This is a genomic window from Kitasatospora sp. NPDC002522 (assembly GCF_053595195.1).
The window spans coordinates 1-115,343 of the sequence record NZ_JBSFXE010000021.1 but is presented as its reverse complement, the minus strand read 5'-3'; the positions used below and the strand labels follow the sequence as shown (position 1 = coordinate 115,343).

Genomic DNA, 115,343 nt, shown 5'->3' with positions numbered 1-115,343 from the left:
GTGGTAGACCTGGGGGAATGAGCGACCACCTGAGCGTGCCCGAACTCCAGCGGCGGCTGGCCGACTTCGCCGCGGCCCGGAACTGGGAGGAGTACCACACCCCGAAGAACCTGGCCTCGGCGCTGTCCGTCGAGGCCGGGGAACTGCTCGAGATCTTCCAGTGGTTGACGCCCGATCAGGCCGCGGCGGTGATGGCCGAACCGGAGAGCGCGCACCGCGTCCGCGACGAGGTCGCCGACGTGCTGGCCTACCTGCTGCAGTTCTGCACCGTGCTCGGGGTGGACCCACTGGCCGCGCTGGCGGAGAAGATCGACCGCAACGAGACGCGGTTCCCCGCCCCCTGACCACCTGCCCCCTCACCACCCGCCGCCTGACCACCCGCCCTCTGACCACCCGCCCTCTGACCACCCGGCACCGAATTCCCGGCTGCCGGAGGAATCAGCCGTTCTTCCCTCCTGCGGGGGACCTCGGTTGTCCACAGGCCCGGGTTGTCCACAGCCGCGGCGAACTCGCTGGGCCCGCCCTGGTGCCGGGCGGCACGCTGTGCCCCGTGAACGGCTGCCGAACGGCGGCGGCCGGTGAGCGAGGGGAGCCCCGCATGGAGGCGCTGCGACTGATCAAGACCGCCCGGCACGCCCTGGCCGCGGCCCGCGAGGTGCCGGACATCCTGCACGAGGCGTGGCAGGCCGGGCTGCTCACCGAGGCGGTCGGCGCCCGGATCGCCGACCGGGAGGGTGAACGGTTCGCCACCCTCGGGCAGTTGCTGTGCGACGCGGGCGCGCACACGGCCGGCTGTCTGCACCAGCCGCCGGACGTGGACGCGGACGGCGCGCTGGCCGAGTGGTCCAGGCCCGCCCGGGTGGAACGGCTTCACGAGCTGGGCGAGTTGGAGCCCGTGCTGGTGGAACTCTCCGCGCTGCTCGACGAGATGAGCGAGAGCCTGGTGGTGCTGGCCTGCGGGGCGGAGACCGAGAGCCTCTACTGGAGCTGCATCGACGGCCTGGACTCCGGTGCCGAGTGCCGCGACCTGGTGGTCGAACTGCTGCGGCAGGAGCGGCAGTCGAGCCGGGCACCGGCAGCGGGCGAGGCAGCGGGCGAGGCGGAGGGCGAATCGGCGGGCGAGTCGGACGGCAACGGCGAGCCGCGGGCGGGGCGGGTCACCGGGGACGGGCTGCCCGCGTGGCAGCGGGAGGCGGATCCCGCGCCGGGAGCGGCCCGGCGGGCGGAGCCGAGGCTCGTCGTCCCGCTGGGCCCGCCGGTCCCGGCGGCGTGCGCTCAGCCCCGGGTCGGGCTGTCCGCCGGGGTGTCCTGCTCGTCGCGGGCGGCGGAGGTGCGCAGGTCGGAGTCGAGTCCGGCCAGGTCGGTGTTGATCGAGGCGAGCAACTCCTGCATCTGCTCCAGCAGCGACTTCGGAGTGGCGGGCGCGCCGCCCGCGGGTGCGCCCGGGGTGGGCGGCTCGGTCCAGGGCTCGGACATGAGGGGGCCCCTTCAGCTCGGTGGTGCGGTATGAGGCGACGGATGTCGGCGCCGCCGGTCCAACGAGCGCCCGCCGCACGCGGTCACCCCGGACCACCCGATGAGGTCCAACCCCCGCCGCAGGTCAGCCCCAGGGGTGAGCCCGGTTTGCGACCCGCGCTCCGCTCGGCTAGGGCGCCGAACGGAGCGCGGACGACCTGACGGCACGTGTCCTGAAAGGAGATCAGTTGTGCGCGTGCAGATCCGCGTTCAGACCGCCCCACGAGCCGGTGCGGGCGATCACCTCGACCGCGCCGGACTGCGAGTTGCGGCGGAACAGCAGGTTGTCCTGGCCGGAGAGCTCGACCGCCTTGGCGACGGTGCCGTCCGGGGCGGTCACCCGGGTGCCGGCGGTGACGTACAGGCCGGCCTCGACCACGCAGTCGTTGCCCAGCGAGATGCCGATGCCCGCGTTGGCGCCGAGCAGGCAGCGCTCGCCGACCGAGACGACCTGCTTGCCGCCGCCGGAGAGGGTGCCCATGATCGAGGCGCCGCCGCCGATGTCGCTGTGGTCGCCCACCACGACGCCCGCGCTGATCCGGCCCTCGACCATCGAGGTGCCCAGCGTGCCGGCGTTGAAGTTGACGAAGCCCTCGTGCATCACCGTGGTGCCCTCGGCCAGGTGCGCGCCCAGGCGCACCCGGTCGGCGTGCGCGATCCGGACCCCGGAGGGCGCCACGTAGTCGGTCATCCGCGGGAACTTGTCGATGCCGTACACGGCGAGCTGGCCGCCCTGGGAGCGCACCGCCAGCCGGGCCTGCTCGACGTTGCCCACCGGCACCGCGCCGATCGACGTCCAGGCGACGTTGGCCAGCAGGCCGAAGATGCCGTCCAGGTTCTGGCCGTGCGGCTTGACCAGCCGGGCGGAGAGCAGGTGCAGGCGCAGGTAGACGTCGTGCGCGTCCAGCGGCTTCTCGTCCAGCGAGGAGATCACGGTGCGCACCGCCACCACCTCGACGCCGCGCCGGGCGTCCGGGCGCAGCGCCTCGGCCGCGCCCGGGCCGAGCGCCAGCTCGGCCTCCTCGGCGCTCAGCCGGACGGTGCCGGAGGGGCCAGGGGCGGCCGCCAGCTCGGGGGAGGGGAACCAGGTGTCGAGGACGGTGCCGTCGGCCGCGATGGTCGCCAGGCCGGCGGCGACGGCGCCGCTTGCGGTGGTGGAGGTTTCAGCTGTCACATCCGGCACGTTAACCAATCCGGGCGGCGACTTACCAACACGCTCACCGGACGGACAAAACCTGGTGCTCACGCACAGTTCGAGCAGCCATACTCGACCGGGTGTTCGTATCCATCTCCACCACCGGCACAGCCGAGAACCCTGCCTCCGACCTGGGCTTCCTGCTGCACAAGCACCCCGACCGGGTGCAGCGCTTCAGCACGGCGCACGGCACCGCGCACGTCTTCTACCCCGAGTCGGGGGAGCAGTCGTGCACCGCCGCGCTGCTGCTCGAGGTCGACCCGGCGGCCCTGATCCGCCAAGGCCGCGGCAAGGGTCGCTCCGGCTCGCCCGACCTGGCGCTCGCCGAGTACGTCAACGACCGGCCGTACGCCGCCTCCTCGCTGCTCGCGGTGGCGCTGCGCACGGTGTTCCGGTCGGCGATGAAGGGCGACTGCCCGCTGCGGCCCGAGCTGCCCGGCAGGGCGATGCCGCTGCGGATCGCGCTGCCCGCGGTCCCGGTGGCCGGTGGTGGCGGTCCCGAGTTGGTGGAGCGGTTGTTCGCCCCGCTGGGCTGGCAGGTCGAGGCGACGTCCGTCCCGCTCGACGAGGCCTTCCCCGCCTGGGGCGACTCCCGGTACGTCCAGCTCGAACTGACCGGCACGCTACGGCTCGCCGACGCGCTGCAGCACCTGTACGTGCTGCTGCCGGTCCTCGACGGCGCCAAGCACTACTGGGTCGCCCCGGACGAGGTCGACAAGCTGCTGGCCGCCGGTCAGGGCTGGCTCGCCGACCACCCCGACCACGCACTGATCGCCCGCCGCTACCTCTCCCGCCGCTGGTCGCTCACCCGGCTCGCGATGGAACGGCTCGCGCTCGCCCGCCTCGCCGAGGCCGACGACCGCGAGGCGGAGGAACTCGACAACGCCGTCCCGGACGCCCCGGAGGAGGTGACCGCCCTCGATCCGCACACCGCGGACACGGTCGCCGACGACGCGTCAGGTGAACGCGCCACGGCCGAGGTCGGGCAGCCTTCCGGCTCCGCGGAGACCACCCGCACCGCCTGGGTGGCAGGCACGACCGAGGTGCCAGGTGCGGCCGAGATGGCAGGCACGGCCGCGATCGCCGGGACCACCGGGCTTGGCGGGACCGCCGGGACCACCGGACTTGCCAGGACTGTCGGGACCACCGGGCTTGCCGGGACTGCCATGCTTGCCGGGACTGCCGGGACTGCCGGGACTGCCGGGACTGCCGGGACTGCCGGGACTGCCGGGACTGCCGGGACTGCCGTGCTTGGGGGGACCGCCGGGCCTGCCGGGGCCGCCGAGCGCAGCGAGTCGCTGGCTGCTCAGCGGCGGACGGCGATCCTTGCCGCGCTGGCCGCCACCGGTGCTGCCCGGGTGCTCGATCTGGGCTGCGGGCAGGGCGAGTTGGTGGGCGCTTTGCTCAAGGAGCCGCGGGTCACCGAGGTGCTCGGGGTGGACGTGTCCTCGCGGGCGCTGGCCATCGCGGAGCGGCGGCTGCGGCTGGACCGGCTGCCGGAGCGCTTGGCGTCCCGGGTGCGGCTGGTGCAGGGCGCGCTGACCTACACCGACGCCCGGCTGAAGGGGTACGACGCAGCAGTGCTGTGCGAGGTGATCGAGCACCTGGACCTGCCGCGGCTGCCCGCGCTGGAGTACGCGGTGTTCGGCTCGGCCCGGCCGTCCGCGGTCGTGGTCACCACCCCGAACGCCGAGTACAACGTGCGCTGGGAGACGCTGCCGGCCGGGCACCACCGGCACGCCGACCACCGCTTCGAGTGGACCAGGGCCGAGTTCGCCGCCTGGGCCGAGCGCGTCGCCGACACCTTCGGCTACGCGGTCGAGTTCGCCCCGGTCGGCCCGCTCGACCCCGAGGTGGGCGCACCGACCCAGCTCGCCCACTTCCGCCTGACCGACACCGACACCGACTCCAGCGCCAGCACCGTCTCCAGTACCAGCACCAGCACCACAGCCGACCGGTCAATCGCCGTCGGCACCACCCGGGCTGACGATCCGTCGGCCGACCTCGCCTCGGAAGGGAGCGCGAACCGATGACCCCCGACACCATCGACACCACCGACACGGCACCGAGCGGTCGCCGGCTCCCGGTCACCGACGTCTCCCTCGTGGTGCTGATCGGCAGCAGCGGCTCCGGCAAGTCGACCTTCGCCCGGCGGCACTTCCTCTCCACCCAGGTGATCTCCTCCGACTACTGCCGGGGGCTGGTGGCGGACGACGAGAACGACCAGTCGGCCTCCGCCGACGCCTTCGACGTGCTGCACTACATCGTCGGCAAGCGGCTGGCGGCCGGTCGGCTGACCGTGGTCGACGCCACCAACGTGCAGCCGGAGTCCCGGCGGCAGCTGATCGCGATCGCCCGCGAGCACCACGTACTGCCGATCGCCATCGTGCTGGACGTACCCGCCGAGGTGTGCGCCGAGCGCAACCGCACCCGGCCGGACCGGCAGCTGCCCGCGCACGTGATCCCCCGTCAGCAGCGCGAGCTGCGCCGCTCACTGCGCGGGCTGGAGCGCGAGGGCTTCCGCAAGGTGCACGTGCTGCGCGGGGTCGCGGAGATCGACTCCGCCGAGATCGTGCCGGAGAAGCGCTACAACGACCTGCGGCACCTGACCGGCCCGTTCGACATCGTCGGCGACATCCACGGCTGCCGCTCCGAGCTGGAGACCCTGCTCGGCCGGCTCGGCTACCGGATCGACCGGGACGCCGAGGGCCGTGCGGTGGACGCCGAGCACCCCGAGGGCCGCACCGCGGTCTTCGTCGGTGACCTGGTCGACCGCGGCCCGGACACCCCGGGCGTGCTGCGGCTGGTGATGGGCATGGTCGCGGCCGGGCACGCGATCTGCGTCCCCGGCAACCACGAGAACAAGCTGGGTCGCTGGATGGACGGCCGCAAGGTCACCGTCGCGTACGGCCTGCAGGAGTCGATCGACCAGCTGGCCGACGAGTCGGAGGAGTTCCGCGCCCAGGTGCGGGAGTTCATGCGCGGCCTGGTCAGCCACTACCTGCTGGACGGCGGTGCGCTGGTGGTCTGCCACGCCGGTCTGCCGGAGAAGTACCACGGCCGGTCCTCCGGCCGGGTGCGCTCGCACGCGCTGTACGGCGACACCACCGGGGAGACCGACGAGTACGGGCTGCCGGTCCGCTACCCGTGGGCCGAGGAGTACCGGGGCCGCGCGCTGGTGGTCTACGGCCACACCCCGGTACCGGTGGCGAGCTTCCTCAACAACACCATCTGCCTGGACACCGGCTGCGTCTTCGGCGGCAGCCTCACCGCACTGCGCTACCCGGAGCGGGAGATCGTCGCCGTCCCGGCCGAGCAGGAGTGGTACGCGCCGGTGCGGCCGATGTTCACGGAGGCGCCGGGCGCCCGCGAGGGCCGTCCGCTGGACCTGGCCGACGTGGTCGGCCGCCGCACGGTGGAGACCACGCGGGCGGGCCGGATCGCCGTCCGGGAGGAGAACGCCGCCGCGGCGCTGGAGGTGATGAGCCGCTTCGCCCTCGATCCCCGGCTGCTCGCGTACCTGCCGCCGACCATGGCGCCCTCGCCGACCTCCCGTCGCGAGGGCTACCTGGAGCACCCCGAGGAGGCGTTCCACGCCTACCGGCACGACGGGGTTCGACAGGTGGTCTGCGAGGAGAAGCACATGGGCTCGCGAGCCGTGGTGCTGGTCGCGCGGGACGCCGCCGCGCTGGAGAAGCGGTTCGGACTGGCCGGTGCCGGCGCGATCTGGACCAGGACCGGCCGCGCCTTCCTCGACGACCGGGAGCTGACCGGCGCGCTCCTCGACCGGGTCCGGACCGCCGCCGAGCGCTCCGGCCTGTTCGACGAACTCGCCAGCGACTGGCTGCTGTTGGACGCCGAGCTGATGCCCTGGTCGCTGAAGGCGATCGAGCTGCTGCGCCGCCAGTACGCCGCGGTCGGCGCGGCGGCCGGCGCCGCCCTGCCCGCCGCGCTGTCCGCCCTCGCCCGGGCAGCCGACCGGGGGCTGGACGTCGCCGAGCTGACGGTCCGCCAGCAGGAGCGGTCCGCCGACGCGGCGGCCTTCACCGAGGCCTACCGGCGCTACTGCTGGCCGACCGAGGGCCTCGACGGCATCCGGCTGGCCCCGTTCCAGCTGCTCGCCGCGGAGGACGCCAACCTGGCGCTGCGTCCGCACACCGAGCACCTCGAGCTGATCGACCGGCTGGTCGAGGCCGATCGGGCGGCCGCCGAGCAGGCGGCCGAGCGGACCGGTGAGCCGGTCGGGCCGGTGCTGCACCGCACCGGGCGGATGCTGGTCGACACCGGGGACGAGTCCTCGGTCGCGGCGGCCGTCGCCTGGTGGGAGGGGCTGACCGGAGCCGGCGGCGAGGGCATGGTGGTCAAGCCGGTCGAGTCGCTGCAGCGCGACGGCTCCGGTCGGCTGGTGCAGCCCGGGCTCAAGGTGCGCGGCCGGGAGTACCTGCGGATCATCTACGGCCCGGACTACACCCGGCACCTGGACCGGCTGCGTGGGCGCTCGCTCGGCCACAAGCGCTCGCTCGCCCTTCGCGAGTACGCGCTCGGCCTGGAGGCGCTCGACCGGCTGGCCGCCGGGGAGCCGCTGTGGCGGGTGCACGAGGCGGTGTTCGCGGTGCTCGCCCTGGAGTCCGAGCCGGTCGACCCCCGGCTCTGACCCCGCCCGGGGGGCCGCTCACCTGCTGCGCGTGGGACGTACGTCCGATGCGCGTCCGATGGGCGGCCCCCGGCGTGGTCCCGGTCAACTGGCGGCCATCCACTGGTTGCATGGTTATTCGAATACTCGTATACACTTCCCGTCTCAGCCCGTAGACCGACCCAGGAGACCGGTATGGCGTTCAACCTCCGGAACAGGCACTTCCTCAAGGAGCTCGACTTCACTCCCCAGGAGTTCCGCCACCTGGTCGACCTCGCCGCGCAGCTCAAGGCGGCGAAGTACGCCGGCACCGAGCAGCCCCGGCTCCGGGGCAAGAACATCGCGCTGATCTTCGCCAAGACCTCCACCCGCACCCGGTGCGCCTTCGAGGTGGCCGCTCACGACCAGGGCGCGTCCACCACCTACCTGGACCCGGCCGGGTCGCAGATGGGGCACAAGGAGTCGATCAAGGACACCGCCCGGGTGCTGGGCCGGATGTTCGACGGCATCGAGTACCGGGGCGACGGCCAGGCCATCGTCGAGGAGCTCGCCGAGCACGCGGGCGTCCCGGTGTGGAACGGCCTGACCGACGAGTGGCACCCCACCCAGATGCTGGCCGACGTGCTGACGATCCGTGAGCACACCGCCAAGCCGCTGACCGAGACCACCCTGGTGTACCTCGGCGACGCCCGGTCCAACATGGGCAACTCGCTGCTGGTCACCGGCGCGCTGCTGGGCATGGACATCCGGATCGTCGCCCCGGCGCAGCTCTGGCCGTCCGAGGAGGTCCGCAAGGCGGCGCAGGCGCTGGCCGAGACCAGCGGCGCCCGGGTGACCCTGACCGAGGACGTGGCGGAGGGCGTGGCCGGCGCGGACTTCCTCTACACCGACGTCTGGGTGTCGATGGGCGAGCCCAAGGAGGTCTGGGCCGAACGGATCGCCCTGCTGAAGCCGTACCAGATCTCGATGGACACCCTCCGGGCCACCGGCAACCCCGCGGTCAAGTTCCTGCACTGCCTGCCCGCGTACCACGACCTCGGCACCGAGATCGGGCGGCAGATGCACGAGCTCACCGGCATGGCCGAACTGGAGTGCACCGACGAGGTCTTCGAGTCGCCGCACTCGGTGGTCTTCGACCAGGCGGAGAACCGCCTGCACACCATCAAGGCCGTGATGGTGGCCACCCTCGGCTCCTGAGCCGGGGTACGGACAGCTGGGATCAGACGGTCGGCCCGGGGACGGGGCGCCCCACGGCCGGCCGACCGACCGCCGACGTCAGAAGTCGACGTCCACGCAGGCGGCGCGGTCGGTCGGGGAGTGCGGTCCGGCCGGGGTGCCCGCGTGCAGCACCAGCGAGTGCGCCTCGCCGGGCCGGAACTCCCACGGGACGGTGGCCGAGGCCGAGCCCGCACCGTCCGCGTCCGTACGGACCGTCATCCGCACCTCGTTGTCGGCCGCGTCCGAGCCGGCCGCCTGCAGGTAGTGCCCGCCGGAGGCCGCCGGGTCCTTCTCGCACCGCCCGGTGTGCACGTGCGCGGGGAAGGCGTGGTCGCCCGCCACTCCGGCCAGTTCCACCGCGACAGCGGTGTGGCCGGGCGTCCGGGTGACGGTCACTCGGACCGGCGCGCCGTAGGGGACCAGGTCGGGCGCGTAGGTGATCGCGCCGGCCGGGACGAAGCCGTCCGCCCGGTCGAAGCGGGTGTCCACGGTCTGATCGGGGGTCAGCCCCGCGGGGCCGGGGGTGTCCGGCGGGCTGATCGGCAGCAGGGCGAGCGGCACCAGCAGTGCGGCGGCGGAGAACGGGGGCATCGCGGGCCTTCCGACGATCCGTCAGGGAACACCGCCCACGGTGGCCGCCGGTCCCGCCCCGCGCACGCCGCCGTGCCGCGCGGTCACCCGTACGGGAGCGCCGGGCGCACACCGGATCGACACGTCGGAAGCTGCGGGAACGTCAGGTCGCGGACCCGGCGAGCGGAGAGACGGGGAGTCAGTTCGCGGGCGGCGCCGCGACGATGCCGCGGATCTCGCAGCGCGGACCGCTGGCGCGCATCAGTCGCAGGTCGGCGGTGATCAGTGGGGCGTCGAAGCGTTCGGCGACCGCGACGTAGGCGGCGTCGTCGGGGGTGAGGTTGTCCTTCAGCTCCCAGATCCGGCCCAGCAGCGGTGCCACCTCGACCTTGCGGATGGCCAACTCGGGGAGGTGCACGGTCAGTTCGGCCACCCGTTCGGCGGTCAGCTCCTTGGCGAGGTACAACCCGCGCAGCGACTGCATCACCTCGATCACCACGTGCTCCGGGGCCACCCACTCCCCGTCGGCCGCCAGCGCCGCGCGCGCGGCGTCTCCCCGGGCCCCCTGGTCGGCGAGGGCCAGTACCAGCGCAGAAGCATCCACCACGATCACCCGCCCACGGTAGCCCGTGAGCGCCGCCGCCCGGCAGCCGGGCCCGAGCCGACGCGGCTGAGCCGACGTCCGAGCCGACGCCTGAGCCGACGTGCCCGAGTAGGCCGCCCCCGAGCGGAGAGGTGCCGCCCTACCCGCCAGAGGGCGGTCGACTCGGGGTGGGAGCGATCGTCGCGGAGCCCAGGGACTGGTAAGGGCGGAGCTTCGCCGCGGCGGCCACGGCCGCGTCCCGGTCGATGACGGGCTGCCAGCCGGGGCTCTGCGCGAGCTTGGCGAGCCGGTCGAGGGTGATCGGTGCCGGGCCGCCACCGGCCGGTCCGGTGGCGGTGGCGATGATCCGGACGCCGTCCGCGCGCAGGAGGTCGGCGGTGTGCTCGCTCACGCCGTCGGCCCGGTGGTCGGTGCGCAGTTGGCGGAAGGAGCCGTCGGGCACCGGGGCACCGGTGCAGGAGCCGTTCTTCGGGCGCGGCGTGCAGCCGTACGCGTCGGCGGGGGCGGACACCGCGGGGGCGAGGGCGGACTGCAGGTGGACCTCGATCCACCCCCGGTCCGTCCCGTCCGCGGCCCGGACCCGCACCCGGGCCACGACCACCACCCGGGTAGCGGACCGCTCACCCTCCTGCCCAGCGCTCTCGCCCTGCCCGGCGCTCTCGTCCTGCCCCGCGTACTCGCTCGCCCGCAGGTCCGCCGGCAGCAGTGACAGCAGCACCATGACCGCGGCCGGCCCGGTCAGCGCCACCTTCTCCCCGGGGTACGAGGGCGACGGCAGGGGAGTGGGCTCGACGGCCGCCCCGACCGTGCCCGCCCCGGCCGCCGTTCCCGCTCCGAGCGGCGGTAGCACCGGCAGCGCGGAGACCGCGGCGGTCGCGCCGCCTGGCATGGCGGGCCGCAGCAGCAGCCCGGCGCCGACCGCGAGGCCGGCGACCGCGGCGACCGTTCCCAGCACGGCCGCCCGCCGCCGCAGCCGGATCGCCCGCCCCTGCTCCGCCGCCCCGGCGATCAGTGCCCCGAGGTCGGGCACCGCCTCCCCGACCGCCCGCTCGAAGACCGGCCGCACCTCGTCCTCGCTCAGCCCGCGGCGCTCGGCGGCGTCCCACGGCTCCGGCTCGGGCGCGATGGAGGGCATGACGGGCTCTCGCTTTCTGACGGACGGTCGGCGGGGGGAGCGGAGGGAAATGGGGGAGGAGCGGTGCGGCGGCGGGCTCACGGGACCAGGGTGTCCAGCTGCGGGGCGAGCTGTCGGCGCAGCCTGGTCAGGGCGCGCAGGGTGCGGACCCGGACGGTGCCGGGGGTGAGCTGGAGCTCGGTGGCGGTTTGCTCGACGCTGCGGTCCTCCCAGTAGCGCAGGACCAGGACCGCACGGTCCTTGGGCGGCAGTTGGGCGAGCGCGGCGAGCAGCGCGACCCGCAGGGCGGGGTCGGAGTCGGGCGCGGGCAGCTCGGGCAGGTCGGCGAGGACCGGCAGTTCGGTGCTGCGGCGCAGCCGCCGGTGCGAGAGGTAGCAGCGGACCAGCACGGCGCGGGCGTACGCGGCGGGGCTCTCGGCGTTCTTGACGCGCCCCCAGGAGGCGTAGATCCGGGCCAGCGCGGTCTGGGTGAGGTCCTCGGCGAGGTGCCAGTCGCCGCACAGCAGCAGCGCGGTGCGGAACAACGCGGTGCCCCTGGCCTGCGCGAACTCCTCGAACTCGCGCCGCTCCTCGGCCGCCCGCCGCCGTCCCACCACCACCCGCACCCCCCCTCGCCGGTCGTCCGCCCGCCACCGGGGGACCCGCACGGGCTCCCCTACAGGGACGGACGCGCGAGTACTGCGGTTGCGTTACGGGATGTGCCGGTGAAGTTTGGACGGAGCCATGCACTATGGTTTATCTCGACATCGAGATACATTTCGCGCTAGACTTTATCTTGACGTCAAGATACTTGCCGAGAGGCGCACGCCTTCCATCATCGGCTCCGGTAAGCGGCGGCAGGCAGGTTAGCTAAGGCTTACCTTATCACCGGGTGGACCAAGAAGGAGTCAGTCGTGTCCGCGAACAGCTTCGACGCCCGCAGCTCGCTGCAGGTGGGCGACGAGTCGTACGAGATCTTCAAGCTCTCCGCCGTCGAGGGTTCCGAGCGGCTGCCGTACAGCCTCAAGGTCCTGCTGGAGAACCTGCTCCGCACCGAGGACGGCGCGAACATCACCGCCGACCACATCCGCGCCCTGGGCGGCTGGGACCCGACGGCCGAGCCGTCGGAGGAGATCCAGTTCACCCCGGCCCGCGTGATCATGCAGGACTTCACCGGCGTGCCGTGCGTGGTCGACCTGGCCACCATGCGCGAGGCCGTGAAGGAGCTGGGCGGCGACGCGTCCAAGATCAACCCGCTGGCGCCGGCCGAGCTGGTCATCGACCACTCCGTCATCGCCGACAAGTTCGGCACCCCGGACGCCTTCGTCCAGAACGTCGAGATCGAGTACGGCCGCAACAAGGAGCGCTACCAGTTCCTGCGCTGGGGCCAGACCGCGTTCGACGAGTTCAAGGTCGTCCCCCCGGGCACCGGCATCGTCCACCAGGTCAACATCGAGCACCTGGCCCGCACCGTCATGGTCCGTAACGGCCAGGCGTACCCCGACACCTGCGTCGGCACCGACTCGCACACCACCATGGTCAACGGCCTGGGCGTGCTGGGCTGGGGCGTCGGCGGCATCGAGGCCGAGGCCGCGATGCTCGGCCAGCCGGTCTCCATGCTGATCCCGCGCGTGGTGGGCTTCAAGCTCAACGGCCAGCTCCCGGCCGGCACCACCGCCACCGACCTGGTGCTCACCATCACCGAGATGCTGCGCAAGCACGGTGTGGTCGGCAAGTTCGTCGAGTTCTACGGCGAGGGCGTCACCGCGATCCCGCTGGCGAACCGCGCCACCATCGGCAACATGTCGCCGGAGTTCGGCTCGACCTGTGCGATCTTCCCGATCGACGCCGAGACCATCAACTACCTGAAGCTCACCGGCCGCGACGCGCAGCAGCTCGCCCTGGTCGAGGCGTACGCCAAGGAGCAGGGCCTCTGGCACGACCCGTCGGTCGAGCCGGTCTACTCCGAGTACCTGGAGCTGGACGTCTCCACCGTCGTCCCGTCGATCTCCGGCCCGAAGCGCCCGCAGGACCGCGTGATCCTGGCCGAGGCCGCCGCGAAGTTCGCCGAGGCTCTGCCGACCTACTCGGCCGAGGCCTCGAAGCCGACCGCCGTCACCGCCCCCGACGGGTCGACCTACCAGATCGACAACGGCGCGGTCGTGATCGCCTCGATCACCTCCTGCACCAACACCTCCAACCCCTCCGTCATGCTGGGCGCCGCCCTGCTGGCGAAGAAGGCCGTGGAGAAGGGCCTGACGGTCAAGCCCTGGGTCAAGACCACCCTGGCGCCCGGCTCCAAGGTCGTCATGGACTACTACGAGAAGGCCGGCCTGCTCCCGTACATGGAGAAGCTGGGCTTCAACCTGGTCGGCTACGGCTGCGTCACCTGCATCGGCAACTCGGGCCCGCTGCCCGAGGAGGTCTCGGCCGCGGTGAACGAGGCCGACCTGGCGGTCGTCTCGGTGCTCTCGGGCAACCGCAACTTCGAGGGCCGGATCAACCCCGACGTCAAGATGAACTACCTGGCCTCCCCGCCGCTGGTGGTCGCCTACGCCCTCGCGGGCAACATGAACGTCGACATCACCAAGGACGCCCTGGGCCAGGACGCGGACGGCAACGACGTGTTCCTCGCCGACATCTGGCCGTCCGAGCAGGAGGTCGCCGACACCGTCGCCGGCTCCATCGACGAGGCCATGTTCGACAAGGGCTACCAGGACGTCTTCGCCGGCGACCAGCGCTGGCAGTCGCTCCCGGTCCCGACCGGCAACACCTTCGAGTGGGACGCCGAGTCCACCTACGTCCGCAAGCCCCCGTACTTCGAGGGCATGGCCAAGACCCCGAGCCCGGTGACCGACATCGCCGGCGCCCGCGTGCTGGCCAAGCTGGGCGACTCGGTCACCACCGACCACATCTCCCCGGCCGGCAACATCAAGCCGGGCACCCCGGCGGCGCAGTACCTCACCGAGCACGGTGTGGAGAAGCGTGACTTCAACTCCTACGGCTCGCGCCGTGGCAACCACGAGGTCATGATCCGCGGCACCTTCGCCAACATCCGCCTGCGCAACCAGATCGCGCCGGGCACCGAGGGCGGCTACACCCGCGACTTCACCCAGGCCGACGCGCCGGTGTCGTTCATCTACGACGCCTCGCAGAACTACCAGGCCGCCGGCACCCCGCTGGTCGTCCTGGCGGGCAAGGAGTACGGCTCCGGCTCGTCCCGCGACTGGGCGGCCAAGGGCACCGCGCTGCTCGGCGTCAAGGCCGTCATCGCCGAGTCCTACGAGCGCATCCACCGCTCGAACCTGATCGGCATGGGCGTCCTGCCGCTGCAGTTCCCGGCCGGCCAGAACGCCGACTCGCTGGGCCTGACCGGCGAGGAGACCTTCTCCTTCACCGGCGTGACCGAGCTGAACGAGGGCCGCACCCCGAAGACCGTCAGGGTCACCGCGGGCGACGTCACCTTCGACGCGGTCGTGCGCATCGACACCCCCGGTGAGGCGGACTACTACCGCAACGGCGGCATCCTGCAGTACGTGCTGCGCAGCCTGATCGGCTGAACCAGGCACTAGCCGGGCAAGAGGCCGGACCGCGTCACGCGGTCCGGCCTCTTGTGCGCTCCGGGGCAATGGACTAAACCTCTCCATCAGCACATGGTCCATACCAATTGACGCTGAATCGGAGAGATTCACGGAATGACCAGACGCACACAGGCAGTTCTCGCGGCGGTCCTGCTCGCCTCCGTCGCAGCCACCCCGGCACAGGCCCACGAGGGCCGTGAGCGGCTCCAGGGCCAGCGGGTCGGGTACTTCACCCAGTGGGGCATCTACGGCGGCTTCTCGGCCAAGAAGGTCCAATCCAGCGGACAGGCCGGCAAGCTGACCGTCCTCAACTACGCCTTCGGCAACGTCTCCGCCGACGGCACCTGCTTCGAGGCCGCCGGCGCCGGTGTCGGCGACCCGTGGGCCGACTACCAGCGCCCGGTGGGCGCCGAGGAGTCGGTGGACGGCGTGGCCGACACCCCCGAGCAGGCGCTCAAGGGCAACTTCAACCAGCTCCGCAAGCTCAAGGCGAGCAACCCGCAGCTGCGCGTGGTGGTCTCGCTCGGCGGCTGGAGCTGGTCCAAGTACTTCTCCGACGCGGCGGCGACCGACGCCTCCCGGAAGAAGTTCGTCTCCTCCTGCCTCGACCTCTACCTCAAGGGCGACCTGCCCCAGCTCGGCTCGGTCGAGGGCGGGGCGGGCGCCGGCGCCGGGGTGTTCGACGGCATCGACATCGACTGGGAGTACCCGGGCGGCGGCGGTGACGCGGGCAACGTGGTGCGTCCCGAGGACGGGCGGAACTACACCCTGCTGATGCAGGAGTTCCGCCGCCAGCTGGACGAGCTCAGCGGCCGCCGCGGCCCGCACTACCTGCTGACCGCCGCCGTCCCGGCCGGCCAGGCCAAGGCCGACCAGCTGGAGGTCAGGAAGGTCGCCAAGTCGGTGGACTGGCTCAACCTGATGACCTACGACCTGCACGGTCCGTGGGAGTCCCTGGGCCCGACCGACCACCAGGCCAACCTCTTCAGCGACCCGGCCGACGTCGCCACCACCAACGGCGGCCTCAGCGCCGACAAGACGGTCCAGTACTACCTGGACCGCGGCCTGCCCGCCAAGAAGGCGGTGCTCGGCGTCCCGTTCTACGGCTACGGCTGGACCGGCGTCCCGGCCGGCGCCAAGCGCGGCCTGTACCAGCCCGCCACGGGCCTGGCGCGGGGCGGCAACCTGCCCTACAACCAGATCAAGGACCTGCCGGGCACCGTCTCCTACGACCGGGCGCACGGGGCGACCTGGAAGTACGACGGCACCGAGTTCTGGAGCTACGACACCCCGCAGCTGCTCACCCGCAAGGCGCAGTACGTCCAGGACGAGGGCCTGGGCGGCGTGATGGCGTGGTCGCTCGACAACGACGACGCCCAGGGTTCGCTCGTCGCCGCGCTGGACAAGGGTCTGCGGGACGACTGAACCGGGTAGACCTCCCAGTCCGAGGAACTGAGCGGACGTCAGTACCCGCGCAGCTTCGTGCATCACGATTTGAGTGTCGTGTTGCGCGAAGCTGCGCATTTCTATGTTCAACCGAACACTAACGCGCTACATTCTCCGTCATCGGTGGCGCGGACACGCAATGTGCAGGGTTCCTGCACATTGCACATGCTGCACTGCCGACAACACTTTGGCTGTCAGGACTGTGATCCGGCGGGCTGACTATTGCCGCCAGATGAACAGTGGACTATACCTTTGCGCATCGTAAAAACCGCCTCTGACCGGCGACTTCGCCGCTGGGCACGGTATGGCCACCCAGAGTTGACGATCCGTCAGCTCATGGTCTGCATCTTCTGGAACCGAGGGGTTAGGGCACTCAATGGGCTCTGCAACCGAGTACAACCGTCGTGACATCTTCAAGCGTGCTGCCGCCGTCACGGTGCTCGCGGCCGGCGGCGGCTCGCTGCTCGCCGCCTGCGCCGGTGGCACCGGCAGCAGCTCCGACAAGGGGTCCAAGTCGTCCGGCGGCTACAACCTGACCGACGCCAAGAACCCGTTCGGCGTGAAGGACGCCGACGGGCTCGAGGTCTTCATCTTCGACGGCGGCTACGGCAACGAGTACGCCAAGTCCTTCGAGGCGATCTACTCGAAGCAGTTCCCGGGCGCGAAGATCAACCACCAGGCCGACAAGGACGTCACCGGCAAGCTGCAGCCGCGCTTCAACGGCGGCTCCCCGCCGGACGTCATCGACGACTCCGGCGCCAAGCAGATGAAGCTGGACGTCCTCGCGGACTCCAACCAGCTCACCGACCTGGCCCCGCTGCTGGACGCGCCGTACATCGACGACCCGTCGAAGAAGATCCGCGACGTGCTGATGCCCGGCACCATCGAGTCCGGCACGGTCAAGGGCAAGGTCTACAACCTGTCCTACGTGTACACGGTCTGGGGCTTCTGGTACTCCGGCAAGCTGTTCAAGGACAACGGCTGGACCGCGCCGAAGACCTGGGCCGACTTCCTGACCCTGTGCGAGCAGATCAAGGCCAAGGGCATCGCCCCGCTCGCCCACCAGGGCAAGTACCCGTACTACATCAACGTCGTCATGATGGACATGATCGCCAAGCAGGGCGGCCTGGACCTCATGAAGCGGATCGACTCGCTCGACGCCACCGCCTGGGACGACCCGGCCGTCAAGACCGCGGTCACCGAGTTCTTCAAGGTGGTCGACAAGGACTACCTGCTCCCCGGCACCAACGGCATGACCCACATCGAGTCGCAGACCGCGTGGAACCAGTACAAGGCCGCGTTCATCCCGTCCGGCTCCTGGCTGGAGAACGAGCAGCTGCCCACCACCCCGGCCGACTTCGACATGAAGTTCCTGCCGATCCCGTCGCTGACCGGCGACAAGCTGCCCTTCGAGGCCATCCGTGCCGGTGCCGGTGAGCCCTTCATCGTCCCGTCCAAGGCCAAGAACGTGGCCGGTGGCCTGGAGTTCCTGCGCAAGATGCTGACCAAGGAGGCCTCGGGCAAGTTCGCCCAGACCGCCAACAGCCTCACCTGCCTCAAGGACGGCGTCGGCCCCGAGGTCCAGCTGAAGCCGGGCACCGCCTCCACCGTGGTGTCGCTGAAGGCTGCGGGTACCAACACCTTCAACTTCCAGTACCCGAACACCGCCTCCAAGTTCGACGAGGACCTGCAGAACGCCTCGGGCGAGCTCATGGCCAAGCGCATCACTCCGGACGAGTGGATCAAGCGCGCCAAGGAGTCGGCCACCAAGAACAAGACGGCCTGACCAGTCACTTGACCCAACCGCACCGGGGGCCCCGAACCGCCCCCGGTGCGTCTGCCTGAGGGACAGGAGTAAGTGACCATGCGTCACGGCAAGTACCCCTTCATCGTGGGGTTCCTCTTCCTTCCGATCGTGCTGTACGTCGGGCTGGTGCTCTGGCCGTACGCGCAGACCTTCGGATACTCCCTGACCGACTGGTCAGGGGCGAGCCAGGACATGAACTTCGTGGGCCTGGCCAACTACACGAGACTCCTCGATGACGAGGTCTTCGCCGGTGCCCTCTGGCACAACCTGCTGCTGCTGATCCTGCTGCCGGTCATCACCATCCTGATCGCGCTGTTCTTCGCCTTCATGCTCAACGTCGGTGGCAAGGGCGGCACCGGCGGCGTCCAGGGCGTCAAGGGAGCGGGCTTCTACAAGGTCGTCTTCTTCTTCCCGCAGGTGCTGTCGATCGCCATCCTGGCGGTGCTGTGGGGCGCGGTGTACCGGACCGACGAGTCGGGTCTGGCCAACGGCATCCTGATCAAGCTCGGCCTGGCCACCGCCCACGACCCGGTGGCGTTCCTGTCCGACCCGGACATGGTCCTGTGGTGCGTCCTCGCGGTGCTGGTGTGGTCCGGCGTCGGCTTCTACCTGGTGCTGTTCTCGGCCGCCATGCAGGGCATCCCGAAGGACATCTACGAGGCGGCGCTGCTGGACGGCGCCAAGCGCGGCCAGACCTTCTTCAAGATCACGCTGCCGCTGCTCTGGGAGACCGTGCAGACCGCCTGGGTCTACCTGGCCATCGTCGCCATGGACGCCTTCGCGCTGGTCGCCTCGATCACTCCGGGCGCCTACTTCGGCGGTGGGCCCGACCACCACAGCGAGCTCATCTCGACCTACCTGATGCGCAGCTTCCTGCGCAACGGTGAGGCGGGCTACGCCTGTGCGATGGGTGTGGTGATCTTCTTCTTCACCCTCATCCTGACCGTCGTCTCGCTCTGGGCCACCAAGCGCGACAAGATCGAGTACTGAGCGGGGACCCGGACATGAGCACTCTCGACACAACCGCGAGCGTCCCCGGACAGCGCACCGCCGGCAGCAAGCCCAAGCCTCACCGGGGCCAGCGCTTCGGCGACGGCGGAGGCGTGCTGAACGTCTTCTCGCACGGCTTCCTCGCCATCTGGGCGATCATGATCGTGCTGCCGCTGGGCTGGGTGGTCCTCGGCTCCTTCAAGACCGACTCGCAGATCAACGGCTCGGCCTGGAGCTGGCCGTCGAGCTTCCACTTCGACGCCTTCTCCCGGGCCTGGTCCAAGGGCATCGGCGGGTTCTTCCTCAACACGATCATCGTGCTGCTGGGCTCCGTCACCCTGACCATGCTGTTCGGCTCGATGGCCGCGTACGTGCTGGCCCGCTACGAGTTCAAGGGCAACCGGTTCATCTACTACCTGTTCGTCGCGGGTTCGATGTTCCCGGTGTACCTGGCCCTGGTCCCGCTGTTCTTCATGGTCCGCAACCTCGGTGAGATCTCGCCGTACCTCGGCCTGAACAGCTACGCCGGCCTGATCCTGGTGTACGTCGCCTACTCGCTGCCGTTCACCGTCTTCTTCATGTACTCGTTCTTCCGGACGCTGCCCAGCGCCGTGCACGAGGCCGCGATGCTGGACGGCTGCTCGCACACCCGGACGTTCTTCCAGATCATGGTCCCGATGGCCAAGCCCGGCCTGATCAGCGTGGGCATCTTCAACGTGCTCGGCCAGTGGAACCAGTACATCCTCCCGGTCACCCTGATGCAGCCCACCCAGGCCGGCGAGGCCGACCACTCGATGCTCGCCCAGGGCCTGGTCAACCTCGCCCTGCAGTCCGGCTACAAGAGCGACGCCCCGGCCCTGTTCGCCGGCATGACGATCGCCATGCTGCCGGTGCTGGTGGTCTACCTCTCCTTCCAGCGCCAGGTCCAGGCAGGCCTGACCTCGGCCACTCTGAAGTAGCCGCAGCAGCGACGGACGCGCGACCGGCCCGGCACTCCTCGTGGAGCGCCGGGCCGGTCGCGCAGTCGTTCCCGCGCGCGCAGTCGTTACGCGTCAGCCGCCTGCGCGCGCAGCGCCCTCGCCAGGTCGTCCCGGCACTCCACCACCAGCCGGCGCAACGCCGGTGCGGCGTCGGCGTGTTCGGCCAGCCAGGCGTCCGTGGCCGCCAGCGTCTCCGGGGTCGTCTGGTAGCGCGGGAAGAACCCGCCGACGATCCGCATCGCGATCTCGATCGAGCGGTCCGCCCAGATCGGCTCGAGCAGCTCGAAGTACGGCGCCGTGTAGGACGCCGTCAGCTCCCGCTGCCCGGCCTGGTTGAAGCCGGCGATCTGGGCCTCGACCAGGGCGTTGGGCAGCTCGTCGGAGTCGACCACCGAGGTCCACGCGGCGGCCTTCGCGCCCGGCGTGGGCAGCGCGGCCAGGCACTGGGTCTGCTGGCGGCGGCCGCTGGCGGTGTTGTCGCGCGCCAGCTCGGCGGCCAGCTCCTCGGTGGTGGCGGCGCCGTTCGCGGCGAGTGCCAGCCAGAGGCCCCAGCGCAGTTCCTGGTCGACGGCGAGGCCGTCGATCCGGGCGGTGCCCTCCAGCAGGCCGCGCAGCAGCTGGAGGTGGTCGGCGCGCTCGGCGGTCTGGGCCAGGAAGCGGGCCCAGGCGAGCTGGTGGTCGCTGCCGGGGGTGGCCTGCGAGAGCTCGCGCAACGCGCACTCGGCGAGCGCGGTGCCGTCGTCGGAGCGGCGGGCCGGGTCGGCGTAGAGCTCCAGCGCGGTGCCGGCCTGCTGGTGCAGCGACTGCAGCACGCCGATGTCGGACTCGTGCCCGGCGAAGCGCAGCACCAGGTCGAGGTAGTCGCGGGCGGGCATCAGCGCGTCCCGGGTCAGGTTCCACACGGCGGACCAGGCGAGCGCCCGGGCCAGGCCGTCGGAGAGGTCGCCGAGGCCGGTGCGCAGGGTCTCCAGCGAGTGCTCGTCGAAGCGGACCTTGCAGTACGTCAGGTCGTCGTCGTTGACCAGCACCAGCGCGGGCAGGGAACGGCCGGCCGCGTCCGGGACGGTGGTGCGGGCGCCGGTGACGTCCAGCTCGTAGCGGTCGGTGCGCTGCAGCGAGCCGTCCTCGGCGAGGTCGTAGAGGCCGACCGCGATGCGGTGCGGGCGGAGCACCTCGCCGTCCTGACGGATCGCCAGTTCGGTGATCCGGCCGTCGGCGTCGGTGGTGAGCTCGGGGGTGAGCACGTTGACGCCGGAGGTCTCCAGCCAGGCGGCGGACCAGGCGGTCAGGTCGCGGCCGCTGGTCTCCTCCAGCGCGTCCAGCAGGTCGGACAGGACGGTGTTCCCGAAGGCGTGCTTGCGGAAGTACCCGCGCACGCCCTCGAAGAAGGCGTCCCGGCCGACGTACGCGACCAGCTGCTTGAGGACGGACGCGCCCTTGGCGTAGGTGATGCCGTCGAAGTTGAGCTTGGCGTCCTCGAGGTCGCGGATGTCCGCGGTGATCGGGTGGGTGGTGGGGAACTGGTCCTGCCGGTAGGCCCAGGCCTTGCGGCGGTTGGCGAAGGTGATCCAGGCGGCGCCGTACCTGGTGGCCTCGATCTGGGCGAAGGAGCCCATGAAGTCGGCGAAGGACTCCTTGAGCCACAGGTCGTCCCACCACTTCATGGTGACCAGGTCGCCGAACCACATGTGGGCCATCTCGTGCAGGATCACGTTGGCCCGGGACTCGTAGGCCGCCTCGGTGACCCTGGAGCGGTAGATGAACTCCTCGCGGAAGGTCACGCAGCCCGGGTTCTCCATCGCGCCGATGTTGTACTCGGGGACGAAGCACTGGTCGTACTTGCCGAACGGGTACGGGTAGTCGAACTCCTGGTGGAAGAAGTCCAGGCCCTGCTTGGTGACGGTGAGGATCTCGTCGGCGTCGAAGTACGGGGCGAGCGAGCGCCGGCAGGTGGCGGCGAGCGGGATCTCCAGCACGGTGCCGTCGGCGAGTTCGCGCGTGTAGTGGTCGCGGACCACGTGGTACGGGCCGGTCACCACGGCGGTCAGGTAGGTGGAGATCGGCCGGGTCGGCGCGAAGTTCCAGGTGCGGGCGGCGTCCTGCTCGACGATCTGCTCGGCGACCGCGTTGGCGTACACGTCCCACGCCGCGGGGGCGGTCACGGTGAACGTGAACGGGGCCTTCAGGTCCGGCTGTTCGAAGTTCGCGAAGACCCGGCGGGCGTCGGCCGGCTCGTAGTGGGTGTAGAGGTAGGTCTCGCCGTCCACCGGGTCGACGAAGCGGTGCAGGCCCTCGCCGGTGCGGCTGTAGGCGCAGTCCGCGACCACGGTCAGCTCGTTGCGCGCGGCGAGCTCCGGCAGCGCGACCCGCGCGCCGTCGAACACCTCCGCCGGGTCGAGTCGGCGCCCGTTCAGCACCACCTCGTGCACCGCGGGGGCCAGCAGGTCCACGAAGCTCGCCGAGCCCGGGGCGGAGCAGTGGAAGTCGATGGTCGTGGTGGACCGGAAGGTGGGCCGGGCGGGGTCGGCCGCCGCACTCACGTCCAGGTGGACGCGGTAGCCCTCCACCCGGATGATCGCGGCCCGCTCGCGGGCCTCCTCGCGGCTCAGGTTCTTCCCCGGCACGTCGGCACTCCTCTGTACGGAACACGCGGTGTACGGAACACACGGTCGGGAGTGCTCATGGCACTCCTCCAGGGCATCCTTTCACGCCCCGACTCCTGTGCCATTGCACTGGGGGAGGAATCATCCCGGCCGCCCCGGAGTTCGACTCCCTCGGGAGTCCGGCTGCCCGGGCTCCCCGCACCCATGACCTGACGACCCGAAGGACGCCGTCCGTGACGACTGCCGACTCCCGCAAGATCGCCGACTTCTGGTTCGACCCGATCTGCCCCTGGGCCTGGATGACCTCCCGCTGGATGCTGGAGGTCGAGAAGCTCCGCCCGGTGGACACCCGCTGGCACGTGATGAGCCTCTCGGTCCTCAACGAGAACCGCGAGGACCTGCCCGAGAAGTACCGGGAGCTGCTGGCCGCGGGCTGGGGTCCGGTGCGGGTCCTGATCGCCGCCGCCGAGGCGCACGGCGAGAAGGTGCTCGGCCCGCTCTACACCGAGCTCGGCACCCGCTTCCACAACCAGGGCCTGCCGAACAACCGGGAGACCATCGTCGCCGCGCTGCAGGCCGCGGGCCTGCCCGAGGACCTGGCCGACGCCGCCGACACCGACGCGCACGACGAGGCGCTGCGCGCCTCGCACGCGGAGGGCATCGGCCTGGTCGGCGAGGACGTCGGCACCCCGGTGATCGCCCTCGACGGCCCCGACGGCCGGGTCGCGTTCTTCGGCCCGGTGGTCACCCCCACGCCGCGCGGCGAGGCGGCGGCCCGGCTGTGGGACGGCGTGGTCCTGGTGGCCTCGACGCCCGGCTTCTACGAGATCAAGCGCACCCGCACCGCCGGCCCGTCGTTCGAGTAGCTCGCTCCGCGAGGCGTACCGCCCGGATTGCCCAAGGGCGTCCGGGCGGTTCCTGTCGGAGCGTCAGTCCTGCCCGAGCTCGGTTGCTCGCGAAGTTCCCCGCGCCCCCTGCGGGGCGCGGGACTTCAGGTAGCCGAGAACGGCGAGCACGGCTGCCAGACCCGCCGTGAAGTAGAGCTGGATGCGGTTGGCGGAGTCCACGGTCATCAGGAGCAGGATGCCGAGGATCGCGGCCAGGGCCAGGTACGTCAGGTACGGGAAGCCCCACATCCGGACGGTCAGCTTCGCCGGCTCCTCGCGCTCCAGGCGCCGTCGCATGCGGAGCTGGGCCACCGCGATGAAGGCCCAGACCACCAGGACGGCGGCGCCGACCATGTTGAGCAGCCAGCTGAAGACGGTCTCCGGCCACCAGTAGGAGAGCAGGACGGCGAAGAAGCCGAACGCCGAGGAGGCCAGCACGGCGCGGCGCGGGACGCCGCCGGAGATCCGGGCGAGGGCGCGCGGGCCCTGGCCGCGGGCCACCAGCGAGTGGGCCATCCGGGAGGAGCCGTAGATGTTGGCGTTCATCGCGGAGAGCAGGGCGATCAGCACGACCACGTTCATCAGCTGGGCGGCGCCGGGGATGCCCAGGGTGTCGAGCACCGCGACGTAGGGGCCGGGCTTGACCACGGACGGGTCGTTCCACGGGACGAGGGTGACGATCACCGCCATCGAGCCGACGTAGAACAGGGCGATCCGCCACATCGCGGTGCGCACGGCCAGGGCGACGCTGCGCCGCGGGTTCTCGGACTCGGCGGCGGCGATGGTGACGGTCTCCAGGCCGCCGTAGGCGAAGACCGAGGCGAGCAGGCCGGTGACCAGGCCGCCGGCGCCGGTCGGGAGGAACCCGCCGTGACCGGTGAGGTTGGCGGCGCCGGGGGAGTCGGTGCCGGGCAGCAGGCCGAGCACGGCGAGCACGCCGATCACGAGGAAGGCGCTGATCGCGAGGACCTTGACCGCGGCGAACCAGAACTCGAACTCGCCGAAGTTGCGCACCGCCGCGAGGTTGGTGGCGCAGAAGAAGGCCATGAAGACGGCGACCCAGGCCCAGGACGGGACGGCGGGCAGCCAGCCGGAGACGATGCCGGCCGCGCCGATCGCCTCGGCCGCGACGCCGACGCAGAGCAGGATCCAGAACAGCCAGCCCGCGGCGAAGCCGGCCCACGGGCCGATCTCGCGCTCCGCGTGCACCGAGAAGGAGCCGGACGCCGGGCGCGCCGCGGACATCTCGCCGAGCATCCGCATCACCAGCATGACCAGCAGGCCGGAGGCGGCGAAGGCGAGCACCACGGCGGGACCGGCCGCGGCGATGCCGGCGCCGGAGCCGACGAAGAGGCCGGCGCCGATCACGCCGCCGAGCGCGATCATCGACAGGTGACGCTGCTTCAGGCCGTGGGCCAGGCCCGCGTCGTCGGACGCCTGCGGCGGCGCGGCGGGCGCGGTGGTGGGACTGGTCATGCGGGTGGATCCAGACGTTCGACTATCGGGGGACTCCGGGGAGTTCCGTCCACTATTCGGCACGTGACGTGGACGCCCCAAAGCATGCCCGGAATCCGGACGGCCATTTGACGGAACGTGACCGCACCGGCACCGAGACGGGACGTGAGTGCTTGGTCACAGGCCGGATCCGACAACCCCGGGCCGCCCGGCTTTGTCACGGGCCGACGCGGTGCCCGCGGCCTGACGCGGCGTAGGTTCGTGGTGATCATCCGCATCGGAACCCCCCGGGAGCGTCCATGGCCACCGCCGCGCCGATACCGTCCACCGCCGTCCTCGCCGACCTGCTGCCCGCGGCGTCCACCCGACTCGGGGCGCGGGCCCGCGAGCTGGCCCTGGTGGTCGGCGGCGCCGCCCTGACCGGCGCGGCCGCGCAGCTGTCGGTTCCGGTGCCCGGCTCGCCGGTGCCGGTGACCGGGCAGACCTTCGCCGCCCTGCTGGTCGGCACCGCGCTGGGCGCCCGCCGCGGCGCCGCCTCGCTCGGCCTCTACCTGCTGGCCGGCCTGGCCGGGATGCCGTGGTTCGCCGAGGGCAGCTCCGGCTGGTCGATGCCGAGCCTCGGCTACGTGATCGGCTTCGTGCTGGCCGCCGCGCTCACCGGCGCGCTGGCCCGCCGCGGCGCCGACCGCAGCCCGCTGGCCACCGCCGGCGTGATGGCCCTCGGCAGCCTGGCGATCTACGCCGTCGGCGTGCCGTACCTGGCGTTCGCGCTGGACGTCCCGCTGGCCAAGGCCGCCGACCTCGGCCTCTACCCGTACCTGGTCGGCGACGCCCTCAAGCTGGTCCTCGCGACGGCCGCCCTGCCGCTCACCTGGAAGCTGCTCGGCCGTCGCTGACGACCCGTCCGCGCACGAGCCCGCGCCCCTGTCGGGGAGCGGGCTGCGCGACATGTCACACTCATGGTCATGCGCGTGTACCTGGGCTCCGACCATGCCGGATACGAACTGAAGAACCACCTCGTCGAGTGGCTGAAGGGAGCCGGGCACGAGCCGGTCGACTGCGGCCCGCTCATCTACGACGCCGAGGACGACTACCCGCCGTTCTGCCTCCGGGCCGCCGAGCGCACCGCCGCCGACCCCGAGGCGCTGGGCGTGGTGATCGGCGGCTCGGGCAACGGCGAGGCGATCGCCGCCAACAAGGTGAAGGGCGTCCGGGCGGCCCTCGCCTGGAGCGAGCAGACCGCCGCCCTCGGCCGCGAGCACAACAACGCCAACGTGGTGTCGATCGGCGGCCGGATGCACACCGTCGACGAGGCCACCAAGTTCGTCGAGATCTTCCTCAACACCCCCTACAGCGGCGAGCCGCGGCACACCCGCCGGATCACCATGCTGTCCGAGTACGAGACCACCGGCGAGCTCCCCCCGATCCCGGCCCACCACCCGCAGGGCTGAACCCCGGACGCACGACGCCCGCCGCCGGTGCTCGACCGGCGGCGGGCGTCGGCGTTCCGCCGCCGGGTCGGCCGCCCGGTCAGAAGCCGTGCGGCAGCCAGGGCTCCAGCGCCGACCGGAAGGCCGCCGAGACGCCCTCCAGCGCCCCCGGGCGCAGCTCGGTCACCAGGCCTGCCGAGGCGAGCGCCGCCAGCGAGCCGCCGCCCAGGTAGACCGCCCCCAACTCCCGGACGTCCAGCTCCAGTTCGGCCGCCTCCTCGGTGCGGACGCAGACCGCCGAGCGGCCCGGGCCCGCGGTCAGCCGCCAGCGCCCGGCGTTCCACGGGCAGAACGCGTCGGTCACCTCCAGCACCACGTCCACCGACTGCGCGTACCCGCGGGCCGTCAGCGCCGCCGGCAGGTCCACCAGGCGGACGAACATCGCGTCCTCCAGCCGCGGCCGCAGCCGCCGGACGTCCGACACCAGGTGCAGCAGCGGATCGTCCACCGGCAGGCTGCGCACCTCCACCCGCTCGGTCAGGTCCTGGTCCAGCAGGTACTCCCACAGCCGGGCGGACACCCCCGAGTGCGCGGCCACCACCGAGCGGACCCGCACCACGCCGACCGGGCTGCCGTCCCGCCAGTCGCCCTTCACCGCGTACCGGGCGTAGCCCAGCAGTTCGCCGGTGGCCGGGTCCTCGGCCAGCACGCACTGCAGCGGGGAGTAGCCGCCGCGGGACGCCGGGGCGTCCAGCACGCCCACCCGGTCCCAGCCCGGCGCGCGCACCAGGGTGCCCGGGCGGCGGGTGGCGAGCGCGGCGTACAGCTCCTCGCAGCGCGCGAGTTCGGCCACCGGGTCGGCCAGCCGCAGCGCCGCGGCCGGGCCCGGCGGGACGTGCACCCGCACCCGGCCGCGCTCCAGCTCCACCGCCACCTTGCGGGTCGCCTGCCCGTAGCCGAACCGGCCGTAGATCGGCGGCTCCGAGGCGGTCAGCACCGCCAGCGGCTCACCGGCCGCCCGCACGTCGTCCAGCTGACGGCGCATCAGCGCAGTCAGCGCGCCGCGCCGCCGGTGCGTCGGCAGCACGCCCACCATGGTCACCCCCGCCGCCGGGACCACCGCACCGCCCGGCACCACCACCCGGAAGGTGAACGCCCCGCCGCCGCCGACCGTCCGCTCGCCCTCGCAGATCGACAGCGAGCGCTCCACCTCGGTCAACTCCCGCCACAGCGACCGCTCCTCGGGCGGCTCCTGGTCCCCGCCGAAGGCCACCTCCAGGTTCCGGTACCACTCCTCCCACTCCTCGGCGCGCAACGGCCGGACGGTCAGCTCGGGGTGTCGAATCGTCATGTACCCCTCCTATCACCCGATCCGGGCGATGGCGACGGAATTGCGGACGTGCCACCGGCCCGGCCGCCCCGGCGCCCGCCCTGCCGCCGGGTGGCCGCACCCCGGCCGCCCGGCGGCCGAAACCCGCCCGCGGCGCGCGGCCCGGCGCGCCCGGGCCGCCCACCCCGTCGACGCGCGCACCGCCGGTGGATAAGGTCGGACCCCATGGCCGACAGCACGCGGACGAGTGCGACGGGCCGCCCGGCCGCCAAGGCGGCCCGCGAGCCCGTGACGGCCCGGTGGCGCGCGGCGCTGTACCGGGCCCGACGCAGGCTGCGCCGAACCGGGGTGGACTACTTCCGCGGCGACGGCGCCGACTGGTGGGCCTTCGCGCTGCTCGCGCTGGCCGTCCCGCTGCTGGTCATGCTGAACGTCTGGATCCCCAACTGGTGCCCGCCCACCGCCCTGGTGCTGCCGATCCTGGCCGGCGCCCTGCTGCTGCGCCCCGGCACCCTGGTGCTGCTGTACGCGGTCGCGGCCGGCGGGCTGATCACCGAGTCCCTGGTGCACACCGGGGAGCGGACCGCGGCCGACAACCCCGACGCCTACATCTACGGGGTCACCCCCGGCGCGGCCCTGGTGGTCGGCGCGGTCGGCGTCGCCGGGCTGCTGGTCGCCCAGTTCCGCCGCCGGGTCGGCGTGCCGTGGCGCGGCGGCTCCACCATGCTCTTCGACCTGCGCGAGCGGATCCGGGTGCAGGGCCGCGTCCCCCGGCTCCCGGAGGGCTGGCACGCCGACATGGCGCTGCGCCCGGCCGGCGGCCAGTCCTTCTCCGGCGACTTCATGGTGGCCGCCCGCACCGGCCCCGGCGGCCGGGTGCTGGAGGCGGTGCTCGCCGACGTCTCCGGCAAGGGCATGGACGCCGGCAGCCGGGCCCTGCTGCTGTCCGGCGCCTTCGGCGGCCTGCTCGGCTCGCTGCCCGCCCACGACTTCCTGCCCGCCGCCAACGGCTACCTGCTCCGCCAGGACTGGGAGGAGGGCTTCGCCACCGCCGTCCACCTGGTGCTCGACCTGGACACCGGCGAGTACGAGCTGCTGTCGGCCGGCCACCTGCCCGGCATGCACCGCCTCGCCGGCGCCGGCCACTGGGAGGTCAAGCAGGCCGAGGGCCCGCTGCTCGGGGTGTACGACGGCGCCAAGTTCGAAGGGGTGCGCGGCACCCTCGGCCCCGGTGACCTGCTGCTGATGTGCACCGACGGCATGGTGGAGATCCCCGGCCGCGACCTCGCCGAGGGCATGGACCGGCTGATGGGCGAGGCGGACCGGCTGGTGGCCACCGCCCCGGTGGCCGGGCGCTCCGGCGCCGCGGTCCGGCTCATCGACACCGTCGCCAAGCACGTCAACGACGACCGCGCCGTGCTGCTGGTCTGGCGTCGCTGACTCCCGCCCGCGCCGGTCGGCGCACCGTGCGGGAGGCGCTCGCGGGCTGTCCACGGAGTGTCAACCCGGGACGTTGATCTTCGGCCAATTCTCCTGCGGCACCCGGGGAATGGATCACCTGCGGGTCTGCCTGCCGGTTTGCCGGGAGAGCCCCCGCAGTCCGCCGCCCGCCGACGGTCCGTCAAGGCCGGTCCGCTATGGTCACGGTCGGCGAAAATCAGTCTCATCGCGCGGGTTGCGGCGCCGGGCTTGTGGGCAAGTCCTTTACGCAGTCCGCACGAACGACCACACTGAGTCCGGATGGGCTGGTGGGGACACGGGGGGTTGGGGCCGGTTTCCGCCTGGAGCCATCTCCGGTTCCGACACGAGTCCCCGCCATGAACCGAGGAAGTGAGTCCGGGTGGCCTTCTCCGTCTCCGCGCTGGTCCTGTTCGGCATCGTCTGCGCCATCTTCATCCGCAACAAGCAGCTGAAGAGCGGGCACTTCATCGTCGCCGCGCTGTTCGGCTTCATGCTGAGCCAGTCGACCGCGGCCGGTCCGATCCAGCAGTTCCTCAACTCGGTCGCCAAAGCCATCTCCTCGATCGCGGGTTGACGCACCGTCGGCTCCCGGGGGGAACACCGCGACGGACGGGGAGGCGCCCCGCGCCGTCGCACCGGCCTGCCCGCGGGTGACCAGGGTCACCCGTTCCGTCACTCCGCGTCCGCACCGCACTGCGGAGGGTGCCCGAAATCGCCCCGCGTAGAGGGTTCGTAGGCACACCGTCATGATCCCGTGCGCGGACCGCAGCAGGCCGCTCGGCAGAGCGTGACCTGTCGATCCGTCAGCCCCTTCCCGATCTTGGGAACGGGGCTTTTCGGCGCTTGCCAGCCTCCTGACCCGTGGGTTTTGCTTCCTCAGCAGCCCGGCAATGGTCCGGGTGGGCCACCGAGCGGAACGCCTAGTCCTGCCGCCGTCCGGTGCCGACCAGATACCCAGTCACGGCAGGAGCGGGGGAACCACAGGTAAGTCGCCGGACCCGGAACACGGGCCCCGGCTCGGGGTGAAGCCGCGCTTGCGGCCGGGCAACTCTCGCCCGAACCCGACAGCTCACCTCGTAGGCGTCGGAGAGGAATGCTCATGTCCGTCAAGGGCAAGCACCGCAAGCCGCGTATGACCACCCTCGTCCGTATCGCCATCGCCACCGGCGTCGCCGGCGCCGCGGTCGGCCTCCCGGTGACCGCCGCTTCCGCGCACGTCACCACCGACCACCAGGACAACGGCCGCCAGTGGGCCCAGGTCTCGGTGGACGCCACCCCGGTCGCCGACACCGCCGCCGCCGCGCCGCAGGCCGCTCCGGCCGCCGCCGCGCACGACTACAAGGTCGTCTCCGGCGACACCCTGTCGAAGATCGCCACCGCCCAGAAGGTGGACGGCGGCTGGCAGAAGCTGTACCAGGACAACCGCTCGGTCATCGGCGGCAACCCGAACCTGATCTACCCGGGCCAGCAGCTCACCGTCAACGGCAAGGCCGCGGAGACCGCCGCCGCGCCGAAGACCGAGCAGGCCGCCCCGAAGGCCGAGCAGGCCCCGAAGGCGTCCAGCAACGACACCGCCAAGGCGTCCGGCTCCACCAAGTCGACCACCTCCGCGGCGAAGTCGACCACCTCCACCGCCAAGACCGTGCAGGCCGCCCCCAAGGCGTCCACCTCCTCGGTGGCCTCCTCCGGCTACGTCGCGCCGGCCCCCGGCAGCGTCACCACCGGTTACAAGGTGGCGGGCTCCAACTGGGCCAGCGGCTACCACACCGGCATCGACTTCCCGGTCTCCACCGGCACCAGCCTCAAGGCGATCGCCGCGGGCACCGTGGTCTCCGCCGGCAACGGTGGCGCCTACGGCAACCAGGTCATCATCAAGCTGGCCGACGGCAAGTACGCCCAGTACGCCCACCTCTCCTCGATCTCCGTCTCGGCCGGCCAGTCCGTGACGGCGGGTCAGCAGATCGGCCTGTCCGGCGCCACCGGCAACGTGACCGGCCCGCACCTGCACTTCGAGATCCGCACCACCCCGGACTACGGCTCCGACATCGACCCGGTCGCCTACCTGGCCGCCCACGGCGTCAACGTCTGATCCCCGCAGTAACCGTCGAAGGCCCCGCGCAGCGTTGCGCGGGGCCTTCGGGCTGCCGGGCGGAAACACCGACGGCCCGAGCGGAAACGCAGACGGCCCCAACTGCGGGTGCAGTCGGGGCCGTCGGGCTGTGGAGCGGGTGACGAGAATCGAACTCGCGTGACCAGTTTGGAAGACTGGGGCTCTACCATTGAGCTACACCCGCGTAGGCGTACCCGCACCGCCGTGGCGGTGGTGAGGACTGGCCTAGCGTACCTGGTCGGGGCCGCGGAATGCACACCGCTTTGCCGCCGTCGGCTCGCGGATTTCGCTCCGGTCGGGGGCGGGCCGACGTGTACTCTTCTGCTCGGCACCACGGGGTGTGGCGCAGGTTGGTAGCGCGTCCGCTTTGGGAGCGGAAGGCCGTCGGTTCGAATCCGGTCACCCCGACCGTGTGCGGCAGGGTCTCGTCCGGCGGGCGGGGCCCTGTTGTCGTCTTCCGCTTTTCCGGAACGCCGCCGGTGCCGGGCACAGTCGCTTTCGTGGTACCGGTAGGATGGACCGCTGGCGGTAGTACGGACAGCAATGCAGCCCCAACCGCCTATCGCCCTGACCGCAAGCCCCTAGGAGACCTAACCGTGAAGAGCGCCGTCGAGACTCTGAACCCGACCCGGGTTCGACTCACCGTCGAGGTGCCCTTCGAGGAGCTCAAGCCCAGCCTCGACGCGGCGTACAAGAAGATCAACCAGCAGGTCACCGTACCGGGCTTCCGTAAGGGCAAGATCCCGAACAAGGTGATCGACCAGCGGTTCGGCCGTGGCGCCGTGCTGGAGGAGGCCGTCAACGACGCGCTTCCGCGCTTCTACACGCAGGCCGTCGACGAGGGCCAGATCGACGTGCTGGGCCAGCCGGACATCACCGGCATCGAGGGTGTCGAGAACCTGGCGGACGGCGGTGACCTCAAGTTCGTCGCCGAGGTCGACGTGCGCCCCGAGGTCACCCTGCCCGACTTCACCGAGATCGCCGTCGTCGTCGACCCGATCGAGGTCAGCGACGAGGACATCGAGAAGTCGCTGGAGCAGCTCCGCGAGCGTTTCTCCTCGGTCAAGGACGTCGAGCGCGCCGCCGCCGAGGGCGACGTCGTGGTGATCGACCTGGAGGCCAAGGTCGACGGTGAGGTGCCGGACGACGGCACCGCCACCGGCGTGAGCTACGAGATCGGCTCCGGTCGTCTGCTGGACGGCATCGACGAGGCCGTGATCGGCCTGTCCGCCGGTGAGTCCAAGACCTTCACCAGCGCCCTCAAGGGTGGCAGCCAGACCGGCCAGGACGCCGAGGTCACGGTCACCGTGACCGCCGTCCAGGAGAAGGAACTCCCGGAGCTGGACGACGAGTTCGCGCAGCTGGCGAGCGAGTTCGACACCCTGGAGGAGCTGCGCGGGGACTCCCGCAAGCGCCTTGAGCGGATGAAGGAGTTCGACCAGGCCACCCAGGCCCAGGAGAAGGTCCTCGACGAGCTGCTCGGCCGGGTCGAGATGGACTACCCGGAGAAGCTCCTCCAGGACGAGATCGGCACCCGCAAGCACAACCTCGAGCACCACCAGCTGGAGCCGATGGGCCTGACCCTCGACACCTACCTGGCCTCCCAGGACAAGTCCCGCGAGGACTACGACGCGGAGACCGAGGAGCAGGCGAAGAAGGGCATCAAGACCCAGTTCGTGCTGGACCAGATCGTCAAGAACGAGGAGCTGGGCGTCAACCAGGAGGAGCTCACCGAGCACCTCATCCGCCGCGCCGCCGGCTCGGGCCTGACCCCGGACCAGTTCGCGCAGCAGGTCGTCCAGGGCGGCCAGGTGCAGCTCCTGGTCGGCGAGGTCGCCCGCGGCAAGGCGCTGGCCCTGGTGGTCGAGGCCGCCAAGGTCACCGACACCAACGGTGAGACCGTCTCCTTCGAGGACGACGAGGACGAGGCCGCCGACGAGACCGTCGAGGCCGCCGCCGAGGAGTCCGCGGAGGCCTGAGCTCCGCACTAGCGGGCGTCAGCCGACGCCGCGTCAGCCGGGAACGGGCCCGGGCACCGCACGGTGCCCGGGCCCGTTCGCGTTCCCGTGCTCACCCTGCGCTCACAGCGAACAGTTCTGCGTGGGGGATTCAGCGGCCGGGCCCGGGCGTTAGGGTCCATAGACAGCGACACCCAAAGCAGATCGACTGAGCAGGTGGCTAAGTGACGTTCCCGCAGATGCAGATGCCTGGACTGATGGCGCCGCACGCCGCCGCCGGCGACGTGCTCGGCGGCCTGGGCGACCAGGTCTACAACCGGCTGCTCAACGAGCGCATCATCTTCCTCGGCCAGCAGGTCGACGACGACATCGCCAACAAGATCACCGCCCAGCTGCTGCTGCTCGCGGCTGACCCCGAGAAGGACATCTACCTCTACATCAACTCCCCGGGTGGATCGATCTCGGCGGGCATGGCGATCTACGACACCATGCAGTACATCAAGAACGACGTGGTCACCATCGCGATGGGCATGGCCGCCTCGATGGGTCAGTTCCTGCTGACCGCGGGTGCGAAGGGCAAGCGCTTCTCGCTGCCGAACGCCAACATCCTGATGCACCAGCCCTCCGCGGGCCTCGGCGGCTCGGCCACCGACATCCGGATCCAGGCCGAGCAGCTGCTGCGCACCAAGAAGCGGATGTCGGAGCTGATCGCCCACCACAGTGGCCAGTCCTTCGAGCAGATCACCGCGGACTCCGACCGTGACCGCTGGTTCACGCCGGAGGAGGCCAAGGCCTACGGCCTGATCGACGACATCATGCACAGCGCCGCGGACGTCCCCGGTGGCGGCGGCACCGGCGCCGGCCTGGCCGGCTGACCGGCATCGGAACCCAGACCGCACGCTTCGGAGGACCAGAGAACATGAACATCCCCAGCCTGTCCGGTGCCAAGGCCCGCCTGGAGGACATGCGGGCCGAGGGCCGCTACATCGTCCCGCGGTTCGTCGAGCGCACCTCGCAGGGCATCCGGGAGTACGACCCGTACGCCAAGCTGTTCGAGGAGCGCATCATCTTCCTCGGCTCGCAGGTGGACGACGTCTCCGCGAACGACATCATGGCGCAGCTGATCTGCCTGGAGTCGATGGACCCGGACCGCGACATCTCGGTCTACATCAACTCCCCGGGCGGCTCGTTCACCGCGCTGACCGCGATCTACGACACCATGCAGTTCGTGAAGCCGGACATCCAGACCGTCTGCATGGGCCAGGCCGCCTCGGCCGCCGCGGTGATCCTGGCGGCGGGCTCCCCCGGCAAGCGGATGGCGCTGCCGAACGCCCGCATCCTGATCCACCAGCCGTACACCGAGACCGGCCGCGGCCAGGTGTCCGACCTGGAGATCCAGGCCAACGAGATCTTCCGGATGCGCGCGCAGCTGGAGGAGATGCTGGCCAAGCACTCCAACAAGGACGTGACCCAGGTCCGCGACGACATCGAGCGCGACAAGATCCTCACCGCCGAGGAAGCGCTGGAGTACGGCCTGATCGACCAGATCATCTCGACCCGGAAGACCTCGTACGGCGAGTGATCCACCGCCCCGCGACGGCGCGTACGTGACGTACGCCCCGTCGCGGGGCGTTCCGGTCGGGGCGTCCGCCCCGGCACAATGACTTGACGGGTCATGCACCCGCGACGGCATCTGTTCGGTATCAATTCGCCCAGGGCGTACGGCAGAGCTGTCGAAGTCGGCGGAAACCGCGGCTCGGCAGAGTACCGTCGGATACCGGGACCGACCGCCGACGGCGGGGCCGGTCCACAGCACCAGGCCCCGACCCCCGCGGGGCCCCTGGCGAAGGGGAAGCACCTCGTGGCACGCATCGGAGACGGTGGCGACCTGCTCAAGTGCTCGTTCTGCGGCAAGTCGCAGAAGCAGGTGAAGAAGCTGATCGCCGGGCCAGGCGTGTACATCTGCGACGAGTGCATCGACCTGTGCAACGAGATCATCGAGGAGGAGCTCGCCGAGAGCTCCGAGGTGCGCTTCGAGGAGCTGCCGAAGCCCCGCGAGATCTACGAGTTCCTCGACCAGTACGTGGTCGGCCAGGACCTCGCCAAGAAGGCGCTGTCGGTCGCGGTCTACAACCACTACAAGCGGGTGCAGGCGGGCGAGACCGGCCGCGCCGGCAACGGCCGGGACGACGCGATCGAGCTGGCCAAGTCCAACATCCTGCTGCTCGGCCCGACCGGCTCCGGCAAGACGCTGCTCGCGCAGACCCTGGCCCGGATGCTGAACGTGCCGTTCGCGATCGCCGACGCCACCGCGCTGACCGAGGCCGGGTACGTCGGCGAGGACGTCGAGAACATCCTGCTGAAGCTGATCCAGGCGGCCGACTACGACGTCAAGAAGGCCGAGACCGGGATCATCTACATCGACGAGATCGACAAGGTGGCCCGCAAGAGCGAGAACCCGTCGATCACCCGGGACGTCTCCGGCGAGGGCGTGCAGCAGGCGCTGCTGAAGATCCTGGAGGGCACCACCGCCTCGGTGCCGCCGCAGGGGGGCCGCAAGCACCCGCACCAGGAGTTCATCCAGATCGACACCACCAACGTGCTGTTCATCGTCGGCGGTGCGTTCGCCGGCCTCGAGCGGATCATCGAGGGCCGGGCCGGCGCGAAGGGCATCGGCTTCGGCGCCACCATCCGCTCCAAGCGCGAGCAGGACGCCTCCGACCACTTCCGCCAGGTGATGCCGGAGGACCTGGTGAAGTTCGGGATGATCCCGGAGTTCATCGGCCGCCTCCCGGTCATCACCAGCGTGCACAACCTGGACCGCGAGGCGCTGCTGCAGATCCTCACCGAGCCGAAGAACGCGCTCGTGAAGCAGTACCGCAAGCTCTTCGAACTCGACGGCGTGGAGCTGGAGTTCACCCGGGACGCGCTGGAGGCGATCGCCGACCAGGCGATCCTGCGCGGCACCGGCGCGCGCGGGCTGCGGGCCATCATGGAGGAGGTGCTGATGTCCGTGATGTACGAGGTGCCGTCCCGGCAGGACGTCGCCCGCGTGGTGGTCACCGGCGACGTGGTCTCCAAGCACGCCATCCCGACCCTGGTGCCGCGCGACATGATCAAGCGCGAGCGTCGGGAGAAGAGCGCCTGACGCTCCGTCAAGGCTTCAACGGAAGGGCCCCGCACCGGAGTTCGGTGCGGGGCCCGTTCTGTTGCCGGGTGCCGGAGGTTACTTGGGGATCTCCGAGATGCCGCGCAGCTCGCGCGCGTCGGCGGCGATCTGGTCCAGCGAGACCGCGGTGGAGGCGTCGAACTCCATCAGCATCATCACCGAGGAGCCGTCGGCCCAGGCGCAGAAGCCGACCTTCTCGCCGCCGGTCTCCGTGGTGCCGCAGGACATCCGGCCGCCCAGCGGGCCCGGGTCGACGTCCTTGCGGTCGGTGATCGCCGCGCCGCCCGAGGTGGCGCCGGTGAAGACCGCGTCGACCTGCTTGGACGGCAGCAGCACGTTGCCGTAGGCGCCGGCCACGATGGCGGCCTTCTCGTTGTCCGCCGAGTGGTAGATGGAGCTGACCACCTCGGTCGGCGTCCACGCCGAGTCGCCCTTGCTGAAGTCCGACTGCAGCTCGTTGGCGAGCTCCTTGGCGGAGTCCTCGTTGGGGTCGCGGGTCATGCTGTGGAAGGTCTCCGGCAGCACGACCTTGTTCTTGCCGGTCTTCGAGGCGGTGTCGTAGATGAAGTAGCCGAGCAGGCCGCCGCCGAGCAGGATCACGCCGGCCACGCAACCGAGCACGATCCACAGCGCCTTGCGGGACTTCTTCGGCGGGGCCGGGTAGCCGGGCGGGAACCCGCCGGGGGCGCCGGCCGGGAACGCCTGCGGCGGGACCTGGCCGCCGCCCCAGGGCTGCTGCGGCTGGGCCGGCGCCTGCTGCGGGTAGCCGTAGCCGGCCTGCGGGGGCACGCCGGCCGGGGCCTGCGGCTGCGGCGGGCCGAAGCCGGGCTGCGGCGGACCGAACTGGTTGTCGGACACGGAGAACTCCGATTCGCGCGAAAAGTGGTGAGGTGAAGGGGTGTGAACGACGCTGCGGCGGTGGCTACTTGGGGGCCACCACGGCGTCCCGGAACTGCCGGGTGCGGTCGGCCGCCTGGGTCTGGGTGATCGGCTGCGGGGTGCCGGTGGCGCTCATCGTCACGAACGCGACGGTGCCGAAGGTGGAGTGGCTGGCCCACATGCACACCGGCATCTCCACCACGCCGGAGGTGGCCACGCCGCACTGCAGCTTGGCGCCCGGGTCGGTGGGGTCGTTGGCGGCGACGTCGGTCGGCTGCTTCTTCCAGGTCAACTTGCCCGCGGTACCGGCGGCCTGGGACTGGGTGGCCTGGTCGGAGGCGGTCTTCAGCATCGCGCCGGGGTCGTTGACGGTGCCCCAGCCACCGCCGAAGCTGATCATGTCGGTCGGCGTCTTCTGGTACAGCGCGCCGAGCGAGCCCTCCAGGGTAGCCAGGCCGTCGGTGCCGTTCACCGCGCCCTTGTCCGAGGACGACTTCTTGGTGTAGCCGGCCACCGTGTCCGGAGCGGTCAGCTTGTACTTGCCGCCGGTACCGGAACCGGGACCGGACGAGCCGTCACTCAGCGCGTAGTACCCGACGCCGCCGAGCACCGCGAGCACCACCACCGCGACGATCGCGATCAGCGGACCCTTGCCGCTCTTCGCCGGCGCCGGCGGCTGGTAGCCGTACCCGGGCTGCTGCGGGGCGCCGCCCCAGGGCTGCTGCGCGGGCGGCTGCTGCTGCGGGTAGCCGTAACCGGGCTGCGGCTGCTGGCCGTACGGCGGCTGCCCGGCGGGTGGCGGGGTGCCGTAGCCGGGCTGCTGCGGGGGCTGGCCGTACGGCTGCTGCGGGGGCGCGCCCCACTGCTGCTGGCCGGGCGGCTGCTGCGGCGGTGCGCCGTACGGAGGTTGCTGCGCGCCGTACGGCTGCTGCGGCTGCCCCTGCGGATACGGTTGTCCCTGCCCCTGGCCGTACATGCGCTTCGTCTCCCCCGCCGCTGACTCGCGCGGCCCCGGTCTCGTCGAGTATTCGGGCACGGTACCGTACGCCCCCCACGGGCCGCCCGAGTGGTCCGGGCACTATCGGTTCGTAACCGCGGCCCGGCCTTCCGTAAACTGTCCGTCGTGACCGACACGACGAACCAGCGCCCCGCGAATTCCTACCCCGGGGACGACGCAGCCACCCTCCCGACGACCTACGCTCCGGCCGACGTAGAGGGCGAGCTGTACGAGCGCTGGGTAGAGCGCGGTTACTTCACGGCGGACGCGAAGAGCGAGAAGCCGGCGTACACCATCGTCATCCCGCCGCCGAACGTCACCGGCGCGCTGCACCTCGGCCACGCCTTCCAGCACACGCTGATGGACGCCCTCACCCGCCGCAAGCGGATGCTGGGCTTCGAGGCGCTGTGGCTCCCCGGCATGGACCACGCGGGCATCGCCACCCAGAACAAGGTGGAGCAGCAGCTCGCCGAGTCCGGCCTGTCCCGGCACGACCTGGGCCGCGAGGCCTTCGTCGACAAGGTCTGGGAGTGGAAGGAGAACTACGGCGGCCGGATCCTCGGCCAGATGCGCCGCCTCGGTGACGGCGTCGACTGGTCCCGCGAGCGCTTCACCATGGACGAGGGCCTGTCGCAGGCCGTCCAGACCATCTTCAAGAAGCTCTTCGACGACGGCCTGATCTACCGCGCCGAACGCATCATCAACTGGTGCCCGCGCTGCCTGACCGCGCTCTCCGACATCGAGGTCGAGCACGAGAACGTCCCCGGGGAGCTGGTCTCGATCCGCTACGGCGACGGCGACGACTCGATCGTGGTCGCCACCACCCGCGCCGAGACCCTGCTGGGCGACACCGCGGTGGCCGTCCACCCGTCCGACGAGCGCTACGCGCACCTGGTCGGACGGACCATCAAGCTGCCGCTGACGGACCGTGAGATCCCGGTCATCGCCGACGAGCACGTCGACCCGGAGTTCGGCACCGGCGCCGTCAAGGTGACGCCCGCGCACGACCCGAACGACTTCGCCATCGGCCAGCGGCACAACCTGCCGAACCTGACGGTGATGGACGAGCGCGGCGCCATCACGGTGCACGGGCCGTTCCTCGGCCTGGACCGGCACGACGCGCGCGCCGCCGTGGTCGGCGCGCTGCGCGAGCAGGGGCGCATCGTCGCCGAGAAGCGCCCCTACGAGCACGCCGTCGGCCACTGCTCGCGCTGCAAGACCGTGGTCGAGCCGCGGCTGTCGCTGCAGTGGTGGGTCAAGGTCGAGCCGCTGGCCAAGGCCGCGGGCGACGCGGTCCGCGACGGCCGGGTCCAGATCCACCCGAAGGAGCTGGAGCGCCGCTACTTCGACTGGGTCGACAACATGTACGACTGGTGCATCTCGCGCCAGCTCTGGTGGGGCCACCGGATCCCGGTCTGGTACGGCCCGAACGGCGAGGTCGTCTGCGTCGGACCGGACGAGCAGCCGCCCACCGGCGAGGGCTGGGTGCAGGACCCGGACGTCCTGGACACCTGGTTCTCCTCCGGTCTGTGGCCGTTCTCCACCCTGGGCTGGCCGGAGCAGACCGCGGACCTGGAGAAGTTCTACCCGACCGACGTGCTGCTGACCGGCCACGACATCATCTTCTTCTGGGTCGCCCGGATGATGATGTTCGGCCTGTACGCGATGGACGGCCAGGCACCGTTCAAGACGGTCGCGCTGACCGGCCTGGTCCGCGACGAGTTCGGCAAGAAGATGTCGAAGTCCTCCGGCACCGCCGTCGACCCGCTGGACTGGATGGACGCCTACGGTGCGGACGCCGTCCGCTTCACGCTGGCCCGCGGCGCCAACCCCGGTGCGGACGTGCCGATCGGCGAGGACTGGGTCAAGGGCTCGCGGAACTTCTGCAACAAGATCTGGAACGCCACCCGCTTCGCGCTGATGAACGGCGCCACCGTGCAGGGCCCGCTGCCCGCGCCGGAGGAGCTCACCGCCGCGGACCGCTGGATCCTGTCCCGGCTGAACGCCACGGTGGCCGAGGTCGACGCCCTCTACGAGGACTTCGAGTTCGCCAAGGTCTCCGACACGCTGTTCCACTTCGCCTGGGACGAGGTCTTCGACTGGTACGTCGAGCTCTCCAAGACCACCCTGGGCAAGGGCGGCGCGCAGGCCGACAACGCCCGCCGGGTCCTCGGCGAGGTGCTGGACGTGACGCTGCGTCTGCTGCACCCGATCGTCCCGTTCGTCACCGACGCGCTGTGGACGGCGCTCACCGGCGCCGAGTCGGTGGTCGTCGCCGAGTGGCCGAAGGACTCCGGCTACCGGGACGCCGACGCCGAGTCGGAGATCGCCCTGCTGCAGCAGGTGGTGACCGAGGTCCGCCGGTTCCGCAACGACCAGGGCCTGCGCGACACCCAGAAGGTCCCGGCGCAGCTGGAGTTGGCCGGCACCCGGCTCGCGGTGCACGAGGCGGCGATCCGTTCGCTGCTGCGGCTGACCGAGCCGGCGGAGGGCTTCCACGCCACCGCCTCGCTGCCGGTCGCCGGGGCCACCGTGTCGCTCGACCTGTCCGGCACCATCGACGTCCCGGCCGAGCGCAAGCGCCTGCAGAAGGACCTCGCGGCCGCCGAGAAGGAGAAGGCGCAGACCTCCGCCAAGCTCGGCAACGAGGCCTTCCTGGCCAAGGCGCCGGACGACGTGGTGGCGAAGATCCGCACCCGGCAGGAGGCCGCGGAGGCCGACATCGTCCGGATCACCGCGCAGCTCGCCGCGCTGCCGCAGGGCTGACGCACCGTCGGTCGTCGAGGGCCGTCGCTCCCACCGGGGGGCGGCGGCCCTCCGCCTTTCTTTTGAAGGCGGGACCCGAGTTCTTTCGCAGCGGCTATTCGGCGTGCATTCCGGGGCAATTGCGCGGGCAAACTCCATTGGGCCGCATTCCGTTGTCGCTCCCGCCGCGTTCAGCGACCTTCGCAGTTCAGATGTGTACGGTGGACGGAAGTTCCCATTCGGGCGGGGCGACGAACGGAGGGCACGCACATGGTGGTGACCAGGGAGTTGGCCGACGAACTGCCGATGGAAGAGGTGGAGGCGGCCAAGGCCCGGGCGGCGACGCTGCTGCTGGCATTCCGGCACGGAAACCAGCTCGCCTTCGACACCGAGCTGGATCTGCTGCTCGCCGAGCACGCCGAGCGGGAGGTGGCCACCCTGCTGGTGTGGATCGCCGCCGAGGCGGTGCGCAAGGCGTACGCGCCCGAGGTCGCCGACCGGGTGCTGCGCGGACTGGCCCGGCGCGCCCCGCTGGACAGCTCCCAGGTCGCGGTGGACGAGGAGGCCGCCGGCGCCGCCCAGTTGCTGGAGGCGGTGGCCGCCGGGGACGTCGCCACCGTGCGGGCGCTGGTGGCGAGCACCGCCGACACCACCTACCTGCTGGGCGGCCTGGTGCAGGCGGTCGCGATGATGCTGCCGCTGCTGCCGGAGGGCGAGGCGGAGGAGGTCGCCGCGGAACTGCGCCGGCGGCACGGCGGGCGGCTGCCCACCCCCCGCGCCACCTACTGACGGATCGTCACTGCTGAGTCGGGCGCCGCCGGTCGGCGGTCGGGCCCGGCAGGGCGTCGGCGCTCCTGCCGGGCCGGCGCCGGTTACGGCATGGCGTGCAGGTGGGAGCCGATGGTGGTGGCGACCGGGTTGCCCGCCGAGGCGTCCCAGTTGGTGGACCAGGTCATCGCGCCGCCGATGCCCGGCCAGGTCCGGCTGGGCTTGAAGGTGCCGCAGTTGGTGCCGGCGGCCAGGCAGTCCAGCGCCGCGTTGACGGTCGCCGGGCTGGTGTAGCCGCCGCCCGCCGCACTGGTGGAGGCGGGCACGCCCAGGCCGACCTGGCCCGGGTCGAGGCCGCCCTGGAGCTGGATGCAGGCCAGCGCGGTGAGGAAGTTCTCGGTGCCCTGGGCGTAGACGTTGCCGTCGCAGCCGAGCATCGTGCCGCTGTTGTAGTACTGCATGTTGACGATGGTGAGGATGTCCTTGGTGGCCAGCGCCAGCTTGAAGTACTCGCCGCCGGTGGACTGCATGTCGATGGTCTGCGGGGCCATGGTCAGGACGAAGCCGGAGCCGACCTTGCTCGCCAGCGAGTGCAGCGCCTGCGACATGTAGGTGGAGTTGACGCCGTTCTCCAGGTCGATGTCGACGCCGTCGAAGCCGTAGGTCTGGATCAGGCTGTAGGCGGAGTCGGCGAAGTTGGTCGCGGCGGCGGAACTGGCCACCGAGATCGTGCCGTTCTGGCCGCCGACCGAGACGATCACCTTCTTGCCGGCCGCCCGCTTCGCCGCGATGTCGGCCTTGAACTGGGCCTCGGTGTAGCCGTTCAGCTTGGACGACAGCGTGGAGTCCAGGGTGAAGCCGATCGCGCCCTGGGTGCTGGTGGCGTCCGCGAAGGCCACCGCGATGATGTCGTACGCGGCCGGGACGTCACTGATCCGCTGCGGGGTGGCGCCGTTGTAGAAGTTCTGCCAGTAGCCGGTCAGCCGGTGCTTCCCGGGAGGCGGCGGGGGAGTGGTCGGCGAGCTGCTGGGCGAGGTCGAGACGGAGGGCGACGGGGAGGGCGAGGTGGACGTGGAGGTGGACGGCCGCGGCGAGGAGGCGGTGGCCGAGGGGCTGGGCGAGCCGCTGCCCGGGCCGACCAGGGAGACCTTGTCCACCAGGTAGGCGGCCTGGCCGTACCAGCCGTGGAACCACACCGAGACCGAGGTGGTCGAGGCGCCGGTGGTGAAGGTGGTGGTCAGCGTCGACCAGCCGGTGCCGCTGGTCCAGGTGGACGGGTCGGTGCCGCCGGTGCCGGTGGCCCCGAGGAAGGTGTAGGGGCCCTGCACCACCGCGGTCAGCGTGTAGGTGGAGTTGGGGAGCACGGCGACCTGCTGGGTGCAGCCGGCGTAGTCCTGGCCGGCCGGGGTGCCCTGCAGGTCCCAGCCGGTGCCGGAGTTGTTCACCGCGGCGACGGTCGGGCCGCAGACCCACGGGCTGATGTGGTTGCCGGCGCTGAAGTCGCCGTTCTGGATCACGTCCACGTTGGCGGCCGTGGCCGTCCCGGTGCCTGCCATCAGCAGGCCGACCAGGGCGAGGACGACGGACAGCAGCCCGGCGAGCAGGGTCCGCTGGGTGCGGGGTCGGTGATGTGGTGCACGCATGCCATCTCCATGTGGGGGAGTGTCGATGGGTGGTGCGGTGCGGGGAGCGGTGGGGGAGCGACTCACACGGTGGAGTAGACCAATTCCGGTGTCAAGAGGGCCCGTTGAGGGTTGGCGCGCGCACGGTCGGGTACGGCCGCCGGTCGGTCTTAGACTTGCGGGGTGAGCGACAAGGCCGAGCCCAACCCCTACACCGTCCGCCCCGCCGAAGCCGGCGGGACCGACTCCGAACTGCGCGCCGTCGAGGCCGAGCTGGCCGGCCGCTGGCCGGAGAACAAGCTGGAGCCCTCGCTGACGCGGATCGAGGCGCTGATGGACATCCTCGGCCAGCCGCAGCGCGCCTATCCCTCGATCCACATCACCGGCACCAACGGCAAGACGTCCACCGCGCGGATGGTCGAGCAGCTGCTCGGCTCCTTCGAACTGCGCACCGGCCGCTACACCTCGCCGCACGTGGAGTCGGTCACCGAGCGGATCAGCCTGGACGGCGCGCCGATCAGCCCGGAGAAGTTCGTCGAGACGTACCGCGACATCGAGCCCTACGTGCAGATGGTGGACGCGGCGCAGCCGGTCGCGATGTCCTTCTTCGAGGTGCTCACCGGCATGGCCTACGCCGCCTTCGCCGACGCGCCGGTGGACGTCGCGGTGGTCGAGGTCGGCATGGGCGGCTCCTGGGACGCCACCAACGTGATCGACGCCCAGGTCTCGGTGATCACCCCGATCGGCCTGGACCACACCGACAAGCTCGGCGACACCACCGGCAAGATCGCGGTGGAGAAGTCCGGGATCGTCAAGGCCGGCGCGCTCGCCGTGGTCGCCCAGCAGCCGCTGGACGCCGCCGAGACCATCCTGCGCCGCGCCGTCGAGGTGGAGGCCACCGTCGCCCGCGAGGGCATGGAGTTCGGCGTGATCCGCCGCGAGGTCGCGGTCGGCGGACAGCTGGTCACCCTGCGCGGCCTCGGCGGCCACGAGTACCAGGACCTCTTCCTGCCGCTGCACGGCGACTACCAGGCGCACAACGCGGCGCTCGCGCTGGCGGCCGTGGAGGCGTTCTTCGGCGTCGGCCAGGGCGGCGCCGAGCACCTGGACGAGGACAAGGTCCGGATCGCGTTCTCCGGCGTCTCCTCGCCGGGCCGCCTGGAGGTGGTCCGGCGCAGCCCCACCGTGATCCTGGACGCCGCGCACAACCCGCACGGCGCGCAGGCCACGGTCGCCGCGCTCGGCGAGGCGTTCGGCTTCACCAAGCTGGTCGGCGTGATCGCCACCAGCGGCGACAAGGACGTCTCCGGGTTCCTGGAGGCCTTCGAGCCGGTGCTCGCCGAGGTGGTCATCACCCAGAACTCCACCCACCGGGCGATGCCGGTCGACCGGCTCGCCGCGCTCGCGGTGGAGGTCTTCGGCGAGGACCGGGTCCAGGTCGAGCCCCGCCTCGACGACGCCATCGACGCCGCGGTCACCCTCGCCGAGGAGGAGGACCTCGGCGGCGCCGGTGTCCTGGTCACCGGCTCCGTCATCACGGTGGGCGAGGCGCGCCTACTGTTCGGAAGGAAGTAACCCGCCGATGCGCACCCTGTGCTCCTCCACCCTGATCGGCGAGGCCCTGCTGATCATGTTCGCCGGCCTGGTCGCGATGAAGCTCACCGACGTCGGCACCGGCACCATCTGGGCGGTCAGCGGCACCGCGATGCTGCTCTGCGTGCTGCTCTGCGGCGTGATCACCCGGCCCGGCGCGGTCTGGGTCGGCTGGGCGCTCCAACTCGGCGTGCTGGCCAGCGGACTGGTGCTCCCGACGATGTACGGCTTCGGCCTGGTCTTCGGCGGCCTGTGGTGGTGCTCGGTGCACTACGGACGCAAGATCGACGTCATCAAGGCGGAGCGCGCCGCGGCCGCCGCCGCGCCCGCGCCCGCGCTCTGACCGGGCTGGTCAACGGGGCGGCCTCCTGGCCGGGGTAGTGTCTGGGACATACACCAGGCACGACCGAACAACCAGGAGCCGCACCGTGTCCCAGCGCACTCTCGTCCTGCTCAAGCCCGACGCCGTGAAGCGCGGCCTGGCCGGCGAGATCATCAGCCGGATCGAGCGCAAGGCCGGCTGGCGGTTCGCTGCGATCGAGCTTCGCACCTTCGACCGGGCCACCCTGGAGCAGCACTACGCCGAGCACGTCGGCCGCCCGTTCTACGAGCCGCTGCTGGAGTTCATGACCTCCGGCCCGTCGATCGCGCTGATCGTCGAGGGCGAGAACGTCGTCCCCGGCATCCGGGTGCTGGCCGGCGCCACCGACCCGCTGCAGGCCGGCGCGGGCACCATCCGCGGCGACTACGCGACGATCACCCGCGAGAACCTGATCCACGCCTCGGACTCGCCGGAGTCGGCCGAGCGCGAGATCAAGATCTTCTTCCCCGCCCACGCGTGACGTTCCGGTAGGGATTCCGCGTCCGGACGTGTGGGTGCCGTGGGACTTCCCGGCACCCGCGCGTCCGGGTGTTCGGGCTGGTGAGAGCCTGGTTCCACCATCTGAGCGTTAATCCTCAAATCACGGAACCCCACCCCCCGACACGGCGTCCCAATGCCATGAGAAGCCGTACCGCCGCCGGAGAATGGGCGGCATGCCGTACCCGCCGCTCGTGCTGACCGGCGTGACTACGATGGACCCCAACTCACGGGCCCGGCGCGGTTGCTCAGCCGCCGTCAGCCCTCGCGCGGGCCCGCGCGGCCGGCCCGCCCTGCGCCCTTGATCCGAACTCGGGAAGGCACTCGACATCCCATGGCGAACAACCTGTCGTTCATCGGCCGGGACCTGGCGATCGACCTCGGCACCGCGAACACACTGGTGTACGTCAGGGGCAAGGGCATCGTGCTGAACGAGCCCTCGGTGGTGGCGGTCAACACCAACACCGGCGGGATCCTCGCGGTGGGCGCCGAGGCGAAGAAGATGATCGGCCGCACCCCGGGCAACATCGTGGCGATCCGCCCGCTCAAGGACGGCGTCATCGCCGACTTCGAGATCACCGAGCGGATGCTGCGCTACTTCATCCTGAAGATCCACCGCCGCCGCTACCTGGCCCGCCCGCGGGTCGTGGTCTGCGTGCCGTCCGGCATCACCGGGGTGGAGCGCCGCGCGGTGATCGAGGCCAGCTCGCAGGCCGGCGCCCGCCAGGTGCACATCATCGAGGAGCCGATGGCCGCGGCGATCGGCGCGGGCCTGCCGGTGCACGAGCCGACCGGCAACATGGTGGTCGACATCGGCGGCGGCACCACCGAGGTGGCGGTGATCTCGCTCGGCGGGATCGTCACCGCCCAGTCGCTGCGGGTGGCCGGCGACGAGCTGGACAACGCGATCGTCCAGCACATCAAGAAGGAGTACAGCCTGCTGCTCGGCGAGCGCAGCGCCGAGCAGATCAAGATGTCGATCGGCTCCGCCTTCGGCAGCGAGGGCGAGAAGGACGAGCACGCCGAGATCCGCGGCCGCGACCTGGTCTCCGGCCTGCCGAAGACCGTGGTGATCTCGGCCGCCGAGGTCCGCGAGGCGATCGACGAGCCGGTGAACTCGATCATCGACTCGGTGAAGACCACCCTCGACCAGTGCCCGCCGGAGCTGGCGGGCGACGTGATGGACCGCGGCATCGTGCTCACCGGCGGCGGCGCCCTGCTGCGCGGCCTCGACGAGCGGCTGCGCCGGGAGACCGGCATGCCGATCCACATCGCGGAGAACCCGCTCGACTCGGTGGCGCTCGGCGCCGGCAAGTGCGTCGAGGAGTTCGAGGCGCTGCAGCAGGTCCTCGACGCGCAGCCGCGTCGTTAAGCATCCCAACTGAACAAGACTCAGCTGACGGACACTCAGCACGAAGGGGCAGCACCAGCACCGTGAGGGACACCCGAGAGAGCCGACTGCTGCTGGTCTTGCTGGTCGCCGTCGCCTTCGCGCTGATCACCGTGGACATCAAGGGCGGCGAGTCCTCGCCGCTCGGCGGGGCCCGGCGGGCCGCCGCCTCGGTGCTCGGCCCGGTGGAGAACGTCGCGGCCGGTGCCGTCGACCCGGTCGCCGGGTACATCCGGGCGATCCGCGACGCCGGCACCCACCAGCAGCGCCTGGACCAGATCACCCGCGAGAACACCGAGCTGCGGCAGAAGCTGGCGTCCTCGGACGCCGCGGTCGGCCGCACCAAGCAGCTCGACGAGCTGCTGCGCACCGCGGGCTCCGGCGGCTACACCATCAAGGCCGCCCAGGTGATCGCGATCGGCGCCGCCCAGGGCTTCTCCTGGACCATCACCATCGACGCCGGCAGCGACGACGGCCTGACCCGCGACATGACCGTGATCGACGGCCAGGGCCTGGTCGGCCGGGTCACCACCGTCGCGCCGACCACCGCCACCGTGCTGCTCGCCTCCGACCCCGGCTTCACCGCCGGCGTCCGGCTGGAGGGCAGCGACGAGATCGGCTTCGCCGCCGGACAGGGCACCGCCCCGATGAAGATCCAGCTGCTGAACGGCCGCGCCCAGGTCAAGCCCGGCGACCGGCTGGTCACCTTCGGCTCGCACAGCGGCCGCCCGTTCGTGCCGGGCGTCCCGGTCGGCACGGTCAGCGAGGTCCAGGCCACCCCGGGCCAGCTCACCAAGACCATCCTGGTCCAGCCGTACGTGCAGTTCACCCGCCTCGACCTGGTCGGCGTGGTGGTCGTCCCGCCGCGCACCGACCCGCGGGACGCCGTGCTGCCGCCCGTGCCCGCCGCGTCCGCCGCCAGCAACCCGCAGGCGCCGATCGCCGCCGTACCGCCCACCACCGGGGGACACTGATGCCGCGTCTGAACCGGATCCTGCTCTCCGCCGTCCTGCTGCTGGTCGCCCTGGTGCTCCAGGTCAGCGTGCTGGGCCGGCTCCAACTGCCCGGCGCCACCCCGGACCTGCTGATGCTGGTGGTGGTCGGCCTGGCCCTGGTCTACGGCCCGAAGGGCGGCTGCCTGGTCGGCTTCGGCGCCGGCCTGCTCGCCGACTTCGCCCCGCCGTCCGACCACGCGATCGGCCGCTACGCCCTGGTGCTCTGCCTGGTCGGCTACGCCGCCGGCCTGCTCAAGCCGGACGGCGGCCGGCAGCGCTCCGCGCTCAGCGCGCTCGCCGTGGTGGCCGGCGCCGCGGTGGTCTCCACCCTGCTGTACGCCGCGGTCGGCGCCCTGGTCGGCGACACCGCCGCCCGGCACGTCGGCCTCACCGGGCTGGTGATCAGCGCGCTGCTCTACGACGTGCTGCTGGCCCCGTTCACGGTCCCGCTGGTGATGCTGCTGGCCCGCCGCTTCGACGGCGACCGGGTGGTCAACGAATCGGCGCGCGGCGCCGACGGCGGCTCCGGCCTCGGCTCGCTGGGCCGCTACCGGACCACCCGCGAGGCCTCGCCCATGCCCACCTACAAGAAGAAGCGCGCGCTCGGCCTCGCCAAGCGCCCCTGAGCCGGGACGGAGCCCCGCGCAACGTGAGTAACATCCCCGAGACCGGCCGGACCCAGCGGGTGACGATCCGTCTGGTGGTGCTCCAGGTGCTGGTGCTGTCGCTGCTCGCCACCCTCGGCGGCCGGCTGTGGTACCTGCAGGTCCGCAACGGCAAGGAGTTCACCGCCCAGGCCCAGGGCAACCACATCCGCGAGGTGGTGGAGCCCGCCGTCCGCGGCGAGATCCTGGACGCCTCCGGACGCATCCTGGCCGGCAACGAGACCAAGCTGGTGGTGTCGGTCTCCCGCACCTCGCTGCTGCAGCAGAAGGACCACGGCAAGGCCGTGCTGACCCGGCTGGCGGAGGTCCTCGGCGTGCCCGCCGACGACGTGCGCAACAAGGTCCGCCTGTGCGACGCCAAGACGCCGCAGCCGTGCTGGAACGGCTCGCCCTACCAGCCGATCCCGGTCACCCAGCAGGCCACCACGCAGCAGGCGATGCAGATAATGGAACGCCGCGAGGACTTCCCCGGCGTCACCGCCCAGCCCACCGCGACCCGCCGCTACACCGGCGTCGAGGGCGCCAGCGCCGCGCAGATCCTCGGCTACCTGTCGCCGGTCACCGACGACGAGGTCACCAAGACCGCCGACAAGACCGGCCGCGAGCGCCGGCTGCCCTCCGACCAGATCGGCCGGGCCGGCCTGGAGTCGGTCTACGACGACGACCTGCGCGGCACCACCGGCGTCGACCGGCTGGAGGTCGACAACCTCGGCCGGGTGATCGGCAGCGCCGGCACCACCCCCGCGCAGTCCGGCAACAACCTGGTCACCTCGATCGACGCCCGGGTGCAGAAGGTGGTCGAGGACCAGCTGGCGCAGGCGATGGCCGAAGCCCGCAAGGTGTACGACAAGGAGACCCAGAAGAACTACGAGGCCGACTCCGGCGCGGCCGTCGTCATGGACGTGCACACCGGCCGGATCGTCGCGATGGCCAGCGCCCCCACCTACGACCCCAACCTGTGGGTCGGCGGCATCTCCGCCAAGGACTACCAGGCGCTGAACAGCAAGGACTCCAACTACCCGCTGATCAACCGGGCCATACAGGGTCAGTCCGCGCCCGGCTCCACCTTCAAGGTGATCTCCACGACCGCCGCCGTGCAGGCCGGGTACTCCCTGAACGGGCACTACCCGTGCCCCAAGTCGCTGACCATCGGCGGCCGCGAGTTCAAGAACTTCGAGTCCGAGAGCTTCGGTGACATCTCGCTGGAGAAGGCCCTGGAGGTCTCCTGCGACACCGTCTTCTACGGCCTGGCCTACGACCAGTGGATGAAGGACGGCGGTCTCAAGCCCAAGAAGGACGCCGGCGACTGGTTCTTCAAGACCGCCCACCAGTTCGGCCTGGGCGCCAAGACCGGCATCGACCTGCCGGGCGAGGTGACCGGCCGGGTGCCCGACCGGCAGTGGAAGCAGTCGTACTACGACGCCATGAAGCAGTCCTGGTGCGACCAGGCGGCCAAGGGCGGCCACGAGTACGCCGACGAGATCGCCCGCGAGAACTGCGCCGACGGCAACCAGATGCGCGCCGGTGACATGGTCAACTTCGCCATCGGCCAGGGCGACACCCTGGTCACCCCGCTGCAGATGGCCCGGGTCTACGCGGCGCTCGCCAACGGCGGCACGCTGTACCGGCCCACCATCGGCAAGGCGGTCGTCAGCCCCAGCGGCGCGCTGGTGCGCGACATCGCCCCGCACGAGGACGGCAAGATCCCCGCCCAGGGCCAGCTGCTGCAGTACATCGACCAGGCCACCGCCGGCGTCATCACCAGCGGCACCGCCGCCTGGAAGTTCACCGGCGCGGGCTGGCCGCAGGGCAAGATCGAGCTGCACGCCAAGACCGGCACCGCCGAGGTCGCCGGCAAGCAGACCACCTCCTGGCTGACCACCTACAGCAAGGACTACGCGGTGGTCATGACGATCAGTCAGGGCGGCACCGGCTCCGGCGGCTCCGGCGACTCGGTGCGCCGGATCTACCAGGCGCTGTACGGCGTCGACGACAAGGGCAACATCGACAACGCCAAGGCGCTGCTCCCGCAGCCGCAGGCACAGCTGCCCAAGTTCAACCCGGACGGCACCGCGATCATCCAGGCCGCGTACACCTACGAGACCGGCGCGACCTTCCTCGACCCGGCCCCGCCGGCCGGCGCCGACGCCCCCGCCACCGTGCTGCTGGCCGCCGTCGAACCCACCCGCACCGGGTACGGAAGGGGCAGGGCATGACCTCCTACGGCTCGTACCGCACCGTCCGGCTCGCCCCCCGGCGCAACTCCTTCGCCAAGGTGATGGCCAAGGACTCCCCGCTGCGCCGGCTCGACTGGATCATGATCCTGGCGGCGCTCGGGCTGTCCCTGATCGGCTCGATGCTGGTCTGGTCCGCCACCCGCGGCCGCGACCAGCTCACCCACGGCGACCCGCAGTACTTCCTGTACCGGCACCTGACCAACCTGCTGATCGGCGTCGCGCTGTGCACGGTGGTCGTGGTGGCCGGCACCCGGCGGCTGCGCACGGTGGTGCCGTTCGTCTACCTGGCCGTGGTGCTGATGCTGTTCGCGGTGCTCAGCCCGCTCGGCTCGACCATCAACGGCGCGCACTCCTGGATCCAGTTCGGCGGCGGCTTCTCCATCCAGCCCGCCGAGTTCGCCAAGCTGGCGATCGTGCTGGGGATGTCCGTGGTGCTCTCCGCCCGGGTCGACGCCGGCGAACGCGAGTTCCCCACCGGCCGCAGCGTGCTGCAGGCGCTCGGCCTCGCCGCCTTCCCGATGGCCGTGGTCATGCTGATGCCGGACCTCGGCTCGGTGATGGTGATGGCGGTCGTCGTGCTCGGCGTGCTGCTCGCCTCCGGCGCCTCCAACAAGTGGGTGTTCGGCCTGCTCGGCGGCGGCGCGGCCGGGGCGCTGGCGATCTGGCAGCTCGGGGTGCTCAGCAAGTACCAGGTCGACCGGTTCGCGGCCTTCGCCAACCCCGCGCTCGACCCGGCCGGCGTCGGCTACAACACCGCCCAGGCCCGGATCGCCATCGGCTCCGGCGGCCTCACCGGCATGGGCCTGTTCCACGGCACCCAGACCACCGGCCAGTTCGTCCCCGAGCAGCAGACCGACTTCGTGTTCAGCGTGGCCGGCGAGGAACTCGGCTTCGTCGGCGGCCTGGTGATGATCGGCCTGCTCGGCGTCATCCTCTGGCGCGCCTGCCGGATAGCGCGCCAGGCCACCGACCTGTACGGCACGATCCTGGCCGCGGGCGTGGTCACCTGGTTCGCCTTCCAGGCCTTCGAGAACATCGGGATGAACCTCGGCATCATGCCGGTGGCGGGCATCCCGCTGCCCTTCGTCTCCTACGGCGGCTCGTCGATGTTCGCGGTCTGGATCGCCGTCGGACTGCTCCAGTCGGTCCGCTCCCAGCGGCCGATAGGGATCTAGGCGATCGGGATCCGGGCCTGCGCGCGGAAACGGTGACCCTCGGGGCTCGGCTACCCTGAAGGGTCACCTCGTTTTCTGCCGTAAAGGTCCTTGCGCATGACTGTCGAATCGGTCTTCCCACGCCTGGAGGCCCTCCTCCCGCACGTCCAGAAGCCGATCCAGTACGTCGGTGGCGAGCTCAACTCGACCGTCAAGGACTGGGATTCCTGTGACGTGCGGTGGGCGCTGATGTACCCGGACGCCTACGAGGTCGGGCTGCCCAACCAGGGCACGATGATCCTCTACGAGGTGCTCAACGAGCGCGAGGGCGTGCTCGCCGAGCGCAGCTACAGCGTCTGGCCCGACCTGGAAGCGCTGATGCGCGAGCACGGCGTCCCGCAGTTCACCGTGGACGCGCACCGCCCGATCAAGGCCTTCGACGTCTTCGGGCTGTCGTTCTCCACCGAGCTCGGCTACACCAACATGCTGACCGCGCTCGACCTCGCGGGCATCCCGCTGCTCGCCGCGGACCGCACCATGGACGACCCGGTGGTGCTGGCCGGCGGGCACGCCGCGTTCAACCCCGAGCCGATCGCCGACTTCATCGACGCCGCCGTGATCGGCGACGGCGAGCAGGCCGTGCTCGACATCACCGACATCGTCCGCGCCTGGAAGGCCGAGGGCCGCCCCGGCGGTCGCGACGAACTGCTGCTGCGCCTGGCGAAGACCGGCGGGGTGTACATCCCGCGCTTCTACGACGTCGAGTACCTGCCGGACGGCCGGATCGGCCGCGTGGTGCCCAACCGCCCCGGCGTCCCGTGGCGGGTCTCCAAGCACACCGTCATGGACCTCGACGAGTGGCCCTACCCCAAGCAGCCGCTGGTCCCGCTCGCCGAGACCGTGCACGAGCGGATGTCGGTGGAGATCTTCCGCGGCTGCACCCGCGGCTGCCGCTTCTGCCAGGCCGGCATGATCACGCGCCCCGTGCGGGAGCGAAGCATCACCGGCATCGGCGAGATGGTCGAGGCGGGCCTGAAGGCCACCGGCTTCGAGGAGGTCGGCCTGCTCTCGCTGTCCTCCGCCGACCACTCCGAGATCGCCGACATCACCAAGGGCCTGGCCGACCGCTACGCCGCGGACAAGGTCGGCCTGTCGCTGCCCTCCACCCGGGTCGACGCCTTCAACATCGACCTCGCCAACGAGCTCTCCCGCAACGGCCGCCGCTCCGGCCTGACCTTCGCCCCCGAAGGCGGCTCCGAGCGGATCCGCAAGGTCATCAACAAGATGGTGTCCGAGGAGGACCTCATCAACACGGTGGCCACCGCGTACGGCAACGGCTGGCGCCAGGTGAAGCTGTACTTCATGTGCGGCCTGCCCACCGAGACCGACGAGGACGTGCTGCAGATCGGCGAGATGGCGAAGAACGTCATCGCCAAGGGCCGCGAGGTCACCGGCACCAACGACATCCGCTGCACCGTCTCCATCGGCGGCTTCGTGCCCAAGCCGCACACCCCGTTCCAGTGGGCGCCGCAGCTGTCCGCCGAGGCGACCGACGAGCGGCTGGCCAAGCTCCGCGACTCGATCCGCGGTGACCGCAAGTACGGCAAGAACATCGGCTTCCGCTACCACGACGGCAAGCCCGGCATCGTCGAGGGCCTGCTCTCCCGCGGCGACCGCCGGCTCGGCGCCGTGATCCGCGCCGTCTACGAGGACGGCGGCCGGTTCGACGGCTGGCGCGAGCACTTCTCCTACGACCGCTGGATGGCGTCCGCCGCCAAGGGCCTGACCGGCACCGGCGTCGACGTCGACTGGTACACCACCCGCGAGCGCACCTACGAGGAGGTCCTGCCCTGGGACCACCTCGACAGCGGCCTCGACAAGGACTGGCTGTGGGAGGACTGGCAGGACGCCCTCGAGGAGGTCGAGGTCGAGGACTGCCGCTGGACCCCGTGCTTCGACTGCGGCGTCTGCCCGCAGATGGACACCCACATCCAGGTCGGCCCGACCGGCAAGAAGCTCCTCCCGCTGACGGTCGTCAACAGCTGACACCCCCTCACCTCGAACGCCCCCGGCGCACCCCCTGCGCCGGGGGCGTTCGCGTGCCGTACCATCGCCCGATCGGTCGACGGGGGAGTGACGGTGGGTCAGGAGTCGCAGGGGTGCCTGGTCGCGGTGGTGCGGCCGGTCGTGGTCGCCGTGGTGGTGCCGGTGCGGCTGCTGTGGGAGCTGGCCGTGCTGGTCGGCCGGGGGCTCTGGTGGCTGCTCGAGCGGGTGGTGGGGCGACCGCTGGACCTGCTGTGGCGGTACGTGCTGGCACCGCTGGGGAACTGGCTGATCGTCATACCGCTGCGCTGGCTGCTGCGCTGGGTGGTGGTGCCCCTCGCGCAGTGGCTGTGGCGCTACGTGCTGGCCCCGCTCGGACGCGTGCTGCGCGCGGTCGCGGTGCGGGTCGCGAAGGTGGTGCGCCGGCTGTGGCACCGGGTCGCGGTGCCGATCGGGCGGGTGCTGTACCACCTGCTGTGGGTTCCGCTGCGGTGGCTGTGGCGGACGCTGCTGTTCCCGGTGCTGCGCGCGCTGTGGCTGGCGTTCCTGTGGTCGTGGCGGATCGGCGGCCGGATCTGGCGCTTCACCGTGGTGCGGCCCTGCCGCTGGGTGCGCCGGGAGGTCTGGTGGCCGGTCAGGGCGGAGATCCGCCGGGTGGCCCGGGAGGTACGGCGGACGCTGCTGGGCTGAACCAGCGCGTACCCTGGTGACGACAGAGTCCGGCCGGAGCCGCAACCGGCGTGAGGCCGGACGGGGACAACTGACGAAGGACTGAGCTCCCTGGCACGCCGCACGCCCGACGGTCCGCCGCCCGCGCCGACGGTGCAGCGCATCCGTCTCCGCTACACCAAGCGCGGTCGTCTGCGCTTCACCAGCCACCGGGACTTCCAGCGGGCGTTCGAGCGCGCGCTCCGCCGCTCGGCCGTCCCGATGGCCTACTCCGCGGGCTTCACCCCGCACCCCAAGGTCTCCTACGCGAACGCCGCCCCGACCGGCACCGCCAGCGAGGCCGAGTACCTGGAGATCGGCCTCGCCGAGACCCGCGACCCCGAGGCGCTGCGCCGCCAGCTGGACGAGTCGCTGCCGCCCGGCCTGGACATCACCGACGCCGTCGAGGTCCGCACCGCCAACTTCGTGGAGCGCCTGGAGGCCTCCGAATGGCTGCTGCGCCTGCCCGGCGTCGAGCCCGCCGAGGCCGAGAAGGCCGCCGCGGTGTTCCTCGCCGCCGACGCGGTCGAGGTGCAGCGGATGACCAAGAACGGCCTGCGCACCTTCGACGCGCGCGCCGCGGTCGCCGCCATGGAACTCCTCCCCGAGGGCTCCGTGCAGGTCGGGATCGGTGACGACACCGGCGCGGACGGTGCAGACGATGTTCGCAATGGCGCTCCCTGTGCGATACTGCGCCTGGTAGTACGACACGCCACACCCGCCGTACGACCCGACGACGTATTGTCCGGTCTCCGTTCGACGGCCGACCTCGCGCCGCCGGTCCCCGCAGAGGTGACCAGGCTGGCGCAGGGGCCGCTCGACGAGCAGACCGGCACGGTGACCGACCCGCTGGCGCTCGACCGCGCCGCGGCCGAGGCCGGCCGCTAGGCCGACCTGCCGCGCGCAACCGCCGTCCGCCGAGTGGGCGGGAGCGCAGGCACGGAGCACACCTCCGCGCCTGCGGCTCCCCGGCCCCCGCGGCTCCCCAGGGGAGCGAGCGTCGTCGCGCGCAGGCCCGGCCACCCCTCGGCCCGGCCCTTGAAAACTGAGAAGACTGGTCAGACCAGAAGACTTTTCGACACCCCGCGACGTGCGGGGGTCGAGCGAGACTACGAGCCCCTGTGCGGCCTCGCGTCCGCACGACGGCACCGTGGGAGCCGGACCGCCAGATCGCGGCCGGCTGGTGATTGCGGTGGCACGTCGTGCCCGGATGCGGAGCCCGGGGGCCTGACGGGAGAACCCCCGCATGCTCGAAAACACCGAACCGCAGCCCGCTGCGGCCGACAACAATGACTCCGACGGCACCTCCGCGGCCCCGCCGCGCCGCCGTCGCCGGGCGGTGTCCCGCCCGGCCGGCTCCCCGCAGGGCGCCGCGAGCGAGACCGCCGAGACCGTCGTCCCGGTGACCGCCGCCGAGGCGGAGGAGCCCGCCGCGGCCGAGGCCCCGGCCGAGAAGCCCGTCCGGGCCCGCCGCACCCGCAAGCGTGCGGAGTCCCCGGCCGGCGCGCCGGAGGCTCCCGCCGCGGTCGAGGAGCCGGTCGCCGCCGAGGCCGAGCCCGCCGAGGAGAAGCCCGCTCCCGCCCGCCGTACCCGCAAGCGGGCCTCCGCCCCGGCGCAGACCCCCGCCGCCGTCGAGGAGCCCGTGGAGGCCCCCGTGGCGGTCGAGGAGCCGGCCGCCGAGGCCGAGCCCGTCGACGAGAAGCCGGCCCGCGCCCGCCGGACCCGCAAGCGCGCCTCGGCCCCCGCGCAGACCCCCGCCGCCGTCGAGGAGCCCGTGGCGGTCGAGGAGCCGGTCGAGGAGGAGCCCGAGGAGGCCGAGGCCCCGGCCGCCGTCGAGGCGCCCGCCGCCGAGCCCGAGACGGGCCGGGTCCGCCGCCGCGCGGTCCGCCCGTCCACCGCGATCTTCCAGGCGCCGGTCTTCCAGGAGCCCGCGCCCTTCACCGCCCCGGCCGCCAAGCCCGCCAAGGCCGAGCCCGCGGCGGCGGCCAAGGCCGCTCCGGCCGCCGAGCCGGTCCAGGGCGAGGAGGAGGAGTTCGAGTACAGCGGCGTCGGCCGTCGCCGCCGGGTGCGCACCGCGGTGCGCGTCCAGCAGTCCGCCAGGGCCGCGCAGCCGGCCCGGGCCGCCCAGCCCGCGAAGGCCGCGCAGCCGGTCAAGGCCGCCCCGCCGGAGCCCGTGGAGGCCCCGGCCGAGGTCGAGGCGCCCGCCGCCGGCCCGGAGGCCGAGACGGAGTGGGAGGAGGACGGTCGCCCGTCCCGCCGTCGCCGTCGCGGTGGCCGCCGTCGCCGCCGCGGTGACGCGGACGACTCGGCCGCCGAGGGTGTCGAGGGCACCGACGCCGAGGGCGAGTCCGACGAGGACGCGCAGGAGGAGCCCGAGGCCCAGGACCACGACGACGACGAGGACGACCTGGCCGCCGGCCTGTCCTCCTCGCGGCGCCGCCGTCGCCGCCGCCGTCGCAGCGGCGACGGTGCCGCCGAGCCGGTGGAGACCACCGAGGACGGCGTGCGCACCGTGGTGAAGGTCCGCGAGCCGCGCCGCCGCTCCGGCGAGCCGTCGTTCGACCCGGACGAGGTGCAGTCCATCAAGGGCTCCACCCGCCTGGAGGCCAAGAAGCAGCGCCGCCGCGAGGGCCGCGAGCTGGGCCGCCGCCGGGTGCCGATCATCACCGAGGCCGAGTTCCTGGCCCGCCGCGAGTCGGTCGAGCGGGTCATGGTGGTCCGTCAGAACGGCGCCCGCACCCAGATCGGCGTGCTCGAGGACGGCGTGCTGGTCGAGCACTACGTCAACAAGGAGCAGGCCACCTCGTACGTCGGCAACGTGTACCTGGGCAAGGTGCAGAACGTGCTGCCGTCGATGGAGGCCGCGTTCGTCGACATCGGCAAGGGCCGCAACGCCGTGCTGTACGCGGGCGAGGTCAACTTCGGCGCGCTCGGCGGGCACAGCGGGCCGCGCCGGATCGAGTCGGTGCTGAAGTCCGGCCAGTCCGTGCTGGTCCAGGTCTCCAAGGACCCGATCGGCCACAAGGGCGCCCGCCTGACCAGCCAGATCTCGCTGCCCGGCCGCTACCTGGTCTACGTGCCCGAGGGCTCGATGACCGGCATCTCCCGCAAGCTGCCGGAGAACGAGCGCGCCCGCCTGAAGCAGATCCTCAAGAAGATCGTCCCGGACGACGCCGGCGTCATCGTGCGCACCGCCGCCGAGGGCGCCAGCGAGGACGAGCTCACCCGCGACGTGCAGCGCCTGCAGCAGCAGTGGGAGGAGATCCAGAAGAAGGCCGCGAGCGGCAACGCCCCGGCGCTGCTGTACGGCGAGCCGGACATGACCGTCCGGGTGGTCCGCGACATCTTCAACGAGGACTTCACCAAGGTCATCGTCTCCGGCGCGGATGCCTGGAGCACCATCCACGAGTACGTGTCCAACGTGGCCCCGGACCTCACCGAGCGCCTGCAGCGGTGGACCTCGGACGTCGACGTGTTCGCCACGTACCGGATCGACGAGCAGCTGATGAAGGCACTGGACCGCAAGGTCTGGCTGCCCTCGGGCGGTTCGCTGGTGATCGACCGGACCGAGGCGATGGTCGTGGTCGACGTCAACACCGGCAAGTTCGTCGGCCAGGGCGGCAACCTCGAGGAGACCGTCACCCGCAACAACATCGAGGCGGCCGAGGAGATCGTCCGCCAGCTGCGGCTGCGCGACCTCGGCGGCATCATCGTGATCGACTTCATCGACATGGTCCTGGAGTCCAACCGCGACCTGGTGCTGCGCCGCCTGCTGGAGTGCCTGGGCCGGGACCGCACCAAGCACCAGGTGGCCGAGGTCACCTCGCTCGGCCTGGTCCAGATGACCCGCAAGCGGGTCGGCCAGGGCCTGCTGGAGTCCTTCTCCGAGCCCTGCGTGCACTGCAACGGCCGCGGCGTGATCGTCCACATGGACCAGCCGCACAGCCACGGCGGCGGCTCCAACGCCGCTGCCGCCGCCACCGCGGGCGAGGGCGGCGGCAAGCGCCGCCGCCGGGGCCGCGGGGGCGCCGGGCAGGGCGAGGCGGAGGCGGCGGAGACCGTGGAGACGGTCGAGACCGAGCTGTTCGAGGCCGAGCCGGTGGAGGCCGAGGAGGCCGCGGAGGCGGTCGAGGCGGTCGAGGCCGAGCCGGTGGTCGAGGAGGCCGTCGAGGAGCGGGTCAGCCTGGTGGAGATCCCGCCGGCCGCGCCCGCGACCGGTGGCCGCACCCGCCGCCGCGCGGTCCGCAAGGCCACCGCGCCGGCCGGCACTGCCGGCGACGCCGAGATCGTGGTGCTGCAGGCCCGGGCCGAGGCCGCGATGGAGGCCGCGCTGAGCGCCGCCGAGGCGGCCGGCAAGGTCGTCGAGCCGGCCGCGGAGGCCGGCGAGGCTGTCGAGGTCGTCGAGGTCGCCGCTGCGGAGGAGCCCGAGGTCGCGGCCGAGGCCGAGGCCGAGGAGCCCGCCGTCGAGGAGGAGGCCGCGCCGAAGAAGCGCGCCGCCCGCAAGACGGCCGCCAAGACGACCGCCGCGAAGAAGACGGCCGCGAAGAAGACCGTCGCGGCGAAGAAGACCACCGCCCGCAAGACCGCCACCAAGCGGAGCAGCGCGGCGGCCAAGAAGGCCGCGGCCGCCGAGGGTGACGGCGCCGCAGAGTGAGCCCCGGGGCCGGGACCGCCGCCGTATCGGTGGAGGTCCCGGCCCTCGGTAGGGCCCGGTTTGCCCCTGGGTGGACAGGTCCGTATTCTTGACCCTCGGCGTGTTGACGCCACGCTCCAGAGCACCTCACCTCCCGGGTGGACGCCGCTTCCGGCGTTCCGGGGGAGGCCGCTTGTGTCCATACCCAGGTGGCTGGCATCCGGAGTTCCGACCGAGTTTAGGAAAGCAGGTACCGCATGTACGCGATCGTTCGCGCCGGCGGCCGCCAGCACAAGGTCGCCGTCGGCGACGTGCTGGAGATCGACCGCATTGACGCCAAGCCGGGTGACTCGGTCGAGCTCTCGACCATCCTGATCGTCGACGGTGAGTCCATCACCTCCGACCCGTGGGTGCTCGGCGGCGTGAAGGCGCACGCCGAGGTCGTCGACCAGACCAAGGGCGACAAGATCGTCATCCTGCGCTACAAGAACAAGACCGGCTACCGCCGTCGTCAGGGCCACCGCCAGAAGCACACCGCGGTGCGCATCACCAGCATCGACTCGGTCAGCAAGTAATCACTTACTGCGGTCTTCCTTAGAAAGGGGATAGCCAGATGGCACACAAGAAGGGTGCGAGTTCCACTCGCAACGGTCGTGACTCGAACGCTCAGCGCCTTGGCGTGAAGCGCTTCGGCGGTCAGGTCGTCTCCGCCGGCGAGATCATCGTCCGCCAGCGCGGCACCCACTTCCACCCGGGTGCGAACGTCGGCCGTGGCGGCGACGACACCCTGTTCGCGCTGACCGCCGGTGCCGTGGAGTTCGGCAACCGTCGCGGCCGCAAGGTCGTCAACATCGTGGCCGTCGAGGCCTGAGTCCGTACAGACTCGCTGTGAAGGGTGGGCCGGGATGATCCGGCTCACCCTTCATGCTTTATCGCAGGAACACTTTTTTCTTCGCACGGGAGGCACACCTCATGACCACCTTCGTGGACCGCGTCGAACTGCACGTCGCCGCGGGTAACGGAGGCCACGGCTGCGCCTCCGTGCACCGGGAGAAGTTCAAGCCGCTGGGAGGCCCCGACGGGGGCAACGGCGGCGAGGGCGGCTCGGTGACGCTCGTCGTCGACTCCCAGATCACCACGCTGCTCGAGTACCACCACTCGCCCAAGCGCAAGGCCACCAACGGCAAGCCGGGCGCGGGCGGCCACCGCACCGGCGCGGAGGGCCAGGACCTGGTGCTGCCCGTCCCGGACGGCACCGTGGTGCTCGACCGCAAGGGCAACGTGCTGGCCGACCTGGTCGGCCACGGCACCAGCTTCGTCGCCGCCCAGGGCGGCCGCGGCGGCCTCGGCAACGCGGCGCTCGCCTCGGCCCGCCGCAAGGCCCCGGGCTTCGCGCTGCTCGGCGAGCCCGGCGAGGCCCGCGACATCGTGATGGAGCTGAAGTCCGTCGCCGACGTCGCGCTGGTCGGCTACCCGAGCGCGGGCAAGTCCTCGCTGATCTCGGTGCTGTCCGCCGCCAAGCCGAAGATCGCCGACTACCCGTTCACCACGCTGATCCCCAACCTCGGTGTGGTGACCGCGGGTTCGACCGTCTACACGATCGCCGACGTGCCCGGCCTGATCCCCGGCGCCAGCCAGGGCAAGGGCCTCGGCCTGGAGTTCCTGCGACACGTCGAGCGCTGCGAGGTGCTGGTGCACGTGCTGGACTGCGCCACCCTGGAGCCCGGTCGCGACCCGCTCACCGACCTGGAGACCATCGAGGACGAGCTCGCCCAGTACGGCGGCCTGGAGGACCGGCCGCGGCTGGTCGCGCTGAACAAGGTCGACGTCCCGGACGGGCAGGACATCGCCGACCTGACCCGCGCCTCGCTGGAGGAGCGCGGCTACCGGGTCTTCGAGGTCTCCGCGCTCGCCCACAAGGGCCTGCGCGAACTCTCCTTCGCGCTGGCCGAGATCGTCTCCGAGGCGCGCGCCGCCAAGCCGGTCGAGGAGTCCACCCGGGTCGTGATCCGTCCGCAGGCGGTGGACGACGCCGGCTTCACCATCGAGGAGGAGGACGGCGCGTACCGCATCCGCGGCGTCAAGCCCGAACGGTGGGTCCGGCAGACCGACTTCGCCAACGACGAGGCGGTCGGCTACCTCGCCGACCGGCTCGCCCGGCTCGGCGTCGAGCAGGAGCTCTGGAAGATCGGCGCGCAGGAGGGCGACACCGTCATCATCGGCCCCGACGACAACGCCGTGGTCTTCGACTGGGAGCCCACCATGGCCGCCGGCGCGGAGATGCTCGGCCGCCGCGGCGAGGACCACCGCCTGGAGAGCCAGCGTCCGGCCGTCGACCGCCGCCGCGAGCGCCAGCGCGGCCGCGACGCCGCGGAGCAGGAGTACCTCGACTTCGAGGCGCTCTCCTCGGGTCGGGAGCAGCTGGAGCAGTAGCAGCCGCGCACCGGGACGCGCACCGCAGGCCACCGGGCCGCGGTGCGCGTTCGGCGTTCCTGGACGGATTTCGTGCTCGGCTCGCCGACTGGCTACATTGCGGGCGTACCAGCGTCGCGTCGGAAGGGTCCCACTGATGGTGGATCAGTTGCTCCGCGAAGAGGTCGTTTCGGCGCGGCGGATCGTGGTGAAGGTCGGCTCCTCGTCGCTGACCACCGCGGCCGGCGGCCTGGACGCGGACCGGGTCGACGCGCTGGTGGACACGCTGGCGAAGGCCCGGGCGGGGGCGACGGCGCCGGAGATCGTGCTGGTGTCCTCGGGCGCGATCGCGGCCGGCCTGGCGCCGCTCGGACTGGAGCGCCGACCCAAGGACCTGGCCCGCCAGCAGGCCGCGGCCAGTGTCGGCCAGGGCCTGCTGGTGGCCCGCTACACGGCCTCGTTCGCGCGCTACGGGGTGCGGGTCGGCCAGGTGCTGCTGACCGCCGAGGACGCCAGCCGGCGGGCGCACTACCGCAACGCGTACCGGACGCTGGACCAGCTGCTGGTGATGGGCGCGATGCCGATCGTCAACGAGAACGACACGGTGGCCACCGCCGAGATCCGGTTCGGCGACAACGACCGGCTGGCGGCGCTGGTGGCGCACCTGGTGCGGGCCGACCTGCTGGTGCTGCTCTCCGACGTGGACGGCCTGTACGACGGCGACCCGAGCAAGCCCGGCAGCAGCCGGATCGCGGTGGTGGACGGCCCGCAGGACCTGGCGGGCGTGGAGATCGGCAGCGCGGGCAAGGCGGGCGTCGGCACCGGCGGCATGGTGACCAAGGTGGAGGCGGCCCGGATCGCCACCGGCGCGGGCATCCCGGTGGTGCTCACCGCGGCCAGCCACGCGGCCGACGCGCTGGCCGGCCGGCCCACCGGCACGCTGTTCCGCAAGACCGGCAGCCGCTCGGCGGACCGGCTGCTGTGGCTGGAGCACGCCTCCTCGCCGCGCGGCGCGCTGACCCTCGACGACGGTGCGGTGGCCGCGGTGGTGCACGGCGGCAAGTCGCTGCTGCCGGCCGGAGTGACCCGGGTGGAGGGGGAGTTCGTCGCGGGTGATCCCGTCGACCTTCTTGGCGAAAACGGTCACATCGTCGCCCGCGGACTGGTCAACTTTGATGCGAGGGAGTTGCCCCGTCTGCTCGGCCGGTCCACCCGAGAACTGGCCCAGGAGCTCGGTGCCGCGTACGAACGTGAGGTCGTCCACCGGGACGACCTGGTGGTACTGCGCGCCTGAGCACGGGCGGCGGGGCCGGTACGGGGGGTGGGAGCAGCGGGTCGGGGGGCCCGCGCGACACGCTGAACAGGAGGCCGCCGGTGGGACGCAGGCGGGAGGAAGCGCTGCCCGGGCAGCAGCGGACGGAGCGCCGGCTCACCAGCATCGAGGGCGGCCGGAGCGACGAGGACCCGAACCCGGGCGTCGTGGAACCGGAGCAGGGCCGGCTCTGGCACGTGGTGCTGAGCGTGGCCGGGGCGGCGTCCCCGCTGCCCGAGCTGCGGGCCGGGCTGGAGAAGCTGGCGCACGACCACTCCTTCTTCCTGACGGCCCGTTACGCGGCCGACCACGCCGAGATCCGCTACTGGGAGCAGGCCCGCGACCTGCACGACGCCGCGGCGATCGCGCTGCGGCTGTGGGGCGAGCACAAGGTGAGCGCGAAGCTGCCGGCCTGGGAGATCGTCGGCCTCGAGGTGGTGGACCGGCCGACCTACCACAAGCGGGTCGCGGAGGGCTTCGGCGATCCGCCGCCGCAGCTCGGCGGCGTGCACCCGTACTGACCTCCGGCGGTACGTCTCAGCGGGCGAAATGTGCGGCGGGACGGGACCGGCTTCTCGCTAGGCTGGGCGCATGAGCGACCTCACCGCCACCGCCGACAGCCCCGTCCTCGCCGCCGCGCGCCGTGCCCGGGAGGCGGCCGCCGTCCTGGCGCCAGTGCCGCGGTCGGTGAAGGACGCCGCGCTGCTGGCGATCGCGGAGGCGCTGGTCGCCCGCGCCGGGGAGATCACCGCGGCCAACGCGCAGGACGTCGCCCGGGCCCGCGAGGCGGGCACCGCGGAGTCGGTGATCGACCGGCTGACGCTCACTCAGGACCGGATCGCCGCGATCGCCGCCGACGTGCGCAGCGTGGTCGGCCTGCCCGACCCGGTCGGCGAGGTGGTGCGCGGCTACACCCTGCCGAACGGTCTGGACGTCCGCCAGGTGCGGGTCCCGCTCGGCGTGGTCGGCATCATCTACGAGGCCCGGCCGAACGTGACGGTGGACGCCGCGGCGCTCTGCCTGAAGTCCGGCAACGCGGTGCTGCTGCGCGGCTCCGCCTCCGCGTACCGCTCCAACACCGCGCTGGTCGAGGTGCTGCGCGCGGCGGTCGCCGGGGCCGGCCTGCCGGCCGACGTGATCCAGCTGGTGCCGGGCGAGAGCCGCGAGTCGGTGCAGGAGCTGATGCGCGCCCGCGGCCTGGTGGACGTGCTGATCCCGCGAGGCGGCGCCGCGCTGATCCGCACCGTGGTGGAGGGATCGACCGTCCCGGTGATCGAGACCGGCACCGGCAACTGCCACGTGTACGTGGATGCGCAGACCGACCTGGCGATGGCCGTCGGCGTGCTGCTGAACTCCAAGGCGCAGCGGGTCAGCGTCTGCAACGCCGCGGAGACCCTGCTGGTGCACCAGGACGTCGCCGACGCCTTCCTGCCGCTCGCGCTGGCCGCGCTGGCCGAGGCCGGGGTGACGGTGCACGGCGACGAGGCGGTGCTGAAGGCCGCCGAGGGCAGCGCGGTGACGGCCGTGCCGGCCACCGAGGAGGACTGGGAGACCGAGTACCTCTCGCTGGACCTGGCGGCCGCGGTGGTGCCCTCGCTGGAGGCGGCGGTGGACCACATCCGGCGCTACTCCTCCGGTCACACCGAGGCGATCGTCACCACCTCGCAGGCCGCCGCCCGCCGCTTCACGCAGCTGGTGGACTCCACCACGGTGGCCGTCAACGCCTCGACCCGGTTCACCGACGGGGGTGAGTTCGGCTTCGGCGCGGAGATCGGCATCTCCACCCAGAAGCTGCACGCCCGCGGCCCGATGGGCCTGCCCGAGCTGACCAGCACCAAGTACATCGTCACCGGTGACGGCCACGTCCGCGGCGAGGCCCGGCAGACGGTCGGCGGCTGACCGGCCGACACCCCGTCGGACGCTTCCGCGGTCCGATCGGCGCGACCCACAGACAAAAGCCCGGGCCGGTAATACATTGAATCCGTGGCTGAGGAAGTGGGGGGCTCGCCGTACTCCGACGGCGCCGACCACGGTGGTGCGAACGACGAGTTCGCCGCCGTGGTCTTCGACGAGAGCTTCGTCCGTTCCGCCGCCGTGCGCGAGCCGAGTGCCAGGGAGCGGCAGCTCGCCGCGGCCGAGGCCAGGCTCGAGCCCGAGCAGGGCGGGTCGGTCCGGGGCCATGAGCTCGTGTCCGGGAGCGACGGCCTGCCGCTGGAGCTGCGGCCGCTGCCCGGCGGGCTGGACGAGGACTGCTTCTACCCGGACCCGTGGTCCGGCCGCGAGCGGGTGCGACGCCGCTCCCGGTGGGGCCGGATGCGCGGCTTCGACCCGCTGCGCGGCGGGCAGGTCGCCCAGCAGCGCTGGCACCGGCCGGTGGCCTGGGTGCTGGCCGTGGTGATGGGCGTCGGTGTGGTCGCGCTGGCGGTCGCCGCGGTCTACCGGGGCGTCGGCGGGGCGGCCGGTTCGCCGGCGCGGCCGCAGTCCGGCAGCAGCAGCCCGGGCGCGGCGCCCACTCACGTGGAGCCGTCGATGGTCCCGTTGCCGGTGGGCTGAGCCGCGCTGCTGGGCGCTGTCGTGCAGCCGTTACGCGCGGCCCCTCGTACCGGACGGCAGGCGCGTCTACCCTGGTGCTATGGGTGACCCGCGCGAGCCTCCCGAGGGCGGGCCCGAGGGCGGTTCCAACGAGGACGAGTTCCGGTCCGTCGTCTTCGACGAATCGTTCGTAAAGGCTGCCCGGATCCAGGAGCTGTCGGCGCGCGAGCGGCTCAGCGGCGCGTTCGGCCGTGCCACCCGGCCGCGCGGCTGGGGCTGGTTCGGCTCGCTGCCGCGCCAGGCGGTGGCCCTGCTGCTCCTGGTCGTGGTGGCGTTCGGCGCGGCCGTGTACTTCGGCATCAGCTCCCCGCACCGGCAGGTCTCCCCGCCCAGCGGCAACCAGCTCACCGTCAGCCTGACCGCGCTCGCCCCGGCCGGCGTGGTCGCGGCGGTCGCCGACCCGGCCAACCCGTTCGCGGGGCTGCCGCCGGGCTACGCGGACGGCACCGCGGGCCTCGGCGTGCCGGCCGCCGCGGCGACCTCACACTTCACCAAGTCCGAGGTGACCCGCGCGCTCGGCACCGTCGAGCAGTACCTGGCGGTCTCCTCGCTCAGCCCCGCCACGGTCGGGCAGAGCGAGACCGGGCAGGCCCGCCGGCTGGTCACCCCCGGCGAGCAGGCCCAGTACGACGACAGCGTCAACACGCCGCGTGACGATCAGCACCACGCGGCGACCGGCTGGCTGGTCCGGTTCGACCCCGGGCAGATCGCGCTCGCCGGGGACACCGTCAAGGTCGCCGGCAGCGTCCAGGTCGGCGAGGCGGACAGCGGCACCCTGGAGATCGTCGCCGACCACACCTTCGTCTACGCGCTGCGCCCGGCCGGCACCACCAGCGACCCCTCGGTCGGCCTGTACGCGGTGCGCCGGGCGGTGCGCTTCGAGATCGACCGCGCCGACCTGGACACCGGGCGGCTGCGGGTGGTGGACGCCGCGGTGCAGTCCGGGCCGACCAACTGCGGCGTCGCGCAGTCCGACTACCTGCAGCCGGTGCTGGCCACCGCGGCCGGGGTCCGCCCGAGCAGCCCGCCCGCCGTCGACCCGGCCGACCACAGCCGGCCCGCCTGGCAGAGCTGCGGGGTGCTCGGGCCGATCACCGGCTGATCAGCTCTCCGCGGAGCCGTCGGCACCGGTGGAGCCGTGGGACCCGTTCGCGCCGTTCGACGCGGCGCGGGCGGCGCCCGTGAAGGTGTCGCGGAGCTTCCCGCCGACCGTGCCGACCCCGCCCGCCATGTCGCGCAGCAGGCCCATCAGCGGGTCCTTGCTCTCCTTCACCGACTGCGAGTAGGAGTCCGCGGCGGCCTTCCACTGCGCGCCGACCGAGGTGTCCGGGTCGTCGCCGCGGCGCGGGTACGCGCCCGCCAGGATCGACCGGTACTCCTCGCTCTCCGCCCACTTCTTCAGCTTGGCCACCCGCACCACCGCGAACGGGTGGGTCTGCGGCAGCACCTGCAGCAGCTTCAGCACGCCGTCGCGCAGGTCGCCGGCCCGGTCGTACTCCTCGGCCTGCTCCAGGAAGGCGTCGACGTTCATCTCGGCCAGGTTCGCGCCGCCGGCCAGCTTCATCAGCGCCCGCATCGACGCCTGCAGGTCCTGACCCGCCAACAGGCCGGCCCGGTCGCTGGAGAGTTCGGCCTTGCGGAACCACTCCTTGAGCGCGGTGATCACCGCGGTGATCGCCAGGTTGCCCAGCGGCAGCCAACCGAGCCGGGCGGCCAGGTTGGTGAGGATCAGCAGCATGGTGCGGTACACCGCGTGGCCGGACATCGCGTGCCCGACCTCGTGGCCTATCACCGAGCGCAGTTCCTCCTCGTCCAGCAGGTCCACCAGGCCGGTGGTCACCACGATCACCGGGGTGTCCATGCCGATGCACATCGCGTTGACCCGCGGGTCCTGGGTGACGTACAGCTCCGGGACCTTCTCCAGGTCCAGCACGTACGCCGCGTCCCGCACCATGTCGAACAGCTCGGGGAACTGCCGCTCGGAGGCGCGTACCGCGGTGGCCAGGAACATCAGCCGGACGCTGCGCTCGGAGACCAGGCCGGCCAGCTTCTTGAGGATCTCGTCGAACCCGCTGAGCTTGCGCAGCGCGACCAGCGCGGAGCGGTCGGCCGGGTGCTCCCAGGCGCGGGTGGAGATCTCCGGGAACCGCTGCCGGCGGCGGCTCGGTGCGGCGCCCTTGGTCATGTCGGTCATGGTGTGAATGCCCTCCCTGGATCGACGCCGGCACCGGCTCCGTACGGCCGGCCCCCGCTGCTGTCGGATTCAACGTCGCTGTGCCCGAAGTCGTCCCCGCCGCGCGCCGCGCCGACCGGGGGTGCGGGCGGCGCAGGCGGTAAGCGCGACTACCCTGACTGTGACGTACCGAAAAGGAGCCCCGTGATGTCCCCTGCCGACCTGGTCCAGCTCGCCGGACCGATCTCCAACGAATCCGGCCCCGGGCTGTTCCTGCGGATCATCCTGATCGCCTCCTTCGTCGGCGTCGGGCTGCTGGTCTGGGCGCTGGCCCGAGCCTCCCGCGACGGTGCCAAGCGGGACGCCGCGCGCGCGGCCGAGCGCGAGCACGCCGACCAGGGCTGAGCGCCGCGGGCTCACGCGGGGTCAGACGCGGTGGGCCGCCGCGCGGTTGCGTATAGGGCCCCCGTACGATGAGCGCGCGGGCCGCACGGTCCGTGACCGCCTGGTCCTCCAAGCCGAGCCGAGAAGGTCCCGCCGATCATGAGCGCTGCCACCCTGCCCACCCTCGCCCACCTCGCCGAGGGCGGGAACCACGAGAGCCTCAACCCCCTGCTGACGGGCGGCTCGGCGCTGTTCATCCTGCTGCTGCTGCTCTTCATCACCACCCGCTTCAACCGCGACCGCTGACCCCGGCGGCAGTGCAGCGACCGGACCGCCCGGGGCCCGCGAACGGGCGGAACCCCCGGGTCATCCGGGTCGCGTAAGGTGTGGCGCCATGAGAGAGCAGGTCGAGACCACCCGGGCCGGTACCGCGACGGGCGCGCCCGCGTCCGGCGGTGCGCCGCGCCGGCGCCGGCTGGGCGTGATGGGCGGCACCTTCGACCCGATCCACCACGGTCACCTGGTGGCCGCCAGCGAGGTGGCCAGCGCCTTCCACCTCGACGAGGTGATCTTCGTCCCGACCGGGCAGCCGTGGCAGAAGTCCGACCGCACGGTCTCCCCGGCCGAGGACCGCTACCTGATGACGGTGATCGCCACCGCGGAGAACCCGCAGTTCTCGGTCAGCCGGATCGACGTCGACCGCCACGGCCCCACGTTCACCGTGGACACCCTGCGCGAGCTGCGCGCCCTGCACCCCGACGCCGAGCTGTTCTTCATCACCGGCGCCGACGCGCTCGCCCAGATCATCTCCTGGCGCTCCTCCGAGGAGCTCTTCGACCTCGCGCACTTCATCGGCTGCACCCGGCCGGGCCATACTCTCTCCGACACCGGCCTGCCGGTCGGCGGGGTCTCGCTGGTCGAGGTGCCCGCCCTCGCCATCTCCTCCACCGACTGCCGGATCCGGGTCGCCAAGGGCGCACCCATCTGGTACCTGGTGCCGGACGGCGTGGTCCGATACATCCACAAGCGGGCGCTCTACGCGTCGGCCCGGCCGTGATCCTGGGAGGGACGGCGTGACCGGAACGTCGGAGGACGACAGCTGGTTCGAGCAGCGCCAGCCGCGCTACCCGCAGCAGCAGGGGTACCCGCAGGAGCAGCCGCACCAGCAGTACGGCCAGGAGCAGCAGCAGTACGGCGGCGGCCCGTACGAGCAGCTGCCGTACCAGGGCTACCCGCCGCAGGACCCGTACGCCGCGCAGCCCGGCTACCAGCAGCAGGGCTACCAGCAGTCCGGCTACGAGCAGGGCGGCTACGACCAGGGCGGTTACCAGCCCGGCTACGAGCAGCCGTACGGCGGGCAGCAGTACGGGCAGCAGCCGTACGACCCGTACTACGGGCAGCAGCAGCCCGCGCAGGGGTACTACCAGCAGCAGCCGGTGCAGGCGCCGCCCGCGCCGCCGGTCGCCCAGGTCACCCCGGTCGCCCCGGTGGTGCCTCCGCCGCCGCGGCCGCGGCCCGCCCCCGCGGCGGCGCCCGCGCCGGAGCGCGAGGAGCCGTCCGAGATGGTCGGCGGCCGGGCCGCGGCCAAGGCCCGGGACTCCTACGCCACGGGCGAGTTCACCTTCGTCGACGAGAAGACGGAGGAGTCCGAGGACGCCATCGACTGGCTGAAGTTCGCCGAGTCACGCAGCGAGGTGCGGGCCGAGCGCCGGCGCCGGCTGCGCAACCGGCTGATCGCGCTGCTGGTGGTGCTGGCCGTGCTGGCGGCCGGCGCGGCCGGCTACCTGTGGTTCACCGGCAAGCTCGGCGGCGCGGACACCGCGGCCAAGGCGGCCGGCGGGCGCAGCGTCAACGTGGTGCACCTGCGCGACCTGCAGGGCAAGGTCACCACCGCGCTGCTGGTCGACGACGAGGGCGGGCAGAAGGCCACCGTGCTGCTGCTGCCCGACACCCTGCGGCTGCCCAGCAACGGCGACAGCGCCACCACCACGGTCGGCCAGGCGCTGGACGCGGTCGGCGCCTCCGCCACCCGCGACGGCCTGTCCACCGTGCTCGGCGCCCAGGTGGCCGGCACCTGGCGGCTGGACACCCCCTACCTGCAGCTGCTGGTCGCCCAGCTCGGCAGCATCAAGGTCGACACCAACGCCGAGGTGCGCGAGGGCAACAAGCCCGACGGCAAGGTGCTGGCCCCGGCGGGCAAGGGCACCACGCTGACCGGCCATGCCGCCGTCGCCTACGCCACCCTGCAGGCCGCGGGGGAGGGCCGGGACGCGCAACTGGCGCGGTTCGGCCAGGTGCTGGAGGCCGTGGTGCGGTCGATGCCGACCACGCTGGCCGACGCCACCGACGACGTGCACCGGATGAACGCGGTCGCCGACCCCTCGCTGCCGGAGACCGCGCTGGCCGGGGTGCTGGTGAAGCTCTCCGAGCAGGCCAAGGCCGGACACCTGACCACCGCCGTGCTGAAGGCCAAGCCGGACGGCACCCTGGACGACGCCACCGCCGGCCAGCAGGTGAAGGAGATCCTCGGCGGCACCGTCAACAACGCCAAGGGCACCGGCGGCAGCACCCGGGTCACCGTGGTCAACGCCTCCGGCAACAACGACGCGGTGACCGCCGCGCAGGTCGGCGTCTCCAACGCGGGCATGGACGCGCTGCCGTCCACCGCCAAGGCGGCGGTGCAGGCGAACTCGGAGATCCGCTACACCGACGACGCGAAGCAGCCCGCCGCGCTGACCCTGGCCACCAGCCTGGGCCTGCCGGACACCGCCGTGAAGAAGGTCACGGAGGCGCAGAACGCCGACCTGGTGCTGGTCCTCGGCAAGGACTACCAGCCCAAGTCGCAGTAGCCGGACGCGTCCCGCCGCCGTGGCGGGGCACGCATCGGGGCCCTCGGCGGGAAACCGCTCGGGGGCCTCGGCGCGTTCGTGAGATCCTGGGTGGGTATCTCTACAGCCGATCCGGAAGAGCATCGTGACCGTCACTGACCGCAGCCAGGAACTCATCAACGTCGCCGCCCAGGCGGCGGCCGACAAGTTGGCCCACGACATCATCGCCTTCGACGTCAGCGAGGTGCTGTCGATCACCGACGCCTTCGTGATCGCCTCCGCCGCCAACGACCGCCAGGTCCGCGCCATCGCCGAGGAGATCGAGGACCAGCTCCGCGAGAAGCTGGACGTCAAGCCGGTCCGCCGGGAGGGCGAGCGCGAGGGCCGCTGGATCCTGCTGGACTACCTCGACATCGTCGTGCACGTCCAGCACTCCGAGGAGCGCTCCTTCTACTCGCTGGACCGCCTCTGGAAGGACTGCCCCGAACTGCCGATCCCCGCGGACGCGCTGGCCACCCGCAACCGGCCCGAGAACGCCGTCACCGACGCGGCCGGCAACGCCGTCTCCGGGGGCGAGCTCTGAGCGGCTCCGCGGCCGGTCCGCGGATCGTCTTCTGGCGGCACGGTCAGACCTCCTGGAACCTCGAGTCGCGGTTCCAGGGCACCACCGACATCGAGCTGACCGACCAGGGCCTCTTCCAGGCCCAGCGGTCCGCCCGGCTGCTCGCCGCGCTGCGGCCCGACCTGCTGGTCTCCTCCGACCTGCAGCGGGCCCGGCGCACCGCGGTCGAGCTGGCCCGGCTCACCGGCCTGGAGGTGCACCACCACGAGGGCCTGCGGGAGACCTACGCGGGGGAGTGGCAGGGCCTGACCAACGCCGAGATCCGGGCCCGCTACCCGGAGCAGTACGAGGCGTGGGCGAACGGCGAGCCGGTCCGCCGCGGCGGCGGCGAGCTGGCCACCGAGGTGGCCGACCGGTCCGTCCCGGTGGTGCTGGACGCGGTCGGCAAGCTGCCCGAGAACGGCACCGTGGTGGTGGTCAGCCACGGCGGCACCATCCGCACCATGATCGGCCGGTTGCTGGACATGGAGCCGCAGTCGTGGGAGCGCTTCGGCGGCCTGTCGAACTGCTGCTGGTCGGTGCTCGGCCGCGGCTCGCGCGGCTGGCGGCTGCTGGAGCACAACGCGGGGACGCTGCCGCAGCCGGTCATCGGCGACGAGACCTGAGGCCGGGCCGCGACCGGATTTCACAGTTCCGCCTCTGACCAGCTAGAGTCTTCCTCGTTCGCAGCGAGGAACGCAGACCGGAGACGGGGGCGGAAGTCGCGGGACCGTGGGGCTATAGCTCAGTTGGTAGAGCGATTGCATGGCATGCAATAGGTCCGGAGTTCGATTCTCCGTAGCTCCACTCCGCACCGGCGGTCCGTCATTGACGGGTCGTCAGTGTTGCGGGGCTATAGCTCAGTTGGTAGAGCGATTGCATGGCATGCAATAGGTCCGGAGTTCGATTCTCCGTAGCTCCACAGCAGTTCCGCGAGGCCGCGACCCGAGACCGGGTGGCGGCCTTCGGTGTTTCCGGGGCGCGGTGCGCGGGGTCCGGAACGGATTAGGGGACTCCCCGCCGAGCGTGTACAGTTGTCGATGTCGCCGAGGGAAACCGCAGGTGACAAGAGTATGGGGCTATAGCTCAGTTGGTAGAGCGATTGCATGGCATGCAATAGGTCCGGAGTTCGATTCTCCGTAGCTCCACAGCAGTTCGAAGGCCGTCCCGGCAGGGGCGGCCTTCGGTCGTTCACCGGACTTCCCTACCGAGCGGGCCGCCGAGGCCGCTACCGTCGTGCCATGGCCGATCTGGCGCGGAAACGGAACGAGGAGCTGGCCCGGATACTCCACCAGCTCGGCTGGAGCCCCGAGCGGCTGGCTCGCGAGGTCAACGCGGCGCTGCCGACCGGGCTCGCGATCAGCTCCACCGCCCCGTACAAGTGGCGGGACCGGGGCATGGTGCCGCGTTCGCCGCACGACCAGACGGTCTGCGAGGTGCTCGGCCGCAGCGTCGGCATCGCCGTCACGTACGAGCAGCTCTGGGGCCAGATGGGCACCAACCGGGGCGCCAAGATGCTCTCCCCGCGGCTGCTCACCGACCCGTGGACCGCCGACACCGCGCAGACCGCGCTGCGCGAGGCGGGGGCGGACGCCGGTCCGGTCCGGCTCACCGACCTGTTCCGCGGCGACGAACTCGAACAGGCCGCCCGGCACTGGGCCTCGCCACCGCCCCCGGTGGTCGGCGGCGAAGGGGCCCTGCGCATCGCCCCCGAGCAGCTCGCCGACCTGCGGCTGTCCCACGACTCCAAGCAGCGGCTGGAACGCACCTACGGCGGCGGCCTGATCCTCGACCTCGCCAAGGCCGAACTCGCCATGGTGGGAAAGCTGTTGGAGCTCGGCAGCTACGACGAGCCGCTCGGCCGCGAACTCTACGGGGCGGCCAGCCGGCTGGCCCGGCTGGTCGGCTGGGCCAACTACGACATGGGCAACGACGCCGCCGCGCAGCGCGCCTTCGTCGCCGCGCTGCGGGCCGCGCACGTCTCCGGCGACCCGCGGCTCGGCGTCGGCGTGGTCGGCTGCCTGGCCGTCCAGGCCACCTACAACTCCGGCGGGCGGGGCCTCGACCCGGTCGCCATGCTCTCCACCGCGCTGCGCGCCGCCGACGGGGTGCTGACACCCCGTGAGCGGGCGCTGCAGCTCGGCCGGATCGCCCGCGCGCACGGCCGCAAGGGCGAGCAGATCAGCGCCGAGGCGGTCGCCGAGCGGGCCTTCCGGGAGCTGGACGGCTTCGACGGGCACGGGCAGGAACGCGCCGACCTGGAAGGCATGGTGGGGGAGGGCTACCTGCTGCTCGGCGAGCACGAGCGCGCCCGCGGGCTGCTGGCCGGCGCGATCGAGGCGCTGACCGCGGAGCGCGCCCGCGCCAAGGCGCTGCTGATGGTCCGGCTGGCCGACTCCTACCGGCGCACCGGCGAGGGCGCCGAGGCCGAACGCACCGCCGACCGGGCCCGGCAGTTGGCGGCGGGCATGCAGTCCGCGCGGGTGGCCCGGGCGCTGCGGGAGTTCGACACCGCGATGCGCGCGGAGACGCCGGGGGACTGACGGGCGGGGTCGGGGGCCAGGACCGGCGGGCTGGCGGGCTGGTGGCGTCGGTGGCATCGGCGGCGTCGGCGGCGCGAATCCGCCTTGTGACGGTGCGGTACCCTGAGCCCATGCGAACGGTGCGCCTGCTTCTTAGCCGGCCGCGCTGACCAGGACCGGCCGGGTGGCCGGAGTCAGCGTGGCATCCCCTCCTGCGTGAGGGGTTTTCTGCTTTCCACGGCCTGTTCGCGACTGATGACGATGGAGCCCGAAGGACCATGAGCGAGACGACCCCCGCTTCCGGCGCGGCCGAAGCCGCCACCGAGCCTTTCCGCTACGGCGCCGCGCTGGCCGCCGAGATCGAGTCCCGCTGGCAGGACCTGTGGGAGAAGGAGGGGACGTTCAACGCCCCCAACCCGGTCGGCCCGCTGGCGGACGGGACGTCCGTCGCCGCGAAGCCGCACAGCTTCATCATGGACATGTTCCCGTACCCGTCGGGCGCCGGTCTGCACGTCGGTCACCCGCTGGGCTACATCGCGACCGACGTGTACGCCCGCTACCAGCGGATGAACGGGCACAACGTCCTGCACACCCTGGGCTACGACGCGTTCGGCCTGCCCGCCGAGCAGTACGCCGTCCAGCACGGCGTGCACCCGCGGGTGTCCACCGAGGACAACATCGCCAACATGCGCCGCCAGCTGCGCCGGCTGGGCCTGGGCCACGACTCGCGCCGCTCGATCTCCACGATCGACCCCGAGTACTACCGCTGGACCCAGTGGATCTTCCTGCAGATCTTCAACTCCTGGTACGACGAGGAGGCGGGCAAGGCCCGCCCGATCGCCGAGCTGGTGGCGCGGTTCGAGTCCGGCGAGCGTGAGGTGCCGGGCGGCCGTGCCTGGGCCGAGCTGTCCGGCGTCGAGCGCGACGAGGTGCTGGGCGAGTACCGGCTGGCGTACTCCAAGGAGGTGCCGGTCAACTGGTGCCCCGGTCTGGGCACCGTGCTGGCCAACGAGGAGGTCACCGCGGACGGCCGCTCCGAGCGCGGCAACTTCCCGGTGTTCAAGTCCAACCTGCGCCAGTGGATGATGCGGATCACCGCCTACGCGGACCGGCTGATCTCCGACCTGGACCTGCTGGACTGGCCCGAGGCGATCAAGCTGCAGCAGCGCAACTGGATCGGCCGCTCCGAGGGCGCCCGGGTCGACTTCGGCGTCGGCGGCGACACCGTCACCGTCTTCACCACCCGCCCCGACACGCTGTTCGGCGCCACCTACATGGTGCTGGCCCCCGAGCACGCCCTGGTCGACACGATCGTGCCCGCCGCCTGGCCGGCCGGCACCCGTGACGAGTGGACCGGCGGCGCCGCGAGCCCGGCCGAGGCCGTCGCCGCGTACCGGGCGGCCGCCGCCGCCAAGTCCGACGTCGAGCGGCAGGCCGACGCCAAGGTGAAGACCGGCGTCTTCACCGGCGCCCACGCGACCAACCCGGTCAGCGGCGAGCAGATCCCGGTGTTCATCGCCGACTACGTGCTGATGGGCTACGGCACCGGCGCGATCATGGCCGTCCCGGCGCACGACGGCCGCGACTTCGCCTTCGCGCAGGCGTTCAACCTGCCGATGCGCTGCGTGGTCCAGCCCACCGACGGCCGCGGCGAGGACCCGCACGCCTGGGACGACGCCTTCGACACCTACGACTCGGTGCTGATCAACTCCGAGCGCGACGGCATCTCGCTGAACGGCCTGTCCGTGGTCGACGCCAAGGCCCGGATCACCGCCTGGCTGGCCGAGCAGGGCATCGGCGAAGGCACCGTCAACTTCCGCCTGCGCGACTGGCTGTTCAGCCGTCAGCGCTACTGGGGCGAGCCCTTCCCGATCGTCTACGACGAGACCGGCGCGATGCACGCGCTGCCCGAGTCGATGCTGCCGGTCGAGGTCCCCGAGGTCGACGACTACTCGCCGCACACCTACGACCCGGACGACGCCGCCTCCTCGCCGAAGACCCCGCTGTCGCGCAACGAGGCCTGGGTCAACGTCGAACTGGACCTGGGCGACGGCCCGAAGACCTACCGCCGCGAGACCAACACCATGCCCAACTGGGCGGGTTCCTGCTGGTACGAGCTGCGCTACGTCGACCCGATCAACTCGGCCACCGTCGTCGACCCCGCCAACGAGGCCTACTGGATGGGCCCGACCGCCGAGAAGCCGGCCGGCGGCGTCGACCTGTACGTCGGCGGAGCCGAGCACGCCGTGCTGCACCTGCTGTACGCGCGCTTCTGGCACAAGGTGCTGCACGACCTGGGCCACGTCTCATCGGTCGAGCCGTTCCACAAGCTGTTCAACCAGGGCATGATCACCGCCGATGTCTACCGCGACGCCCGCGGCTTCCCGGTGCCCGCGGCCGAGGTCGAGGAGCGCGACGGCCAGTACTACTGGGACGACGAGCCGGTCCGCCGCGAGGCGGGCAAGATGGGCAAGTCGCTGAAGAACGCCGTCGCCCCCGACGAGATCGCCGACGAGTACGGCGCGGACACGCTGCGCCTGTACGAGATGGCGATGGGCCCGCTGGACGTCTCCCGCCCCTGGGACACCCGCGCCGTGGTCGGCTCCTACCGCTTCCTGCAGCGGCTGTGGCGCAACATCGTCTCCGAGGTCACCGGCGAGCTGGTGGTCACCGACGAGGAGCCGGACGAGGCCACGCTGCGCGCGCTGCACAAGGCGATCGACGGCATCCGCGGCGACATGGCCGCCATGCGGTTCAACACCGCCGTGGCCAAGGCCATCGAGCTGAACAACTTCCTGGTGAAGCGCGGTTCCACGCCGCGCTCGGTCGCCGAGCGGATCGTCCTGCTGGTCGCCCCGCTGGCCCCGCACATCGCCGAGGAGCTGTGGCGCCGCCTGGGCCACGAGGAGTCGCTGGCGTTCGCCGACTACCCGGTCGCGGACCCGGCGTACGTGGTCGACGAGACCGTGACCTGCGTCGTGCAGATCAAGGGCAAGGTCAAGGCCCGCCTGGAGGTCCCGCCGAGCATCTCGGACGCCGAGCTGGAGGCGCTGGCGCTGGCCGACCCGACCGTGGTCGCCGCCATCGGCGGTGCGCAGGTCCGCAAGGTCATCGCGCGCGCGCCGAAGCTGGTCAACATCGTCACCGGCTGACGTCCCGTCAGTTGCCGTGGGCCGGCCGCCTTCCCGTTCCGGGGAGGTGGCCGGCCCGTCGGGGTTCTGGGCCGGTGGGTTCTGGGCCGGTGGGTGTTCCGGGCCCCGTAGCGGGCCGTTCCCGCTTCCGGGGGAGCGCTCGGGGGAACCCCTGAGCTGTCCCTGATCTCTCCTGGGACAGCCGGTTCCGGCCTGCTGCGGGGGCCCCGGCCGGGCTACGGTGGAAGTCGGCGGGCAGCGCGGGCCGTACCAGGCGGCCCCGGGGCCGTCACGGGCGGAAGGTGGGCTCCCGATGGATGCGCTCGGTGTGGTGGTCGCGCTGGTCGCGCTGTTCGGGGTGACGGCGCTGGTGCTGGCGGTGGTGGCGACGGTCAAGGCCGCGAAGGCGGTGGCCGCGAAGGTCGAGCGGCACAGCGTCAACGCCGGCCGGGCCGTGGAGAACGCCGCCCTCAAGGCGAAGAGCTTCGCCAAGCCCGGCGAGCAGGGCCGGATCGCCGCCCTGCGGCTGTCCCTGCGCACTGCCCTCGACTCCACCCGCCAGGTCCTGCAGACCGGCCTCCCGGCGGACGCCCAACTCGGCGACTCCCTCCAGCTGCTCGCCCGTCTCGACGCCCACGCCGCCGAACTCGACGCCGAACTGCGGATGCTGGAACGCGAACCGCAGACCGCCCGGGTCGCCGCCAAGCTGCCCGAACTGCGCGAACGCGCCGAGCGGATCACCCACTCCGCGGACTCGCTGCGCTGGGCCGCGCAGGACCGGATGCGGCACTTCGCCGACGACGAACTGGCCCGGCTCAGCAAGGAGTGCCAGGACGAGGCGGGCGCGCTGCGGCACTGGACGCCTGCCGCTGACGCTGCCGAACCGGTGGGCGGTGGCGTGGCGGGTGACGGGGCGGCTGCTCCCTCCGGAGCGGCTGCTGCCTCCGGGGTGGCCTCGGGCACGGCGGCGCGACCGAAGGGCGTCGGCACGGGACGCCAGAGCAGCGCCGAGGAGCTGCTCGGCCTCGCCGCCGAACCGCTCTCCCGCCTCGCCGACCGCCTGCGCAAGCCGAACCCGGCGCGCCCCAACCGCCCCTGACCCCGCGTCACCGGCGGTTGCGCTCCGTGCCCGGGGTGGTTACCCGCTGTGGCGGAGGCGAAACCCGCGAGTGGCCGGGTCGGAACGGCAAGGGGCCCGGTCGGACCGGCAGGTGGCCAGGGCGCACCACCGCGAGCCCGGCGCTGTCATCCGGGCCCGGCGGGCGGTAACCTCCGCCTCATGCCCGGCCACCTCGCACTTGTCACCGATTCCACGGCGTACCTGCCCCAGGAAGCCGTCGACCGGCACCGGATCCGGGTGGTCCCGCTCAGCGTCGCGGTGGGTGACGAGGTCTTCGCGGAAGGCGTCGAGATCTCCCCGAAGGACGTCGCCGAAGCACTCCGTTCCAAGCAGCGCGTCACCACCTCCCGGCCCAGCCCGGAGACCTTCGCCGCGGCCTACCGCGCCGCAGCCGACGCCGGTGCCCGCGGCGTCGTCTCGATCCACCTCTCCGCCGAACTCTCCGGCACCGCCGAGGCCGCCCGACTCGCCGCCGCCGACGCCCCGATCCCGGTCCGGGTGGTCGACAGCCGCCTGGTCGGCATGGCCCTCGGCGGCTGCGTCCTGGCCGCGGCGGAACTGGCCGCCATGCTGGACGCCGCAGCCTCTGCCACCTCTGGCGCCTCTGCCGCGTCCGGGGACCGCTCCGCCGAGCTCTCCGGTACGACGGAGGCCGACCTGGCCGCAGTGGTCGCGGCGGCCGAAGGGCGGGCTGCCGCCACCAGCAGCTTCTTCTACGTCGACACGCTCGAACACCTGCGTCGCGGCGGCCGGATCGGCACCGCCCGCGCGCTGGTCGGCTCCGCGCTGGCCGTGAAGCCGCTGCTGCACCTCGCCGGCGGCCGAATCGAACCGCTGGAGAAGGTCCGCACCGCCTCCCGCGCCATCGCCCGGCTGGAGGAGATCGCCGTCGACCAGGCCGCGGCCGCCGACCGGCCCGTCGACATCACCGTCCACCACCTCGCCGCCGCCGACCGCGCCGAACCGCTGGCCGAACGACTCCGCGAGCGCGTGCCCGCCCTGCGCACCCTCTACGTCAGCGAAGTCGGCGCGGTCATCGGTGCCCACGTCGGCCCGGGGCTGCTCGCCGTCGTGGTGTCCCCGGTGCTCGACGCCCCGCGGTAGCCCGCACCCGCGCGCCGAACCGCGCGGGACTCACCCTTACGAGGGACCTGAGTTATCCACACCCCCGGGTTGTCCACAGGCCCACTCGGATTCGCCGACGGTCTCCCGGTTTCCTCCTACTGTCCTCGCCATGAGGACCATCACCGGCCCCCGGGCCCGCCGCCGCCAGACCCTCGACGCCACCCTCGACCGCCTCGCCCAACTCTTCCCGCCGCCCGTCCCCGACTCCGCGCCTGACTCAACGTCAGATGCGCTGGCTGTGGCGTTGATCGACGGACCCGACCCTCCGCTCCTGCGCGATCGCGCTGCCGTCACCGAGTCGGTCCCGGGTGCGTCCGGCGTGAGCGGCGCGGCAGCGGACCGGCCCGAGCAGTCTCGGGTATCGGGTACCTCTGGCGTGAGCGGCGCGGCGGCCGACTGGACCGAGCAGGCTCGGGTTTCGGGTGCCTCTGGCGTGAGCGGCGCGGCGGCTGGCCGGCCCGAGCAGTTTCGGGCTTCGGGTAGCTCCGGTATGAGCGGTGCGGCAGCGGACTGGCCCGAGCAGGCTCGGGTATCGGGTAGCTCCGACGTGAGCGGCGCGGCAGCCGACTGGACCGAGCAGGCTCGGGTTTCGGGTGCGTCCGGCGCGAGTCGCGCGGCATCGGACCGGCCCGAGCAGGTTCTCGCGCCACCCGCGCTCGACACCGTCGGCCGGACGGCCCTCGCGGCGGTGGCCGCCACCTGCGGCGAAGGCGTGCCCGGAGATGCCCCAGCCGCGTTACCGGCGTCGCCGCTGCCGCTCGCCGAGCTACCCATTCGCCTTTCCCCCGCTACCGGCGAACGGCCGACTCCCGCATCGGCCACCGGTCGGCGGATCCGTCCCGATGCTCCGTTCACTCCCGCTCCCGTTCCAGGCGCCGTTCCTGCTCCCGTTCCCGCTGCCGTTCCCGTTCCCGGTGCCGCTCCCGTTCATGCTGCCGTTCCCGGTGCCCCTCCCACTCCCGCTGCCATCTCCGGTGCCGCTCCCGCTCCCACTCCCGTTCCTGCTCCGGCTGCCGTTCCCGCTCCCGTTCCCACTCCCGCACCTGAAAACGACTCGTCGGCGTTTCCTGATGGATCGTCAGGTCCCGGGTCCGCCGCCTCCGACAAGTTCGCCGCCGCCATGTCCACCGACTCGCCCGATGCTGCCCCGCCGCTGCCGCTGCGGTTCCGTCTCCCCGCCGCGTTCGCCCTCGACCGCCGCGCCGTGCTCGGCCTCGCCGTGCTGTTGCTCCTCGCCGTCGCCTACTCCGTCCAGCACTTCTGGCTCGCCCGCCCGTACCCGGTCGCCATCCCCGCCGCGGGCATCGAATCCACCCTCGCCCCGACCACCGAAGGAGGTTCGAACCCCGCCGCCGGACCGGCACTCGTCGTGGACGTCGCGGGCAAGGTCCACCACCCGGGCCTGCGCACCCTCCCCACCGGCTCGCGCGTTGCCGACGCCGTCACGGCCGCCGGCGGCCCACTCCCCGGGACGGACACCAGTTCCCTCAACCTCGCCCGCCCGCTCGCCGACGGCGAGCAGATCCTGGTCGGCGGCGACGCCCCCGCCGTCGCACCGGGCGCGGCGCCGGCCGGCCCCGTCAGCCTCAACCGGGCGACCGCCGACCAGCTCGACACCCTCCCTGGCGTGGGGCCCGCCCTGGCCCAACGCATCCTCCAGTACCGCCTCGCCCACGGCCCGTTCCACTCCGTCGACCAACTCCGCCACGTCCCGGGCATCGGTGAGCGGAAGTACGAGGACCTCAAGCCTCTCCTGACTCTGTGACCGCACCGCGCCCGCTCCTACCGGCGGCTCGGCCCACCCTCGCGGACCGCCCGAACGCCTCGTCAACCCACCCTCCCAGCCCCTCCGTTCGAGAGGAGGTGTCCGTGTCCGTCGCCCAGCCCACCCCGCAGAGCCGTACCGACCACCGGCTCCTCCTCCCCGCCGTCACCGCCTGGGCCGTGGCCGCCGCCGTGCTCGGCCTGGAGCCCCGCCACCACCCGTCCCTGCTGCTCGCCGCACTCCTCGCCACCGTCACCGCCGGCACCCTCCTCACCGCGAAGGGCCCGCACCGTTCCTCGTACCGCCTGGTCGCCGCCGTCCTGCTCACCGCCGCCGCTGCCGTCACCACGACCGTCCTGCACACCGCGGACCTGCACCGCGGACCCCTCCCCGCCCTCGCCCACCCACCGCCTCCCACCACCGAGCCGGGCTCCGGCTCCGGCGCCGACGGCGACGCCGACGGCGACGGCGAACCCGAGCCGCCGCCCCACCCCCGCATCACCGTCGAACTGACCGTCACCGGCGACCCCAGGTCCCACGGCCCGCAAGCCCGGGGCAGCACCCTCTCCGCGCCGAACCTGACCATCCCCGCCCTCGTCACCCGCGTCCGTCCCGCCGACGACGACCGCACCCCGCCCACCGCCACCCGGACGCCCGTCACCGTGCTCGTCCGCGCCCAGGACGCCGCCCGGTGGCGGGAGTTGATCCCCTCCACCCGCCTCGCCGTCGACGTCGAGGTCCTCCCCGAACCCACGCCCGCCGCCACCCCGACTCCGGCCTCGACCCCGGCGCGCAGCCACCGCACCGACATCGCGGCCCTGCTCACCCCGCAGACCCCACCCCGTCTGCTCGCGCCGCCGGACCTGCCGCAGCGCACCGCCGCCCGCCTCCGCACGGGTCTGCGCGACGCCTGCGACCACCTCTCGCCGGACGTCCGCGGCCTGCTGCCGGGCCTGGTGGTCGGCGACACCTCCCGACTGCCCGACGACCTGTCAGACGCTTTCAGGGCCACCGACCTCGGCCACCTGGTGGCCGTGAGCGGGGCCAACCTGGCGATCATCCTGGCGGTGCTGGTCGGCGGGACACCCGCCGACCCCGACGCGCCCTCGCGGGGCGGCCTGGCGGGCATCCTCGGGCTGTCGCTGCGCACCACGGCGCTGCTCGGCACCGGCCTCACCCTGGCGTTCGTCACCATCTGCCGCCCGGAACCCAGCGTGCTCCGCGCCGCGGCGACCGGGCTGATCGGACTGCTGGCGCTCGCCACCGGCCGTCCACGGCAAGGCGTTCCGACGCTGGCGGGCGCCGTGCTGGTCCTGGTCCTGGTGGATCCGTACCTCGCCCGCTCCTACGGCTTCCTGCTCTCCGCCCTGGCCACCGGCGGCCTGCTGATCCTCGGGCCCAGGTGGACGGCCGCCCTGCGCGCCCGCCGCTGGCCGCACCACCTCGCCGCGGCGGTCGGCGCCACGGCCGCCGCGCAGGCCTTCTGCTCACCCGTCACCGTGCTGCTCGCGCCGCGGATCAGTCTGGTCGGAATCCCCTGCAACCTGCTCGCCGAGGCGGCCGTCGCGCCCGCCACACTGCTTGGCTTCGCCGCTCTGACGGCGGCGCCGTTCTCGGCCCGCGCGGCGGAACTACTCGCAGACCTCGCGGCCGTGCCGGTCGGCTGGCTGGCCACCGTCGCCCGGTACGGCGCGGAGCTGCCCGGCGCCGAACTCGCCTGGCCCGCCGGCCTGCCGGGCGCGGCGCTGCTGGTCGTCGTGCTCACCGCGCTGGCCTGGTCACTGCCGGCGCTGCTCGCCACCCACCGGGCCCGCGGCCGACCGGCCAGGGCCGTCACCGGGCTCGCGGTCGCCGTGCTGCTGCCCCTGGTGCTGCTCCGGCCCGCGTCCGTCACCCGCCTCGCCACGGGCTGGCCCGCGGCGGGCTGGCGGCTGGCGCTCTGCGACATCGGACAGGGCGACATGACGGTGCTTCAGGTCGCGCCGGGGACGGCCGTGGTGGTGGACGCCGGGCCGGACCCCAAGACGGCCGACGGCTGTCTGCGGACCCTCGGCGTCACCCGGGTGCCGGTGCTGATCGTCACCCACTTCCACGCCGACCACGCGGAGGGCGTCCCCGGCGTGCTGCGCGGCCGAGCGGTCGGCGCGATCGAGGTGACCACCCTGGACGAGCCCGCGGGCGAACGGGACCGGGTGGTGCGCTGGGCGGCCGACGACCGCGTGCCCGTCCTGCGCGCGCACCGCGGGGAGCGCCGTAGCGCCGGCCCCGAACTGTCCTGGCAGGTGCTGTGGCCGGGCCCCGACCCGGCCCCCGACGCGCCGGGTCCCAACAACGCCAGCATCGCGATCCTCGCCACCCTCGGCCCGGCCGCCGACCCGCTCCGGGTGGTCCTGCTCGGCGACCTCGAACCGCCCGCCCAGTCCACGCTGCTCACCCCGGGCCAACCGCTCGCGCAGGCGTCTCCCGGCCGGGTCGACGTCCTCAAGGTCGCCCACCACGGCTCGGCCAACCAGGACTGGTCCCTGCTGGCCGCACTCCACCCGCGGCTCGCGCTGATCTCCTGCGGCACCGGCAACCCGTACGGCCACCCCGCCCCGCAGACGGTGACCGCGCTCCGGGCGCTCGGCGCCACCGTCCTGCGCACCGACCGCTCCGGAGACATCGCCGTCCTCGGTGGCCACGGCGACCTCGCCGTGGCCACCCACCCCCACCCGTCCACGCCCTGACCCGGCGGCCACCCCACGCCCGGGTCCCACCCGGACTGCTGCCCCGCCCGCCAGTCCTGTCCTGCCCGCCGGCCTATTCCTGTCCGTCAGTCCTGCCCCACCCGCCAGTCCTGCTCTACCCCGCCCGTCAGTCCTGCTCGCGCCAGCCGTCCTGCTCGCCGGTGAGGCGGTCGAGTTCGGCGAGCAGGCGGGCGGTCCAGCCGTCCTCGGGGGCCTCGACCACGACGATCCACTGGGCGTCCTCGGCGTCGTCCTCGCCGGCCAGCGCGTCCCGGACGACCTCCACCTCGCCCAGGTCGGGCCAGCGGGCGGTCAGCTCCTCGGCGACCTCCTCCGCCGCGTCGCGGTCGGGAAGGACGAGCAATTGACGGTCATTGTTCTCGATCACGTCACCCATTCTGCCCAAGCCCGGCAGACGCCCCGCGCCGCCCCCGCGTGCATGCCGCCCGGCCCGGACAGGCCTGTCGTCGGGCCGTGCGATCCTGGTACGCGATGGCCAGGAAGAGTGCACCCGACGACCTGCTCGCCCCGCTGACCGCTGCGGTCGGCCAGGAGGAGCTGCTGCTCGACCGCGCGGTCGCCGAGGTGGTGGCGGCGGCGCGGGCGGCCGACCCGGACACCGACGTGCGCGACCTCGCGCCGGGCGCCCTCCAGCCCGGTCAGCTGGCCGAACTCACCACGCCCTCGCTGTTCGCGGAGCGCAAGGTGATCGTGGTCCGCGCCGCGCAGGACCTCTCGGCCGACGCGGTCAAGGAGGTCAAGGCGTACATCGACGCCCCCGCCGACGAAGTGATCATGGTGCTGGTGCACGCGGGCGGGGCCAAGGGCAAGGGGCTTCTGGACGCGGCGAAGAAGGCCGGCGCGCGCGAGGTGCAGTGCGCCAAGCTGACCAAGGCGAGCGACAAACTGGCGTTCATCCGGGGCGAGTTCCGCACCCTGGGCCGGGCCGCCACCGCGGAGGCCTGCCAGGCGCTGTTCGACGCGCTCGGCAGCGACCTGCGGGAACTCGCGGCCGCCTGCAGCCAGTTGACCGCCGACGTCGAGGGGCCGATCGACGAGACCGCGGTCGCCAGGTACTACAGCGGCCGAGCCGAGGCGACCGGCTTCGAGGTGGCCGACCTCGCCGTCACCGGCCGGGCCGCCGAGGCGCTGGAGCGCCTGCGCTGGGCCCTGGCGGTCGGCCAGCCGCCGACCGGCATCACCTACGCCCTGGCCTCCGGCGTCCGCAGCATCGGCCGCCTGGCCACCGCCGGCCGCAACCTGCGTCCCGCCGACCTGGCCCGCGAACTCGGCATGCCGCCGTGGAAGGTGGACCGGGTCCGCCAGCAGATGCGCGGCTGGACCGGCGACGGCGTCGCCGCGGCCCTCACCGCCATCGCCGAGGCCGACGCCGCCGTCAAGGGCGGCTCCGACGACCCGGCCTACGCACTGGAGCGCGCCGTGGTCGCCGTCGCCCGCGCCTCCCGCGCCGGCTCCCGCCCGTACTGACCGCGGACCTGACGCCCGTTCACCAACCCGCTCACCTCCGGCCTGGCCGGACAACCCCGCGCAGAGCGCCCGTCAGACCGTCCCGCCGAGCGCCCGCAGCAGTTCCCGGGTGTCCGACATCAGGGCGAGCCGCACCTGCTCGCGGTCCGGCGCGGCGCCCTTGCCCTCCTGGTACGAGCCGGACCAGCTGGTGTAGCAGGTCATCCCGCCCTGCCGGACGTACAGCACGTGGGTCAGGTAGTGCCAGGTCTTGTCACCGGCACCCGGGTCGTCCAGGTAGCCGAGGTACGCCTCGTCACCGAGGCCCGGCACCGGGGTGATCTGGTAGCGCCGCTGGTCCAGCCCGTCGCGCTGGGCCTCGAACTCCGGGCGCGGGTCGGTGACCTTGTGCAGCTGCACCTGGAGGTAGATCGAGTAGTACGCGGAGTCGCTGCCGACCTTCTTGCGGTACTGGCTGCAGTACATGTCGTCGAGCGCCCGGGTCCGCGTCGTGTAGTGGTACGGGGTGCCGGACGGCGACGGGTAGAGCTGGCCGAACGAGGTGAGCCGGGCGGTCCCGCACAGGTCGTCCACCAGCCGGTACCCGGCGGTCTGCGGCGCGGCCGGCGTCACGGTGTCGCGGTGCACCAGCGACGGCACGGTCAGCACCGTCACCGCCCACACCGCGGAGGCCACCAGCGCTCCGCCGACGCCCCACCACACCCCGCGCCCGCGCCGCCGCCCCGGACCGCCGGGCTCCGTGACCACGGTCGGAAGGCCGGTCGGCGCCGGAAACCCGGACGTCCCCGCCGCAGCGGTCGGACCGGTGTGCGCGGTGGCCCCGTCCGCGGGCCGGTACCCCGGGAACGACGGCGGTGGCGGAGTCGACATCGTTCCCCCGGGTGCTAGGTCGCGAGCGAGCGGTGGCACGCACCCTACCTGGTCCCGAAACGCCGACTGCCCGCCCGGTGGGGACCGGACGGGCAGTCGGGGAGGCGCCGGATGGTCAGGCGCCCCGATGTCCTGGGTGTACCGCACCCGCGTGGCGAACGCAGGCCGCGTGCGGTACGGGTCGTGCTACTCCCTGGTGTCCGGGTAGAGGGCCGGGCGCTTCGGGAGGGGTCGGTCGGCGGGCGCGGGTAGAGGGCCGCGGTTCACGCCGTCCGGATGGTGCCGGGTGGTGCGGGTGGCCGGAGCTGGTGATCAGGCGGCGACGTTGACGCGCTTGGTGATCGCCGACTTCTTGTTGGCGGCCTGGTTCTTGTGGATGACGCCCTTGCTCACGGCCTTGTCGAGGGCCTTGGAGGCGGCACGCGCGAGCTCGGTGGCCTTCTCGGTCTCACCGGCGGCAGCGGCCTCGCGGGCCTTGCGCAGGGCGGTCTTCAGCGAGGACTTGACGGCCTTGTTGCGCAGGCGCGCCTTCTCGTTGGTCTTGTTGCGCTTGATCTGGGACTTGATGTTCGCCACGAAAGAGCCTCAGTCTGTGTGAATCGTTGCTACGGGACGCACCCCGCGCCGCCTCCGGACCTGCTGAGAGGGCATGCCGAAGGCTAGGGTGCAGCCGCCCACGGTAGCAGGGGAGCACGTGCCCGCCCAAACCGGCGCGGCGGGCCCGGGGTTCAGACGGTGAGCAGCGGCTCGCCGTAGTGCTCCACCACCGGGAACGGGTCGTAGTAGTGGTGCAGCAGCTCGCGCCAGCGCTGGTACTCGGGGGAGCGCCGGAAGCCCTCGGTGTGGTCCTCCAGGGTCTCCCAGCCGACCTGCAGCAGGAAGCGCGAGGCGGCGCCCTCGTCCAGGCAGCGGCGCAGCTCGAGGGAGCGGAACCCGCGCTGCACCGCGATCAGCGGCCGGGCCTCGGCGAAGGCGGCCAGGAATGCTTCCTCCTGACCCGGGCGGACGTCGAGCAGCGCGCTTTCCAAGATCATGAGGGCATCCTCTCGCACGCCCACTCGGGACGGAAGGCCCGCCCGTGCTCCGGCATGGGAGGATGGACCGAAACCCAATCGACCGGATCAGAAATCGGACCAAGGTGCCCGCGACCCCCAGCAACGTGCCAGAGCCCAGCCGGACTGACCCGGCGGTGATCCGCAACTTCTGCATCATCGCCCACATCGACCACGGCAAGTCGACGCTCGCCGACCGGATGCTGCAGATCACCGGCGTGGTGGACCCCCGCCAGATGCGCGCCCAGTACCTCGACCGGATGGACATCGAGCGTGAGCGCGGCATCACCATCAAGTCGCAGGCCGTCCGCCTGCCGTGGGCGCCGCGGACCGGTGAGAACGCGGGCACGACGCACATCCTGAACATGATCGACACCCCGGGCCACGTCGACTTCACGTACGAGGTGTCCCGGTCCCTCGCCGCCTGCGAGGGCACCATCCTGGTGGTGGACGCCGCGCAGGGCATCGAGGCGCAGACCCTCGCCAATCTGTACCTGGCGCTGGAGAACGACCTCACCATCATCCCGGTGCTGAACAAGATCGACCTGCCGGCCGCCCAGCCGGAGAAGTACGCCGCCGAGATCGCGCACATCATCGGCTGCGACCCGGCCGACGTGCTGAAGGTCTCGGCCAAGACCGGCCTCGGTGTGGAGGACCTGCTCGACCACGTGGTCGAGAAGATCCCCGCCCCGGTCGGCGTCAAGGACGCCCCGGCCCGCGCGATGATCTTCGACTCGGTGTACGACGCCTACCGCGGCGTGGTCACCTACGTGCGTGTGGTGGACGGCCAGCTCACCAAGCGCGAGCGGATCGCGATGATGTCCACCGGCGCGACCCACGAGCTGCTGGAGATCGGCGTCATCTCGCCCGAGCCGAAGGTCGCCGACGGCCTCGGCGTCGGCGAGGTGGGCTACATCATCACCGGTGTGAAGGACGTCCGGCAGTCCAAGGTCGGTGACACCATCACCTCGCAGACCAAGGGCGCCACCGTGCCGCTCGGCGGCTACAAGGACCCGCGCCCGATGGTGTTCTCCGGCCTGTACCCGTTGGACGGCTCGGACTACCCGCTGCTGCGCGACGCCCTCGACAAGCTGCGCCTGAACGACGCCGCGCTGGTCTATGAGCCGGAGACCTCGGTCGCCCTCGGCTTCGGCTACCGCTGCGGCTTCCTCGGCCTGCTGCACCTGGAGATCATCCGGGAGCGCCTGGAGCGCGAGTTCAACCTCGACCTGATCTCCACCGCCCCGAACGTGGTCTACCGGGTGATCATGGAGGACGGCACCGAGCACACCGTCACCAACCCGAGCGAGTTCCCCACCGGCAAGATCGCCGAGGTGTACGAGCCGGTCGTGCGCGGCACCATCCTGGCGCCCAACGAGTTCGTCGGCGCGATCATGGAGCTCTGCCAGTCCCGCCGCGGCAACCTGCAGGGCATGGACTACCTCTCCGAGGACCGGGTGGAGCTGCGCTACACCCTGCCGCTGGCCGAGATCGTCTTCGACTTCTTCGACCAGCTGAAGTCCAAGACCCGCGGCTACGCCTCGCTCGACTACGAGCCCATCGGCGAGCAGACCGCCAGCCTGGTCAAGGTCGACATCCTGCTGCACGGCGACGCGGTGGACGCGTTCTCCGCGATCGTGCACAAGGACAAGGCCTACAACTACGGCGTGATGATGGCGGGCAAGCTGCAGAAGCTGATCCCCCGTCAGCAGTTCGAGGTGCCGATCCAGGCCGCGATCGGCTCCCGGGTGATCGCCCGTGAGACGGTCCGCGCGATCCGCAAGGACGTCCTCGCCAAGTGCTACGGCGGTGACATCTCGCGTAAGCGCAAGCTGCTGGAGAAGCAGAAGGAAGGCAAGAAGCGGATGAAGATGGTCGGCCGCGTGGAGGTCCCGCAGGAGGCCTTCATCGCCGCGCTGTCCACCGACGCCGAAGCGCCGAAGGAAAAGAAGTAGCGGTCGCACGGCCGCGCCGAGCCGGAGTCCCCGTTCGTCGGGGGCTCCGGCTCGGTGCTTTGCGAGGCTCGGTGCTCTCCTGACCGGCCGTCAGCGCAGGCCGAGCGGGACGCCCTGGACGATCAGCGCCTTGATGAGGCGGCCGAGCGCGCCGGTCAGCACCCGATCGCGCATCGAGTCGTCGCCGTGGATCAGCTGCACCAGCGCCTCGCCGCGGCCCAGGCTGATGCACTGGGTGGCGTAGCGGTAGGCGAACGCCTCGTCGGTCCGCCCGCTGAGCAGCTTGCCGAGGTAGCGGCCCTGCGGGAAGGCGGTCGCGCAGGCCATCCGCAGCCGGCCGATGCCGGGCACGTCGACGGCGGCGGCGTCGCCGATCACGTGGACGTCGGGGTGCGAGACCGAGCGCAGCCGGTCGTCGACCAGCGCCTGGCCGCGGTCGGTGACGGCCAGTCCGGAGGCCGCGGCCAGCGGGTGCGGCTCCATCGACGCGGCCCACACCACCACGTCGGAGGGGAGCGGCCCGGCGTCTGTCTCCAGCGCGTCCGGGCCGACTGCGGTGACCCGCCGGTCCTCCTCGACCTGAACGCCGAGCCGCGCGAGCACCGCCAGGACGTGCGCGCGTCCACGGGCCGACAGCCAGCCGCCGACCCGTCCGGACGCCACCAGCCGGACCTGCCAGCGCGGGTAGGCCTCGGCGAGTTCGGTGGCCAGTTCGATGCCGGTCGCGCCGCCGCCGACCACCGCGAGCGTGCCGGGCTCCGGGGCCCCGACCAGCCGGGCGCGCAGCCGCTCGGCGTGCTCGGGCGCGTACGCGTGCTCGGCGGCGCCGGGCACCGCGTCCAGGGCGGTGCGGCTGCCGAGCGCGTACACCAGGGTGTCGTAGCCGAGCGGTTCGCCGTCTGCGGTGAACACCTTCCGCCCGGCCAGGTCGAGTTCGGTGACGGTGGTGCGCAGGTGGGTGACGTTGCGGCCGCGCAGGACGCGGGCGATCTCGGGCCGGGAGACGCGGCGGCCGGCCGCGTCCTCGTGCTGGCGGATCCGGTGGCGCAGGTGCTGCTCCGGAGCGATCAGGGTCACCCGGTCCTTGCCGCGGCCGATCCCGGCCGCGGCGGACAGCCCCGCGTAGCCCGCGCCGATCACCACGATGTGCTTGCCGGTCATCTCGTTCTCCTTCGCGCCGTCCCCGCTCGCGGCGGGTTCGGAAGGGGGACGGAGTGGCCGTGCGGAGTGTGACGGTGAGCCGGGTCACACCGCGGTCAGGACAGGTGGGCGAGCTTCTCCGGGTTCACCATCACGTACGCGGCGGTGATCCGGCCGTCCTGCACGTCGAACGCCAGCACGCCGGCGACCACGCCCGGCTCGGCGTACCAGAGCGCGCCCGTCTCGCCGTTGACGACGGCCGGCACCAGCGGGTTGGCCGGGGTGACCCAGCGGGTGGTGATGTTGCGCAGCAGGCGGCCGACCGAGAGCGCGCCGAACACCGGGCGGCGGACCGCCTGGACGATCCCGCCGCCGTCGGCGTGCCAGACCACGTCGGGGTCGAGCAGGGAGAGCAGCGCGTTCAGGTCGCCGCCGGCCACCGCGGTGGTGAACGCGGAGACCACCCGGTGGTGCTCGGCCGGGTCGACGGTGGCGCGGCGGGTGCCGTCCTTGACCCGGCGGCGGGCCCGGGAGGCGAGCTGCCGGGTGGCCTGCGGGGAGCGGTCCAGCGCCTCGGCGATCTCCTCGAAGCCGACCGCGAACACGTCGTGCAGCACGAACGCCGCCCGCTCGGCCGGGGTCAGCTGCTCCATCACCGCCAGCATCGCCACCGACACCGCCTCGCCGAGCTCGGCCTGCTCGGCGGGGGAGTCCTCGACGGCGACCTGCGGCTCCGGCAGCCACTCGCCGACGTACGCCTCGCGGCGGACCCGGGCCGAGCCCAGCAGGTCGTAGCAGAGCCGGGTGACCACGGTGGTGAGGAAGGCCCGCGGGTCGAGGACGGCGCCGTGGTCCGCGGACTGCCAGCGCAGCCACGCCTCCTGCAGCACGTCCTCGGCGTCGGCGAGCGAGCCCAGCAGCCGGTAGGCGACCGCGCCGAGGTAGCGGCGCTCGGCCTGGAAGACGTCCTCGGGGCGGGCGGCGGTGTGCAGCGCGGTCGGTTCGGGCACCCGCCCACCGTAGCGCAGGCCCTGACGGGCGGTCAGCGGGGACGGCGGAGGGGAGGCCCGCGGCGGACCTCCCCTCGTGTTTCACCTGATGCGCCGTCAGTCGACCTCGGCGATCGCCTGGGCGAACTGCGCCTGGTAGAGCCGGGCGTAGGCACCGCCGGCGGCGATCAGCTCGTCGTGGCCGCCCTGCTCGACGATCGCGCCGTTCTCCATCACCAGGATCACGTCGGCGTCCCGGATGGTGGAGAGGCGGTGGGCGATGACGAAGCTGGTGCGGCCGGTGCGCAGCTCGGCCATCGCCCGCTGGATTAGCACCTCGGTGCGGGTGTCGACCGAGCTGGTGGCCTCGTCCAGCACCAGGATCGACGGCTGGGCGAGGAACGCCCGGGCGATGGTGATCAGCTGCTTCTCGCCCGCGCTGACGCCGGTGCCCTCGTCGTCGAGGACGGTGTCGTAGCCCTCCGGCAGGGTGCGCACGAAGCGGTCCACGTGCGCGGCCCGGGCGGCGGCGATCACCTGCTCGCGGGTGGCGGACTCGGCGCCGTACGCGATGTTCTCGGCGATGGTGCCGCCGAACAGCCAGGTGTCCTGGAGCACCATGCCGATGCCGGAGCGCAGGTCCTCGCGGGACATCGCGGCGATGTCCACGCCGTCCAGGGTGATCCGGCCGCCGCTGACCTCGTAGAACCGCATCAGCAGGTTGACCAGGGTGGTCTTGCCGGCGCCGGTGGGGCCGACGATGGCGACCGTGTGGCCCGGTTCGACCTTCAGCGACAGGTCCTCGATCAGCGGCTTGTCCGGGTCGTAGCGGAACGAGACGTCCTCGAAGGCGACCCGGCCGTGCACCTCGTCCGGGCGCTCGGGGGAGAGCGGCTCGGGCGACTGCTCCGGCGCGTCGAGCAGTTCGAAGACCCGCTCGGCGGAGGCGACGCCGGACTGCACCAGGTTGGCCATCGAGGCGACCTGGCTGAGCGGCTGGCTGAACTGCCGGGAGTACTGGATGAACGCCTGCACGTCGCCGATGGACAGCGCGCCGCCGGCCACCCGCAGACCGCCGACCACCGCGACCAGCACGTAGTTGATGTTGCCGACCAGCATCATCGCGGGCTGGATGATGCCGGAGATGAACTGCGCCCGGAACGAGGCCTCGTAGAGCGCCTGGTTCTCGGTGGCGAAGAGCGCGGCGGCCTCCTTCTGCCGACCGAACACCTTCACCAGGCTGTGGCCGGTGTACATCTCCTCGATGTGCGCGTTCAGCTTGCCGGTGGAGCCCCACTGCTTGATGAACTGCGGCTGGGCGCGCTTGCCGACCTTGGTGGCGACCACCACCGAGACCGGGACCGAGACCAGCGCGATCACCGCCAGCAGCGGGGAGATCCAGAACATCATCGCCAGCACGCCGACGATGGTGAGCAGCGAGTTCACCACCTGGCCCATGGTCTGCTGCATGGACTGGTTGATGTTGTCGATGTCGTTGGTGACCCGGCTGAGCACCTCGCCGCGCGGCTGGCGGTCGAAGTAGCTGAGCGGCAGTCGGGCGAGCTTCGCCTCGACCTCCTCGCGCAGCCGGAAGACCGTCCGGTTGATCGCCAGCGCGGCCAGCCGGCCCTGGAAGACGCCGAAGACGACGGCGGCCAGGTAGATGCAGAGCACCCAGAGCAGGACGGTGCCGATCTTGTCGAAGTCCATGCCCTGGCCGGGCGTGAAGTCGATGGTCTGCAGCAGGTCGGCGATGCTGCCGTCACCCCTGGCACGCAGCGCGTCGAGCGCGGCCTGCTTGCTCGGGGCCCCGGCGAACTTCGGGCCGGTGGCGCCGGCCACGATCAGGTCGGTCGCCTTGCCGAGCACCCGCGGTCCGACCACCGAGCAGCCGATGGACAGCACGCCGAGGGTGAGCACCGCGTACAGCAGCTTGCGCTCGGGGCCGAGCAGGGTGAGCAGGCGCCGGGCGGAGCCCTTGAAGTCCTTGGACTTCTCGGTGCCCGAGGCGCCCATGAACCGACCCGGCCCGGGACCGCCGCGGCGGGCGGCCGCCTCCTGGGAGTTGGAGGTGGCGGGCGCGTCCTTCTTGTCGAGGACGGGTTTCTCCGGGGTGGTCACGCCGCCTCCTGCTCGGTGAGCTGGGAGAGCACGATCTCCCGGTACGTCGGGTTGTCGGCCATCAGCTCGTGGTGGGTGCCGGCGCCGACCACGGAGCCCTCGTCGAGCACGATGATCCGGTCGGCGTCGCGGATGGTGGAGACCCGCTGGGCGACGATCACCACGGTCGCGTTCTCGGTCTCCCGGCCGAGCGCGGCGCGCAGCCGGGCGTCGGTGGCGTAGTCGAGCGCGGAGAAGGAGTCGTCGAACAGGTAGATCTCGGGGCGGCGGACCAGGGCCCGGGCGATCGCCAGGCGCTGGCGCTGGCCGCCGGAGACGTTGGTGCCGCCCTGCGCGATCGGCGCCTCCAGACCCTCCGGGAACTTCTCCACGAAGTCCTTGGCCTGGGCGATCTCCAGGGCCTGCCAGAGCTCCTCGTCGGAGGCGTCCGGCTTGCCGTAGCGCAGGTTGGAGGCGACCGTGCCGGAGAACAGGTACGGCTTCTGCGGGACCAGGCCGATCACCTCGGCGAGCTTCTCCGGGGCGATGTCGCGCACGTCCACGCCGTTGACCAGCACCTCGCCGCCGGTGGCGTCGAACAGCCGGGGGACCAGGCCGAGCAGGGTGGTCTTGCCGGAGCCGGTGGAGCCGATCACCGCGGTGGTCTCGCCGGGCCGGGCGGTCAGGTCGATCCCGCGCAGCACCGAGGCCTCGGCGCCCGGGTAGCGGAAGTCCACCTCGCGCAGCTCCAGGCTGCCGTTGCCGCGCAGCTCGGAGACCGGGGAGAGCGGCGGGACGACGCTGGAGTCGGTGTCCAGCACCTCCTGGATGCGCTCGGCGCAGACCTCGGCGCGCGGCACCATCATGAACATGAAGGTGGCCATCATGACGCTCATCAGGATCTGCATCAGGTAGGAGAGGAACGCGGTCAGCGCGCCGACCTGCATCTGGCCGCTGTCGATGCGGTGCGCACCGAACCAGAAGACCGCGACGCTGGAGATGTTCACCACGCCCATGACGATCGGGAACATCAGCGCCATCAGCCGGCCGACCCGCAGCGCGTAGTCGGCGAGCTCGCCGTTGGCGCCGCTGAACCGCTTGGCCTCGTGGTCGTCCTTGACGAAGGCGCGGATCACCCGGATGCCGGTGATCTGCTCGCGCATGATCCGGTTGACCGAGTCGATCCGGGTCTGCATGCCGCGGAACTGCGGCCGCATCCGGCTGACCAGCACCACCACGACCGCGCCCAGTGCCGGCACCACGGCCAGCAGCAGGCCGGACAGCGGTACGTCCTGGTTGAGCGCCATCACGACGCCGCCGACGCACATGATCGGCGCCGCGACCATCAGCGTGAAGGTCATCAGCGCCAGCATCTGCACCTGCTGGACGTCGTTGGTGGTCCGGGTGATCAGCGAGGGCGCGCCGAACTGGTTCAGCTCGCGGGCGGAGAACGCCTGGACCCGGTCGAAGACCGCGGCCCGGATGTCCCGGCCGACCGACATCGCGGTGCGCGCGCCGTAGTAGACCGCACCGATCGAACAGACGGCCTGGGCCAGCGACACGCCGATCATCACCGCGCCGACGCGCAGGATGTAGTCGGTGTCGCCCTTGAGCACGCCGTCGTCGATGATGTCGGCGTTCAGCGTCGGCAGGTAGAGCATGCCGATGGTGGAGATCAGCTGGAGGAGGACCAGCAGCGTGATATCGCGGGAATAGGGCCCCATTTGAGCCCGTAGCAGTCTGAAGAGCACCTCGACACTCTCGTCTTCGTCGGGGACGCGCGCATCCCAAATTCAGGTACTTGTGGAAAACCTTCGCCTGTGGACGACCAGTGCACTGCCGACCTGCGGGTGTGCCAGCTCACCACACCCCCTTACGGAACGGCCCCCCACCCCCTAGGCTGCAGATTGCCCTCTTGTTACTCACCGGTTAAGTCGGTCGGCGGGCCGCCCCCACGGCCGCCGTCTCCCACACTCGGTCCACCCGCCCCCGGAGGTCCTCGTTGAGTTCCGCGCAGTCCATGATCGAGCGGCGGCCGCCCTCCGTGGCGCACCTCTTGCTCAGCAGGGTAAAGGCCACCCCGCACGGTGAGGCGTACCGGTACCCGGTTCCGGTGGACGAGCACGCGGCGAACAGCGCTCCCGGCGCGGAGCAGTGGCGCTCGCTGACCTGGGCGCAGGCCGCCGAGCGGATCAACGCCGTCGCCGCGGGCCTGATGGCCCTCGGCGTGCTGCCCGAGGACCGGGTCGCGATCGCCTCCGCCACCCGGATCGAATGGATCCTCGCCGACCTCGCCAACATGTGCGCCGGCGCGGCCACCACCACGGTCTACCCGAGCACCAACGCCGACGAGACCGCCTTCATCCTGGCCAACTCCGGCAGCCGCGCGCTGTTCGCCGAGAACGCCGTCCAGCTGCGCAAGGCCGTCGAGCAGAAGGCCCAGCTGCCCGCGCTGGAGTACGTCGTCCTGTTCGACGCGGCCCCGGACGAGCCGGCCGCCGACGGGCTGACCGTGCTCACCCTCGCCGAGCTGGAGCAGCGCGGCAAGGACTACCTGGCCGAGCACCCCGACGCCATCGAGAAGGCCGTCGACTCGCTCGACAAGGAGCAGTTGGCCACCCTCATCTACACCTCCGGCACCACCGGCCGCCCCAAGGGCGTGCGCCTGGTGCACGACTGCTGGTCGTACGAGGGCGTGGCCCAGGAGGAGAGCGGGCTGCTGCGCCCGGACGACGTGCAGTTCATGTGGCTGCCGCTGTCGCACGTCTTCGGCAAGACGCTGATCTCGGGTCAGATCGCCACCGGCCACGTGATGGCGGTGGACGGCCGGGTGGACCGGATCATCCACAACCTGCCGGAGATCCGGCCGACCCTGATGGCCTCCGCGCCGCGGATCTTCGAGAAGGTCTACAACGGCATCGCCGGCCGGGCCCGGGCCGAGGGCGGCGCCAAGTACAAGATCTTCATGTGGGCGGCCAAGGTCGCCCGCGACTACGCGCACGCCACCCAGGCCAGCAAGATCGCCACCGGCCGGGAGAGCGCTCCGCTCGGCCTGAAGCTGCAGCACGCGCTGGCCGACAAGCTGGTGTACACCAAGATCCGCGCCGCGTTCGGCGGCCGGCTGCGCGGTGCGGTCTCCGGCAGCGCCGCGCTGGCCCCGGAGATCGGCTACTTCTTCAAGGGCGCGGGCGTCCCGGTCCTGGAGGGCTACGGCCTGACCGAGACCTCGGCCGGCTCCACCGTCAACCGCGCCGAGGACTTCCGGGTCGGCACGGTCGGCCTGCCGCTGCCCGGCACCGAGGTCCGGATCGCCGAGGACGGCGAGATCCTGCTGCGCGGCCCCGGCATCATGCGCGGCTACCACGAGATGCCCGAGCAGACCGCCGAGGTGCTGGAGCCGGACGGCTGGTTCCACACCGGCGACATCGGCGAGCTCGGCGCCGGCGGCTACCTGCGGATCACCGACCGCAAGAAGGACATGTTCAAGACCTCCGGCGGCAAGTACGTCGCGCCCAGCGAGGTCGAGGGCAAGTTCAAGGCGATCTGCCCGTTCGTCAGCAACATCCTGGTGATCGGCAACGGCCGCAACTTCTGCACCGCGCTGATCGCCCTCGACGAGACGGTGATCATGCCGTGGGCCGCCGACCACGAGCTGGCCGGCAAGTCCTACGCCGAGGTGGTCGCCGACCCGCGCACCGTCGAGCTGATCGACGGCTTCGTCAAGCGCCTCAACGGCGAGCTGCAGCGCTGGCAGACGATCAAGAAGTTCACGCTCCTGCCGCGCGACCTGGACATCGAGCACGGCGAGCTCACCCCGAGCCTGAAGATCAAGCGCCCGGTGGTCGAGAAGACCTACGCCGACCAGGTCACCGCGATGTACGCGGGCGCCAACGAGGCCTGATCCGCCCCGTCCGCCGGCCCCGTCCGGTACGGCCTTCGGTCTTTCGCCGGCCGTACCGGACAATGGGCTCATGCCCTCCGCACTCCCCGACGGCGAAGCCGTGCCGTCCGACGGCTCCTTGCCCGCCCGCGCCCTGCACGGACTCGGCGACCGGCCGTTCGGCTTCTACCTGCACGTGCCGTACTGCGCCAGCCGCTGCGGCTACTGCGACTTCAACACCTACACCGCCACCGAGCTGCGCTCCTCCGGCGCGGTCGCCTCGCAGGAGACCTACGCCGACAACGTGATCGCGGAGATCCGGCTGGCCCGCCGGGTGCTGGGGGAGACCGACCTGCCGGTGCAGACCGTCTTCCTCGGCGGCGGCACCCCCACCCTGCTGCCCGCCCGCGACCTGGTCCGGATGCTCGCCGCACTGCGCGAGGAGTTCGGCTTCGCCCCCGGCGCCGAGGTCACCACCGAGGCCAACCCGGAGTCCGTCGACCCCGCGTACCTCGCCGAGCTGCGCGAGGGCGGCTACAACCGGATCTCCTTCGGCATGCAGAGCGCCCGCCCGCACGTGCTCGCGCTGCTGGACCGCCACCACACCCCGGGCCGCCCCGAGGCCTGCGTCGCCGAGGCCCGCGAGGCCGGCTTCGACCACGTCAACCTGGACCTGATCTACGGCACCCCCGGCGAGTCCGACCAGGACTGGCAGGCCTCGCTGGACGCCGCCATCGGCGCCGGCCCCGACCACGTCTCCGCCTACTCGCTGATCGTCGAGGACGGCACCCGGCTGGCCGCCCGGGTCAAGCGCGGCGAACTGTCGATGATCGACGACGACGTGCACGCCGACCGCTACCTGATGGCCGATCAGGCGCTCGCCGCCGCCGGCTACTCCTGGTACGAGGTCTCCAACTGGTCGACCACGCCCGAGGGCCGCTGCCGCCACAACGAGCTGTACTGGACCGGTGCCGACTGGTGGGGCGCCGGACCCGGTGCGCACAGCCACGTCGGCGGGGTGCGCTGGTGGAACGCCAAGCACCCGGCCGCCTACGCGCAGGCCCTCGCCGAGGGCCGCACCCCCGGCCTCGGCCGCGAGGTGCTGGCCGACGAGGACCGCCGGGTCGAGCGCATCCTGCTGGAACTGCGCCTCGCCGAGGGCTGCCCGCTCGACCTGCTCACGCCCGTCGGCCGCGAAGCGGCCGAGAAGGCGCTCGCCGACGGCCTGCTGGAGCCCGCGGCCTTCACCGCCGGACGGGCCGCGCTGACGCTGCGCGGACGGCTGCTGGCCGACGCGGTGGTGCGGGACCTGGTGGACTGAGCCGACGTCACTTCGCCTTGCGATGATCTGACTTCGGGGAATTCCCGGGGCCGGGTGAAACGCATTCCGGCGCTGCGGCCAATTACCTGGTGAAGGAACCGACCAGGGTTCCCCGAACAGGGAGGGCCGCATGCGCGAGCGTGAATCCCGCGGCGGGTGGGGGCGGGTCACCCCGTCACCCGAGCCGGCCATCACGGAACCGGCCGCCACGGACGTCAGCACCACAGTGGAACTCACCACCCCGGAGGGCTTCACCGCGTTCTACCGCGAGCAGATCGACGACATACTCGGCTTCGTCACCCGTCGGGTCAGCGACCCGCACCTCGCCGCCGACCTCACGGCGGACATCTTCCTCGCCGCCCTCGAGGCCGCCGCGAGCTACCGGCCCGACCGCGGCACTCCCGCGGGCTGGCTGTACGGCATCGCGCGGAACGTCATCGCGGGGCACTGCCGCGGCGACACGCGCGAACGCCAGGCCATGGGCCGACTGCAGGGCCGCCGCCTGCTCGGCGAGGAGGACATCCTCGCCCTGGAGGAGCGGATCGACGCCCAGCGCGCCGCCCGCGCCCTCGCCGAGCGGCACGCCGAACTCAGCCCGCCGCTGCGCGCCGTCCTCGACGCGGTGGCCGTCGACGGCCTGACCACCGCCCAGGCCGCCGAACGCCTCGGCATCTCGCAGACCACCGTCCGGGTCCGCCTGCACCGCGCCAGACGCCGGCTCGGCGTCGAACGCACCGGCGTCCCCGAGTCCGCCGCCCCCGAGACCACCAGCTCCGAGTCCACCGGCTCCGGCCGCCTGCTGTCCCGCGTCGCCCGCCCCGCCGACCCGATCATCGAGGTGACCTCGTGACCACGACCGACCGCACCGACCGCACCGACCACTCCGGCCGTCACGCTCCCAGCACCAGCATGTTCGAGCAGCGCCTCGCCGAGGAGCTGGCCGCGCTGGCCACCGAGCGCGCCCGCACCGCCCGAGCGGCCGCCCACGGGCCGCTGTTCCGCTGGCAGGCGGCCGGGCCGCACCGCCGTCCGCTGCTCACCGGTCGGCGGATAGCTGCGGTCTTCGCGGTCGCCGCGGCCGCCACCACCGCCGTGGTGCTCCCGTCCGCCCTCGGCGGAGCCCATGGCGGCGCGGCGGCCTACGCCGTCACCCGCGGGCCCGGCGGAACCATCGCCCTGGAACTGCGTGACCCGGCCGGCCTGCCCGGCATGGTCGCCGAGCTCCAGCGGTACGGCGTCCGGGCGGCGGGCATCGAGGCGGCGGAGAACGAGGCGCAGTGCCCGCTGCCGCAGCCCGCCGGCCCCCCGGCCCGGGCCAACCTGGAGCTGCCCGGCGACACCCGCACCACGGTCCGGATCGACCCCGCCCTGATCCCGCCCGGCGCCACCCTGCTGCTGATCACCACGCCCGCCCGGCCGGGCGCCGGTGCGGCCGTCTCGGCCTTCACCACCCGGGTGGTCGACGCGGTGCCCGCCTGCGTCCCACCGATGGTGCGGGTGGAACGCGTCGGGGCGTCGAGTGGGGAGGTGCCCACGCCGACCGCGAGCTGACGGCGTCAGGCCACCCGTCGGATGTCGGACGGCGGGTCGTCCGTCGGGTGGCCTGCATGACGGCCGGTCAGCTCGCGGCTCCGCCTGACGGTCGGTCCGTCAGCTCGCGGGCCAGCCTCGCGGTCGGTCCGTCAGTTCGGGGCCCCGCCGGGCAGGGTGACGAAGTCGATCAGCTCCTCGACCCGGCCGAGGAGCTCCGGCTCCAGGTCCCGGTAGGTGTGGACGGAGGCCAGGATCCGCTTCCAGGCGGCCGGGGTGTCCACCGGCCAGCCCAGGCGGCGGCAGATGCCCTCCTTCCACACCTCGCCGCGGGGCACCTGCGGCCAGCCGGCGATGCCGAGCCCGCCCGGCTTCACCGCCTGCCAGATGTCGACGTACGGGTGGCCGACGACCAGCACGTGTTCGCCGGTCACCTGCGCGGCGATCCGGTGCTCCTTGGTGCCGGGCAGCAGGTGGTCCACCAGCACGCCCAGCCTGCGGCCCGGCCCCGGGGCGAACTCGGCCACGATGGCGGGCAGGTCGTCCACGCCCTCCAGGTACTCCACCACCACGCCCTCGATCCGCAGGTCGTCACCCCAGACCCGCTCGACCAGCTCCGCGTCGTGCCGGCCCTCGACGTAGATCCGCGACTCCCGGGCCACCCGGGCCCGCGCACCGGGCACCGCCACCGACCCCGAGGCGGTCCTCCCCGGCCCGCGCTCCGGCGCCGGCCCGGTGGGCCGCACCAGCGTCACCACCCGCCCCTCCAGCAGGAACCCGCGCGGCACCAGCGGGAACACCCGGTGCTTGCCGAACCGGTCCTCCAGCGTGACGGTGAACCCCTCCGCCGTCCGCTCGCAGCGCACCACCGCCCCGCAGAAGCCGGTCGCCGCCTCCTCCACCACCAGGTCCCGTTCCGCCGCCACTTCCGGCGCGGGCTGCTGCCGCTTCCACGGAGGTGTCAGGTCCGGTCCGTACTCCCTGCTTCGCATTTGACGGAGTCTACGAAACCCGCCCGCCCGCCGGCCGACGACGCGGACGACGCCGAGGACTCGGACGACGCGGACGACGCGTCCGTCACAGGCCCGGCGCGCCCCAGACCGGGAACCAGCGGGAGAGGTCCTGCTCGACCCGCAGGTCGTTGGCGAGCATCGCCTTGACCTGCAGCTCGACCGGGCTGTTGCGCTTCTCGCCGCCGCCAGGCATCGGGGCGAAGGGGTAGAAACTGCCGCGCTTGTACAGGTAGACCAGCCCGAGCGACTGCCCGGCGGGATTGCGGAAGGCCACGATCGAGCAGAGCAGCTGCGGGCCGAAGCCGTTCGCCTCCAGCTCGCTGTTGACCGCGTGCAGGTCGTTGACCAGGTCGGGGAGTTCCTCGGGCGTGTGCCGGGCGAGCAGCCAGGAGTAGCCGTAGGAGTCTTGCGAGGCCTCCACCGGGACGCCGCCGCCGCTTCCGGCGTCGGCGTCCAGCAGCGCCCGCACCTGGTTCTGCACCTCGCCGAAGGCGCCGCCCTCGACGGCCGCGAAGCAGACCGAGCCGAGGCCGGTCGGGGTGAAGCCGGCCGCCGCCTCCAGGGTGAGCGCGGCGGAGGGGATGCCGAACAGCTGGTCGAGGTCGGGCTTCACCGGCTTGCTCCGGCCGAACAGCGCGTCCAGGAATCCCACGTGAAGGTCCTTTCGGGTGTCGCGAGGAGGTGTCGCCGGGAGCGTCACTGTCCCAGTTCGGCGGAGATCTTCTCCAGCTGGGCCAGCCGCTGCTCCAGCGACGGGTGGGTGGACAGCAGCTGCGAGGCGGCGTCCCGGGCGCTGAGCGCGGGGGCGAAGTAGAAGGCGTTGTAGGGCTGCGCCTGGCGCAGGTCCTTGGTGGGGATGGCGGCGATCTGCCCGGTGACCTTGGTCAGCGCGGAGGCCAGTGCGCTGGGCCGGCCGGTGAGCTGGGCGGCGGCCCGGTCCGCGGCGAGCTCCCGGTAGCGGGAGAGCAGCCGGGTCAGCAGGAAGCTGAGCGCGTACACCACCATCGACACCAGCGGGATGAGGATCAGCGCGATCGCGGTGTTGGGGTCGTTGCTGTTGCGGTTGCCGCCGTTGAGGAACCCGCCCCACAACGCCATCCGGGTGATCACTCCGGCCAGCACGCCGAGGAACCCGGCGATGGTCATCACCGCGACGTCCCGGTGCGCCACGTGCGACAGCTCGTGGGCCAGGACGCCCTCCAGCTCCTCGGGCTCCAGCCGGCGCAGCAGTCCGGTGGTCACGCAGATCACCGAGTTCTGCGGGTTGCGGCCGGTGGCGAAGGCGTTGGGCATGTCGTTGTCGGCGACCGCGACCCGTGGCTTGGGCATGTCGGCCAGTGCGCACAGCCGGTCGATCGCGCCGTGCAGCTGCGGGTACTGCTCGGGGGTGACCTGGTGGGCGCCCATGGCCCGCTCGGTGATCTTGTCGGAGAACCAGAACTGTGCGACGAACAGGCCGCCGGAGATCAGTACGATCAATGGCCAGGCTCCGCGCAGCAGCACGATCAGCAGGCCGGTGAAGCCCACGTACACCAGGCCGATCAGGAACATGGTGGTCACCATCCGACCCGTCAGCCCGCGGTCGGGGGTGAACCGGGAGTGCCGCTGTGACGTCGACATCGCTGCTCCTCCTGTGCTCGCTCGCCTTCGATGCTGCCACCGGGCGGGGCCCGTGGCACCATCCACGCCGGACCAAATCACGCCATCCGCGCCGGACGGGCGGTCGGACCACCGCCGCGCGACCGTCGGGCGAACGCCGGACGACGCACGCCGCCGCGATCGCAATCCGACGAGGATCACGTGGGCGGACCGTTCCTGCCGTCAGGCCCGGGCCTTACACTGGCAGGTACGGTTCTGGCACTCTGCCCAGTTGAGTGCCAGAGCGGTTCGACCACCAGCTCAACGGACGACGACGGAGGTGCGTGCCCCATGCCGGATGACGGCAAGCCCGACGGCCGCCTGATCGACACGCGCCCGTCCGTGCGCCCGCTGGACGAGCGGCGCCTCGCGGTGCTGCGCGCGATCGTCCAGGACTACGTGGGGACCGAGGAGCCGGTCGGCTCCAAGGCCCTGGTGGAGCGGCACAACCTGGGCGTCTCGCCGGCCACGGTGCGCAACGACATGTCGGCGCTCGAGGAGGAGGGGTACATCCACCAGCCGCACACCAGTGCGGGGCGGATCCCCACCGACAAGGGCTACCGGCTGTTCGTGGACCGGCTGGCCGAGGTCAAGCCGATGACCGCTCCGGAGCGCCGGGCGATCCGGCACTTCCTGGAGGGCGCGGTCGACCTGGACGACGTGGTGGCCCGCACGGTGCGGCTGCTGGCGCAGCTGACCCGGCAGGTCGCGGTGGTCCAGTACCCGTCGCTGACCCGTTCCACGGTCCGCCACATCGAACTGGTGGCGCTCACCCCGACCAAGCTGATGCTGGTGCTGATCACCAACACCGGCCGGGTCGAGCAGCGCATGGTGGACTGCCCGGGCGCGGTCGGCGAGGGACTCCTCGCCGAGCTGCGGGCCAGGCTCAACGGCATGGCGGGCGGCTGCCGGCTGCCCGAGGTGCCGGTGATCCTGGAGGACCTGCCGGCCGTCTTCGAGGTTTCCGACCGGGCGGCGGTCAGCGCGGTGCTGGCCACCCTGTTCGAGACCCTGGCCGAGCAGAACGAGGAGCGGATCATGCTGGCGGGCACCGCCAACCTGACCCGTTTCGGCCACGACTTCCCGCTCACCATCCGGCCGGTGCTGGAGGCGCTGGAGGAGCAGGTCGTCCTGCTCCGCCTGCTGGGTGAGACGGCGGACTCGGAGATGACGGTCCGGATCGGCCACGAGATCGCCTACGAGGGGCTCAATTCCACCTCGGTGGTCTCGGTCGGTTACGGTTCGGGCGACCAGAGCGTGGCAAAGCTGGGAGTGATCGGTCCGACCCGGATGGATTACCCGGGCACAATGGGGGCGGTGCGAGCGGTGGCACGGTACGTGGGCCAGATCCTGGCCGAGTCATAGCAGTACAGCGGCCCGTGAGACACTCACGCGTCCATCGCAGGCACTTCTAGAGGCGGAACAAACCGGAGCATTTGGTGGCCACGGACTACTACGCGGTACTCGGCGTCCGACGCGACGCGGGGCAGGACGAGATCAAGAAGGCGTTCCGACGCCTTGCGCGTGAACTGCACCCGGACGTCAACCCGGACCCGAAGACGCAGGAGCGGTTCAAGGAGATCAACGCCGCCTACGAGGTGCTCTCCGATCCGCAGAAGCGTCAGGTCTACGACCTCGGCGGCGACCCGCTGTCGCCGAACGGCGGCGGTGCGGGCGGATTCGGCGCGGGTGCGGCGGGCTTCGGCTTCTCCGACATCATGGACGCCTTCTTCGGCGCCGCCACCGGCCAGCGCGGTCCGCGTTCGCGGACCCGGCGCGGCCAGGACGCGATGATCCGCCTGGAGATCACCCTGGAGGAGGCCGCGTTCGGCACCACCAAGGAACTCCAGGTCGACACCGCCGTCACCTGCACCACCTGCAACGGCGAGGGCGCGGCCCCCGGCACCTCGGCGCAGACCTGTGACATGTGCCGCGGCAAGGGCGAGGTCTCCCAGGTGACCCGGTCCTTCCTGGGCCAGGTCATGACCTCGCGTCCCTGCCCGCAGTGCCAGGGCTTCGGCACCGTGGTCCCGACCCCGTGCCCGGAGTGCGCGGGCGACGGCCGGGTGCGGGCCCGTCGGACGCTGACGGTGAAGATCCCCGCGGGCGTCGACAACGGCACCCGGATCCAGCTGGCCGGCGAGGGCGAGGTCGGCCCCGGCGGCGGCCCGGCCGGCGACCTGTACGTGGAGATCGCCGAGACCAGCCACCCGACCTTCCAACGACGCGGCGACGACCTGCACTGCACGGTCACCATCCCGATGACCGCCGCCTCGCTCGGCACCCAGGTGCCGCTGCAGACGCTGGACGGCGTCGAGGAGGTCGACATCCGGCCCGGCACCCAGTCCGGCCAGTCGATCCCGCTGCACGGCCGCGGCATCACCCACCTGCGCGGCGGCGGCCGGGGCGACCTGATAGTGCACGTCGAGGTGCAGACGCCCACCAAGCTCGACCCCGAGCAGGAGGAGCTGCTGCGCCGGCTCGCCGTGCTGCGCGGCGAGGAGCGCCCGTCCGGCCAGTTCGCGCCCGGCCAGCAGGGCCTGTTCTCCCGGCTGAAGGACGCCTTCAACGGGCGCTGAGGCGCGAGGATTTCCCACCGGGCCGGGGGCGGCGCTGTCCGCCCCCGGCCCGGCTGCCGTTCCGACCTGTCCGCGTAGTTCTGAGAGGGTTCCGTTCGGATGACCGCACCGGTGTTCGTCGTCGATGACCTGGCGGCCGCCGCCCCCGGCGGGACGGTCCGGGTGGACGGCGCGGAGGGCCGCCACGCCGTCGCCGTGAAGCGGCTGGAGCCCGGCGAGGCGGTCACCCTCGCCGACGGCCGGGGCCTGGGCGTGGACGGCACCGTCGCCGCGGTGCACGGCAAGGACGTCCTGGAGGTCGCCGTCACGGCGGTCCGGCACGAGCCCGAGCCCAGCCCGCGGATCACCGTCGTCCAGGCGCTGCCCAAGGGCGACCGCGGTGAACTCGCCGTCGAGACCATGACCGAGGTCGGCGTCGACGCCGTCGTCCCGTGGGCCGCCGCGCGCTGCATCACCCAGTGGAAGGGCGAGCGCGGCGCGAAGGCGCTCGCCAAGTGGCGGGCCACCGCGCGGGAGGCCGGCAAGCAGTCGCGGCGGCTGCGCTTCCCCGAGGTGCACGAGCTGGTGACGACCCGTCAACTACTGCCGCTGCTGGAGCGGGCCGCGTTCGCAGCGGTGCTGCACGAGGAGGGCGCGCGGGCGCTGGCCGCCGCCGAACTGCCCGCGAGCGGTGAGATCGTGCTGATCGTCGGCCCCGAGGGCGGCGTCTCGCCGGACGAGCTCGCCGCCTTCGCCGAGGCCGGCGCCGCCCCGTACCGGCTCGGCCCGTCCGTGCTGCGGACGTCCACCGCGGGCGTCGCCGCGGGCGCGCTGCTGCTGGGCCGTACCGGGCGCTGGGCCTGACGCGTCGTCGGGAGGGCCGCCGCGCCGCCGGTCCGGGGAAACGCTTCGCGGTGACGCATCCCGCTGCCTAGGGTGGCAGGATGACCGATTCGCAGCGCGCCTATCTGCGCCATCCCCACCTGCACGGCGATCTGGTGACCTTCGTCGCCGAGGACGATGTCTGGCTGGCCCCGGTCGACGGCGGGCGGGCCTGGCGGCTGACGGCCGACCAGGTGCCGGTCGGCGCGGTCCGGATCTCGCCCGACGGCCGGCACGTGGCCTGGACCTCCACCCGGGACGGCGCGCCGGAGCTGCACGTCGCACCGGTCGAGGGCGGGCAGTCCCGGCGGCTGACGCACTGGGGGAGCCCGTTCACCGCGCTGGTCGGCTGGAGCGCCGACGGACGGCCGATCGCCATCACCACGGCGGGCCAGGAGACGATCCGGCGGACCTGGGCGTTCGCGGTGCCGCTCGACGGCGGGGAGCCGCAGCGACTGCCGTACGGGCCGATCGGGTCGCTGGCGTTCGAGCCGGTGCCCGCGGGCGCGAGCGGCGGGCGGGTGCTGCTGGGCACGCACAACCGGGAGGCCGCGCACTGGAAGCGGTACCGGGGCGGGCGGGCCGGGAAGCTGTGGGTCGGCGCGGCCGAGTTCGAACGCCTGCACGCCGAGCTGGACGGCCAGTTGGAGTGCCCGCTGTGGGTGGGCGACCGGGTGGCGTTCCTCTCCGACCACGAGGGCGTCGGCCGGCTGTACTCGAGCCTGCCGGACGGCGGCGACCTGCGGGCGCACGGCCCCGCCGACACCGGCTTCTACGCCCGGCAGGCGGCCACCGACGGCGCCCGGGTGATCTGGCAGAGCGCGGGCGACCTGTGGCTGCTGGACGACCTGGACGGCGCCGAGGCGCGCCGGCTGGACATCCGGCTGGCCGGACCGCGCACCCGCCGCCAGCCGCACCCGACGCCGGCCGCCGGGCAGGTGGAGACCGTCGCGGTGGACCGCACCGGCCGGGCCGCCGCCGTGGTGGTGCGCGGCACCGTGCACTGGCTGACGCACCGTGAGGGGCCGGCCCGGGTGCTGGACGAGACGCCGGGAGTGCGCGGCCGCCTGGTGCGGGTCGTCCCCGGCGAGGACGGCGCGCAGGGCGCGGTGTGGGTGACCGACGCGGACGGCGACGACGCGCTGGAGTTCGCGCCCGCGGTGCTCGGCGCGGAGCGCCGCCGGCTGGCCGCCGGGCAGCTCGGCCGGGTGCTCGGGCTGGCGGTCTCGCCGGACGGCCGGCAGCTCGCGGTCGCCTCGCACGACGGCCGGGTGCTGCTGGTGGCGCTCAGCGACGGCGCCGTCCACGAACTGGCCCGCAGCGGCGACGGCGAGGTCCACGGCCTGGTGTTCAGCCCGGACTCGGGCTGGCTGGCCTGGTCGCAGCCGACCCTCGGACCGTGGGCGCTGCGCCAGATCATGCTGGCCGACCTGACCTCACGGACCGTCAGCGAGGCCACCCCGCAGCGCTTCCACGACTACTCGCCGGCCTTCACCGCCGACGGCCGCCACCTGGCGTTCCTCTCGGTGCGTACCTTCGACCCGGTCTACGACCAGCACGTCTTCGACCTGTCCTTCCCCGGCGGCGCCCGCCCGTACCTGCTCACGCTGGCCGCCGACACCCCGTCACCGTTCGGCCCGCAGCGGGCCGGACGGCCGGTCGGCGGGGAGGACGAGGAGGCCAAGGACGGCGAGAAGAAGGACGAGTCCGCCGTGCCCACCACCCGGGTCGACCTGGAGGGCCTGGCCGACCGGATCGTGGCCTTCCCGGTGGAGGCCGGGCGGTTCGGCGCGCTGCGCGCCGCCAAGGACGGCGTGCTGTGGACCCGGCTGCCGTTCACCGGCGAACTCGGCGACACCGCCGCCTCGCTGGACGACGAGCCGGCCCGGGCCGCGCTGGAGCGCTTCGACCTGAAGAAGCGCCGCGCCGAGGAACTCGTCGCCGGGCTGGACGGCTTCGCGGTCAGCGGCGACGGCTCCCGGCTCGCGGTGCTCGACCAGGGCGGCCTGCGGATCGTCCCCGCCGACTCGAAGGCCGGCGACGAGGACGACACCGACGTCGACCTGAGCCGGATCCGGGTCACCGTCGACCCGTCCGCCGAGTGGCGGCAGATGTTCGACGAGAACGGCCGGCTGATGCGCGACAACTTCTGGCGCGCCGACCTCGGCGGCGTCGACTGGGCGGGCGTGCTGGAGCGCTACCGGCCGCTGGTCGACCGGGCCGGCAGCCACTCCGACCTGGCCGACCTGCTGTGGGAGACGGTCGGTGAACTCGGCACCTCGCACGCCTACGTGGTGCCGCCCGGCCGCGGCACCGAGTCCGCCCGGCGGCAGGGCCTGCTAGGCGCGGACCTGGTCCGCGACGGCGAGGTGTGGCGGGTCGCGCGGGTGCTGCCCGGCGAGTCCTCGGACCCGCGGGCCCGCTCCCCGCTGGCCGCGCCCGGCGTGGCGGTCCGTGCCGGCGACGCGATCCTCGCGGTCAACGGCCGCCCCGTCGACCCGGTCACCGGCCCGGCCCCGCTGCTGGCCGGCACCGCCGACCAGCCCGTCGAACTGACCGTCAGCGGCAAGGACGGCGGCGAGCGCCACCCCGTGGTGGTGCCGCTCGACGACGAGGAGGCGCTGCGCTACCACGACTGGGTGGCCGGGCGGCGCGCCGCCGTCCGCGAGCTGTCCGGCGGACGGCTCGGCTACCTGCACATCCCCGACATGCAGAGCGCCGGCTGGGCGCAGCTCCACCGCGACCTGCGGGTCGAGATGGCCCGCGAGGGCGTCGTCGTCGACCTGCGGGAGAACCGCGGCGGCCACACCTCGCAGCTGATCGTGGAGAAGCTGGCCCGCCGGATCGTCGGCTGGGACGCCGCCCGCGACATCGACAGCCCCGAGCCGTACCCCGCGGACGCCCCGCGCGGCCCGGTGGTGGCGGTGGCCAACGAGTTCTCCGGCTCCGACGGTGACATCGTCAACGCCGCGATCCAGGCGCTCGGCATCGGCCCGGTGGTCGGCACCCGCACCTGGGGCGGCGTGATCGGCATCGACAGCAAGTACGCGCTGGTCGACGGGACGGCGGTGACCCAGCCCAAGTACGCGTTCTGGCTGGAGGGCTACGGCTGGAACGTGGAGAACCACGGCGTCACCCCGGACGTCGAGGTGCCGATCGCCCCGCACGACTGGGCGGCGGGCCGCGACCCGCAGCTGGAGACGGCGGTCCGGCTGGCGCTGGAGGCACTGGAGCGGACCCCGGCGAAGCAGCCTCCGGCGCTGGAAGGGTGACCCCGACAGGGGCTCGGGGAACTGCGAGCAGCGGAAGGCACCCCACAGCAGGATCGCGACGCAGGGCAGTGACCTGCACGCGCGGGCGATCCGGCTGTCGGGGAATGGTTCCTCGCGCAGTTCCCCGCGCCCCTGGCGGTGCACGGTAAGGTCGTCGCGCCAGTGACGGGTGATCAGAAGGGTTCGGACGATGGCCGGGGAACCGCAGGCGGACTGCCTGTTCTGCAAGATCGCGGCGGGGGAGATCCCGGCGAAGGTGGTCCGCGAGACCGAGCGGACGCTGGCCTTCCGGGACATCAACCCGCAGGCGCCGACGCACGTGCTGGTGATCCCGCGGGTGCACTACCCGAACGCGGCGGAGCTGGCCGCGGCGGAGCCGCTGATCGCCGCGGAGCTGCTCACCGAGGCGGCGGAGGTCGCCGCGCTGGAGGGCATCGACGCGTACCGGCTGATCTTCAACACCGGGTCGGACGCGGGGCAGACCATCTTCCACGCGCACGTGCACGTGATCGGCGGCCGGAAGCTGCCCGAGGGAATGGTCTGAACCGTTGTCGCAGCGTGAACTCGTCGTCCTGGGCACGGCCAGCCAGGTGCCGACCAGGCACCGCAACCACAACGGGTACCTGTTGCGCTGGGACGGCGAGGGGCTGCTGTTCGACCCGGGGGAGGGCACCCAGCGGCAGATGCTGCACGCCGGGGTGACCGCCACCGGGATCACCCGGATCGCGGTCTCGCACTTCCACGGCGACCACTGCCTGGGCCTGCCCGGCGTGGTGCAGCGGATCAACCTGGACCAGGTGCCGCACCCGGTCGACGCGTACTACCCGGCCTCCGGGCAGGTGTACTTCGACCGGCTGCGGCAGGCCAGCGTCTTCCACGAGACCGCCGAGCTGCGGCCGCGGCCGGTGGCGGAGGCCGGGCCGCTGGCGGCGCCGGGAGCGCCGTTCGAGCTGTCGGCGGTGCGGCTGTCGCATCCGGTGGAGTCGTTCGGCTACCGGCTGGCCGAGCCCGACGGCCGGCGGCTGCGGCCCGAGCGGCTGCGCGAACTGGGCGTGCACGGGCCACTGGTGGGGCAGCTCCAGCGGGCCGGCCGGGTCGAGGTGGCCGGTCGCACGGTCACCCTGGACGAGGTCAGCGAGGTCCGCCGCGGCCAGCGCTTCGCCTTCGTGATGGACACCCGGCTCTGCCCGGGGGTGGCCGAACTCGCGGACGGCGCCGACCTGCTGGTGATCGAGGCGACCTTCCTGGAGGCGGACGCGCAGCTGGCCGAGGACCACGGCCACCTGACCGCCGCGCAGGCCGCCCGGGTGGCCGCCGAGGCGGGCGTGCGGCGGCTGGTGCTGACCCACTTCTCGCAGCGCTACCCGGACCTGTCCGGCCATCTCGCCGAGGCCCGGCGGCACTTCGACGGCGAGATCGTGGTCGCCGAGGACCTCGCCAGGATCGCCGTCCCGCCCCGCCGCTGAGCGGCCGCCCGCCGAAAACCGTTCGCACATCGGGGCCGGAGCCCCCACCATCGAACCCGCCGCGCCGCTCCGGCGAACATCCACGCGGCGTACCCTGGTGACCCGGAGAGCCCGAGCCACACGACAGACGGATTGGGATGAGGCAGGCCGCAGCGCCGACCCATGACTGACACACCGCAGACCCGACCCAACGGACAGCAGCGCCCCGACGCGGCGGCTACCAGCACCCGGATCGTCATTCCGGAGAAGCACCCGATGGTCACCCTGCTGGGCGCGGCCGACTCGCTCCTGAGAGTGATCGAGAACGGCTTCCCGGACGCCGACATCCACGTCCGCGGAAACGAGGTGACGGCCACCGGCTCGCCCGCCGACGTCGCCCTCGTCAAGCAGCTCTTCAACGAGATGATGCTGGTGCTGCGCACCGGCCAACCCCTGACGGAGGACGCCGTGGAGCGCTCCATCACCATGCTCAGGAGCGCCGCCGAGGACCCGGACCACCCGGTGCCGTCCGAGGTGTTCACGGCGAACATCCTGTCCAACCGGGGCCGCACCATCCGCCCCAAGACCCTGAACCAGCAGCGCTACGTCGACGCGATCGACAAGCACACCATCGTCTTCGGCCTCGGCCCGGCGGGCACCGGCAAGACCTACCTGGCGATGGCCAAGGCCGTGCAGGCGCTGCAGGCCAAGGAGGTCAACCGGATCATCCTGACCCGGCCGGCGGTCGAGGCGGGCGAGCGGCTGGGCTTCCTGCCCGGCACGCTCTACGAGAAGATCGACCCCTACCTGCGCCCGCTGTACGACGCGCTGCACGACATGATGGACCCGGAGTCGATCCCCCGGCTGATGGCGGCGGGCACCATCGAGGTCGCGCCGCTGGCGTACATGCGCGGTCGCACCCTGAACGACGCGTTCATCATCCTCGACGAGGCGCAGAACACCTCGCCGGAGCAGATGAAGATGTTCCTCACCCGCCTCGGCTTCAACTCCCGCGTGGTGGTCACCGGCGACACCAGCCAGATCGACCTGCCGAACGGCACCCGGTCCGGCCTGAAGGTCGTCCAGGAGATCCTGGTCGACGTGCCCGACATCCACTTCTCGGTGCTGACCAGCACCGACGTGGTGCGGCACAAGCTGGTCGGCCGCATCGTTGACGCATACGAGCGCTGGGACGCCCGGCAGGAGGCCGAGGAGTCCAGTGACCGCAAACCCGTCCAGCGCCGGGGCGCCCGGGCGCCCCGACAGTCCCATCGCACCGAAAGCTGAGTACTGAGCCCTCCATGTCGATCGACATCGCCAACGAGTCCGGGTGGGACGTCGACGAGGAGTCCATCCTCGACGTCGCCCGCTACGCCCTCGACAAGATGCGGATTCACCCGCAGTCCGAGCTCTCCGTGATCCTCTACGACAGCGAGTCGATGGCGGAGCTGCACGTCCAGTGGATGGACCTGCCCGGTCCGACCGACGTGATGTCCTTCCCGATGGACGAACTGCGGCCCGGCAAGGAGGGCGAGGACCTGCCGGAGGGCCTGCTCGGCGACATCGTGCTCTGCCCCGAGGTGGCGAAGCAGCAGGGGCTGGCCGCCCCGACCAAGCACTCCATGGACGAGGAGCTGCAGCTGCTCACCGTCCACGGGGTGCTGCACGTGCTCGGCTACGACCACGAGGAGCCCGACGAGGAGCGCGAGATGTTCGCGCTGCAGAAGCGGATCCTGGACGACTGGCGGGCCGGACGCGGGCTGAGCGGGCTGTCGCCGGCGCCGACCGTCCACTGAGGGCCGGCCGTCTGTGAGTGGTGAGAGTACGAGCTTCCTGATCGGGGCTCTGCTGCTGGTGGTGCTGGGCTGGCTGGCGGCGTGCGCGGAGGCGGGGATCTCCCGGATCTCGCGGTTCCGCGCCGAGGAGGCGGTCCGCTCCGGGCGGCGGGGCTCCGACCGGCTGCTGACGCTGGCCTCGGACAGCATCCGCTACTTGAACCTGGCCACCCTGATCCGGGTGGCCAGCGAGATGGCCGCGGCGGTGCTGGTCACCGTGGTGTGCGTGCGCAGCTTCGACCAGACCTGGCAGGCGGTGCTGGTCGCGTTCGGCGTGATGGTGCTGGTGTCCTTCGTGGCGGTCGGGGTCTCCCCGCGCACGATCGGCCGCCAGCACCCGCTGACCACGGTCACCGCGGCGTCCTACGTGCTGCTGCCGCTGGCCCGGATCCTCGGGCCGATCCCGCGGCTGCTGATCCTGCTGGGCAACGCGCTGACGCCGGGCAAGGGCTACAAGGAGGGGCCGTTCGCCTCCGAGGCCGAGCTGCGGGCGCTGGTCGACCTGGCGGAGAAGGACGACCTGATCGAGGACGAGGAGCGCCGGATGGTGCACTCGGTCTTCGAGCTGGGCGACACCATCGTGCGCGAGGTGATGGTGCCGCGCACCGACCTGGTGATGATCGAGCGTCACAAGACGGTCCGTCAGGCGCTCACGCTGGCGCTGCGCTCCGGGTTCTCGCGGATCCCGGTGGTCGGCGACAACGAGGACGACGTGGTCGGCATCGTCTACCTCAAGGACCTGGTGCGGCGCACCCACATCAACCGGGACGCCGAGTCCGAGCAGGTGGCCTCGGCGATGCGGCCGGCGGTCTTCGTGCCGGACTCCAAGCCGGCCGCGGACCTGCTGCGGGAGATGCAGCAGATGCGCTCGCACGTGGCGATCGTGATCGACGAGTACGGCGGCACCGCCGGCCTGGTCACCATCGAGGACATCCTGGAGGAGATCGTCGGCGAGATCACCGACGAGTACGACCGGGAGATCGCGCCGGTCGAGGACCTCGGGGACGGCTCCTACCGGATCACCGCGCGGCTCACCGTGGAGGACCTCGGCGAGCTGTTCGGGATCGAGCTGGACGACGAGGACGTGGAGACCGTCGGCGGGCTGCTGGCCAAGTGCCTGGGCCGGGTGCCGATCCCGGGCTCGTCCTGCGAGATCCCGGTGCCGGAGGGCAGCGGCCTGGCGGCGATCGCGCTGACCGCGGAGAGCTCGGCGGGCCGGCGCAACCGGATCGGCACCGTGGTGGCCGCCCCGGTGTGGATCGCCGAGCAGTCCGAGGAGCCGGCCGAGGAGGACGTGCAGCAGTAGCGGCTGCCCCGCGGGCCCTGGGCCGCGGTGTCCGACCGGAGCGACCGGTTGGGACACCGTGTCCCGGGGCCCGTTTGCCTCCTGTGCCCGAACGTGCCGACCATGAAGACATGGCTCATCTACTGCGCGCGGAGTACGGCCCGAACGGGCCGGCCGGCGAGGTGGCCAGGTGGCACGTGGTCCGTGGCACCGACCCTTCGCACGGCATGTGCGGCGCCGAGATCGGTGAGGGCGCCGAGACCAAGCCGGAGGAGGCCTGGGGGACCGGGCTGTACTGCTGCCAGCAGTGCGGGTCGCTGTACCTGCACGAGGTCCCGTTCCTCCGGTCCGAGCATGCGGGGAGGACCTGGTGAAACTCCAAGACGAACTACCGGTCGACCACCGGCTGGGCACCGTGTACCGCATCGGGGCGGGCCTCGGCGGCGTGTTCCTGGTGGTGTTCGGCATCCTCGGACTGACCGACACCAGCCCGGGCTTCCTGGACACCTCCGGCAAGGAGGTGCTGGGCCTGTCCAGCAACGGGGCGCTGAGCGTGCTGTCGCTGGTGGCCGGCGGGATCCTGATCCTCGGCGCGGTGATCGGCGGCAACCTCGCGTCCGACATCAACATGGTCATGGGCGTGCTGTTCGTGCTGGCCGGCTTCGTCGGCCTGATGGTGCTGGACTCCAGCGCCAACCGGCTCGCCTTCCACATCTCCAACGTCATCTTCAGCTTCGTCTTCGGCTTCGTGATCCTGACCTTCGGGATGTACGGCAGGGTCAGCAGCCACCTGCCGCAGGACAACCCGTACTGGAAGCACCGGCACACCCATGACGCCGACCAGCCCTCCGGACCGCCCGCGATGGTGAAGATCCTGCGCCCCGGGCCGTCGCACCCGACCGGACACTGAACGTCGACGAACCATCGTAGAGTGGGGCCTCCAGCACCCGACGGACCGTCAGATCCGCCGGGTGAAAGGCTGTTTGGAGGGGGAACGACCGATGACCGAGCGCACTCTCGGGGCGCTGGCCAGCTCGCCGATCGGGTTCGGGGCG

At 72.2% G+C, this 115,343-nt stretch carries 95 protein-coding genes, 5 tRNA genes and 1 riboswitch (1 of these 101 running past the window's edge); of the genes, 76 read left to right on the top strand and 24 right to left on the bottom strand.

From position 1 onward, the window contains the following. The 3 genes from ACWD4U_RS19535 to ACWD4U_RS19525 all read left to right on the top strand — a co-directional run. Positions 1–21 carry the 3' end of an AAA family ATPase gene (locus tag ACWD4U_RS19535; protein WP_363452642.1) on the top strand. It extends 1,359 nt beyond the left edge of the window, so only the last 21 of its 1,380 coding nucleotides appear in the window; its start codon lies off the left edge, out of view; the stop codon is at positions 19–21. After that, positions 18–344: a nucleotide pyrophosphohydrolase gene (locus ACWD4U_RS19530; protein ID WP_363452640.1), complete on the top strand. Its 327-nt coding sequence runs from the start codon at positions 18–20 to the stop codon at positions 342–344. Before ACWD4U_RS19535 ends, ACWD4U_RS19530 begins: the two co-directional genes overlap by 4 nt. Before the next feature lie 254 nt (positions 345–598). Continuing rightward, a complete protein-coding gene (locus ACWD4U_RS19525) occupies positions 599–1,510 on the top strand; it encodes a DUF6099 family protein (protein WP_363452638.1) in 912 nt (303 codons plus the stop codon). A 189-nt stretch (positions 1,511–1,699) separates the two neighbouring features. On the opposite strand, the gene dapD is transcribed toward ACWD4U_RS19525, so the two are convergent. Beyond that, positions 1,700–2,689: a 2,3,4,5-tetrahydropyridine-2,6-dicarboxylate N-succinyltransferase gene (gene dapD, locus ACWD4U_RS19520; RefSeq protein WP_363452636.1), complete on the bottom strand. Its 990-nt coding sequence runs from the start codon at positions 2,687–2,689 to the stop codon at positions 1,700–1,702. Positions 2,690–2,790: 101 nt separating this feature from the next. On the opposite strand from dapD, the gene ACWD4U_RS19515 reads away from it, so the two are divergent. The 3 genes from ACWD4U_RS19515 to argF all read left to right on the top strand — a co-directional run bounded on the left by ACWD4U_RS19515 (position 2,791) and on the right by argF (position 8,540). After that, a complete protein-coding gene (locus ACWD4U_RS19515) occupies positions 2,791–4,743 on the top strand; it encodes a 3' terminal RNA ribose 2'-O-methyltransferase Hen1 (protein WP_363452634.1) in 1,953 nt (650 codons plus the stop codon). Next, on the top strand, positions 4,740–7,364 hold the full coding sequence (locus ACWD4U_RS19510; protein WP_363452632.1) for a polynucleotide kinase-phosphatase: 2,625 nt from the start codon (positions 4,740–4,742) through the stop codon (positions 7,362–7,364). Before ACWD4U_RS19515 ends, ACWD4U_RS19510 begins: the two co-directional genes overlap by 4 nt. 174 nt (positions 7,365–7,538) lie before the next feature. Continuing rightward, positions 7,539–8,540: an ornithine carbamoyltransferase gene (argF, locus tag ACWD4U_RS19505; RefSeq protein WP_363452630.1), complete on the top strand. Its 1,002-nt coding sequence runs from the start codon at positions 7,539–7,541 to the stop codon at positions 8,538–8,540. Between the two features lie 78 nt (positions 8,541–8,618). On the opposite strand, the gene ACWD4U_RS19500 is transcribed toward argF, so the two are convergent. The 4 genes from ACWD4U_RS19500 to ACWD4U_RS19485 form a co-directional block, all read right to left on the bottom strand. Then, on the bottom strand, positions 8,619–9,152 hold the full coding sequence (locus tag ACWD4U_RS19500; protein ID WP_363452628.1) for a superoxide dismutase family protein: 534 nt from the start codon (positions 9,150–9,152) through the stop codon (positions 8,619–8,621). 178 nt (positions 9,153–9,330) lie between these two features. Next, positions 9,331–9,744 carry a type II toxin-antitoxin system VapC family toxin gene (locus ACWD4U_RS19495; protein WP_363452626.1) on the bottom strand — a complete coding sequence of 138 codons (414 nt, stop codon included), beginning with the start codon at positions 9,742–9,744 and terminating at the stop codon, positions 9,331–9,333. 130 nt (positions 9,745–9,874) lie between these two features. Beyond that, positions 9,875–10,870 (bottom strand): hypothetical protein, encoded by a 996-nt coding sequence (locus ACWD4U_RS19490; protein ID WP_363452624.1) that lies wholly within the window; start codon positions 10,868–10,870, stop codon positions 9,875–9,877. A 77-nt stretch (positions 10,871–10,947) separates the two neighbouring features. After that, positions 10,948–11,469, bottom strand: coding sequence for a SigE family RNA polymerase sigma factor (locus ACWD4U_RS19485; protein ID WP_363452680.1), 522 nt, complete (start codon positions 11,467–11,469; stop codon positions 10,948–10,950). Between the two features lie 294 nt (positions 11,470–11,763). Here ACWD4U_RS19485 and acnA point away from each other — a divergent pair, with 294 nt between their 5' ends. The 5 genes from acnA to ACWD4U_RS19460 all read left to right on the top strand — a co-directional run bounded on the left by acnA (position 11,764) and on the right by ACWD4U_RS19460 (position 19,632). After that, entirely contained in the window at positions 11,764–14,409 is a 2,646-nt protein-coding gene (gene acnA, locus ACWD4U_RS19480) for an aconitate hydratase AcnA (RefSeq protein WP_363452622.1), read from the top strand. Between the two features lie 135 nt (positions 14,410–14,544). After that, positions 14,545–15,855 carry a glycoside hydrolase family 18 protein gene (locus ACWD4U_RS19475; protein WP_363452620.1) on the top strand — a complete coding sequence of 437 codons (1,311 nt, stop codon included), beginning with the start codon at positions 14,545–14,547 and terminating at the stop codon, positions 15,853–15,855. Positions 15,856–16,252: 397 nt separating this feature from the next. Continuing rightward, entirely contained in the window at positions 16,253–17,662 is a 1,410-nt protein-coding gene (gene ngcE / locus ACWD4U_RS19470; RefSeq protein ID WP_363452618.1) for an N-acetylglucosamine/diacetylchitobiose ABC transporter substrate-binding protein, read from the top strand. A 78-nt stretch (positions 17,663–17,740) separates the two neighbouring features. Continuing rightward, positions 17,741–18,673, top strand: coding sequence for a carbohydrate ABC transporter permease (locus ACWD4U_RS19465; protein WP_363452616.1), 933 nt, complete (start codon positions 17,741–17,743; stop codon positions 18,671–18,673). Positions 18,674–18,687: 14 nt separating this feature from the next. Further along, positions 18,688–19,632 carry a carbohydrate ABC transporter permease gene (locus tag ACWD4U_RS19460; RefSeq protein ID WP_363452614.1) on the top strand — a complete coding sequence of 315 codons (945 nt, stop codon included), beginning with the start codon at positions 18,688–18,690 and terminating at the stop codon, positions 19,630–19,632. A gap of 86 nt (positions 19,633–19,718) precedes the next feature. Here ACWD4U_RS19460 and pepN read toward each other — a convergent pair whose 3' ends face one another. Continuing rightward, positions 19,719–22,277, bottom strand: coding sequence for an aminopeptidase N (pepN, locus tag ACWD4U_RS19455; RefSeq protein WP_363452612.1), 2,559 nt, complete (start codon positions 22,275–22,277; stop codon positions 19,719–19,721). A 212-nt stretch (positions 22,278–22,489) separates the two neighbouring features. On the opposite strand from pepN, the gene ACWD4U_RS19450 reads away from it, so the two are divergent. Beyond that, the gene (locus ACWD4U_RS19450) at positions 22,490–23,122 is read left to right on the top strand and encodes a mycothiol-dependent nitroreductase Rv2466c family protein (RefSeq protein ID WP_363452610.1); all 633 of its coding nucleotides are present in this window, start codon (positions 22,490–22,492) and stop codon (positions 23,120–23,122) included. 63 nt (positions 23,123–23,185) lie between these two features. Here the strand turns inward: ACWD4U_RS19450 and ACWD4U_RS19445 are convergent, their stop codons facing one another. Next, complete coding sequence (locus tag ACWD4U_RS19445; RefSeq protein WP_363452608.1) at positions 23,186–24,619, bottom strand: amino acid permease; 1,434 nt, start codon at positions 24,617–24,619, stop codon at positions 23,186–23,188. Between the two features lie 278 nt (positions 24,620–24,897). Here ACWD4U_RS19445 and ACWD4U_RS19440 point away from each other — a divergent pair, with 278 nt between their 5' ends. Both ACWD4U_RS19440 and ACWD4U_RS19435 read left to right on the top strand, forming a co-directional pair. Next, positions 24,898–25,494, top strand: a complete 597-nt coding sequence (locus ACWD4U_RS19440; RefSeq protein WP_363452606.1) for a biotin transporter BioY — start codon at positions 24,898–24,900, stop codon at positions 25,492–25,494. Between the two features lie 69 nt (positions 25,495–25,563). Further along, the gene (locus tag ACWD4U_RS19435) at positions 25,564–26,049 is read left to right on the top strand and encodes a ribose-5-phosphate isomerase (RefSeq protein WP_363452604.1); all 486 of its coding nucleotides are present in this window, start codon (positions 25,564–25,566) and stop codon (positions 26,047–26,049) included. A 79-nt stretch (positions 26,050–26,128) separates the two neighbouring features. On the opposite strand, the gene ACWD4U_RS19430 is transcribed toward ACWD4U_RS19435, so the two are convergent. Continuing rightward, a complete protein-coding gene (locus tag ACWD4U_RS19430) occupies positions 26,129–27,379 on the bottom strand; it encodes a GNAT family N-acetyltransferase (protein ID WP_363452602.1) in 1,251 nt (416 codons plus the stop codon). A 204-nt stretch (positions 27,380–27,583) separates the two neighbouring features. Here ACWD4U_RS19430 and ACWD4U_RS19425 point away from each other — a divergent pair, with 204 nt between their 5' ends. From ACWD4U_RS19425 to ACWD4U_RS19415, 3 genes are all read left to right on the top strand, one after another. Further along, the gene (locus ACWD4U_RS19425) at positions 27,584–28,798 is read left to right on the top strand and encodes a PP2C family protein-serine/threonine phosphatase (protein ID WP_363452600.1); all 1,215 of its coding nucleotides are present in this window, start codon (positions 27,584–27,586) and stop codon (positions 28,796–28,798) included. A gap of 400 nt (positions 28,799–29,198) precedes the next feature. Then, entirely contained in the window at positions 29,199–29,393 is a 195-nt protein-coding gene (locus ACWD4U_RS19420) for a hypothetical protein (protein ID WP_363452598.1), read from the top strand. A gap of 367 nt (positions 29,394–29,760) precedes the next feature. Beyond that, positions 29,761–29,917, top strand: a riboswitch (cyclic di-AMP (ydaO/yuaA leader). A 1-nt stretch (position 29,918) separates the two neighbouring features. Then, positions 29,919–30,908, top strand: coding sequence for a M23 family metallopeptidase (locus ACWD4U_RS19415; RefSeq protein WP_363452596.1), 990 nt, complete (start codon positions 29,919–29,921; stop codon positions 30,906–30,908). 131 nt (positions 30,909–31,039) lie between these two features. Here ACWD4U_RS19415 and ACWD4U_RS19410 read toward each other — a convergent pair. Further along, positions 31,040–31,113, bottom strand: a tRNA-Gly gene (locus tag ACWD4U_RS19410). A 150-nt stretch (positions 31,114–31,263) separates the two neighbouring features. On the opposite strand from ACWD4U_RS19410, the gene ACWD4U_RS19405 reads away from it, so the two are divergent. From ACWD4U_RS19405 to clpX, 5 genes are all read left to right on the top strand, one after another. Further along, positions 31,264–31,337 (top strand) — tRNA-Pro (locus ACWD4U_RS19405). A gap of 188 nt (positions 31,338–31,525) precedes the next feature. Beyond that, positions 31,526–32,908: a trigger factor gene (tig, locus tag ACWD4U_RS19400; protein WP_363452594.1), complete on the top strand. Its 1,383-nt coding sequence runs from the start codon at positions 31,526–31,528 to the stop codon at positions 32,906–32,908. A gap of 224 nt (positions 32,909–33,132) precedes the next feature. Next, a complete protein-coding gene (locus ACWD4U_RS19395) occupies positions 33,133–33,762 on the top strand; it encodes an ATP-dependent Clp protease proteolytic subunit (RefSeq protein ID WP_449787245.1) in 630 nt (209 codons plus the stop codon). A gap of 44 nt (positions 33,763–33,806) precedes the next feature. Further along, entirely contained in the window at positions 33,807–34,469 is a 663-nt protein-coding gene (locus ACWD4U_RS19390; RefSeq protein WP_363452591.1) for an ATP-dependent Clp protease proteolytic subunit, read from the top strand. Between the two features lie 279 nt (positions 34,470–34,748). Further along, positions 34,749–36,035 (top strand): ATP-dependent Clp protease ATP-binding subunit ClpX, encoded by a 1,287-nt coding sequence (gene clpX / locus ACWD4U_RS19385; protein WP_363452590.1) that lies wholly within the window; start codon positions 34,749–34,751, stop codon positions 36,033–36,035. Positions 36,036–36,113: 78 nt separating this feature from the next. Here the strand turns inward: clpX and ACWD4U_RS19380 are convergent, their stop codons facing one another. Continuing rightward, complete coding sequence (locus ACWD4U_RS19380; RefSeq protein ID WP_363452588.1) at positions 36,114–36,914, bottom strand: hypothetical protein; 801 nt, start codon at positions 36,912–36,914, stop codon at positions 36,114–36,116. Between the two features lie 64 nt (positions 36,915–36,978). Further along, positions 36,979–37,911, bottom strand: coding sequence for a hypothetical protein (locus ACWD4U_RS19375; RefSeq protein WP_363452586.1), 933 nt, complete (start codon positions 37,909–37,911; stop codon positions 36,979–36,981). Between the two features lie 147 nt (positions 37,912–38,058). On the opposite strand from ACWD4U_RS19375, the gene ACWD4U_RS19370 reads away from it, so the two are divergent. Continuing rightward, positions 38,059–40,698, top strand: coding sequence for a valine--tRNA ligase (locus ACWD4U_RS19370; protein WP_363452584.1), 2,640 nt, complete (start codon positions 38,059–38,061; stop codon positions 40,696–40,698). A gap of 249 nt (positions 40,699–40,947) precedes the next feature. After that, entirely contained in the window at positions 40,948–41,466 is a 519-nt protein-coding gene (locus ACWD4U_RS19365; protein ID WP_363452582.1) for a hypothetical protein, read from the top strand. A gap of 83 nt (positions 41,467–41,549) precedes the next feature. Here ACWD4U_RS19365 and ACWD4U_RS19360 read toward each other — a convergent pair whose 3' ends face one another. Further along, positions 41,550–43,088, bottom strand: coding sequence for a chitinase (locus tag ACWD4U_RS19360; RefSeq protein WP_363452579.1), 1,539 nt, complete (start codon positions 43,086–43,088; stop codon positions 41,550–41,552). A gap of 162 nt (positions 43,089–43,250) precedes the next feature. Here ACWD4U_RS19360 and folC point away from each other — a divergent pair, with 162 nt between their 5' ends. From folC to ACWD4U_RS19260, 20 genes are all read left to right on the top strand, one after another. Continuing rightward, positions 43,251–44,642: a bifunctional tetrahydrofolate synthase/dihydrofolate synthase gene (gene folC, locus ACWD4U_RS19355; RefSeq protein ID WP_363452577.1), complete on the top strand. Its 1,392-nt coding sequence runs from the start codon at positions 43,251–43,253 to the stop codon at positions 44,640–44,642. A gap of 7 nt (positions 44,643–44,649) precedes the next feature. Beyond that, on the top strand, positions 44,650–45,003 hold the full coding sequence (locus ACWD4U_RS19350) for a DUF4233 domain-containing protein (RefSeq protein ID WP_363452575.1): 354 nt from the start codon (positions 44,650–44,652) through the stop codon (positions 45,001–45,003). Positions 45,004–45,088: 85 nt separating this feature from the next. Further along, positions 45,089–45,502 (top strand): nucleoside-diphosphate kinase, encoded by a 414-nt coding sequence (gene ndk, locus ACWD4U_RS19345; RefSeq protein ID WP_363452573.1) that lies wholly within the window; start codon positions 45,089–45,091, stop codon positions 45,500–45,502. Positions 45,503–45,865: 363 nt separating this feature from the next. Next, positions 45,866–46,891 carry a rod shape-determining protein gene (locus ACWD4U_RS19340; RefSeq protein ID WP_363452678.1) on the top strand — a complete coding sequence of 342 codons (1,026 nt, stop codon included), beginning with the start codon at positions 45,866–45,868 and terminating at the stop codon, positions 46,889–46,891. A 62-nt stretch (positions 46,892–46,953) separates the two neighbouring features. Then, a complete protein-coding gene (gene mreC, locus ACWD4U_RS19335; RefSeq protein WP_363452571.1) occupies positions 46,954–47,883 on the top strand; it encodes a rod shape-determining protein MreC in 930 nt (309 codons plus the stop codon). Then, on the top strand, positions 47,883–48,530 hold the full coding sequence (gene mreD, locus ACWD4U_RS19330) for a rod shape-determining protein MreD (protein WP_363452569.1): 648 nt from the start codon (positions 47,883–47,885) through the stop codon (positions 48,528–48,530). Before mreC ends, mreD begins: the two co-directional genes overlap by 1 nt. Positions 48,531–48,553: 23 nt before the next feature. After that, complete coding sequence (gene mrdA, locus ACWD4U_RS19325) at positions 48,554–50,785, top strand: penicillin-binding protein 2 (RefSeq protein WP_363452567.1); 2,232 nt, start codon at positions 48,554–48,556, stop codon at positions 50,783–50,785. A 62-nt stretch (positions 50,786–50,847) separates the two neighbouring features. Beyond that, the gene (rodA, locus tag ACWD4U_RS19320; protein ID WP_449787244.1) at positions 50,848–51,981 is read left to right on the top strand and encodes a rod shape-determining protein RodA; all 1,134 of its coding nucleotides are present in this window, start codon (positions 50,848–50,850) and stop codon (positions 51,979–51,981) included. A gap of 96 nt (positions 51,982–52,077) precedes the next feature. Next, positions 52,078–54,006, top strand: a complete 1,929-nt coding sequence (locus tag ACWD4U_RS19315) for a TIGR03960 family B12-binding radical SAM protein (protein WP_363452562.1) — start codon at positions 52,078–52,080, stop codon at positions 54,004–54,006. A gap of 93 nt (positions 54,007–54,099) precedes the next feature. Continuing rightward, positions 54,100–54,693, top strand: coding sequence for a hypothetical protein (locus tag ACWD4U_RS19310; RefSeq protein ID WP_363452559.1), 594 nt, complete (start codon positions 54,100–54,102; stop codon positions 54,691–54,693). A 132-nt stretch (positions 54,694–54,825) separates the two neighbouring features. Continuing rightward, the gene (locus ACWD4U_RS19305; RefSeq protein WP_363452557.1) at positions 54,826–55,599 is read left to right on the top strand and encodes a TIGR03936 family radical SAM-associated protein; all 774 of its coding nucleotides are present in this window, start codon (positions 54,826–54,828) and stop codon (positions 55,597–55,599) included. Between the two features lie 358 nt (positions 55,600–55,957). Further along, a complete protein-coding gene (locus ACWD4U_RS19300; RefSeq protein WP_363452555.1) occupies positions 55,958–59,365 on the top strand; it encodes an Rne/Rng family ribonuclease in 3,408 nt (1,135 codons plus the stop codon). A gap of 236 nt (positions 59,366–59,601) precedes the next feature. Further along, the gene (rplU, locus tag ACWD4U_RS19295) at positions 59,602–59,919 is read left to right on the top strand and encodes a 50S ribosomal protein L21 (RefSeq protein WP_363452553.1); all 318 of its coding nucleotides are present in this window, start codon (positions 59,602–59,604) and stop codon (positions 59,917–59,919) included. 38 nt (positions 59,920–59,957) lie between these two features. After that, positions 59,958–60,215: a 50S ribosomal protein L27 gene (gene rpmA, locus ACWD4U_RS19290; protein WP_030906548.1), complete on the top strand. Its 258-nt coding sequence runs from the start codon at positions 59,958–59,960 to the stop codon at positions 60,213–60,215. A 101-nt stretch (positions 60,216–60,316) separates the two neighbouring features. Next, positions 60,317–61,777 (top strand): GTPase ObgE, encoded by a 1,461-nt coding sequence (gene obgE / locus ACWD4U_RS19285; protein WP_363452551.1) that lies wholly within the window; start codon positions 60,317–60,319, stop codon positions 61,775–61,777. 136 nt (positions 61,778–61,913) lie between these two features. After that, positions 61,914–63,050: a glutamate 5-kinase gene (proB, locus tag ACWD4U_RS19280; RefSeq protein ID WP_363452549.1), complete on the top strand. Its 1,137-nt coding sequence runs from the start codon at positions 61,914–61,916 to the stop codon at positions 63,048–63,050. Positions 63,051–63,130: 80 nt separating this feature from the next. Next, the gene (locus ACWD4U_RS19275; RefSeq protein WP_449787241.1) at positions 63,131–63,589 is read left to right on the top strand and encodes a hypothetical protein; all 459 of its coding nucleotides are present in this window, start codon (positions 63,131–63,133) and stop codon (positions 63,587–63,589) included. A gap of 70 nt (positions 63,590–63,659) precedes the next feature. Continuing rightward, a complete protein-coding gene (locus tag ACWD4U_RS19270) occupies positions 63,660–64,967 on the top strand; it encodes a glutamate-5-semialdehyde dehydrogenase (protein WP_363452547.1) in 1,308 nt (435 codons plus the stop codon). A gap of 84 nt (positions 64,968–65,051) precedes the next feature. After that, positions 65,052–65,621, top strand: a complete 570-nt coding sequence (locus ACWD4U_RS19265) for an SCO2584 family spore wall biosynthesis protein (RefSeq protein ID WP_363452545.1) — start codon at positions 65,052–65,054, stop codon at positions 65,619–65,621. Between the two features lie 79 nt (positions 65,622–65,700). Then, positions 65,701–66,762 carry an SCO2583 family membrane protein gene (locus ACWD4U_RS19260; RefSeq protein WP_363452543.1) on the top strand — a complete coding sequence of 354 codons (1,062 nt, stop codon included), beginning with the start codon at positions 65,701–65,703 and terminating at the stop codon, positions 66,760–66,762. Here ACWD4U_RS19260 and ACWD4U_RS19255 read toward each other — a convergent pair whose 3' ends face one another. Beyond that, positions 66,763–67,854, bottom strand: coding sequence for a M48 family metallopeptidase (locus ACWD4U_RS19255; RefSeq protein WP_363452541.1), 1,092 nt, complete (start codon positions 67,852–67,854; stop codon positions 66,763–66,765). A 186-nt stretch (positions 67,855–68,040) separates the two neighbouring features. Here ACWD4U_RS19255 and ACWD4U_RS19250 point away from each other — a divergent pair, with 186 nt between their 5' ends. The 15 genes from ACWD4U_RS19250 to ACWD4U_RS19180 all read left to right on the top strand — a co-directional run bounded on the left by ACWD4U_RS19250 (position 68,041) and on the right by ACWD4U_RS19180 (position 84,035). Continuing rightward, positions 68,041–68,238 carry a hypothetical protein gene (locus ACWD4U_RS19250; protein ID WP_363452539.1) on the top strand — a complete coding sequence of 66 codons (198 nt, stop codon included), beginning with the start codon at positions 68,041–68,043 and terminating at the stop codon, positions 68,236–68,238. Positions 68,239–68,376: 138 nt separating this feature from the next. After that, a complete protein-coding gene (locus ACWD4U_RS19245) occupies positions 68,377–68,523 on the top strand; it encodes a hypothetical protein (protein WP_363452537.1) in 147 nt (48 codons plus the stop codon). 88 nt (positions 68,524–68,611) lie between these two features. After that, on the top strand, positions 68,612–69,274 hold the full coding sequence (gene nadD, locus ACWD4U_RS19240; RefSeq protein ID WP_363452535.1) for a nicotinate-nucleotide adenylyltransferase: 663 nt from the start codon (positions 68,612–68,614) through the stop codon (positions 69,272–69,274). Positions 69,275–69,290: 16 nt separating this feature from the next. Beyond that, positions 69,291–71,066: a LytR C-terminal domain-containing protein gene (locus tag ACWD4U_RS19235; protein ID WP_363452534.1), complete on the top strand. Its 1,776-nt coding sequence runs from the start codon at positions 69,291–69,293 to the stop codon at positions 71,064–71,066. A 124-nt stretch (positions 71,067–71,190) separates the two neighbouring features. Continuing rightward, complete coding sequence (rsfS, locus tag ACWD4U_RS19230) at positions 71,191–71,628, top strand: ribosome silencing factor (RefSeq protein ID WP_363452532.1); 438 nt, start codon at positions 71,191–71,193, stop codon at positions 71,626–71,628. Beyond that, positions 71,625–72,272, top strand: coding sequence for a histidine phosphatase family protein (locus ACWD4U_RS19225; RefSeq protein ID WP_363452674.1), 648 nt, complete (start codon positions 71,625–71,627; stop codon positions 72,270–72,272). The genes rsfS and ACWD4U_RS19225 overlap by 4 nt, the downstream gene beginning before the upstream one ends. A gap of 108 nt (positions 72,273–72,380) precedes the next feature. Beyond that, positions 72,381–72,453: transfer RNA gene (locus tag ACWD4U_RS19220), tRNA-Ala, on the top strand. Positions 72,454–72,495: 42 nt separating this feature from the next. Continuing rightward, a tRNA-Ala gene (locus ACWD4U_RS19215) sits at positions 72,496–72,568 on the top strand. Between the two features lie 153 nt (positions 72,569–72,721). Beyond that, positions 72,722–72,794, top strand: a tRNA-Ala gene (locus ACWD4U_RS19210). A gap of 93 nt (positions 72,795–72,887) precedes the next feature. Next, on the top strand, positions 72,888–74,189 hold the full coding sequence (locus ACWD4U_RS19205; protein WP_363452530.1) for a hypothetical protein: 1,302 nt from the start codon (positions 72,888–72,890) through the stop codon (positions 74,187–74,189). A gap of 257 nt (positions 74,190–74,446) precedes the next feature. After that, positions 74,447–77,320: a leucine--tRNA ligase gene (leuS, locus tag ACWD4U_RS19200; RefSeq protein ID WP_363452528.1), complete on the top strand. Its 2,874-nt coding sequence runs from the start codon at positions 74,447–74,449 to the stop codon at positions 77,318–77,320. A 292-nt stretch (positions 77,321–77,612) separates the two neighbouring features. Then, positions 77,613–78,398, top strand: a complete 786-nt coding sequence (locus ACWD4U_RS19195) for a hypothetical protein (protein WP_363452526.1) — start codon at positions 77,613–77,615, stop codon at positions 78,396–78,398. A gap of 180 nt (positions 78,399–78,578) precedes the next feature. Further along, complete coding sequence (locus tag ACWD4U_RS19190) at positions 78,579–79,523, top strand: DegV family protein (protein WP_363452524.1); 945 nt, start codon at positions 78,579–78,581, stop codon at positions 79,521–79,523. A 1,141-nt stretch (positions 79,524–80,664) separates the two neighbouring features. Beyond that, positions 80,665–81,309, top strand: a complete 645-nt coding sequence (locus tag ACWD4U_RS19185) for a ComEA family DNA-binding protein (protein ID WP_363452522.1) — start codon at positions 80,665–80,667, stop codon at positions 81,307–81,309. A gap of 104 nt (positions 81,310–81,413) precedes the next feature. Then, positions 81,414–84,035 (top strand): ComEC/Rec2 family competence protein, encoded by a 2,622-nt coding sequence (locus ACWD4U_RS19180; RefSeq protein ID WP_363452520.1) that lies wholly within the window; start codon positions 81,414–81,416, stop codon positions 84,033–84,035. A gap of 127 nt (positions 84,036–84,162) precedes the next feature. On the opposite strand, the gene ACWD4U_RS19175 is transcribed toward ACWD4U_RS19180, so the two are convergent. Then, positions 84,163–84,432, bottom strand: coding sequence for a hypothetical protein (locus ACWD4U_RS19175; protein ID WP_363452518.1), 270 nt, complete (start codon positions 84,430–84,432; stop codon positions 84,163–84,165). 95 nt (positions 84,433–84,527) lie between these two features. Between ACWD4U_RS19175 and holA the strand changes: the two genes are divergently transcribed. Then, positions 84,528–85,523 carry a DNA polymerase III subunit delta gene (gene holA, locus ACWD4U_RS19170; RefSeq protein ID WP_363452516.1) on the top strand — a complete coding sequence of 332 codons (996 nt, stop codon included), beginning with the start codon at positions 84,528–84,530 and terminating at the stop codon, positions 85,521–85,523. Positions 85,524–85,595: 72 nt separating this feature from the next. Here the strand turns inward: holA and ACWD4U_RS19165 are convergent, their stop codons facing one another. From ACWD4U_RS19165 to ACWD4U_RS19155, 3 genes are all read right to left on the bottom strand, one after another. After that, complete coding sequence (locus ACWD4U_RS19165) at positions 85,596–86,270, bottom strand: hypothetical protein (RefSeq protein WP_363452514.1); 675 nt, start codon at positions 86,268–86,270, stop codon at positions 85,596–85,598. Positions 86,271–86,705: 435 nt separating this feature from the next. Then, positions 86,706–86,969, bottom strand: coding sequence for a 30S ribosomal protein S20 (gene rpsT, locus ACWD4U_RS19160; RefSeq protein ID WP_285737949.1), 264 nt, complete (start codon positions 86,967–86,969; stop codon positions 86,706–86,708). A gap of 152 nt (positions 86,970–87,121) precedes the next feature. Continuing rightward, a complete protein-coding gene (locus tag ACWD4U_RS19155; RefSeq protein WP_363452511.1) occupies positions 87,122–87,427 on the bottom strand; it encodes an antibiotic biosynthesis monooxygenase family protein in 306 nt (101 codons plus the stop codon). A gap of 104 nt (positions 87,428–87,531) precedes the next feature. On the opposite strand from ACWD4U_RS19155, the gene lepA reads away from it, so the two are divergent. Then, complete coding sequence (gene lepA, locus ACWD4U_RS19150; RefSeq protein WP_363452509.1) at positions 87,532–89,400, top strand: translation elongation factor 4; 1,869 nt, start codon at positions 87,532–87,534, stop codon at positions 89,398–89,400. A 90-nt stretch (positions 89,401–89,490) separates the two neighbouring features. On the opposite strand, the gene ACWD4U_RS19145 is transcribed toward lepA, so the two are convergent. From ACWD4U_RS19145 to ACWD4U_RS19130, 4 genes are all read right to left on the bottom strand, one after another. Beyond that, the gene (locus ACWD4U_RS19145; RefSeq protein WP_363452507.1) at positions 89,491–90,561 is read right to left on the bottom strand and encodes an NAD(P)/FAD-dependent oxidoreductase; all 1,071 of its coding nucleotides are present in this window, start codon (positions 90,559–90,561) and stop codon (positions 89,491–89,493) included. Positions 90,562–90,656: 95 nt separating this feature from the next. After that, complete coding sequence (gene sigJ, locus ACWD4U_RS19140) at positions 90,657–91,550, bottom strand: RNA polymerase sigma factor SigJ (protein WP_363452505.1); 894 nt, start codon at positions 91,548–91,550, stop codon at positions 90,657–90,659. Between the two features lie 96 nt (positions 91,551–91,646). Then, positions 91,647–93,545, bottom strand: a complete 1,899-nt coding sequence (locus ACWD4U_RS19135) for an ABC transporter ATP-binding protein (RefSeq protein WP_363452672.1) — start codon at positions 93,543–93,545, stop codon at positions 91,647–91,649. Positions 93,546–93,646: 101 nt separating this feature from the next. Then, the gene (locus ACWD4U_RS19130) at positions 93,647–95,380 is read right to left on the bottom strand and encodes an ABC transporter ATP-binding protein (RefSeq protein WP_363452503.1); all 1,734 of its coding nucleotides are present in this window, start codon (positions 95,378–95,380) and stop codon (positions 93,647–93,649) included. A gap of 251 nt (positions 95,381–95,631) precedes the next feature. Between ACWD4U_RS19130 and ACWD4U_RS19125 the strand changes: the two genes are divergently transcribed. The 4 genes from ACWD4U_RS19125 (at position 95,632) to ACWD4U_RS19110 (ending at position 100,381) form a co-directional block, all read left to right on the top strand. Continuing rightward, positions 95,632–97,530: an AMP-dependent synthetase/ligase gene (locus tag ACWD4U_RS19125; RefSeq protein ID WP_363452501.1), complete on the top strand. Its 1,899-nt coding sequence runs from the start codon at positions 95,632–95,634 to the stop codon at positions 97,528–97,530. Between the two features lie 70 nt (positions 97,531–97,600). Further along, the gene (gene hemW, locus ACWD4U_RS19120) at positions 97,601–98,830 is read left to right on the top strand and encodes a radical SAM family heme chaperone HemW (RefSeq protein ID WP_363452499.1); all 1,230 of its coding nucleotides are present in this window, start codon (positions 97,601–97,603) and stop codon (positions 98,828–98,830) included. 130 nt (positions 98,831–98,960) lie between these two features. Then, positions 98,961–99,680, top strand: coding sequence for an RNA polymerase sigma factor (locus ACWD4U_RS19115; protein WP_363452497.1), 720 nt, complete (start codon positions 98,961–98,963; stop codon positions 99,678–99,680). Then, positions 99,677–100,381, top strand: a complete 705-nt coding sequence (locus tag ACWD4U_RS19110) for a hypothetical protein (RefSeq protein ID WP_363452495.1) — start codon at positions 99,677–99,679, stop codon at positions 100,379–100,381. The genes ACWD4U_RS19115 and ACWD4U_RS19110 overlap by 4 nt, the downstream gene beginning before the upstream one ends. 131 nt (positions 100,382–100,512) lie before the next feature. Here ACWD4U_RS19110 and ACWD4U_RS19105 read toward each other — a convergent pair whose 3' ends face one another. From ACWD4U_RS19105 to htpX, 3 genes are all read right to left on the bottom strand, one after another. Further along, a complete protein-coding gene (locus ACWD4U_RS19105) occupies positions 100,513–101,352 on the bottom strand; it encodes a DUF3097 domain-containing protein (protein WP_363452493.1) in 840 nt (279 codons plus the stop codon). 85 nt (positions 101,353–101,437) lie between these two features. Beyond that, positions 101,438–102,025: a PspA-associated protein PspAB gene (gene pspAB, locus ACWD4U_RS19100; RefSeq protein ID WP_363452491.1), complete on the bottom strand. Its 588-nt coding sequence runs from the start codon at positions 102,023–102,025 to the stop codon at positions 101,438–101,440. 44 nt (positions 102,026–102,069) lie between these two features. Then, on the bottom strand, positions 102,070–102,993 hold the full coding sequence (gene htpX / locus ACWD4U_RS19095; RefSeq protein WP_363452489.1) for a zinc metalloprotease HtpX: 924 nt from the start codon (positions 102,991–102,993) through the stop codon (positions 102,070–102,072). A gap of 309 nt (positions 102,994–103,302) precedes the next feature. On the opposite strand from htpX, the gene hrcA reads away from it, so the two are divergent. From hrcA to ACWD4U_RS19040, 11 genes are all read left to right on the top strand, one after another. Beyond that, on the top strand, positions 103,303–104,376 hold the full coding sequence (gene hrcA, locus ACWD4U_RS19090; protein WP_363452487.1) for a heat-inducible transcriptional repressor HrcA: 1,074 nt from the start codon (positions 103,303–103,305) through the stop codon (positions 104,374–104,376). Positions 104,377–104,450: 74 nt separating this feature from the next. After that, positions 104,451–105,590, top strand: a complete 1,140-nt coding sequence (gene dnaJ / locus ACWD4U_RS19085) for a molecular chaperone DnaJ (protein WP_363452485.1) — start codon at positions 104,451–104,453, stop codon at positions 105,588–105,590. A 99-nt stretch (positions 105,591–105,689) separates the two neighbouring features. Continuing rightward, entirely contained in the window at positions 105,690–106,433 is a 744-nt protein-coding gene (locus tag ACWD4U_RS19080; RefSeq protein ID WP_363452483.1) for a 16S rRNA (uracil(1498)-N(3))-methyltransferase, read from the top strand. A gap of 80 nt (positions 106,434–106,513) precedes the next feature. Further along, positions 106,514–109,723 carry a S41 family peptidase gene (locus ACWD4U_RS19075; RefSeq protein WP_363452481.1) on the top strand — a complete coding sequence of 1,070 codons (3,210 nt, stop codon included), beginning with the start codon at positions 106,514–106,516 and terminating at the stop codon, positions 109,721–109,723. Between the two features lie 190 nt (positions 109,724–109,913). Next, positions 109,914–110,267 carry a histidine triad nucleotide-binding protein gene (locus ACWD4U_RS19070; protein ID WP_363452479.1) on the top strand — a complete coding sequence of 118 codons (354 nt, stop codon included), beginning with the start codon at positions 109,914–109,916 and terminating at the stop codon, positions 110,265–110,267. A 4-nt stretch (positions 110,268–110,271) separates the two neighbouring features. After that, positions 110,272–111,189 (top strand): ribonuclease Z, encoded by a 918-nt coding sequence (locus ACWD4U_RS19065; protein ID WP_363452477.1) that lies wholly within the window; start codon positions 110,272–110,274, stop codon positions 111,187–111,189. Positions 111,190–111,351: 162 nt separating this feature from the next. Beyond that, positions 111,352–112,455, top strand: a complete 1,104-nt coding sequence (locus ACWD4U_RS19060; protein ID WP_449787240.1) for a PhoH family protein — start codon at positions 111,352–111,354, stop codon at positions 112,453–112,455. A 14-nt stretch (positions 112,456–112,469) separates the two neighbouring features. After that, complete coding sequence (ybeY, locus tag ACWD4U_RS19055) at positions 112,470–112,964, top strand: rRNA maturation RNase YbeY (RefSeq protein ID WP_285737974.1); 495 nt, start codon at positions 112,470–112,472, stop codon at positions 112,962–112,964. A gap of 13 nt (positions 112,965–112,977) precedes the next feature. Then, positions 112,978–114,309 carry a hemolysin family protein gene (locus tag ACWD4U_RS19050; protein WP_363452475.1) on the top strand — a complete coding sequence of 444 codons (1,332 nt, stop codon included), beginning with the start codon at positions 112,978–112,980 and terminating at the stop codon, positions 114,307–114,309. 110 nt (positions 114,310–114,419) lie between these two features. Beyond that, entirely contained in the window at positions 114,420–114,662 is a 243-nt protein-coding gene (locus ACWD4U_RS19045; RefSeq protein WP_363452473.1) for a hypothetical protein, read from the top strand. Further along, positions 114,659–115,198: a DUF4383 domain-containing protein gene (locus ACWD4U_RS19040; protein WP_363452471.1), complete on the top strand. Its 540-nt coding sequence runs from the start codon at positions 114,659–114,661 to the stop codon at positions 115,196–115,198. Before ACWD4U_RS19045 ends, ACWD4U_RS19040 begins: the two co-directional genes overlap by 4 nt. Positions 115,199–115,343: the final 145 nt, after the last annotated feature.

Bases quoted from the DNA above. Each gene is read 5' to 3' on its own strand.
- ACWD4U_RS19530 (WP_363452640.1), top strand. From the start codon at position 18: ATGAGCGACCACCTGAGCGTGCCCGAACTCCAGCGGCGGCTGGCCGAC.
- ACWD4U_RS19525 (WP_363452638.1), top strand. From the start codon at position 599: ATGGAGGCGCTGCGACTGATCAAGACCGCCCGGCACGCCCTGGCCGCG.
- ACWD4U_RS19510 (WP_363452632.1), top strand. From the start codon at position 4,740: ATGACCCCCGACACCATCGACACCACCGACACGGCACCGAGCGGTCGC.
- argF (WP_363452630.1), top strand. From the start codon at position 7,539: ATGGCGTTCAACCTCCGGAACAGGCACTTCCTCAAGGAGCTCGACTTC.
- ACWD4U_RS19500 (WP_363452628.1), bottom strand. From the start codon at position 9,152: ATGCCCCCGTTCTCCGCCGCCGCACTGCTGGTGCCGCTCGCCCTGCTG.
- ACWD4U_RS19490 (WP_363452624.1), bottom strand. From the start codon at position 10,870: ATGCCCTCCATCGCGCCCGAGCCGGAGCCGTGGGACGCCGCCGAGCGC.
- ACWD4U_RS19475 (WP_363452620.1), top strand. From the start codon at position 14,545: ATGACCAGACGCACACAGGCAGTTCTCGCGGCGGTCCTGCTCGCCTCC.
- ngcE (WP_363452618.1), top strand. From the start codon at position 16,253: ATGGGCTCTGCAACCGAGTACAACCGTCGTGACATCTTCAAGCGTGCT.
- ACWD4U_RS19465 (WP_363452616.1), top strand. From the start codon at position 17,741: ATGCGTCACGGCAAGTACCCCTTCATCGTGGGGTTCCTCTTCCTTCCG.
- ACWD4U_RS19460 (WP_363452614.1), top strand. From the start codon at position 18,688: ATGAGCACTCTCGACACAACCGCGAGCGTCCCCGGACAGCGCACCGCC.
- ACWD4U_RS19445 (WP_363452608.1), bottom strand. From the start codon at position 24,619: ATGACCAGTCCCACCACCGCGCCCGCCGCGCCGCCGCAGGCGTCCGAC.
- ACWD4U_RS19440 (WP_363452606.1), top strand. From the start codon at position 24,898: ATGGCCACCGCCGCGCCGATACCGTCCACCGCCGTCCTCGCCGACCTG.
- ACWD4U_RS19435 (WP_363452604.1), top strand. From the start codon at position 25,564: ATGCGCGTGTACCTGGGCTCCGACCATGCCGGATACGAACTGAAGAAC.
- ACWD4U_RS19430 (WP_363452602.1), bottom strand. From the start codon at position 27,379: ATGACGATTCGACACCCCGAGCTGACCGTCCGGCCGTTGCGCGCCGAG.
- ACWD4U_RS19425 (WP_363452600.1), top strand. From the start codon at position 27,584: ATGGCCGACAGCACGCGGACGAGTGCGACGGGCCGCCCGGCCGCCAAG.
- ACWD4U_RS19415 (WP_363452596.1), top strand. From the start codon at position 29,919: ATGTCCGTCAAGGGCAAGCACCGCAAGCCGCGTATGACCACCCTCGTC.
- ACWD4U_RS19395 (WP_449787245.1), top strand. From the start codon at position 33,133: ATGCCTGGACTGATGGCGCCGCACGCCGCCGCCGGCGACGTGCTCGGC.
- ACWD4U_RS19390 (WP_363452591.1), top strand. From the start codon at position 33,807: ATGAACATCCCCAGCCTGTCCGGTGCCAAGGCCCGCCTGGAGGACATG.
- ACWD4U_RS19375 (WP_363452586.1), bottom strand. From the start codon at position 37,911: ATGTACGGCCAGGGGCAGGGACAACCGTATCCGCAGGGGCAGCCGCAG.
- ACWD4U_RS19365 (WP_363452582.1), top strand. From the start codon at position 40,948: ATGGTGGTGACCAGGGAGTTGGCCGACGAACTGCCGATGGAAGAGGTG.
- ACWD4U_RS19360 (WP_363452579.1), bottom strand. From the start codon at position 43,088: ATGCGTGCACCACATCACCGACCCCGCACCCAGCGGACCCTGCTCGCC.
- ACWD4U_RS19350 (WP_363452575.1), top strand. From the start codon at position 44,650: ATGCGCACCCTGTGCTCCTCCACCCTGATCGGCGAGGCCCTGCTGATC.
- mreD (WP_363452569.1), top strand. From the start codon at position 47,883: ATGCCGCGTCTGAACCGGATCCTGCTCTCCGCCGTCCTGCTGCTGGTC.
- rodA (WP_449787244.1), top strand. From the start codon at position 50,848: ATGGCCAAGGACTCCCCGCTGCGCCGGCTCGACTGGATCATGATCCTG.
- ACWD4U_RS19315 (WP_363452562.1), top strand. From the start codon at position 52,078: ATGACTGTCGAATCGGTCTTCCCACGCCTGGAGGCCCTCCTCCCGCAC.
- ACWD4U_RS19300 (WP_363452555.1), top strand. From the start codon at position 55,958: ATGCTCGAAAACACCGAACCGCAGCCCGCTGCGGCCGACAACAATGAC.
- rplU (WP_363452553.1), top strand. From the start codon at position 59,602: ATGTACGCGATCGTTCGCGCCGGCGGCCGCCAGCACAAGGTCGCCGTC.
- rpmA (WP_030906548.1), top strand. From the start codon at position 59,958: ATGGCACACAAGAAGGGTGCGAGTTCCACTCGCAACGGTCGTGACTCG.
- obgE (WP_363452551.1), top strand. From the start codon at position 60,317: ATGACCACCTTCGTGGACCGCGTCGAACTGCACGTCGCCGCGGGTAAC.
- proB (WP_363452549.1), top strand. From the start codon at position 61,914: ATGGTGGATCAGTTGCTCCGCGAAGAGGTCGTTTCGGCGCGGCGGATC.
- ACWD4U_RS19270 (WP_363452547.1), top strand. From the start codon at position 63,660: ATGAGCGACCTCACCGCCACCGCCGACAGCCCCGTCCTCGCCGCCGCG.
- ACWD4U_RS19260 (WP_363452543.1), top strand. From the start codon at position 65,701: ATGGGTGACCCGCGCGAGCCTCCCGAGGGCGGGCCCGAGGGCGGTTCC.
- ACWD4U_RS19255 (WP_363452541.1), bottom strand. From the start codon at position 67,854: ATGACCGACATGACCAAGGGCGCCGCACCGAGCCGCCGCCGGCAGCGG.
- ACWD4U_RS19250 (WP_363452539.1), top strand. From the start codon at position 68,041: ATGTCCCCTGCCGACCTGGTCCAGCTCGCCGGACCGATCTCCAACGAA.
- ACWD4U_RS19245 (WP_363452537.1), top strand. From the start codon at position 68,377: ATGAGCGCTGCCACCCTGCCCACCCTCGCCCACCTCGCCGAGGGCGGG.
- nadD (WP_363452535.1), top strand. From the start codon at position 68,612: ATGAGAGAGCAGGTCGAGACCACCCGGGCCGGTACCGCGACGGGCGCG.
- ACWD4U_RS19205 (WP_363452530.1), top strand. From the start codon at position 72,888: ATGGCCGATCTGGCGCGGAAACGGAACGAGGAGCTGGCCCGGATACTC.
- leuS (WP_363452528.1), top strand. From the start codon at position 74,447: ATGAGCGAGACGACCCCCGCTTCCGGCGCGGCCGAAGCCGCCACCGAG.
- ACWD4U_RS19195 (WP_363452526.1), top strand. From the start codon at position 77,613: ATGGATGCGCTCGGTGTGGTGGTCGCGCTGGTCGCGCTGTTCGGGGTG.
- ACWD4U_RS19190 (WP_363452524.1), top strand. From the start codon at position 78,579: ATGCCCGGCCACCTCGCACTTGTCACCGATTCCACGGCGTACCTGCCC.
- ACWD4U_RS19185 (WP_363452522.1), top strand. From the start codon at position 80,665: ATGTCCACCGACTCGCCCGATGCTGCCCCGCCGCTGCCGCTGCGGTTC.
- ACWD4U_RS19175 (WP_363452518.1), bottom strand. From the start codon at position 84,432: ATGGGTGACGTGATCGAGAACAATGACCGTCAATTGCTCGTCCTTCCC.
- holA (WP_363452516.1), top strand. From the start codon at position 84,528: ATGGCCAGGAAGAGTGCACCCGACGACCTGCTCGCCCCGCTGACCGCT.
- ACWD4U_RS19155 (WP_363452511.1), bottom strand. From the start codon at position 87,427: ATGATCTTGGAAAGCGCGCTGCTCGACGTCCGCCCGGGTCAGGAGGAA.
- ACWD4U_RS19145 (WP_363452507.1), bottom strand. From the start codon at position 90,561: ATGACCGGCAAGCACATCGTGGTGATCGGCGCGGGCTACGCGGGGCTG.
- ACWD4U_RS19135 (WP_363452672.1), bottom strand. From the start codon at position 93,545: ATGGGCGCCTCGGGCACCGAGAAGTCCAAGGACTTCAAGGGCTCCGCC.
- hemW (WP_363452499.1), top strand. From the start codon at position 97,601: ATGCCCTCCGCACTCCCCGACGGCGAAGCCGTGCCGTCCGACGGCTCC.
- ACWD4U_RS19115 (WP_363452497.1), top strand. From the start codon at position 98,961: ATGCGCGAGCGTGAATCCCGCGGCGGGTGGGGGCGGGTCACCCCGTCA.
- ACWD4U_RS19105 (WP_363452493.1), bottom strand. From the start codon at position 101,352: ATGCGAAGCAGGGAGTACGGACCGGACCTGACACCTCCGTGGAAGCGG.
- htpX (WP_363452489.1), bottom strand. From the start codon at position 102,993: ATGTCGACGTCACAGCGGCACTCCCGGTTCACCCCCGACCGCGGGCTG.
- hrcA (WP_363452487.1), top strand. From the start codon at position 103,303: ATGCCGGATGACGGCAAGCCCGACGGCCGCCTGATCGACACGCGCCCG.
- ACWD4U_RS19080 (WP_363452483.1), top strand. From the start codon at position 105,690: ATGACCGCACCGGTGTTCGTCGTCGATGACCTGGCGGCCGCCGCCCCC.
- ACWD4U_RS19075 (WP_363452481.1), top strand. From the start codon at position 106,514: ATGACCGATTCGCAGCGCGCCTATCTGCGCCATCCCCACCTGCACGGC.
- ACWD4U_RS19070 (WP_363452479.1), top strand. From the start codon at position 109,914: ATGGCCGGGGAACCGCAGGCGGACTGCCTGTTCTGCAAGATCGCGGCG.
- ACWD4U_RS19060 (WP_449787240.1), top strand. From the start codon at position 111,352: ATGACTGACACACCGCAGACCCGACCCAACGGACAGCAGCGCCCCGAC.
- ybeY (WP_285737974.1), top strand. From the start codon at position 112,470: ATGTCGATCGACATCGCCAACGAGTCCGGGTGGGACGTCGACGAGGAG.
- ACWD4U_RS19045 (WP_363452473.1), top strand. From the start codon at position 114,420: ATGGCTCATCTACTGCGCGCGGAGTACGGCCCGAACGGGCCGGCCGGC.